101 protein-coding genes, 5 pseudogenes and 1 riboswitch (1 of these 107 running past the window's edge) are annotated in these 114245 nt (G+C 67.1%); of the genes and pseudogenes, 57 read left to right on the forward strand and 49 right to left on the reverse strand.

Annotation, left to right across the window (positions count from 1 at the left end):
* From QZM72_RS07465 to QZM72_RS07480, 4 genes are all read left to right on the forward strand, one after another.
* The coding region (locus tag QZM72_RS07465) for a type VI secretion system Vgr family protein (RefSeq protein ID WP_301737726.1) at positions 1-1812 on the forward strand (1812 nt) is incomplete at its 5' end.
* Positions 1813-1872: 60 nt separating this feature from the next.
* Positions 1873-4749 (forward strand): glycoside hydrolase family protein, encoded by a 2877-nt coding sequence (locus QZM72_RS07470; protein WP_301737727.1) that lies wholly within the window; start codon positions 1873-1875, stop codon positions 4747-4749.
* Positions 4750-4788: 39 nt separating this feature from the next.
* Positions 4789-5601: a lysozyme inhibitor LprI family protein gene (locus tag QZM72_RS07475; RefSeq protein ID WP_301737729.1), complete on the forward strand. Its 813-nt coding sequence runs from the start codon at positions 4789-4791 to the stop codon at positions 5599-5601.
* Between the two features lie 877 nt (positions 5602-6478).
* A complete protein-coding gene (locus QZM72_RS07480; RefSeq protein ID WP_089469956.1) occupies positions 6479-6730 on the forward strand; it encodes a PAAR domain-containing protein in 252 nt (83 codons plus the stop codon).
* A gap of 2 nt (positions 6731-6732) precedes the next feature.
* Here QZM72_RS07480 and tssF read toward each other — a convergent pair whose 3' ends face one another.
* Positions 6733-8529 (reverse strand): type VI secretion system baseplate subunit TssF, encoded by a 1797-nt coding sequence (gene tssF, locus QZM72_RS07485; RefSeq protein ID WP_301737730.1) that lies wholly within the window; start codon positions 8527-8529, stop codon positions 6733-6735.
* A gap of 351 nt (positions 8530-8880) precedes the next feature.
* Here tssF and QZM72_RS07490 point away from each other — a divergent pair.
* The 3 genes and pseudogenes from QZM72_RS07490 to QZM72_RS07500 form a co-directional block, all read left to right on the forward strand.
* Positions 8881-9125: pseudogene (locus tag QZM72_RS07490) on the forward strand (porin); the annotation flags it as partial.
* Positions 9126-9420: 295 nt separating this feature from the next.
* Positions 9421-9918 (forward strand): NUDIX domain-containing protein, encoded by a 498-nt coding sequence (locus QZM72_RS07495; protein WP_144030153.1) that lies wholly within the window; start codon positions 9421-9423, stop codon positions 9916-9918.
* A gap of 3 nt (positions 9919-9921) precedes the next feature.
* Complete coding sequence (locus QZM72_RS07500; protein ID WP_256979750.1) at positions 9922-10287, forward strand: AAA family ATPase; 366 nt, start codon at positions 9922-9924, stop codon at positions 10285-10287.
* Between the two features lie 183 nt (positions 10288-10470).
* Here the strand turns inward: QZM72_RS07500 and QZM72_RS07505 are convergent, their stop codons facing one another.
* The 3 genes from QZM72_RS07505 to QZM72_RS07515 all read right to left on the reverse strand — a co-directional run bounded on the left by QZM72_RS07505 (position 10471) and on the right by QZM72_RS07515 (position 13807).
* The gene (locus QZM72_RS07505; protein ID WP_089469953.1) at positions 10471-11013 is read right to left on the reverse strand and encodes a cysteine hydrolase family protein; all 543 of its coding nucleotides are present in this window, start codon (positions 11011-11013) and stop codon (positions 10471-10473) included.
* 240 nt (positions 11014-11253) lie between these two features.
* Positions 11254-12579: an MFS transporter gene (locus tag QZM72_RS07510; RefSeq protein ID WP_089469952.1), complete on the reverse strand. Its 1326-nt coding sequence runs from the start codon at positions 12577-12579 to the stop codon at positions 11254-11256.
* Positions 12580-12622: 43 nt separating this feature from the next.
* Positions 12623-13807: a M20 aminoacylase family protein gene (locus tag QZM72_RS07515; protein ID WP_301737731.1), complete on the reverse strand. Its 1185-nt coding sequence runs from the start codon at positions 13805-13807 to the stop codon at positions 12623-12625.
* Between the two features lie 181 nt (positions 13808-13988).
* On the opposite strand from QZM72_RS07515, the gene QZM72_RS07520 reads away from it, so the two are divergent.
* Complete coding sequence (locus tag QZM72_RS07520) at positions 13989-14891, forward strand: LysR substrate-binding domain-containing protein (RefSeq protein WP_089469950.1); 903 nt, start codon at positions 13989-13991, stop codon at positions 14889-14891.
* A 173-nt stretch (positions 14892-15064) separates the two neighbouring features.
* Positions 15065-15385, forward strand: coding sequence for a pyrimidine/purine nucleoside phosphorylase (locus QZM72_RS07525; RefSeq protein ID WP_006478890.1), 321 nt, complete (start codon positions 15065-15067; stop codon positions 15383-15385).
* A gap of 98 nt (positions 15386-15483) precedes the next feature.
* Here the strand turns inward: QZM72_RS07525 and QZM72_RS07530 are convergent, their stop codons facing one another.
* From QZM72_RS07530 to QZM72_RS07545, 4 genes are all read right to left on the reverse strand, one after another.
* Positions 15484-15816 (reverse strand): hypothetical protein, encoded by a 333-nt coding sequence (locus QZM72_RS07530; RefSeq protein ID WP_171984430.1) that lies wholly within the window; start codon positions 15814-15816, stop codon positions 15484-15486.
* A 436-nt stretch (positions 15817-16252) separates the two neighbouring features.
* On the reverse strand, positions 16253-18040 hold the full coding sequence (locus QZM72_RS07535) for a chloride channel protein (RefSeq protein WP_089469949.1): 1788 nt from the start codon (positions 18038-18040) through the stop codon (positions 16253-16255).
* A gap of 14 nt (positions 18041-18054) precedes the next feature.
* Positions 18055-18468: a MarR family winged helix-turn-helix transcriptional regulator gene (locus QZM72_RS07540; protein ID WP_089469948.1), complete on the reverse strand. Its 414-nt coding sequence runs from the start codon at positions 18466-18468 to the stop codon at positions 18055-18057.
* A gap of 123 nt (positions 18469-18591) precedes the next feature.
* Entirely contained in the window at positions 18592-19764 is a 1173-nt protein-coding gene (locus QZM72_RS07545; protein ID WP_089469947.1) for an HPP family protein, read from the reverse strand.
* 360 nt (positions 19765-20124) lie between these two features.
* On the opposite strand from QZM72_RS07545, the gene QZM72_RS07550 reads away from it, so the two are divergent.
* Complete coding sequence (locus QZM72_RS07550) at positions 20125-21093, forward strand: LysR family transcriptional regulator (protein ID WP_089469946.1); 969 nt, start codon at positions 20125-20127, stop codon at positions 21091-21093.
* A 27-nt stretch (positions 21094-21120) separates the two neighbouring features.
* Here QZM72_RS07550 and QZM72_RS07555 read toward each other — a convergent pair whose 3' ends face one another.
* Entirely contained in the window at positions 21121-22485 is a 1365-nt protein-coding gene (locus QZM72_RS07555; RefSeq protein WP_089469945.1) for an MFS transporter, read from the reverse strand.
* Between the two features lie 64 nt (positions 22486-22549).
* Positions 22550-23488 (reverse strand): 2-hydroxyacid dehydrogenase, encoded by a 939-nt coding sequence (locus QZM72_RS07560; protein WP_089470586.1) that lies wholly within the window; start codon positions 23486-23488, stop codon positions 22550-22552.
* Between the two features lie 113 nt (positions 23489-23601).
* On the opposite strand from QZM72_RS07560, the gene QZM72_RS07565 reads away from it, so the two are divergent.
* Positions 23602-24510 (forward strand): LysR substrate-binding domain-containing protein, encoded by a 909-nt coding sequence (locus QZM72_RS07565; RefSeq protein ID WP_089469944.1) that lies wholly within the window; start codon positions 23602-23604, stop codon positions 24508-24510.
* 228 nt (positions 24511-24738) lie between these two features.
* Positions 24739-25224 (forward strand): LysM peptidoglycan-binding domain-containing protein, encoded by a 486-nt coding sequence (locus QZM72_RS07570; protein WP_256979749.1) that lies wholly within the window; start codon positions 24739-24741, stop codon positions 25222-25224.
* A gap of 93 nt (positions 25225-25317) precedes the next feature.
* On the opposite strand, the gene QZM72_RS07575 is transcribed toward QZM72_RS07570, so the two are convergent.
* On the reverse strand, positions 25318-26406 hold the full coding sequence (locus QZM72_RS07575; protein WP_089469943.1) for a calcium:proton antiporter: 1089 nt from the start codon (positions 26404-26406) through the stop codon (positions 25318-25320).
* 540 nt (positions 26407-26946) lie between these two features.
* Here QZM72_RS07575 and QZM72_RS07580 point away from each other — a divergent pair.
* The 5 genes from QZM72_RS07580 (at position 26947) to QZM72_RS07600 (ending at position 32675) form a co-directional block, all read left to right on the forward strand.
* Positions 26947-28503, forward strand: a complete 1557-nt coding sequence (locus QZM72_RS07580; protein ID WP_089469942.1) for a 3-hydroxyacyl-CoA dehydrogenase — start codon at positions 26947-26949, stop codon at positions 28501-28503.
* A 60-nt stretch (positions 28504-28563) separates the two neighbouring features.
* Positions 28564-29886: a phenylacetate--CoA ligase PaaK gene (gene paaK / locus QZM72_RS07585; RefSeq protein WP_301737732.1), complete on the forward strand. Its 1323-nt coding sequence runs from the start codon at positions 28564-28566 to the stop codon at positions 29884-29886.
* Positions 29887-29924: 38 nt separating this feature from the next.
* Positions 29925-30725 (forward strand): enoyl-CoA hydratase-related protein, encoded by an 801-nt coding sequence (locus tag QZM72_RS07590; protein WP_301737733.1) that lies wholly within the window; start codon positions 29925-29927, stop codon positions 30723-30725.
* Between the two features lie 137 nt (positions 30726-30862).
* The gene (locus QZM72_RS07595; RefSeq protein ID WP_027780810.1) at positions 30863-31534 is read left to right on the forward strand and encodes a MarC family protein; all 672 of its coding nucleotides are present in this window, start codon (positions 30863-30865) and stop codon (positions 31532-31534) included.
* Between the two features lie 160 nt (positions 31535-31694).
* Positions 31695-32675, forward strand: a complete 981-nt coding sequence (locus QZM72_RS07600) for an aldo/keto reductase (RefSeq protein ID WP_089469939.1) — start codon at positions 31695-31697, stop codon at positions 32673-32675.
* Between the two features lie 36 nt (positions 32676-32711).
* Here QZM72_RS07600 and QZM72_RS07605 read toward each other — a convergent pair whose 3' ends face one another.
* From QZM72_RS07605 to QZM72_RS07620, 4 genes are all read right to left on the reverse strand, one after another.
* Positions 32712-33578 (reverse strand): CPBP family intramembrane glutamic endopeptidase, encoded by an 867-nt coding sequence (locus QZM72_RS07605; RefSeq protein WP_089470584.1) that lies wholly within the window; start codon positions 33576-33578, stop codon positions 32712-32714.
* An 85-nt stretch (positions 33579-33663) separates the two neighbouring features.
* Positions 33664-34320, reverse strand: coding sequence for a VC0807 family protein (locus QZM72_RS07610; protein ID WP_089470585.1), 657 nt, complete (start codon positions 34318-34320; stop codon positions 33664-33666).
* 315 nt (positions 34321-34635) lie between these two features.
* Complete coding sequence (locus QZM72_RS07615; RefSeq protein ID WP_089469938.1) at positions 34636-35700, reverse strand: 2,3-butanediol dehydrogenase; 1065 nt, start codon at positions 35698-35700, stop codon at positions 34636-34638.
* Positions 35701-36048: 348 nt separating this feature from the next.
* Positions 36049-36183 (reverse strand): hypothetical protein, encoded by a 135-nt coding sequence (locus QZM72_RS07620; RefSeq protein WP_256979748.1) that lies wholly within the window; start codon positions 36181-36183, stop codon positions 36049-36051.
* A 379-nt stretch (positions 36184-36562) separates the two neighbouring features.
* Between QZM72_RS07620 and QZM72_RS07625 the strand changes: the two genes are divergently transcribed.
* A complete protein-coding gene (locus tag QZM72_RS07625) occupies positions 36563-37057 on the forward strand; it encodes a DUF3331 domain-containing protein (protein WP_089469936.1) in 495 nt (164 codons plus the stop codon).
* Positions 37058-37081: 24 nt separating this feature from the next.
* Here the strand turns inward: QZM72_RS07625 and QZM72_RS07630 are convergent, their stop codons facing one another.
* Positions 37082-38284 (reverse strand): GNAT family N-acetyltransferase, encoded by a 1203-nt coding sequence (locus tag QZM72_RS07630; protein ID WP_089469935.1) that lies wholly within the window; start codon positions 38282-38284, stop codon positions 37082-37084.
* A 203-nt stretch (positions 38285-38487) separates the two neighbouring features.
* On the opposite strand from QZM72_RS07630, the gene QZM72_RS07635 reads away from it, so the two are divergent.
* The 4 genes from QZM72_RS07635 to QZM72_RS07650 all read left to right on the forward strand — a co-directional run bounded on the left by QZM72_RS07635 (position 38488) and on the right by QZM72_RS07650 (position 44172).
* The gene (locus QZM72_RS07635; protein WP_301737735.1) at positions 38488-39966 is read left to right on the forward strand and encodes a PLP-dependent aminotransferase family protein; all 1479 of its coding nucleotides are present in this window, start codon (positions 38488-38490) and stop codon (positions 39964-39966) included.
* Positions 39967-40482: 516 nt separating this feature from the next.
* A complete protein-coding gene (locus QZM72_RS07640; protein ID WP_179233519.1) occupies positions 40483-42066 on the forward strand; it encodes a trypsin-like peptidase domain-containing protein in 1584 nt (527 codons plus the stop codon).
* A 228-nt stretch (positions 42067-42294) separates the two neighbouring features.
* Positions 42295-43506, forward strand: coding sequence for an MFS transporter (locus QZM72_RS07645; protein WP_301737736.1), 1212 nt, complete (start codon positions 42295-42297; stop codon positions 43504-43506).
* A 126-nt stretch (positions 43507-43632) separates the two neighbouring features.
* Positions 43633-44172 (forward strand): DUF4303 domain-containing protein, encoded by a 540-nt coding sequence (locus QZM72_RS07650; protein WP_089470583.1) that lies wholly within the window; start codon positions 43633-43635, stop codon positions 44170-44172.
* A gap of 61 nt (positions 44173-44233) precedes the next feature.
* On the opposite strand, the gene QZM72_RS07655 is transcribed toward QZM72_RS07650, so the two are convergent.
* From QZM72_RS07655 to cobA, 7 genes and pseudogenes are all read right to left on the reverse strand, one after another.
* Positions 44234-44932, reverse strand: a complete 699-nt coding sequence (locus QZM72_RS07655; protein ID WP_089469931.1) for a fumarylacetoacetate hydrolase family protein — start codon at positions 44930-44932, stop codon at positions 44234-44236.
* A gap of 116 nt (positions 44933-45048) precedes the next feature.
* Positions 45049-45990, reverse strand: coding sequence for a helix-turn-helix transcriptional regulator (locus QZM72_RS07660; RefSeq protein WP_089470582.1), 942 nt, complete (start codon positions 45988-45990; stop codon positions 45049-45051).
* Positions 45991-46109: 119 nt separating this feature from the next.
* Positions 46110-46886, reverse strand: a pseudogene (locus tag QZM72_RS07665) (YkgJ family cysteine cluster protein).
* A gap of 61 nt (positions 46887-46947) precedes the next feature.
* Positions 46948-47547, reverse strand: coding sequence for a uracil-DNA glycosylase family protein (locus QZM72_RS07670; RefSeq protein ID WP_089469930.1), 600 nt, complete (start codon positions 47545-47547; stop codon positions 46948-46950).
* A 141-nt stretch (positions 47548-47688) separates the two neighbouring features.
* The gene (locus QZM72_RS07675) at positions 47689-48741 is read right to left on the reverse strand and encodes a CmpA/NrtA family ABC transporter substrate-binding protein (protein ID WP_089469929.1); all 1053 of its coding nucleotides are present in this window, start codon (positions 48739-48741) and stop codon (positions 47689-47691) included.
* A 5-nt stretch (positions 48742-48746) separates the two neighbouring features.
* Entirely contained in the window at positions 48747-49340 is a 594-nt protein-coding gene (locus QZM72_RS07680) for an ANTAR domain-containing response regulator (RefSeq protein WP_089469928.1), read from the reverse strand.
* A 120-nt stretch (positions 49341-49460) separates the two neighbouring features.
* Positions 49461-50222, reverse strand: a complete 762-nt coding sequence (gene cobA / locus QZM72_RS07685; RefSeq protein WP_089470581.1) for a uroporphyrinogen-III C-methyltransferase — start codon at positions 50220-50222, stop codon at positions 49461-49463.
* A 661-nt stretch (positions 50223-50883) separates the two neighbouring features.
* Between cobA and QZM72_RS07690 the strand changes: the two genes are divergently transcribed.
* From QZM72_RS07690 to QZM72_RS07720, 7 genes are all read left to right on the forward strand, one after another.
* Positions 50884-52209 carry an MFS transporter gene (locus QZM72_RS07690; RefSeq protein WP_301737737.1) on the forward strand — a complete coding sequence of 442 codons (1326 nt, stop codon included), beginning with the start codon at positions 50884-50886 and terminating at the stop codon, positions 52207-52209.
* A gap of 21 nt (positions 52210-52230) precedes the next feature.
* Positions 52231-54804 (forward strand): nitrite reductase large subunit NirB, encoded by a 2574-nt coding sequence (gene nirB, locus QZM72_RS07695; RefSeq protein ID WP_301737738.1) that lies wholly within the window; start codon positions 52231-52233, stop codon positions 54802-54804.
* A 37-nt stretch (positions 54805-54841) separates the two neighbouring features.
* Positions 54842-55186, forward strand: a complete 345-nt coding sequence (gene nirD, locus QZM72_RS07700) for a nitrite reductase small subunit NirD (RefSeq protein ID WP_301737739.1) — start codon at positions 54842-54844, stop codon at positions 55184-55186.
* A gap of 16 nt (positions 55187-55202) precedes the next feature.
* Positions 55203-59390, forward strand: coding sequence for a bifunctional nitrate reductase/sulfite reductase flavoprotein subunit alpha (locus QZM72_RS07705; RefSeq protein WP_301737740.1), 4188 nt, complete (start codon positions 55203-55205; stop codon positions 59388-59390).
* Positions 59391-59598: 208 nt separating this feature from the next.
* Complete coding sequence (locus tag QZM72_RS07710; protein ID WP_089469922.1) at positions 59599-60033, forward strand: hypothetical protein; 435 nt, start codon at positions 59599-59601, stop codon at positions 60031-60033.
* Positions 60034-60483: 450 nt separating this feature from the next.
* Complete coding sequence (gene mprF, locus QZM72_RS07715; protein ID WP_089469921.1) at positions 60484-63078, forward strand: bifunctional lysylphosphatidylglycerol flippase/synthetase MprF; 2595 nt, start codon at positions 60484-60486, stop codon at positions 63076-63078.
* Entirely contained in the window at positions 63075-64355 is a 1281-nt protein-coding gene (locus QZM72_RS07720) for a virulence factor family protein (RefSeq protein WP_089469920.1), read from the forward strand. Before mprF ends, QZM72_RS07720 begins: the two co-directional genes overlap by 4 nt.
* Before the next feature lie 82 nt (positions 64356-64437).
* Here the strand turns inward: QZM72_RS07720 and QZM72_RS07725 are convergent, their stop codons facing one another.
* The 5 genes and pseudogenes from QZM72_RS07725 to QZM72_RS35610 form a co-directional block, all read right to left on the reverse strand.
* The gene (locus QZM72_RS07725; RefSeq protein ID WP_089469919.1) at positions 64438-64875 is read right to left on the reverse strand and encodes a DUF934 domain-containing protein; all 438 of its coding nucleotides are present in this window, start codon (positions 64873-64875) and stop codon (positions 64438-64440) included.
* Positions 64872-66656: a nitrite/sulfite reductase gene (locus QZM72_RS07730; RefSeq protein ID WP_089470580.1), complete on the reverse strand. Its 1785-nt coding sequence runs from the start codon at positions 66654-66656 to the stop codon at positions 64872-64874. The genes QZM72_RS07725 and QZM72_RS07730 overlap by 4 nt, the downstream gene beginning before the upstream one ends.
* 195 nt (positions 66657-66851) lie before the next feature.
* Positions 66852-67241: a hypothetical protein gene (locus QZM72_RS07735; protein WP_089469918.1), complete on the reverse strand. Its 390-nt coding sequence runs from the start codon at positions 67239-67241 to the stop codon at positions 66852-66854.
* Between the two features lie 95 nt (positions 67242-67336).
* Positions 67337-68770: a PLP-dependent aminotransferase family protein gene (locus QZM72_RS07740; RefSeq protein WP_089469917.1), complete on the reverse strand. Its 1434-nt coding sequence runs from the start codon at positions 68768-68770 to the stop codon at positions 67337-67339.
* A 179-nt stretch (positions 68771-68949) separates the two neighbouring features.
* A pseudogene (locus QZM72_RS35610) lies at positions 68950-69133 on the reverse strand (MFS transporter); the annotation flags it as partial.
* Between the two features lie 148 nt (positions 69134-69281).
* Here QZM72_RS35610 and QZM72_RS07750 point away from each other — a divergent pair.
* Both QZM72_RS07750 and QZM72_RS07755 read left to right on the forward strand, forming a co-directional pair.
* Positions 69282-70412 carry a PotD/PotF family extracellular solute-binding protein gene (locus QZM72_RS07750; protein WP_089469916.1) on the forward strand — a complete coding sequence of 377 codons (1131 nt, stop codon included), beginning with the start codon at positions 69282-69284 and terminating at the stop codon, positions 70410-70412.
* A complete protein-coding gene (locus tag QZM72_RS07755; RefSeq protein ID WP_089469915.1) occupies positions 70409-72181 on the forward strand; it encodes a GGDEF domain-containing protein in 1773 nt (590 codons plus the stop codon). The genes QZM72_RS07750 and QZM72_RS07755 overlap by 4 nt, the downstream gene beginning before the upstream one ends.
* An 84-nt stretch (positions 72182-72265) precedes the next feature.
* On the opposite strand, the gene QZM72_RS07760 is transcribed toward QZM72_RS07755, so the two are convergent.
* Together QZM72_RS07760 and QZM72_RS07765 are read right to left on the reverse strand one after the other, a co-directional pair.
* The gene (locus tag QZM72_RS07760; RefSeq protein WP_089469914.1) at positions 72266-72568 is read right to left on the reverse strand and encodes a DUF4148 domain-containing protein; all 303 of its coding nucleotides are present in this window, start codon (positions 72566-72568) and stop codon (positions 72266-72268) included.
* A 292-nt stretch (positions 72569-72860) separates the two neighbouring features.
* Positions 72861-73118, reverse strand: a complete 258-nt coding sequence (locus tag QZM72_RS07765) for a hypothetical protein (RefSeq protein WP_006478949.1) — start codon at positions 73116-73118, stop codon at positions 72861-72863.
* A gap of 466 nt (positions 73119-73584) precedes the next feature.
* On the opposite strand from QZM72_RS07765, the gene QZM72_RS07770 reads away from it, so the two are divergent.
* Positions 73585-74481, forward strand: a complete 897-nt coding sequence (locus tag QZM72_RS07770; RefSeq protein WP_089469913.1) for a LysR family transcriptional regulator — start codon at positions 73585-73587, stop codon at positions 74479-74481.
* A 118-nt stretch (positions 74482-74599) separates the two neighbouring features.
* A complete protein-coding gene (locus QZM72_RS07775) occupies positions 74600-75232 on the forward strand; it encodes a LysE family translocator (protein WP_089469912.1) in 633 nt (210 codons plus the stop codon).
* 70 nt (positions 75233-75302) lie between these two features.
* On the opposite strand, the gene yddG is transcribed toward QZM72_RS07775, so the two are convergent.
* From yddG to QZM72_RS07790, 3 genes are all read right to left on the reverse strand, one after another.
* A complete protein-coding gene (yddG, locus tag QZM72_RS07780; protein WP_301737742.1) occupies positions 75303-76247 on the reverse strand; it encodes an aromatic amino acid DMT transporter YddG in 945 nt (314 codons plus the stop codon).
* A 184-nt stretch (positions 76248-76431) separates the two neighbouring features.
* Positions 76432-76713 carry a hypothetical protein gene (locus QZM72_RS07785; RefSeq protein WP_301737743.1) on the reverse strand — a complete coding sequence of 94 codons (282 nt, stop codon included), beginning with the start codon at positions 76711-76713 and terminating at the stop codon, positions 76432-76434.
* Positions 76714-76817: 104 nt separating this feature from the next.
* The gene (locus QZM72_RS07790) at positions 76818-78503 is read right to left on the reverse strand and encodes a metallophosphoesterase family protein (RefSeq protein WP_301737744.1); all 1686 of its coding nucleotides are present in this window, start codon (positions 78501-78503) and stop codon (positions 76818-76820) included.
* 320 nt (positions 78504-78823) lie between these two features.
* On the opposite strand from QZM72_RS07790, the gene QZM72_RS07795 reads away from it, so the two are divergent.
* From QZM72_RS07795 to QZM72_RS07825, 7 genes are all read left to right on the forward strand, one after another.
* The gene (locus QZM72_RS07795; protein ID WP_301737745.1) at positions 78824-79123 is read left to right on the forward strand and encodes a YXWGXW repeat-containing protein; all 300 of its coding nucleotides are present in this window, start codon (positions 78824-78826) and stop codon (positions 79121-79123) included.
* Positions 79124-79349: 226 nt separating this feature from the next.
* Positions 79350-80144: an RNA polymerase sigma factor gene (locus QZM72_RS07800; RefSeq protein ID WP_301737746.1), complete on the forward strand. Its 795-nt coding sequence runs from the start codon at positions 79350-79352 to the stop codon at positions 80142-80144.
* A complete protein-coding gene (locus tag QZM72_RS07805) occupies positions 80141-80560 on the forward strand; it encodes a hypothetical protein (protein ID WP_301737747.1) in 420 nt (139 codons plus the stop codon). Before QZM72_RS07800 ends, QZM72_RS07805 begins: the two co-directional genes overlap by 4 nt.
* Positions 80557-81060 carry a periplasmic heavy metal sensor gene (locus tag QZM72_RS07810; protein ID WP_301737748.1) on the forward strand — a complete coding sequence of 168 codons (504 nt, stop codon included), beginning with the start codon at positions 80557-80559 and terminating at the stop codon, positions 81058-81060. The genes QZM72_RS07805 and QZM72_RS07810 overlap by 4 nt, the downstream gene beginning before the upstream one ends.
* 231 nt (positions 81061-81291) lie before the next feature.
* Positions 81292-82686: a DUF1800 family protein gene (locus tag QZM72_RS07815; protein ID WP_301737749.1), complete on the forward strand. Its 1395-nt coding sequence runs from the start codon at positions 81292-81294 to the stop codon at positions 82684-82686.
* Positions 82683-83846: a DUF1501 domain-containing protein gene (locus QZM72_RS07820; RefSeq protein WP_301737750.1), complete on the forward strand. Its 1164-nt coding sequence runs from the start codon at positions 82683-82685 to the stop codon at positions 83844-83846. Before QZM72_RS07815 ends, QZM72_RS07820 begins: the two co-directional genes overlap by 4 nt.
* A 56-nt stretch (positions 83847-83902) precedes the next feature.
* Complete coding sequence (locus QZM72_RS07825) at positions 83903-84121, forward strand: YXWGXW repeat-containing protein (protein WP_089469901.1); 219 nt, start codon at positions 83903-83905, stop codon at positions 84119-84121.
* A 195-nt stretch (positions 84122-84316) separates the two neighbouring features.
* Here the strand turns inward: QZM72_RS07825 and QZM72_RS07830 are convergent, their stop codons facing one another.
* Positions 84317-85510 carry a tyrosine-type recombinase/integrase gene (locus QZM72_RS07830; protein ID WP_301737751.1) on the reverse strand — a complete coding sequence of 398 codons (1194 nt, stop codon included), beginning with the start codon at positions 85508-85510 and terminating at the stop codon, positions 84317-84319.
* A gap of 295 nt (positions 85511-85805) precedes the next feature.
* Here QZM72_RS07830 and QZM72_RS07835 point away from each other — a divergent pair, with 295 nt between their 5' ends.
* Positions 85806-86186, forward strand: coding sequence for a DUF4377 domain-containing protein (locus tag QZM72_RS07835; RefSeq protein WP_301737752.1), 381 nt, complete (start codon positions 85806-85808; stop codon positions 86184-86186).
* Between the two features lie 9 nt (positions 86187-86195).
* Here QZM72_RS07835 and QZM72_RS07840 read toward each other — a convergent pair whose 3' ends face one another.
* Positions 86196-87584: a DHA2 family efflux MFS transporter permease subunit gene (locus tag QZM72_RS07840; RefSeq protein ID WP_301737753.1), complete on the reverse strand. Its 1389-nt coding sequence runs from the start codon at positions 87582-87584 to the stop codon at positions 86196-86198.
* 91 nt (positions 87585-87675) lie between these two features.
* Positions 87676-88953, reverse strand: a complete 1278-nt coding sequence (locus QZM72_RS07845) for an acyltransferase (RefSeq protein WP_301737754.1) — start codon at positions 88951-88953, stop codon at positions 87676-87678.
* Positions 88954-89462: 509 nt separating this feature from the next.
* On the opposite strand from QZM72_RS07845, the gene QZM72_RS07850 reads away from it, so the two are divergent.
* Entirely contained in the window at positions 89463-89699 is a 237-nt protein-coding gene (locus tag QZM72_RS07850) for a DNA-binding protein (protein ID WP_069618041.1), read from the forward strand.
* Positions 89686-90102 (forward strand): type II toxin-antitoxin system VapC family toxin, encoded by a 417-nt coding sequence (locus QZM72_RS07855; RefSeq protein ID WP_179233516.1) that lies wholly within the window; start codon positions 89686-89688, stop codon positions 90100-90102. The genes QZM72_RS07850 and QZM72_RS07855 overlap by 14 nt, the downstream gene beginning before the upstream one ends.
* 286 nt (positions 90103-90388) lie before the next feature.
* Here QZM72_RS07855 and QZM72_RS07860 read toward each other — a convergent pair whose 3' ends face one another.
* A complete protein-coding gene (locus QZM72_RS07860; protein ID WP_301737755.1) occupies positions 90389-91429 on the reverse strand; it encodes an acyltransferase in 1041 nt (346 codons plus the stop codon).
* A gap of 210 nt (positions 91430-91639) precedes the next feature.
* Here QZM72_RS07860 and QZM72_RS07865 point away from each other — a divergent pair.
* The 3 genes and pseudogenes from QZM72_RS07865 to infA all read left to right on the forward strand — a co-directional run.
* A pseudogene (locus QZM72_RS07865) lies at positions 91640-91878 on the forward strand (VapC toxin family PIN domain ribonuclease); the annotation flags it as partial.
* 344 nt (positions 91879-92222) lie between these two features.
* Positions 92223-92426 (forward strand): cold-shock protein, encoded by a 204-nt coding sequence (locus QZM72_RS07870; RefSeq protein WP_006483056.1) that lies wholly within the window; start codon positions 92223-92225, stop codon positions 92424-92426.
* A gap of 465 nt (positions 92427-92891) precedes the next feature.
* Positions 92892-93155 carry a translation initiation factor IF-1 gene (gene infA, locus QZM72_RS07875; RefSeq protein WP_006483034.1) on the forward strand — a complete coding sequence of 88 codons (264 nt, stop codon included), beginning with the start codon at positions 92892-92894 and terminating at the stop codon, positions 93153-93155.
* Positions 93156-93324: 169 nt separating this feature from the next.
* Here the strand turns inward: infA and QZM72_RS07880 are convergent, their stop codons facing one another.
* A complete protein-coding gene (locus QZM72_RS07880; protein WP_301737756.1) occupies positions 93325-94131 on the reverse strand; it encodes an alpha/beta fold hydrolase in 807 nt (268 codons plus the stop codon).
* Positions 94132-94416: 285 nt separating this feature from the next.
* On the opposite strand from QZM72_RS07880, the gene QZM72_RS07885 reads away from it, so the two are divergent.
* Both QZM72_RS07885 and QZM72_RS07890 read left to right on the forward strand, forming a co-directional pair.
* On the forward strand, positions 94417-95682 hold the full coding sequence (locus QZM72_RS07885; protein ID WP_089469894.1) for an alkaline phosphatase family protein: 1266 nt from the start codon (positions 94417-94419) through the stop codon (positions 95680-95682).
* Positions 95679-95927, forward strand: coding sequence for a hypothetical protein (locus tag QZM72_RS07890; protein WP_301737757.1), 249 nt, complete (start codon positions 95679-95681; stop codon positions 95925-95927). Before QZM72_RS07885 ends, QZM72_RS07890 begins: the two co-directional genes overlap by 4 nt.
* 87 nt (positions 95928-96014) lie before the next feature.
* Here QZM72_RS07890 and QZM72_RS07895 read toward each other — a convergent pair.
* Positions 96015-96282, reverse strand: a pseudogene (locus QZM72_RS07895) (MFS transporter); the annotation flags it as partial.
* A 522-nt stretch (positions 96283-96804) separates the two neighbouring features.
* Between QZM72_RS07895 and QZM72_RS07900 the strand changes: the two are divergent.
* The 6 genes from QZM72_RS07900 to QZM72_RS07925 all read left to right on the forward strand — a co-directional run bounded on the left by QZM72_RS07900 (position 96805) and on the right by QZM72_RS07925 (position 100865).
* Positions 96805-97053: a hypothetical protein gene (locus tag QZM72_RS07900; RefSeq protein WP_301737758.1), complete on the forward strand. Its 249-nt coding sequence runs from the start codon at positions 96805-96807 to the stop codon at positions 97051-97053.
* 221 nt (positions 97054-97274) lie between these two features.
* Positions 97275-97574: a hypothetical protein gene (locus tag QZM72_RS07905; RefSeq protein ID WP_089469890.1), complete on the forward strand. Its 300-nt coding sequence runs from the start codon at positions 97275-97277 to the stop codon at positions 97572-97574.
* Positions 97575-97742: 168 nt separating this feature from the next.
* Positions 97743-98387: a DUF1326 domain-containing protein gene (locus QZM72_RS07910; protein ID WP_301737759.1), complete on the forward strand. Its 645-nt coding sequence runs from the start codon at positions 97743-97745 to the stop codon at positions 98385-98387.
* Positions 98384-99175: a DUF2182 domain-containing protein gene (locus QZM72_RS07915; protein WP_089469888.1), complete on the forward strand. Its 792-nt coding sequence runs from the start codon at positions 98384-98386 to the stop codon at positions 99173-99175. Before QZM72_RS07910 ends, QZM72_RS07915 begins: the two co-directional genes overlap by 4 nt.
* A gap of 53 nt (positions 99176-99228) precedes the next feature.
* The gene (locus QZM72_RS07920) at positions 99229-99576 is read left to right on the forward strand and encodes a copper-binding protein (RefSeq protein ID WP_089469887.1); all 348 of its coding nucleotides are present in this window, start codon (positions 99229-99231) and stop codon (positions 99574-99576) included.
* 233 nt (positions 99577-99809) lie between these two features.
* On the forward strand, positions 99810-100865 hold the full coding sequence (locus QZM72_RS07925) for a collagen-like triple helix repeat-containing protein (RefSeq protein ID WP_301737760.1): 1056 nt from the start codon (positions 99810-99812) through the stop codon (positions 100863-100865).
* 110 nt (positions 100866-100975) lie between these two features.
* Here QZM72_RS07925 and QZM72_RS07930 read toward each other — a convergent pair whose 3' ends face one another.
* Positions 100976-101437 carry an Lrp/AsnC family transcriptional regulator gene (locus QZM72_RS07930; RefSeq protein WP_089469884.1) on the reverse strand — a complete coding sequence of 154 codons (462 nt, stop codon included), beginning with the start codon at positions 101435-101437 and terminating at the stop codon, positions 100976-100978.
* Between the two features lie 116 nt (positions 101438-101553).
* On the opposite strand from QZM72_RS07930, the gene QZM72_RS07935 reads away from it, so the two are divergent.
* Positions 101554-102186: a LysE family translocator gene (locus QZM72_RS07935; protein WP_089469883.1), complete on the forward strand. Its 633-nt coding sequence runs from the start codon at positions 101554-101556 to the stop codon at positions 102184-102186.
* On the opposite strand, the gene QZM72_RS07940 is transcribed toward QZM72_RS07935, so the two are convergent.
* The 7 genes from QZM72_RS07940 to QZM72_RS07970 all read right to left on the reverse strand — a co-directional run bounded on the left by QZM72_RS07940 (position 102183) and on the right by QZM72_RS07970 (position 109066).
* Positions 102183-102602 carry a DUF6331 family protein gene (locus tag QZM72_RS07940; RefSeq protein ID WP_301737761.1) on the reverse strand — a complete coding sequence of 140 codons (420 nt, stop codon included), beginning with the start codon at positions 102600-102602 and terminating at the stop codon, positions 102183-102185. The genes QZM72_RS07935 and QZM72_RS07940 overlap by 4 nt on opposite strands.
* 7 nt (positions 102603-102609) lie before the next feature.
* A complete protein-coding gene (locus QZM72_RS07945; protein ID WP_089469881.1) occupies positions 102610-103611 on the reverse strand; it encodes an alpha/beta hydrolase in 1002 nt (333 codons plus the stop codon).
* A gap of 22 nt (positions 103612-103633) precedes the next feature.
* A complete protein-coding gene (locus tag QZM72_RS07950) occupies positions 103634-104185 on the reverse strand; it encodes a TetR/AcrR family transcriptional regulator (protein WP_256979745.1) in 552 nt (183 codons plus the stop codon).
* 127 nt (positions 104186-104312) lie between these two features.
* Positions 104313-106241: a TonB-dependent receptor gene (locus QZM72_RS07955; RefSeq protein ID WP_089469879.1), complete on the reverse strand. Its 1929-nt coding sequence runs from the start codon at positions 106239-106241 to the stop codon at positions 104313-104315.
* A gap of 216 nt (positions 106242-106457) precedes the next feature.
* Positions 106458-106651, reverse strand: a riboswitch (cobalamin riboswitch).
* Positions 106652-106882: 231 nt separating this feature from the next.
* Complete coding sequence (locus QZM72_RS07960; RefSeq protein ID WP_301737763.1) at positions 106883-107857, reverse strand: threo-3-hydroxy-L-aspartate ammonia-lyase; 975 nt, start codon at positions 107855-107857, stop codon at positions 106883-106885.
* A gap of 52 nt (positions 107858-107909) precedes the next feature.
* Complete coding sequence (locus QZM72_RS07965; protein WP_089469877.1) at positions 107910-108548, reverse strand: transcriptional regulator; 639 nt, start codon at positions 108546-108548, stop codon at positions 107910-107912.
* Positions 108545-109066 carry a YbaK/prolyl-tRNA synthetase associated domain-containing protein gene (locus QZM72_RS07970; RefSeq protein ID WP_089469876.1) on the reverse strand — a complete coding sequence of 174 codons (522 nt, stop codon included), beginning with the start codon at positions 109064-109066 and terminating at the stop codon, positions 108545-108547. Before QZM72_RS07970 ends, QZM72_RS07965 begins: the two co-directional genes overlap by 4 nt.
* 403 nt (positions 109067-109469) lie before the next feature.
* Between QZM72_RS07970 and QZM72_RS07975 the strand changes: the two genes are divergently transcribed.
* Complete coding sequence (locus QZM72_RS07975; protein ID WP_069617879.1) at positions 109470-111056, forward strand: isocitrate lyase; 1587 nt, start codon at positions 109470-109472, stop codon at positions 111054-111056.
* Here the strand turns inward: QZM72_RS07975 and QZM72_RS07980 are convergent.
* Positions 110981-111247 carry a hypothetical protein gene (locus QZM72_RS07980; RefSeq protein ID WP_144030151.1) on the reverse strand — a complete coding sequence of 89 codons (267 nt, stop codon included), beginning with the start codon at positions 111245-111247 and terminating at the stop codon, positions 110981-110983. The two genes, QZM72_RS07975 and QZM72_RS07980, sit on opposite strands and share 76 nt — an antisense overlap.
* A gap of 617 nt (positions 111248-111864) precedes the next feature.
* Between QZM72_RS07980 and QZM72_RS07985 the strand changes: the two genes are divergently transcribed.
* Positions 111865-113730 (forward strand): phosphoenolpyruvate carboxykinase (GTP), encoded by a 1866-nt coding sequence (locus tag QZM72_RS07985; protein WP_089469875.1) that lies wholly within the window; start codon positions 111865-111867, stop codon positions 113728-113730.
* 211 nt (positions 113731-113941) lie between these two features.
* On the opposite strand, the gene QZM72_RS07990 is transcribed toward QZM72_RS07985, so the two are convergent.
* On the reverse strand, positions 113942-114245 hold the end of the coding sequence (locus QZM72_RS07990; protein WP_089469874.1) for an acid phosphatase. Its footprint extends 1361 nt past the window's final position; 304 of the gene's 1665 nt are visible here — the last part of the coding sequence; its start codon lies off the right edge, out of view; it ends in the stop codon at positions 113942-113944.

Consider the following 114245-nt stretch of genomic DNA (forward strand, 5'->3'; position numbering starts at 1 on the left):
TCGCAAGAAATTCAGTCGGCCGAACTCGATACGGGCACATTCGACTACAAGCGTCCGGACCTTTCGAAGCACGTCACGATGCCCGCGTTCGATCTTGACGATGTGCCGGGGCTGGGCGAGCAGTACGAATACACGGGGTCGCATACGTGGTCGGATCGCGACATGGGCGAGGCTCAGGCAAACGTTGTCACAGAAGAATGGCGCTCACGGGCGCAACGCTTCTACGGTGTGGGCGCATTGCGTTGTGCATGGCCTGGTCGCTATGGCCTGCTGACCGGGCACCCTGTGCACGATGCACAGTCGGAACAGGATCGCGAGATGGCGATTCTTTCCGTGAACTGGCTCATCCAGAACAACGTGCCGGGTCTTGAAAACCTGATGCGGTTTCGCAAGAGCGTGCGCGCAGAGGTCGAGCAAGCGCGTGCGAACGGTGCAGGTTCGGCGGTGCGCCATGACGACGGCGGTGTCGGATTCTTCCACGTCGAAATCGAAGCGCAACGGCGTCGCGTCGCGTTTCGCAGTCCGTTCGAACACAAGAAGCCCGTCATGCAGCTTCAAACCGGCATCGTCGGCGGGCCGGAGAACGAAGAAATCTATACCGACGCGATGCTCCGGGCGAAGGTTCGGCTGACATCCGATCGACTCAATGACGGCGACCAGAACGTCTCGGCGTGGATACGCGCGGCGATGCCCGACGCGGGCCACAAGCGTGGCGGCATGTTTCCGCTGCGCAAGAACGACGAAGTTTTGATCGGCTTCATCAACGGTGATTGCGATCGGCCCGTGATCTTGTCGAGAATGCACGGCGGCGAAAGCATGCCGGAATGGCACACGCATGGGCTGACCTCCGGCTTGCTGTCGCGCGAATACGGCGGTGAAGGTTACAACCAACTGATGATGGACGACGCCAGCGGGCAGAACCGGGTGCATTTGTACTCGACGAGTTATAGCTCTCATTTGCACCTGGGCTACCTGATCCAGCATTCGGGCAACACGCGCGGCGCGTTTATCGGACAGGGCTTCGATCTCAAGTCGTTGGGTTACGGTGCGGTGCGGGCCGAACAAGGGCTCTATGTGTCGACGCAACCCGTCGCGACCCAACCGCTGAGTGTGACGGCAGCGTCCGAACAGCTTACCCGCGCCGAAGCGATGCTGGCGACGACGTCGAAGGCGAGCCAGGCGAATCGGGCGCAGAGTCAGCAAGACGGCCACGATGCACTGAAAACTTTCACGGACGCAACGCAGCATCCGGTGGCCGGCACGACCAAGGGCGGTCGCACGGCCGGCGGCGGTACGGGCAACGCGAATGGCTTCGCGAAGCCGATCATGCTGCTGTCGAGTCCCGAAGGCATTGCCGCATCGACGCAAGGGTCGGCACATATCACGGCAAACAAGCAAACCAACGTGGTTGCAGGGGAAGACATCAACCTTGCAGCCGGTCGGGCGCTGCTCGCCAGTGTGTTGGAGCAAATCAGCCTGTTTGCGGAAAAACTCGGCGTCAAGATCTATGCGGCAAGTGGCCCGATAGATCTCCAGGCTCAGAACGATTCGATGAGTTTTGCCGCCTCGCAAGATGTGAAGATTACGGCGGGCAAGAAGATGTATCTGTCGGCCGATGAAATCTGGATCGGCGCGAACGGCTCGTATATCAAGCTGACGGCGAACATGATCGAGAATGCAACGTCGGGCCAGATTGTAGAAAAGTGCGCGAATTGGGAGAAAACGGGAGCCGCAAGCGGCACGCTGAAAAACCCGCTGCATTCGTCGCCGGTATCAGCCGACGGCGGTCGTTTCACAGTGTTCTCCGGTTAAACCGCGCGGCGGCATCGTTCCAATACAAGAAATCCTGAAACCGAATCCGAGTCGGGAATCATGAGCAAGACAACGCCTAAAAAGAAGCATCATCCGCCGGCCGCTCCAAAATCGGTCCCCAGACCTGCCGAACCGGCGGATACGTCGCTGAGCTGGGCCTACCCCTTCACGCCGGTAGGCAAGGACGACGCGGCCGACCCGATGACCTATTTCACGGCGCTGGCCAAGTGCGAAAACGGCTTTTATCCACTTGGCGTCAGCGGCATGTGGCACGGTGGCGTGCATTTCGCCGACGGCAGCGCGGAAATGCTGAAGCAAGACAGCGGCGTGCGCGCGATTGCGGACGGCAAAGTCGTGGCGTACCGGCTGAACTCGAAATACGAGGAAACGACGTACCCGAACAACGTTGGTCTGGCGCACTTCTCGACGGGCTTTGTACTGGTCCGGCATGAACTGAAATTACCGCCGAAACCGGCCCCGAAAGAACCCGCGAAACCGGCTCCGGCATCGGCCCCCGCATCGGCTCCCGCGCCTGCATCGACTAACACCGCGCCCCCGACGTCTGCACCAGCCGACAATCCGTCGTCCAACAGCAAAGACAAATCCCTCGTGTTCTTCAGCCTGTACATGCACACGATGGATTGGGAAACCTATCAAAAGGGGATGGGGCAAGCGAAAACGGACCGGCATCCGGACCAGCCACTTCCGTCACCGATGTCATATTGGGAGGGCGACCGCTACTATCGGGTGGGCAGCAAGGCGAAGGACAAGCAAACCGTTCCGAAGCCGAAGGTGCCTGCGCAGCCGCCCGCGACACGGACCGATGGGGCCGACAATCTGCCTATCAACAACACGAGCCAGAACGAACCGCCGCCCGCAGATAGCGGTCAAGATGGCACTCCTCCCGCGCCGGAGACAGGCTTGCACATTCGCGAGTTGCCGAACGGAAAGAGCAAGATTATTGGCGTGTTGCCGACAGGAACCGAAATCATTGCGGGCGAAGGTGACCCTGCACACCCGGACTGGATCAAGATCAAGTCCATTAAATCGGGCACGGTTTTGTCTGCCGAAGTTGGTAAGCCGGTGTCTCCGCAAGCACAGTGGAGCTACGTGTTCAAAGGGGAGCTGGACGCTGTAGTCGATCCGAAGCCGCTTGATACGGTCGTGATTCTGAAGGAGCCGCAGCGCGTCAAGGCGGGCGAAGTCGTCGCGCATGTCGGCCAGTATCAATGGCCCAGGAAGGCGAGCCCGATACCGCCGAAGCCGAACTACCCGATGTTGCATCTCGAAGTGTTCGCGGGGCCGGACCTGAAAGACTTCATCGATCAAAGCCGTGCGCGTGCGAAAGAACTGAACGATAAAAACAAACCGCTTCTGGAAATCGAGCCGGGGGCCAAGCTGGTCAGCGAAGTGCCCGCGCCGGATCAGAAGCTGACCCAATCCGGGTTGAAGCTCGTGCCGATAGGCGATGCAAAGGGCTCGCGCTGGATCAAGGTGCAGCCGAAGAGCGTGACGACCGTGCCCGCGAAAGGCAAGCAAAAGGCTAAGCAAAGCTTCGCAGACGTTGGGAAACCGATGTGGGTTGAAAGCAGTCTTGCGAACACGATCAGCACGGCGAATGTTGCGGGATGGCAGAACTTTCCGCTGGATGTTTCCAAGGCGAGCGGGCCGGGCGCGGACTTCCGGGACGTGCTTCTCCGTACGCAGCTCGGCAAACTTGGTGCGGACAATGTCGCGATTGACGAGAACGGGCATCATTGGTGGAACATTACGATTGGTTCGAAGGATGGTTCGGCGCGACAGGGATGGGTGTGCGAGACCGGCCACCACGGCGTGCAGTTTCGTAGCCCTTGGGAATGGCCGGGTTTCGAATTGGTAGACAATGGCAGCGTGAGCCCTGCCGACATGTTCAAACGCCATATCCATACGACCGAACAATATCTGGCGGACGAGGAAGGTACCGAGTTCATGGGGACGGCAGCGAAGGTCAATGCTGGTGAACTCATCACGAAACTTGAGAAGGCGATCGACACGAACCAAGACGGGAAGGTAACGGCGCAAGAACTGAAGCACGCACTGGAAACGCGTTGGATGGCCGAAGCGGTTTCGCATCTTGTGGTGCGCAATGAAACCGAATGGGGCGGTGGTCTCGGCAAGTGGGAAGATCTCACCCCGCTTATGCAGAAGCAGACCGAGATGTGGAAGACGGAGCTTGACCGGCTCGCGAAGCTTCAATGGTGGGAGCAAATCAAGGGTGTCGATGGCTTCCCCACGGACCTTTCGCCTTGGCACCTCCATCCGATTGGGTTGATCGGGAATTTCACGGCGAAGGAGGTGAGTATCGGTCACGCGCTTTCTGACGATGGGTTATGGTTTATATTTTCACACGAGGCGCAGGCAGGCACGACCAACCGATTGCATTGGCCCGGCGGAGCGAGCGGTGTTACGTTGGGGGCTGGATATGATATGAAGGGGCGCAGCGAGGCTGGGATTATTGCAGACATGAAAGCTATTGGCTTGTCCGACGAAACCGCTGAAGGTATTGCGAAGGCCGCGGGAAAACAGGACTCTGACGCCAATGATTTCGCGAAAAATAATCGAAACGTGGTCGATCTGACACATGAACAAGAGGTCGGCTTGCTGCGTCATACCGTCAAGCCATATGAGGAAATGGTTCGACGTTCAATAAAAATCGAACTCTCGCAGAATCAATTTGATGCGCTTGTAAGCTTTGCTTACAACCCCGCCGCGCGATGGGATAGTGTGACGGATTTGATTAATACTGGAAAAGTTGATGCTGCAATGAGTAAGATTAAAGAGGGCATTAAATCAAAGGGAACGGTGCTTCCCGGTCTTGTGCACAGGCGAAATGATGAGGTGAATTTGTATCAAGAGGGGCGGTATGAGATGAATGGCGTGCCGATTAATCATGAATGATCGATTTTGTAAGTCCATGGGGGGGGTATGTCGATAAGGTTGCGAGAAAGTTTTAAACTACTGTTGGTTGGGTTATTTATTTTTCTCCAATCATTGCACGCTGCTGCTGCCGAATGGAATCCGGTCATTGAAGGTCGGTGGGAAGTAGAGTCGGTGCACTTGAATGTTGATGCGGAGTGGACTCCAAGCTACGGATGGAATGATCCAAGACTAGTAGGAAGGTTGTTCATTTTTAATAAAAATAGAATATGGACTGACGCTCCTGAAAATCGACCATGCGTCGAAATAAATAGCAAGACCTCGCAAACCAACTTGCGTGATCTAATTTCAACGAGCATGTCTGGATTTGGAAATCCCGCAACGAATGCTACCGAAAAAAATTACAAAATTGATATTCCTGGATCGACGATGGTTGATGTTGTTAGGGTCTTTTGTGGCAGTCAGCCTTGGCAAGGTAGTTTGGGGGCCTCGGATAAAGCAAGTGGTGCGTGGATGCTTTCGCCCAGTCCTGGAAAGCTTCTATTGCGCTGGTATGGAGAAACAATTCTCACTCTAAAGCGGGTTCGTGACAACGAGAAACCAAATCCATCTTTCAACTGCGCAAAGGCAAAGAGCGAAGTAGAGATGGAGATATGCAGTTCATATGAACTTTCATCATTTGATAAAAGTATTGCCACGTCTTTTTCGCAATTAATCGAGCAAAGAAAATCGGCAGGGGATGCTGTGGGTGACGTAATTCGCAAGCAAAGAGAATGGATTTCGAAACGAAATTTATGTGGCAAAGATGCTGCCTGCATTCTTGACGCTATGAAGGTACAACTTCTGCAACTTGACGGCATGAGCCGAAATTAGACAAAAAATGCATTGCTTGGGATGGAGTATATAACCAAGGGATGAGGTGTGGATTTGTATGCGAATATTTTGTTGTCTTTGTTACTGATTTTTTGCTCCGACGTTCTCGTTTGCAAAAGAGTGTTCAAATTCTGCTCCATGTGAATTTTACGTCAACGAGCAATCGGATTTAATGAATCGGTCTGACGAAAATATCAGTCAGAGTGGAAGGAGGATTAATAGTTCCTCCATGCGGGGTGTGTGGGTTATGTTGCGAGGTGGTCAATACTGCCTCGTAAAAGAAAGCGAGGCTAACGATAAATCATTCATGGTTGTCAGTATTCTAAAATCGGATGATCATCCTCGCAGAGGGGATGCAATGTTTGGTCGGGCGACGAGCTTGCGCTGAAGGCTCCGCAAGGATTGTCGAAATTCTCATGGAACTTGGCATCGCAGTGGCAGAATAATTTTGAACCGAGGGAGACGTCTTCTCGAAAGATCACAATCCAAGACGGTTTCCGATCGGTTGAATCGTCTGTCCATAATGTCAATGGTAAAATAATTGGGCGCCGCGCTTATATCTACCCTACTCAACTTGATGTAACTCCTGAGAGCCTTGTTTGCTTCGAATTTTGCCCGACGAGTCAGGCAAGTTTTCCGGTGAATCGCGCGAAGGCATTGGGGGATATCCAATTGAACCATCCATTATAGATGAAAGTTCATTGATTAACTATAAGTGCCAATCCCAAATAAAATAAATTATATTTGTCTGGTCGCTAGGGTGGGGAAGGGATTGTCATGATTGAATAGCTAGATGGTGCGCACTTGGTTATATGCAAGTAACTTGGATTGTTTAGTTGAGGGGTGATGTGGGTGGCAGCCAGTTGGAGGAATTCGAGTGATTAATTTGATTAGAATTGGTGATGCCACCGACCACGGCGGCAAAGTCGAAACGGGCTCATCGACCATGAAATTCGATGGCCGCTACGTCGCACGCAAAGGCGACCGCGTATCGTGTCCACAGCACCCCGACGTGTCGCCGAACATCATCGAGGAAGGCGACGAATCGATGAAGGACGACGGCATTCCGATAGCGCGACACGGCCATCGCGCTACATGCGGTTGTCACCTGATTTCAAGCCTGGTGTAACGCTACAACAGCGGCGCGAGGCCCGGTCGCACCGGGCAACGAACGATCACGGAGCCATCGTTCTTCGACAGCACGACAAGCTGCGTAAAGCTGTTGGCTGGTGCATACCGCGACAAGTATAGGTCCAGCTGAAGGATCAGCGCGCCCATGCTGTTTTCAATGAACGCATTCTCGTCCGCCGTCACCACAATTTCGAAGCCTCTCACGAAGACCGAATGCGGCTTGATCGCCAGTAGTCGCTCAACGACGTTTCTTTTGACGAACGAAATCGCCGCGACGTGTTCGGCGCGTCGATCGTTCGGCGCAAGCTGGCGCATGAATTCCACAAAATCCGGCCACCCCTCGCGTGTCAACTGCGTCAAGTTGGCTGTCGTCAGCGCGAGCACGCGCCACTGCGCTTTCGACTCACGGGACGCGCTATAAGTCAGCGTCGGCTGTTTCAGCAGCGCAATCGTGCAAGGCACTCGATCATTTTCGTTTTTCAGATCGCCCTTGAGAGAGCCGATCCGCATCCGCGAAGGCCAGTCGCGATTCGTGCAGGTGAGGTCGGCACTCAATTGCAGCGGTGTTTTCACCACCGCTGTCCCGTCCGCGCGGAGCAGTACGAGCGACGTTTCACGTCCGGGGTGATGGATTGCCGCGTAGGGATCGTGGCGCGTGATCCAGAACCGTTCGCCAGCCCCGACTCCCCATGCATTCAGCGGCGGAATAGTGGTCCCGTCTGACGGATCGCTAACCGCATCAACCGAATAGATGCCGCGTATGTCTGGCCGGTTCGGTTTCGGCACGAGGGGATAATCGGCGACAATTTCGCCGCGCGACGACTTGACGCCCATATGCTTGAACAGGTTCACGATTGGCGTACAGAACAATCCGATGTTGTCCGCCGATAGCGGGGTGAGCGCTTGTGCGACGCGCGAATCCACGTGCACGCCTCCAATCGCCAGGTGCAGTGTTACGCGCCGCGCGCGGTTCATTTGGACGGGTTCAAGACATCGGCGCAAATGAATGTCGACAAAATCGAACTTGTCCGGAAATCCGACGTATTCGAGCAGCGGCTGAATCAGCGGCGAGGTTTGGGGTGGTGGCAGCAGCATATCGTCAGGACCGAACCCGATCGGTGTGACCGGTATCCCCGCAATTGGCATCCACCGCCCGCTGTCGTCCGCTTCCACATATGCGCCCCGGACGCGCAGCAGGACCGTATCCAGCAGCGCGACGACTGTCTGGCGTTCCCCAGCGAAATGGACGCGCAGCGTGTCGGGCGAAACCGCGCCGAGAGGCGAGGCGGCGACCGTCGACTCAATCGTGATGGAAATGAAGCAGGTTGTGTTCGGCGGCAAGGCGACTTGTGCCGGTGCGACGGTGCTGCGCGAGAATCGAGCGTTTGCGATGTGGAGCGGCGCAAGCGTTACGTCATAAGCGGTTCGAAAGCGAACTTCCCCGCCGCGCGACGTGAGCTCCATGCCACGCGGCAAGACGACCGGCTTGCCCGGTAATTCCTTGATCGGATCGAAGCGAGCGATCGAACATGCCGGGAACGGTCGCAAGTAGTGCGGGTGCAAGACATGAAGCAGCGCTTCGGTGAACTTCGGTGCGCCGTCGTCCAGGTCGGCTCGGATTTCGGCTGCAATCAACGCGAACGCCTGCATCATCCGCTGGACGTGTGGGTCTTCCGCCTGTCCGCCTGTAAAGTTCAGGCGGGCGGCGATTCGTGGATACTCGTTGGAGAAGGTTGCGAACTGATCCTCCAGCTTCGTCAGTTCCTGTTCATAGTAGCCGCGCAGCTTGTCGTGCATATCCAACGTCGTAAGGCCTCTGCAGGTCACGACGTGCGTCGTATTGTCCAACGGTCATCGTAGTGGAATCTTCATTCTCCGCGTTCCCGCAGCCCAACAGTCCGACGCCAAAACATGAGTCTGATGCGATTACGGCAACTGCATGACGGCGGGAAAAGCCGCTCAAGTTCGCATGCAATTGATATTCAGTAACCGATATTGATGGGTTTTGGTTTCAGCCGCCGTTTCTTCAATTTCGGCGCGAATATGTTTCGCAATGTGAACTTCGAGGGGCGGCTCGTCGAGATAAAGCCGTGACGGCAGCCGCCGACGCGGGACAAGATCTCCAGGTGATGAGCGGTCAGACGGAGGTACTACGCGAAGGTGGGCGACGGTGGCGATGCGTCGTACGATCCGTCGGGGCACGCGATGATGTACGTGCTCGCACGACGTACAACCTGTCGGAGCGCACGTTTCTGTACGGGACTGTTGCGTACGTGCGCAACGGCGGCAATTCGAATTTCTCGCTGGTCGCGACGCCGCGTGGCGCGACGTGGGGTACGAGCCCGATGACGGGCGAGTCTCAGACGGGCGTGGGGATGATGCCTACGTTCTGAGTGTAGGCGCAGTGCACGCAAGGCACGGGCGAGGGCAGCCCCTGCCTTGTTGCGTTTGCGGCTTTGCCGGATCATTGTGACGTCCACATCAGCGCCGGCGCGCAGATTGAAGTGCGCCGGGCCTGCTGCAGGCCGCTATATGGCTCCCGCGCATCGCTTGTTCATCTTTTCGCCGCGAGTCTTATAGCTGGCGTTACGCGTCGTGCTACCGATAACGTGCGCTGGAGGGATTCACATTTTCTGACGTTTATGGGCTGAAAATTCTGCGACGGCTTGGCTGTCCCGGAGGATAGAAGTGGTTTTGGCTGAAAACACTATCGTGCAAATCAACAACAAGGTAATGGTCTATCTTACGTGGCGGGATAGATTGCTCACGTTTACCCAACCGAAGTTCCCGGAAGCCGGGAGGCAAGTGGTTGCCGGCACGATGAACCACGGCGAAGTGCCAACAGCCGCCGCACTACGCGAGCTTCGCGAGGAAAGTGGTATCGGCGACGCTCAAGTCGTGCGCGTTCTCGGCGGTTACTTCTATTCGATGCAGAAATTCGGAAGAAGCGAGATTCAACACCGACATGTCGTGCATGTCATGGTGAGCGACGCCATTGCAATGAAGGCGCATTGGGCGCATTTCGAGAGCGATCCAGGTTCCGGTGGTGAACCCATTGAATTCAGCTTCCAGTGGGTTCCACTTTTTGGAGCGGAATTCACGCTGATCGGTGGGCACGATTTCTTCTTGCCCATGCTGAAACACTTCATGCGCGAGCATCAACATGAGCGGTTGAACAGAGACTGAAACATGAAGGTTTGCATCGTAGGCCCGTCGGGTGCGGGGAAAACGACTATCGCCCGGCAGTTGGCTCGGAGGTTCGATACTGACGCGTATGAATTCGACAACGTCTATTGGGACAAGAGCGGTGAACAGTACGTGAAGAATTCGGATCAGGCGATGGCTGACGCTATCGCGACGATCATCGCCGAAGCCGGCTGGTTCGTCGAAGGCGCGTACGATAAGCGAATGTATCCGCTGCTTGCCGAGTGTTCACTGATCTTGAAGGTCGAAGTCCCGTTCCGTGTGCGCGTGATACGCCTGATCAAGCGCTTCATCGGGGCGATGGTGACCGGAAAGTTACCTAGGGAGACCTTCGGAACACCATCGAATTGATCAAGTTTTCGTTCCGCTTCGATAAGCGGCTCAGCGATTTTCTGTCCGCGGACGCAGTGCCTTCGATGAAGGTCGTTTCAGTCCGCGACACATCATCGAGCATTGAAGCAATACGTATGGCAGGTCTCTGCTGACGCTATTGCAGGCCTGCGCTGGTCCATCGCGATCGATCGGCGCCGTGCGTCAGAACACGAACGCCTCGGTCGTCGTCAGCACCGCAAACGGTCCGCCAAGCGTCGCATTGTGATGCGCGACGATCCGCTCGGCGGCCAGCGCGGGCGTATCCATGCAAGTATGCGCATCGGCCACGAGCACCGCGCGAAAGCCGAGATCGCCGGCCGCACGGCACGTCGTATCGACGCAGTACTGCGTCTTCATCCCCGCTATCACGATCTCGCCAATACCAGCCGCATGCAGCCACTCCGCGAGCCGCGTGCCCGCGAAGCAACTCGGGCGAGTCTTGTCGAACACGATATCGCGAGCGGCATCGATCGCAAGCGCCGGCAGCAGCGCGGCCAGCGGCGCGTCGGGCGCAATCGGCGAGCCGGCCGGACCGGTGTGACGCACGGCGAATACCGGCGCGCCGGCTTCATGCGCCCGACAAATCAGCCGGTTGATGTTGGCCAGCACGCGTTCGCCGTCATACGGGCGATCGGGGCCGTGGAACAGCCCGACCTGCATGTCGATCACGAGCAGTGCGCGTTTCGGGGAAGGGACTTCGGACATGGCGTTTCTCCTGAGTGGCCGATGCGGACGGAGAAACGAAAAGACCCCGTCCGGAAACCGGCGGGGCCTGTGGGAATCGGTGACGCTACGATCTTGCGCGCACTCGCCGCACGGGCCCGCCGAAGGCGGTCGTGCGCGTGGTGGTCGAAAGGGTGATCGTGGCGTCGTGCATTGATCAATGATGCCCGATGCGCGCGCGCGACGTCAATGGCGCTTCACGTGCCGCGCATCCTCCACCGCTCAATCCAGCGCCTTCCCGGCCTTCTCGTCCATGCAACGAATCGCGAGCAGCGTGAACACACCACATCCGATCGCATACCACGCAGGCGCATTCGGATTCCCGGTCGCCGCGATCAGCCACGTGACGAAGAACTGCGCGAAGCCGCCGAAGATCGCGACGCCGACGCTGTACACCAGCGCACCGCCCGTCGCACGCACCGCCCGCGGAAACAACTCGCCGAGCATTGCCCCCGTCGCACCGATGTTGATCGCATGCACGATCGACAGTGCGGCGATGATCGACAGCAGCGACACGGCGCCCGGCCAGCGGTTCAGCGCGATGAACGCCGGGTAGATCGAGGCCATCAACACGATGCGCGTCCACCAGACGATCCGGTTGCGCCCGTACACGTCGGACAGATGGCCGCCGATCGGCGTCACGAGCATCAGGATCGCGCCGGCGACGCAGCCGGCCGTCATCGAGAGCCACGTCGGCAGGTGCAGCACCTGCACGCCGTAGATCGCCATGTAGAACACGATGATGTAGTGGATCGACGTGCCGCCGATCGTCACGCCGAGGCCCGCGAACACGGCCTTGCCGTGATGGCGCAGCACGTCGGCGAGCGGCAGCGACGCAACCGGTTCGTCGTGCGCGGCGGCGGGCGAGGGCGCCGCCGCCGGGACTTCCTCGACGGTGCGGCGCAGCCAGTAGCCGAGCGGCACGAACAGCGTGCCGATGATGAACGGCACACGCCAGCCCCAGCTTTCGAGTTGCGCGGCGCTCAGCGTCGACGTCAGCGCGACGCCGGTGAGCGCGCCCGCGAGCGCGGCGAGCCCCTGGCTCGAGAACTGGAACGACGCATAGAAACCGCGCCGATGCTGCGGCGCCTGTTCGAGCAGCAACGTCGTCGATGCGCCGACTTCGCCGCCCGACGCAAACCCTTGCAGCAGCCGCGCGAGCACGAGCAGCAGCGGCGCGGCGATGCCGATCTGCGCGAAGGTCGGCGCGACCGCGATCGTCGCGGTGCCGAGCGCCATCAGCAGCAGCGTGAGGATCATCGCCTTCTTGCGGCCGGCGCGGTCCGCGTACATGCCGATCACGAGCCCGCCGAGCGGACGCGTGACGAAGCCGACACCGAAGCTCGCGACCGCGAGCATCAGTTGTCCGAACGACGAATGCACGGGAAAGAACAGCTTGCCGATCAGGATCGCGAAGAAGCTGTAGACCGTGAAGTCGTAGAACTCGAGCGCGTTGCCGACGGCGGCGGCCGCGATCAGCCGGCGTTTCTTCGCGGCGGCGCGGGCATCGACCGGCGTGCCGGCGAACGGAAGGGCGGACGTTTCCATGGGGTTTCCCCGGGTAAGCACGAAACTGCGTGGTGAAGGGCCGTCAGGCCGCGAGCCAGGCTTCGGCGACGCGGACCCAGTAGCTCGCGCCGATCGCGAGGATGTCGTCGTTGAAGTCGTAGCCGGGGTTGTGCACCATGCAGCCGCCCTTGCTGCCGATCCCGTTGCCGATGAACGCGTAGCAGCCGGGGCGCGCCTCGAGCATGAACGCGAAATCCTCGCTGCCCATCAGCGGCGCGGAGTCGGTTTCGACGCGTTCCGCGCCGAGCATCTGGCGCGCGATGTCGGCCGCGAACGCGGTCGGTTCCGCGTGATTGACGAGCACCGGATAGCCGTAGTCGTAATCGACCTCGGCGGTGACGCCGAAGCTCTCCGCCTGGCCCTTCGCGAGCGCTTCGATGCGGCGCGCGAGCAACGCGCGCACGTCGGCGTTCAGTGCGCGCACCGACAGTTTCATCACGACGGTTTCGGGGATGATGTTGAACGTCTCGCCGGCCTGCACGCTGCCGACGGTGATCACGGCCGCATGCTGCGCATCGACTTCGCGCGCGACGATCGTCTGCAGCGCGACCATGATGCTGCCCGCGGCCGACATCGGATCGCGCGCGAAATGCGGCATCGCGCCGTGGCCGCCGACGCCGCGCAGCGTGATCGTCACGCGGTCGGCCGACGCCATCGCGGCGCCGGTGCGGAACGCCATGTCGCCTGCCGCGCGGCCCGGCATGTTGTGGATCGCGAAGATCGCGTCGCACGGGAAACGGTCGAACAGGCCGTCGTCCATCATCGCCTTCGCGCCGCCGAAGTTTTCCTCGGCCGGCTGGAAGATCAGGTTCAGCGTGCCGGAGAACCGGCGCGTGGCCGCGAGGTGGCGCGCCGCGCACAGCAGCATCGCGGTGTGGCCGTCGTGGCCGCATGCATGCATCTTGTTCGCATGGCGGCTTGCGTACGGCAGGCCGGTGGTTTCCGCGAGCGGCAGCGCGTCCATGTCGGCGCGCAGGCCGACGGTGCGCGCGCCTTGCCCTTCGCGCAGCACGCCCACCACCCCCGTCTTGCCGATGCCACGATGCACGTCGTAGCCCCAGCCGGCCAGCAGTTCGGCGACAAGGTCGCTCGTGAGCGTCTCTTCGAATGCAAGCTCGGGGTGGGCGTGGATGCGGCGGCGCACCTCGACGAGCTCGGGGGCGATCGCGGCGATGCCGGGGATGACGGGGTTCACGGCTTGCAGCATGGTCTCTCCAGTGGGGCTGGTGGGGCGTTTGACGCGCATGTGACGACCAAGCATATAAATTTCTTTTGCGTACCAGAAGCTGCTAAATTGCTTTGGTGCACACCGTCGGTTGCCGCTCGGGAATACCCTGAACCACTGCACGGCGCGGCGCAGAGAGTTTCCACGGATCACGCATTGCCCCATGAAATACCATCAGCTGAAAGCGTTCGTCACCGCCGCGGAGGAAGGGAGCATTCGCGCGGCCGCGCGGCGCCTGAACGTATCGCCGGCCGCGCTGACGAAGGCGGTCAAGGAGCTGGAGATCGCGCTCGGCGTATCGCTCGTCGTACGCACCGCGCGCGGCGTGCAACTCACCGCGTTCGGCCAGCAACTGCAGGTGCGCGCGCGGCTGATCGTCGCCGAAATGCAGCGCGCCCGCGACGACATCGAGCAGGCGCAGGGCGCGATGACGGGCTCCGTCGCGGCGGCGATCACGCCGGCGGCGGCGGTGACGATCCTGCCCGACGCGTTTCGTGCGTTCCGGCGTCGCTTTCCGGTCGCGCGCGTCAATCTGATCGAAGGATTTCCGGGCGTCGCGCTGCCGCGCCTGCACGACGGTTCGCTCGATTTCGCGGTGGCCGTCGTCGTGCCGGAGCTGCTGGCGGCCGAGTTCGATCATGCGGAGCTTTACGCGAGCCGCTCGCTGATCGTCGCCCGCAAAGGGCATCCGCTCGCGTCGGCCACCTCGCTTGCCGATCTCGTCGAGGCCGACTGGCTGATGAATCCGTCGCCGGAAAGCTCCACGCAGGTGCTGTTCAACTCGTTCGTCGCGTATGGGCTGCCGGTGCCGGCGCGTGTCGTCGAATGCCCGAGCTTCGGTCTCGCGCACAGCCTGATGACCGGGTGCGACCTGATCGCGTCGATGCCCGAGCAACTGCTGCAAGGCGAGTGGGCGCGCGCTCAGCTCGCGGTGTTGCCGATCCGCGAGCGCTTGCCGGGCGTATCGGTGCAAGTCGTCACGCGCCGCGACAGCCCGCTGACGCCGGCCGCGGCGATGCTGCTCGATTGCCTGCGCGACTCCGCGCGACGCAAGGGATTAAGGTGAGCATGCGCCCCGCGTGGATCACGTAGTGATCCTGACGACCATGAGGCGGGCATGGGCCGGCCGCGGGCCATTCGGGCGCCCCTTGCGCGAGCCGGTATCATAGCGGCCGGCCCGCCGCTCCGGCCGGCCTCCAACCACACCGCCATCCGGCATCCAGCAATCAGAGGCATCCCATGACCAGTGCAACCCAATTCGACAACGTATCGGTCGTCAAGCGCGCGAACGTCTATTTCGACGGCAAGTGCGTGTCGCATACCGTGCTCTTCCCGGACGGCACGCGCAAGACGCTCGGCGTGATTCTGCCGTGCGCGCTCAACTTCGGCACGGATGCGCCCGAATTGATGGAAGTGCAGGCCGGCAAGTGCCGCGTGAAGCTCGACGGCAGCAGCGAATGGCAGACCTACGGCGCCGGCGAATCGTTCTCGGTGCCGGGCAAGAGCCGCTTCGACATCGAAGTGCTCGAGACGCTCGATTACGTCTGCAGCTACCTGTAACGCGCTTCCCGCGCGGCAAAGAAAAAGCCCCGCCGAAGCGGGGCTGGTCGCAAGCGGACGGCGCAAGGCCATCCGAAGCGCCTGTTCTCGTTACATCGTTACAGGCAGGCGTTGATGTCGCCGGCGGACGCTGCATCGCCGCGCACGCCGACCCACGTTTTCGCACCCGGCTTCCACGAAGGGCGAACCATCGCGGCGGCGCCGTTCGGCGGCTGCTGGCCCGGTGCGTACACGTCGGTCGCGAGGCCGTTGGCCAGCACGTTCTGCGAGATCACCTGTTGTTGCGACTTGTCGGCCCAGGTCTTGGCGATGCACGCGGAGACTTCCGGGGCGTCTTTCTGGCTTTGTCCCACGTTCTGCACGGCCGGTTCGGCGGCATGAGCAGAAATTGCCACGGTCAATGCGATGAGCGGTAAGTATTTCACGTTCACGTTATCTCCCTCGAGTCGTGATTGATTGAGTGGGATGCGCAGCAATGCTGCGTGCAAGTGAGATTCCATCCTGCAAGCACGGTTCCGACCATTCCGAAACAAGTTGTTAACGCGCTTGCCAAATGGCGGCTCGGATGCTGCGCCCGTTGCTGCGGCGCGGCATGCGTCGTGTACGGCTCGACGTCATGCATGGCCGGGTCCCGCGCGCTGCCCGATCGTGGTGTGGTGAAGTGACGGCCGCGGCATGCGGGATGTCGATGCATCCCGCGCCGCGACTCTTTATCTGATGACGAAGTGGAATGGCTGATGGATGGCCCCGTCGCATGAGCACGATGATGACAAACTTTCGTCTGCCGCATTGTTAACCAACTTCAAACGGCGGAAGACGACGGGGACACGATGCGCGGCCGGGCGAACGCCGCGCATGCGGGCCGTATCAGCCGGCCTTGCGCGAGCCGACGTCGCGCAGGTTGACCGGGACGACCGGACGGAAACGCTCGCGCTTCTGTTCGTCGTCGAAGTGCTGGAGCGCCGGCTTGATCAGGTCGCTGCGAGACACGATGCCCGTGATGCGCAGCGATTGCTCGTCGGCAACCACCGGCAGGCGTTCAAGGCCGAGCATCGCGAGGCGCGACGCGACGACGCGGCACGTTTCGTGCACCAGCGCGATGGTCGGTGCGCGGTTGGCGAACGCGTCCGAGATCGGCGTATCGGCGCCGGCCTGCGCGCGCTGCGCATCGAGCGTCGCGCGATCGACGAGGCCGAGCAGGCGGCCGTGCTGCACGACCGGATATGCGCGGTGCGTTTGCTTCGCGCCGAAGTATTGCGCTTCGACGGTATCGAGCGTCGCTGCGCCGTCGATCGTGACGAGCTGATCGGCCGACGTCATCACTTCGCCGATGTCATGCCGTTCGAGCGGATCGACGCCGTATTCGCGATAGATGTGATAGCCGCGACGTGCGATTTTTTCCGTCATGATCGAGCGTTTCATCACGATGGTCGCGAAGCCGTGCGCGACGAGCGTCGCCGCGAGCAGCGGCAGCAGCGCGTTGGCGTCGTGCGTGAGGCCGAACGCGAACACGATCGCGGTGAGCGGGGCGCCGAGCGTCGCACCGAGCGTCGCGGCCATGCATACGAGCGGCCACAGCGCCGGGTCGCCGCCCGGCAACACCGGCGACAGCACGGTGCCGAGGCCGGCGCCGAGCATCAGCAGCGGGGCGAGTACACCGCCCGAGGTGCCCGAGCCGAGCGCGATCACCCACATCACGGCCTTCACGATCAGCAGCGCGAGCGCGATCTTCAGCGCGATGTGCTGGTGCAGCAGGTCGCCGATCACGTCGTAGCCGACGCCGAGTGCGCGCGGCTCGAGCCAGCCGCCGACGCCGATCACGATCGCGCCGAGCGCCGGCCACCACATCCAGTGCACGGGCAGCTTCGCGAACGCGTCCTCGACGCGGTAGAGCGCCGCCGACAGGCCGCACGCGAGCATGCCCGACAGCAGGCCCGCGACGAGGCACGACAGCAGTGCGACGGACGTCGGCGCGGCCGTGGTCAGCGGAAACAGCGGACCGACGCCGAAGAACACCGCGCGTGCGAAGCCCGCCACCGCGCACGCGAGCGCGACCGGCAGGAAACTGCGCGGACGCCATTCGAACAGCAGCAGTTCGACCGCGAGCAGCACGGCGGCCACCGGCGTGCCGAACACGGCCGTCATGCCGGCGGCCGCACCGGCGACGAGCAGCGTCTTGCGCTCGGCGGCGGTCACGTGCACGCATTGCGCGATCAGCGAGCCGAGCGCGCCGCCCGTCATGATGATCGGGCCTTCGGCGCCGAACGGGCCGCCGCTGCCGATCACGACGCCGGACGACAGCGGCTTGAGGATCGCGACCTTCGGCGACATGCGGCTCTTGCCGAACAGGATCGCCTCGATCGCCTCGGGAATGCCGTGGCCGCGGATCTTCTCCGAACCGAAACGCGCCATCAGGCCCACGATCAGCCCGCCGATCACCGGGACCGCGATCACCCAGGCGCCGAGCGTGTTGTTCGCGGGCGAATGGTCGGCGAACGACAGTTGCTGGAAGAAGAACAGGTTCGTGAACAGGCGGATCAGGCTCAACAGCACGAACGCGGCGAGCGTGCTGAGCAGGCCGATCCCGGCGGCAAGCAACGCGATCCTGGGCAGGCGTTCGTTGGTCGAGAAATCGCGTTTGTGGGGTGCGTTCATCGGCGAGGCAAGGGTCAATAATCGATCTGGGGAACCAGGAACGTGCCCTTGAGCGACTTCAGCTCGGCACGATGCATGGCTGCGAGACGGGCAAGCAGCGTTTCGCCGGCCGGCTCGAGGTGGACTTCGACCTGGCGGCGGTCGGCTTCGCTCGGCTTGCGCTTCACGAGTCCGAGCGTTTCGCAGCGCGTCACCAGCGCCACGACGCCGTGGTGCTGCGCCTGCAGGCGTTCCGCGAGCTCGCCGATGGTCGCCCATTCGCGATGCGGATAACCCTTGATGTGCAGCAGCAGCAGGTATTGCAGCGGCGTCACGCCTTCGCTTTGCGCGGCGCGTTCGGAGAAGCGCTCGAAGCGGCGCATCTGGTAGCGGAACTCGGACAGTTGCTGGAAATCGCTTTTCGTCAGGGCGCGTCGGGTATCGGTCATCGAGGTCGTTCGGGCAGTCGGTTACGGTGCGTATAAATATATCATTATGTGATATAAATGTCCGAAATATGGCTAAAATGTTGTATTTCTCGTTCAGAAGGTGGCTACATGGCGTGATGCGCGCTACGCGGCTTCCAGCATTTTGGTCTGCTGATAAAGGCCGGTGACGAGATCCGTCTGCGTGATGATGCCGACGAGCCGGCGCGATGCATCGACCACGGGAATATGGTGGTGGCCCGAATGCGTGAACAGCGGCACGAGCGCCGTGATCGGCATCGTTTCCGGCACCGACGCGACGTCGCGCGTCATCACGGACGCGACGCTCGCAGGCTGGCCGCCGAACGCTTGCGGCAGCCGCGCGGACAGGCGCTGCCACAGCGGGATTGGACGGCGCAACTGTCGCGTGAGGTCGGCGCGCGTGACGATGCCGGTCAGGCGGCCTTCGCCGTCCACCACGGGCAGCGCCTTCACGCGATGGCGGTCGAGCAGCGTGAGCGCGGCCGTGACCGACGTCGATGGCGCGACTTCGATCGCATGCTTCGTCATCAGGTCCGCGCACTTCAACTGGCCGAACGTGCGCGTATAAGCCTGCATTTCGGTTTCGCGCAGCAGCGTTTCGAGATCGTCTGGATCGACGTCGAGCCATTCGCCGCGGCGCTTCAGCACCGCGTCGAGGTCGCCGCGCGTGAAGCCGCCGCGCGCGGGTGCGGCGCCGGCTTGCGGTTTCGTTTCGGGGCGCATGCCGCCGTGCGGGTAGCGGTGCCCGGTCAGCGCGTGATAGACGAGCGCGGCCGACAGCAGGATCGCCGATTGAAGCGCGATCGGCTGCAGCACGAAGCCGAAGCCGAGCGCATGGATCGCCGGGCCGCCGACCACGGCCGTGAGCGCGACGGCCCCCGACGGCGGGTGCACGCAGCGCAGCGCGAACATGCCGCCGATCGCGCAGGCGATCGCGACCGCGGCGGCCGTGATCGGATCGGCGATCCATTGCGCGCACGCGACGCCGACGGTCGCCGCGACGAGATTGCCGCCGACGATCGACCAGGGCTGCGCGAGCGGGCTCGCCGGCACCGCGAACAGCAGCACGGCCGACGCACCCATCGGCGCGACGAGCAGCGGCACGAGGCCCGGCACGCCGGGCAGCAGCCGCATCGTGACGCCGACCGTCGCAATGCCCACGAGCGCGCCGGTGCACGCGCGCAGGCGCTCGCGCCAGCCGAGGGTCATCGGATGCGGAATGAAGCTGTGCAGCCATTGCCGCAACGTGCGGCGCGACGGGGAGGAGCCTGACGACATGGAGGATAAGCGGTAAAAGGACGGTGCCGCGGCGCGGTGACAAGCGCGGAATTATATCGTGTTGTGATACAAATTGCCGCGCCACGTCATGGCGTTGCGCGCGCGCGACGCGCGAGTCTTGCAAAATCCTTTCATCCGACGGGAGCTTGGGCACGCATGAGCGCGCAAATTTGTCTGCAGCGGCGTACAATTCGGCGCAGTCAATTCCCCCGTCATGCCAGAACCCCGTCCTCGATGCCCGCTCTCCCGCCTTCTCCCCGGCACGGTGATCGATTCGACGCGGTTCGCGGCCGCGTTCCGTTGCCCCTCTGACGCGAGCGCCGCCGACGCCTCCCCACCGACTCTCCCCAAGCCAATTCAATGGACATGCTCGAAAACATGCGCCTGTTCGTGCGCGTCGTCGAAGCCGGCAGTTTTACTGCGGTCGCGAAGGAAATCGACGCGACCACCGCGCAGGTGTCGCGCGCCGTCTCGAACCTCGAAGCCCACGTACAGACGCGTCTGCTGCATCGCACGACCCGCCACCTCGGCCTGACCGAAAGCGGCGAACGCTATTTCGAGCGCGCGAAATCGATCCTCGCGGAACTCGACTACGCGAACGCGGAGGCGCGCAATGCGCTGCTGCGGCCGAGCGGCAAGATGCGTATCCATGCGATGACGGGGCTCGGGCAGAGTCACGTCGTGTCGTCGATCGTGCGCTACCAGGAGGACAATCCCGACGTGTCGGTCGAGCTGACGCTCGCGCAGCGGATGCCGAATCTGGTCGAGGAGGGCTATGACGTGTCGATCGTCACAGCATCGCAATTGCCCGACTCCGGCTATGTCGCGCAGACCTGCGGTACGAGCTGCAGCGTGCTCGTTGCATCGCGCGAATACCTGGCGCGGCACGGCACGCCGCAGACGCCCGACGAGCTGCCGAACCACGTGTGCCTGCGCCTCGACACGCCCGCGTCGCCGGCCGGCGAATGGCGGCTCGAACGCAGCGACGGCGAGGAAGCCGTCTACGCGCTGCAGCCGGCGCCGTTCCAGGTCAACGTGCCGGATGCGCTGTGCGTCGCGGTGCGTGCCGGACGCGGGATCGCGTGCGTGGCGCTGTATACGGTGCTCGACGATCTCCGCGAAGGGCGCTTGATCCGCGTGCTGCCCGACTACCGGCTGCAGACGGTGAGCGTCTATGCGGTCTACGCGACGCGCCGTTATCTCGATGCGAAGATCCGCACGTTCCTCGATCACCTGCGCACGACGCTCACGCCGGCGCTGGAGAACGATCTGCGCGAACTCGACCGGCTGACGACCGAGCACGCGCCGGCAGGCCGCCAGCGCGCATAACGGTGCGCCGGCGCGTGGCCGCGGCGTTCATGCGGCCGGCGCGATGCGGATCCGCTCGAAGCGGCCCGCGAGCCACGTGTACGCGACAATGCCGATCAGCCCGTGCGCGGCGACGAACCACAGCGCGCCGGCGAACGAACCCGTGCTGGCGACGAAGTAGCCGATCACGAGCGGCGTGACGATCCCGGCGATGTTGCCGAGACCGTTGAAGACGCCGCCGCTCAGCCCGACCATGCCTTCCGGCGCCGTGTCGGCGAGCACGGCCCAGCCGACCGCCGCGAGCCCCTTGCCGAAGAACGCGATCGTCATCAGCGCGATCACGACCGTGTTCGACGTTGCGCCGTTCGCGAGCACGAGCAGCGTCGCCATCGCCATCCCCGCGACGAACGGCGTCTTGCGCGCCCGCGACGGATGCATGCCGCGCCGGATCAGCCAGTCCGACAGCAGGCCGCCGAGCACGCCGCCCGTGAACCCGCAGATGGCCGGGAGCGCGGCGACCCAGCCGGCTTCCATGATCGTCATCCCGCGCCCCTTGATCAGGTAGATCGGAAACCACGTGATGAAGAAGTAGGTGAGCGCCGTGATGCAGTACTGGCCGACGTAGATCGCCCACAGGTTCCGGTGGCGGAACAGTTGCGACACGTCGCGCCACGACGCGCGCGGCCGTTCGCGCACGCGGTTCGCCTCGAGATCGACGAGCGCGCCGTGGGCGCGCAGGTAGTCGCGCTCCGCGTCGGTCATGCGCGGGTGGCCGTGCGGTTCGCGATACCACGCGAACCACAGCGCGGCGAGCGCGATGCCGAGCAGCCCCATCCACAGGAATACGTGCTCCCAGCCGAGCGCATGCGTGAGCCACGCCATCGCCGGCGTGAACAGCACGACGGCCATGTATTGCGCGGAATTGAACAGCGCGGATGCGGTGCCGCGTTCGGCCGTCGGGAACCAGCAGGCGACGATCCGCGAATTGGCCGGGAACGCAGGCGATTCGACGAGGCCGAGCATGAAGCGCATCACGAACAGCGCGAGCGTCGCGGCCGCGCCCTGCACGGCGAACGTGCCGACTGTGCCCTGCAACATCGTGAATATCGACCACAGCAACAGGCTCAGCCCGTACACGCGCCGCGCGCCGAAGCGATCGAGCAGCCAGCCGCCCGGAATCTGGCCGATTGCATAGGCCCACGCGAACGCCGAAAAGACGATCCCCAATTGCACGGGCGTGAGCCCCAGGTCGTGCGCGACGCCGGTGCCCGCGATCGACATCGTCGCGCGGTCCGCATAATTGATGACGGTGACCGCGAAAATCAGCGCGAGAACCGCATAACGGACGCGGCCGATCGTGCGAGACGCGGCGGGCGATGCGGCGAGCGCAGCGCCGCTGGATCGATTGGACATGCATGTCTCCTGGCCTCCGTCGTGCGAAGGCATCGGGTGTCGTAACGGAAGGCCGGCGCCACGCTCAGCGCGTGACACTGGTCGGCGGGCGCTGGCCCGCGAAGCACGCGGCGAGGTTCGCGAGCACGATGCGGCCCATTTGCTCGCGCGTCTCGTGCGTGGCGCTCGCGCGGTGCGGCTGCACGACCACGCGATCGAGTTCGAGCAGCGCGGCCGGCACGTGCGGTTCGTTCGCGAACACGTCGAGCCCGGCGCCGGCGATCGTGCCGTCGGCCAGCGCGCGCACGAGCGCGGCTTCGTCGACCAGCTTGCCGCGTGCGACATTGATCAGGAATCCTGTTGGACCGAGCGCGGCGAGCACGTCCGCCGTCACCAGCACGCTGCCGTGATCGGCCGACGCCGCGATCACGAGCACGTCGCTGTCGCGTGCGAGCGCAGCAAGGTCGGGCACGAAGCGATAGCCGCTGTCGCGATGCTCGCGCGGGCCGAAGTAACTGACGGGCATCCGGAACGCTTGCGCACGCTGCGCGATCGCGCGCCCGACGCGGCCGAGCCCGACGATACCGAGCCGCTTGCCCGTGACCTGCGTCGCGAGCGGCTGGGCCGTCTTGCCCCAGCGGCCGGCGCGCACGATCCGCTCGCCGGCCCCGAGGTCGCGCAGCGTCATCAGGATCAGCCCGAGCGCCATGTCGGCGACGTCGTCGGTCAGCACGTCGGGCGTCGTCGTCACGTGGATGCCGCGCGCCCGCGCGCGCTCGAGATCGACCGCGTCGGTGCCGATGCCGCTGATCGCGATGATCTCGAGCGCGGCGAGCCGGTCCATCAGCGCGGCGGACAGGCCGTTCGCGCCGCCGGTCACGACGCCGCGAATGCGCGGCGCCACGCGATCGAGCAGCGCGTCCGGTTGCTCGGCCGCATACAGTCGATGCACGGTGTAACGGGCGGACAGTTCGGCGTCGATGGTGTCGGGGAGCGGCTGCGTCAGCAGGATGTCGATGGTCATGAAGGTCTCGGTCGTCGTGCGCGGCGCGGGCCGCGCATCAGGTGGAACCGAGTATAGAAATCGCATCGATATCGGTCTAACATCAAAAGACTATCGATTGATTCAACATTTGAATGATTGAACTGCACCAGCTTCGCTGCTTCGTCGCGGTGGCCGAAGAGCTGCATTTCGGCCGTGCGGCCAAGCGGCTGTTCATGACCCAGCCGCCGCTCAGCCGGCAAATCCAGTTGCTCGAGCACGCGCTCGGCATCGCACTGCTCGAGCGCAGCAGCCGGCAGGTCAGCCTCACCGCGGCCGGCGAACGCTTCCTGCGCGACGCGCGGCACATCCTCGAATTCTCCGCGCGGGCCGAGCAGGCCGCGCAGCGCGTCGCGCACGGCGGGGCCGGGCGCATCACGCTCGGGTTCACGGCCGTCAGTGCGTACCGGATGATTCCGGTGCTGCTCGCGCATGCCGCGCATGCATTGCCGGACGTCGACGTCGAATTGCGCGAGATGGTGTCGACCGTGCAGATCGACGCGCTCGCGTCGCGGATGCTCGACGCCGGTTTCGTGCGCCAGCGCGCCGCGCGCCAGCCGCTCGAATACCGGCTCGTGCAGCGCGAACCGATGCTCGTCGCGGTCGCGCAGGGCGCGCCGCTCGCCGCCTATGAGCAGATCGGCCCCGACGAACTCGACCGGCAGCCGTTCATCGCGTATTCGCCGAACGAGGGCAAGTATTTCCACGACATGATTTCGGGGATGTTCGCGAGCGCCGGGCGGCTGCCGAACTACCTGCACTACGTCGGCCAGACGCATACGATCCTCGGCCTCGTGCGCGCGGGGCTCGGCGCGGCGCTGGTGCCGGCGTCGGCGCGCGAGCTACACGTGGACGGTGTGGTGTTCCGGCCGCTGGCGGGCGTCAACGTGGCGGCCGAGTTGTATCTCGCATGGCGCGCGGACAACGACAATCCCGCGCTGCCGGTGTTCAACGCGATGGTCGAGCGGTTTCTTGCGCAGGAGCAGGGCGGCGCGTCGGCGTAGCGGCATGACAAGGGCGCGCGACGTCACAAGCTTTCGATCGGGCGGCGTGCGCTGCCGCGATGGCAAGCGATCCCGAGCGAGCATCGAAGGCAGGAATCCTTTCAATTCGAAAAGCTGACCTCGTGCAAGGCGCTGTCGGATGGAGCGGCGACAGCGGCGTCGCCAGCCCGACGAAGGGTTCCACGTGGACTGCTTGGCGCTGAATGCCGCTCGGCGCAGGATACGTCCGTGCATTTGGAGCGGGACGCGCCGGCCGCGCGGTTCCTGCACCCGCGACACGCAAAAGAACAACGATGGGCCTTTACGACTTCGTACCGGGAAACCGGCCGTGCGTTCGCGGTCAGCTCGATCAAGGGCACGGATCTGAAGTTCGCGGTGACCAAGCTCGACGGCTCGAACATCGCGTACAAGATCGACGTGCGCGCCGACGACCAGGACCTGCTGATCTACCTGAACGCCGCGATCGCGAAGCTCAGGCAGTCGCCGCGGTATCTCGACCTGCTGCGCAAGTACTTCGTCGGCGACCAGACGATGACGACCTCGGCCGCATCCGGCGAGCATACGTACGTGGTGAAGGCGGGCGATACGCTGACCCTGATCGCGGCGAGCAAGCTGGGCAGCGGCCAGCGCTATCGCGAGATCCAGCGCCGCAACAACCTCGCGAACCCGAACCTGATCCCGGCCGGCCAGCATCTGGTGATTCCGGTTCGCTAGCCGCGGCGTGAGGCGGGAGAGGTGAAGCGAGGAAAGTGAAGCGATACGCGGGGCCTGACGGAGAATACCCGCCGGGCCCCGCGCCGTTTCGCATCAGTGCGTGAACGACAGGAACAGGTACGCGGCGAACAGCGCGACGTGCACGACGCCGTGCAGCACCGTCGTGCGCCCTTGGCTCAGCGTGAGCGTGCTGACCAGCAGCGTGAGCGCCAGCAGCACCGTTTCCATCGCGCCGATCCCGAGCGTGAGCGGCTGGCCGACCCAGATGAACACGGCGGCGACGGTCGGGATCGTGAGCCCGATGCTCGCAAGCGCCGAACCGAGCGCGAGGTTCATGCTGGTCTGCAGCCGGTTCGCACGCGCGGCGGTGACGGCCGCGAGCCCTTCCGGCAGCAGCACGAGCGCGGCGATCACGATACCGACCGCGGCTTCGGGGGCGCCGAGCTTCAGCACCGCGTGCTCGACGGCCGGCGACAGCAGCTTCGCGAGCAGCACGACCGCGACGAGGCTTGCGAACAGCAGCACCATGCTGATGACGGCGGTGCGGTTGCCCGGTGCGGCCGCGTGCACCGCTTCGTTCGCGCTGTCGTGCTCGGCGAGGAAGTAGTCGCGGTGGCGCACGGTCTGCACGAACACGAACGCGCCGTACAGCACGAGCGACGCCACGCCGGCGAACGCGAGCTGCGATTTCGAGAAGAACGGGCCCGGCGCGGCGCTCAGGTAGTTCGGCATCACGAGCGACAGCACCGACAGCGACGCGAGCACCGCGAGCGCCTTGCTCGCGCCGCGCCCCTGGAAGTCCTGTTCACCGTGCTTCCATGCGCCGACCAGCAGGCAGATGCCGACGATGCCGTTGCAGATGATCATCACGGCGGCGTACACGGTGTCGCGGGCGAGGCCCGATTTTTCGGGGCCCGCGCCCAGCATCACCGAGACGATCAGCGCGACTTCGATGACGGTCACGGCGACCGCGAGCACCAGGGTGCCGAACGGTTCGCCGACCCGGTGCGCGACGACTTCCGCGTGATGGACGGCGGCGAACACGGCGCCGGCGAGCGCGGCGGCGAACACCGCGATGGCGAGGCCTTCGGCCGGCACCACGCGCGACAGCGCGAGTACCAGCCACGCGGCAAGCGGGGCCCAGAGGGTCCAGCGCGGGAGCTGGTTGGACGAGAGCGGCATGAGGGTTTCCTTATGCGAGTGGCGGCGCGCGACGCGCCGTCACGGGTTGACGAAGCCCGGCCGTACTATCCGCCGAACGAGGACGATGAAACCGATGGGTGGCGGCACGCAGCGGTGCTGCCCTGGGTTCGCTGCCGCGAGGCGGCGAAGGCGCGGGCGGGCCGAAGCCCGTCGCGGGATGAAACGATTCGATGCGGTTGCCCGCAGACGGCGAGACAAGGTCACGTGGCGACGTGCGGCCGGAAGCTTGATTCGCCCCCGGAGAGGAGCGATGGACGGCGGTGACGGCGCGACACGCGTTTCCCCTGGAATCCGGCAATTTGTCGAATTTTATCAGGCGTTGGGGGATCACTATCTCATATTCGAACCCTTACGTTGACCTTTCGGTTTATAAAAAGTGCCCCGAACTTTCGACTTTTTCGCCATTGCAGCTTTCGTAACGGTGTCTTGCACGACACATTCGGGCGCGCCCTGACATAAATCTACCGACCGGTCGGTTTATAATCGCTCGCACCTCCACTTCATGACGGATCGCAAGCGATGGCTGTTTCCTCTGCACATTCGGTGAACTCCAGCGCGCTGGCGCAGTCGGCCGTCGTCGGCGTGATCGGCGCCGGCGCGATGGGCGCGGGCATTGCGCAGGTCGCGGCGGCGGCCGGCCATCCGGTGCGGCTGTACGACCTGAACGAAGCGGCCTGCGACAAGGCGCTGGCCGGCATCCGCGCGCAGTTCGCGCGGCTCGCCGAGAAGGGCCGGCTCGAACCGGCGCAGGCCGACGCGGCCGGCAACCGGATTCGCGCGGTGCGCGCGTTGGCGGATTTCGCGGACGTCGCGCTGATCGTCGAGGCGGCGGCCGAACGGCTCGACGTGAAGCGCGAGATCTTCGCGACGCTCGAACGTCATGTCGACGACGCATGCGTGCTGGCGACCAACACGTCGTCGATCTCGATCACGTCGATCGCGGCCGGGCTGCGCGTGCCGCAGCGCGTCGCCGGCCTGCATTTCTTCAACCCGGCGCCGCTGATGGCGCTCGTCGAGGTGGTCAGCGGGCTCGCGACTGCCCCCGAGGTCGCCCGGATGCTGCATGCGACAGCCGCCGCGTGGGGCAAGCAACCGGTGATGGCGAAATCGACGCCGGGCTTCATCGTGAATCGCGTCGCGCGGCCGTATTACGCGGAGGCGCTGCGCGTGCTGAACGAGCAGGGCGGCGCGCCCGCCACGATCGACGCGGTGATGCGCGAAGCCGGCGGCTTCCGGATGGGGCCGTTCGAGCTGATGGACCTGATCGGCCACGACGTGAACTTCGCGGTGACCGAATCGGTGTTTCGCGCGTACTTCAACGACCCGCGCTACACCCCGTCGCTGATCCAGCAGGAACTCGTGAACGCGGGCTTCCTCGGGCGCAAGTCCGGGCGCGGTTTCTATCCGTATGCGGATGGTGCGACGCCGCCTGCTCCCGATCTCGAACCGCCGCGCGACGCGCCGGCCAACGTCGTGCTGTTCGCGCAGGACGGCCCGGCCGCCGCGCTGCATGTGCGCTTCGCCGAACGTATCGCTGGCGCGCGGCGCAACGACGCGCATCCGGACGAATGGCTCGCCGTGGCCGGCCGCGCGTCGATCGCGCTGACCGACGGCCGCACCGCGACCGCGCGCGCCGCCCAGACGGGCGTGGCGGATCTCGTGCTCGTCGACCTGGCGCGCGATTACGCGCAGGCCGGGCTGGTCGCGCTGACGCGCGCGCTCCAGTGCAGCGATGCCGCGTATGCGGACGCGGTCGGCCTGTTCCAGCAGGCGGGCTTTCGCGTCGTCGGCGTCGCGGACGTGCCGGGGATGGTCGCGATGCGTACCGTCGCGATGCTCGCGAACGAAGCGGCCGACACGGTGAACCAGGGCGTGTGCTCGCCGGCCGATCTCGATCTCGCGATGGAGAAGGGCGTGAACTACCCGTGCGGCCCGCTCGCGTGGGCCGATGCGATCGGCATCGGCCGCGTGCATCGCGTGCTGTCGAACCTGGCGGCGAGCTACGGCGAGGACCGTTATCGCGTGTCGCCGCGCCTTGCCGCGCTGCACGCGGCCGGCCGCACGTTCCGGTCGTAGCCCGGGCGCCTCGTCACCTCGAACACGACAACGACATCACTCCATTGGAGGAGCACCCCGATGACTCACCCGACGCATCCCGCCGCCGCCCTCGAGCCGATCGAGACCGCCAGCCGCGACGAACTGCAGGCGCTGCAGCTCGACCGCCTCAAGTGGTCGCTGCGCCACGCGTACGACAACGTCCCGCACTATCGGCGCACGTTCGATGCGGCGGGCGTGCACCCGGACGACCTGAAGTCGCTCGCCGATCTCGCGAAATTCCCGTTCTCGACCAAGAGCGATCTGCGCGACAACTATCCGTTCGGCCTCTTCGCGGTGCCGCGCGAGCAGGTCGTGCGTGTGCACGCATCGAGCGGCACGACCGGCAAGCCGACCGTGGTCGGCTACACGGCGCGCGACATCGACACGTGGGCGAACGTGACCGCGCGCTCGATCCGCGCGGCCGGCGGCCGCCCGGGCGACACGCTGCACAACGCGTTCGGCTACGGCCTCTTCACCGGCGGCCTCGGAATTCACTACGGTGCGGAGCGGCTCGGCTGCATGGTCGTGCCGATGTCGGGCGGCCAGACCGAGAAGCAGGTGCAGCTGATTCGCGATTTCGAGCCGAAGATCATTCTCGTCACGCCGTCGTACATGCTGAACCTGATCGACGAGATGGTGCGGCAGGGGATGGACCCGGCCGAATCGTCGCTGAAGATCGGCATCTTCGGCGCGGAGCCGTGGACGCAGGCGCTGCGCAATGAAGTGGAGACGCGCGTGGGTATCGACGCGCTCGATATCTACGGGCTGTCGGAAGTGATGGGGCCCGGCGTCGCGTGCGAATGCGTCGAGACGAAGGACGGCCCGGTGATCTGGGAAGACCATTTCTACCCGGAGATCATCGATCCCGTCACCGGCGAAGTGCTGCCCGACGGCAGCCAGGGCGAGCTCGTGTTCACGTCGCTGACGAAGGAGGCGATGCCGGTGATCCGCTACCGCACGCGCGACCTCACCGCGCTGCTGCCGCCGACCGCGCGCGCGATGCGCCGGCTCGCGAAGATCACGGGCCGCTCCGACGACATGCTGATCGTGCGCGGCGTGAACGTGTTCCCGAGCCAGATCGAGGAAATCGTCGTCGCGCTGCCGCAGTTGTCGGGCCAGTTCCAGATCACGCTGTCGCGCGACGGTCACATGGACCGGCTCGACCTCGCGGTCGAGCTGCGCTCCGAGGCGGCATCGTCGGTCACCGACGGCGATCGCGCGGCACTCGCGCGCGAGCTGCAGCACCGGATCAAGACGATGGTCGGCGTGTCGTCCGGCGTGACGGTGCTGACGGCCGGCGGTATCCCCGCGACCGCGACCGGCAAGGCGCGCCGCGTGATCGATCGCCGCCAGGCCGCGTGATGTCGATGTGTGCCGTTCTACCCGAGGAAACCTGTTCGATGGATGAATTGAAGACCCTGGCCGTCACGGTCGATGCGCGCGGCATCGCGACCGTCGCGCTGCAGCGCGGCGACGTGCTGAACGCGTTCGACGAGACGATGATCGCGGAATTGACCGACGCATTCACCCCGCTCGGCCGGCGCGACGACGTGCGCGCGATCGTGTTGCGCTCGGACGGCCGCGCGTTCTGCGCGGGCGCCGACCTGCAGTGGATGCAGCGCGCGAGCGCGAACGATGCGGCAGCGAACCTGCGTGACGCCGAGCAGTTCGCCGCGATGATGCGCGCGATCCGGCAATGTCCGAAACCGACGGTCGCACGCGTGCAGGGCCACGCGTTCGGCGGCGGCGTGGGCCTGTGCGCCGCGTGCGACATCGCGATTGCGAGCGACCACGCGCGCTTCTCGGTGAGCGAGGCGCGCTTCGGGATCCTGCCGGCCGTGATCGGCCCGTATCTGGTCGAGGCGGTCGGCCAGCGCCAGGCGCGCCGGCTCGCGCTGACCGCGACGCAGCTCGCGGCCGCCGAGGCCGTCGCGATCGGCCTGATCCATCAGGCCGTGCCGCTCGATGCGCTCGACGACGCGCTCGAGCGGACGCTCGCCGAACTGGGCCGCAACGGCCCGCACGCGCTGATGGAGATCAAGCGCTTCTTCGATGCGATCGGCGAGTACCCGCCGTCGGACGAACGCGCGGCGTTCACCGCGCAGACGATCTCCCGTGTGCGGGCGACGCCGGAAGCGAAGGAAGGCTTCGCGGCCTTCTTCGCGAAGCGGCCGCCGGCGTGGGAGACGGGCGCCGAATAAGGCCGCGCGACGAGCGTCCGCGACGATCGGCGGCGCAACCGGGCCCGCCGCATTTTGCGTCTCGGGCCGGGGCGCTTGCACTACAATGCGTGACCTCCGGCGCGCTGCCGGCCCCGTCCCGACCGATGCTTCGCACGATGATCGTCAATCGCCTTGTCTCCGAGATCCTGTTCGGCTTTACCGGCCTGATCGGCATCATCAATCCGATCGGTATCGCGTTCCTGTTTCTCGAACGAACCGAGGCGCTCACCGCGCACGAACGGGATCTGCTCGCGCGGAAGGTCGCGTTCAATGCATTCGTCGTGCTGATGGTCGCGTTCTTCGCCGGCACGCCGGTGCTGCATTTCTTCGGGATCTCGATGGAAGCGCTGCGGATCGGCGGCGGCTTCGCGGTTGCCGTGGCCGGCTGGCAGATGCTGAACGAACCGGACGGGCCGGGCGGCGGCGACACGCCCGTCAAGCCGATCGACGCGAACGCGATCATGACGCGCGCGTTCTTCCCGTTGACGGTGCCGCTGACGGTCGGCCCCGGCTCCATCGCGACCGCGATCGCGCTGAACGCGAACCGCACGCACAAGCTGTCGGAATTCATGCTGTCGAGCATCGTGTCGATCGCCGTGTCCGTGCTCGTCGCGCTCGTGATCTGGCAGGTCTACAGCCGCTCCGCGCTGCTCGCGCGCTACCTCGGCAGCGAAGGAACCAAGGTCGCGAAGCGCGTGTCGGCGTTCCTGCTGCTGTGTATCGGCGTGCAGATCATGCTGACCGGCTTCTCCGCGTTCCTGCAGCCGATCGCCGACCAGGCCAAGTAACCGGAGCGTTCCGGTTCGCCCTTCGAGGTTCAACCTTTCACGCAGCCTGCACGCGGCGCGCGGTCATACGCGTTCGCGGCATGCGGGATACCATGCGACGTCTGGCGGATGCGCGGCGCGCATCCGGCCGCAATCCCCAACTTGAGTGGCGAGGCGCGCAATGGAATACGTGAAATTCGGGTCGACCGGGCTGGACGTGTCGAAGCTGGTATTGGGCTGCATGACGTTCGGCGAGCCGTCGCGCGGCACGCACCCGTGGACGCTGCCGGAAGCGGAAAGCCGCCCGATCATCCAGCGGGCAGTCGAGGCCGGCATCAACTTCTTCGACACCGCGAACATGTATTCGGACGGCACGTCGGAGGAGATCGTCGGCCGCGCGCTGCGCGATTTCGCGAAGCGCGACGACGTCGTGATCGCGACGAAGGTGTTCTACCGGATGCGGCCGGGACCGAACGGCGCCGGCCTGTCGCGCAAGGCGATCATGACCGACATCGACCAGAGCCTGAAGCGGCTCGGTACCGACTACGTCGATCTCTACCAGATTCACCGCTGGGATTACGGCACGCCGATCGAGGAGACCCTCGAGGCGCTGCACGACGTCGTCAAGGCCGGCAAGGCGCGCTATATCGGCGCGTCGTCGATGTTCGCGTGGCAGTTCGCGAAGGCGCTGCACACGTCGAAGCAGAACGGCTGGACCCGCTTCGTCAGCATGCAGAACCACCTGAACCTGCTGTATCGCGAAGAGGAGCGCGAAATGCTGCCGCTGTGCGAGGACGAACGCATCGCGGTGATCCCGTGGAGCCCGCTCGCACGTGGGCGCCTGACGCGCAACTGGGACGAATCGTCGGAACGGCAGCAGAAGGACGACGTCGGCCAGCGGCTGTACGACGCGACGGCCGACGCCGACAAGGCGGTCGTCGACGCCGTCGCGGCGATCGCCGCCGCGCGCAACGTGCCGCGCGCGCAGGTCGCGCTGGCGTGGGTCGCGCAAAAGCGCGGCGTGACCGCGCCGATCGTCGGCATTTCGAAGCCGCGGCAACTGGACGATGTGCTCGGCGCGCTCGCGCTGAAGCTGACCGACGACGAGATCGCCACGCTCGAACGCCCGTACGTGCCGCACGCGGTGGCCGGGTTCAACTGAGCGGCAGCGCGGGCGGCGCCGGTGCCGGCGTCGCGATCAGCGCGCGGTGGCGAGCATCGGGTAAGTGAACAGGCCGAAGTGGACGACGTTCAGCCCCGCATGCGCGAGCGCGGCGGCGAGCAGGCCGCCGCGTCGCCACGCGAGCCCGTAGCCGATGCCGGCCACCGTGCCGAGCACGATCCACGGCCAGCCGCCGGCCGCGTGCGCGGCGCCGAACAGCACCGCGCCGGCCGCGAGCGCGACCCACGGGCCGCATGACCACGCGCGGAGCACGCGGGTCAGCCCGCCTTGCACGTAGCTGCGGAACAGCGCTTCCTCGGCGAGCGTCACCAGCAACACGTTATTCGCGAGCCACAGCCAGCCGGACGGCGGCCATTTGGGCGCCCAGCCGACCATCCCGAACGCGAGCGCGCCGGCCAGGCACGCGGCCGCCGTCGCGACGGCCGCCACCACGCCGGTGCGCAGCGCGCGCGACAGCGCGACGTCCGGCGCGACCCACGGCAGCACCCACAGCAGCCACAGGCCGACGAGCGGCTTGTCGAAATTCAGGTACATCGTGAACGGCACGGCGTCCGGCGTGAAGCGGATCGGCCCGATCACGCGCGGATTGTGGAAGCCGGGAATCAGGTGCAGGCTCAGCGCGATCGCGAGCGCGGCAAAGACGAGGTGCGCGGCGATGCGTACCGCGAGCGGGCGCGCGGGCAGCACGCCCCAGCCGGCCGCGATCAGCAGCGCGATCGGCGCGAGCGCGATCGGCGCAAGCTGGCCGAACGCCAGCGCGCCCGCATAGCCGAGCGCGGCGAGGCCGATGCTCAGGCCGTGCAGCGGGCGATGCCACGCGAATGCGGCGGCCGCGAACAGGGCGACCCAGATCGTGGCGCACGGAAGGAGCGTAAGGGACATGACGGGAAACGGATCGGCGGACGAGACGCCGCGCATCATACAGCAGGCGCCGTGACACGCCGCCGGGCAGCGGGCCAGCCGCGCGTCAGCGGCCGGCGGTCTCGGTCACGCCGCTGCGGCCCGGGATGTCGACGCTGTTGCGCGCGCGCATCCGCCGCCGATACCAGAACGTCCACAGCAGCAGGCAGCTGAACACCGTGTAGCCCATCACCGGCGACACGACCAGCACGCGCTCGACCGGCCAGTTGGCGACCATCCACCAGCGCAGCAGCATTTCGATCGTCATGATGGCGCCCCACACGAACGTCATCCGCCGCAGCATCTGCCGCAGGCCCGGCTGCGCGTCCCAGACGGCTTCGAAGTGCGCGGCGCCGCCGTCCATCTCGCGGGCCACGGTGGCGCGGGCCAGATAGTAGATCAGCGGGCGTTCGCGGAACAGCGACAGCAGGAACACGATGCCGATCGTGCCCGACCCGATCGATTCGCGCATCAGCAGCGTGCGCGGGCTGCCGCCGAACGCCATCCCGACGATCGACAGCGTGATGCCGAGCAGCACGATGGCCGCCACCGCGTCGATGCGGCGCGAGCGGATGAATTCGACGATCGACCAGACGATCGGCGGAACCGCCGATGCGTACAGCGCGCCGGTTTCGCCGAAATGCGGATGCGCGACCCGATAGGCCACCCAAGGCAGCACGAGGTTGACGAAGAGTTCGAGAATCAGTCCGGCTCGCGGTTTCACGGTGCGCCATTCCACGCAGGTTGGGGCGGACGCGCGAAAGGCGTGGTTGCCCCCGGTTGCCCCGAAAAGGGTTCGGTCCAGTATATCGAAGAATCGGGCGGGGTTGCGGTGTCGCTTGCCGGCACGGCGAGCCGCCGTACTCGCGTGCAGCGGCCGGCGGATCGATCGGCGCACGCGGCGGCGGGGCGGGGACGTCCTGCACGATCGCGCCGTCGCGTGGCGTCGTGTCGCGGCCCGTCGTCGATCGGGATGCGTTGGCCGTGCGCGAGCCGGCGCGGCGCGGCATGAATCGATGCCGCGGCCGCGCGCGGGCGGTCAGGCGAGGGCCGGCTGGACGATGATCTTCACGTTGCGGTCCTTGTGATTGACCAGTTCCTCGAAGCCGTGCGCGACGATGTCGCCGAGCGCGATGCGCCCGGTGATGAGCGGCTGCACGTCGATGCGGCCATCCGCGATGAAGCGGATCACGTCCGCGAATTCGCCGTTGTACGCGAGCGAACCGATCACTTCCTTCTCGGTCGACACGATGTCGAAGAAGTTGAACGGCGTCGGCTCCTCGAAGATGCCGACCATCACCGACTTGCCGGCCTTGCGGATCACGTCGATCGCGAGCTTCGCGGTGGCCGTGTGGCCGATGCACTCGAACGACACGTCGGCGCCGTAGCCGCCCGTCAGTGCCTTGACTTCCGCGATCGCATCAGAGGCCTTCGGATCGATCACGACGCTCGCGCCGACCTCCAGCGCCTTCTGCTTGCGCGCGGCCGACATCTCCAGCGCGATCACGCGTCCGGCGCCCGCGGCCTTCGCGCACATGATCGTGCACAGGCCGATGGTGCCCGCGCCGACCACGACGACGGTCTGCCCGACGATGTTGCCGGCCTTCTTCACCGCATGCAGCCCGACCGCGAGCGGTTCGATCAGCGCGCCGGCCTCGGTCGGGAAATCGTCGGGCAGCTTGTACAGCAGTTCGGCCGGCACGTTCACGTATTCGGCGAACGCACCGTTGTTCATCAGCCCGGTGAACGCGAGGTTCTCGCAGATGTTGTACAGCCCGTGCCGGCAGTACCAGCAGGTGCCGCAATGCTGGCATGCGTCGGCCGTCACGCGGTCGCCGACCGCGAAGCCCGACACGCCCGCGCCGAGTTCGGCGATCTCGCCGCTGAACTCGTGGCCGAGGATGCACTGGCCTTTCAGGCCGGTGAGCGGATGCGGTGCGTCGACCGGGATGAACACCGGCCCGGCGACGTATTCGTGCAGGTCGGAGCCGCAGATGCCGCACCAGTGCACGCGGATCGTGACCCACCCGGCGGGCGGGCGCTCCGGAACGGGAACCTGTTCGACGCGGATGTCGTGGCGGCCATGCCAGACGGCGGCTTTCATGCTGGGCGGGGCGGTCGATACCGGTGTGCTCACGTTGCTGTCTCCATCAGGTTGTCGTCGGGCGTGCGGCGACGCCGCCGGTGCGCCCGTCGCGCGATTGCGCGATCGACCGGTATGCAGGAACGGGGCCAGCGCGAATCGGGGCGGTGCGGGGCGGTCGGAAGGGGGGGCGCGGGCGCGCTGCATCATGGCGGATTGCGCCGTCCGGTAAAGGCTCGGAAGAAATGGCGTGTCGGATTTGCTGCGATAGCGAAACGGCGAGTCGAATGAGACGCCGGGACGTTCGTCTCAGCGCAATGAGACGAATCGCGAGACGAACGGTGACGGGAACCGCGGTTCGACCCGCGTTCAGGCGAGCACTTCGTCCACGGCAGCCGTAGCGAGCGGCGTGAATCCGGCGGCACGGTACAGCGGCCGGCCGGCTTCGGACCCGGCCTCGTCGAGCGGGAACAGCGTGGCCGGTGCGAGGGAGGCGGTCGGCATGCGTAGATGTTCAGCGTTGTCGGAGCGAAGCCAACGGCTTAGACCAGGACGCCTCCGTCGCGCGTCGCGCCGGCCATTGCCGTCATCGCCGAAACGGATCGTTGCGCACGCTACCCCTTTACTTGAAGTTAACTTCAATTTGTATCATGTGCGCCAGTCCGATTGCGCTCGCGTGCGACATCCCGTTGCACGCTGCCGCTTCGATGGCGGTGAAGACGACCGAAGCGCCTGTCGCGGCCGGTGCCGCCATGCTGCCGTCGCATGGCCACCGGTGCGCCGTCGCTAGCGCGGCGATCGGTCTGTTCTTGCTGCGCGAACCGATGGGCCGGCGCCGAGTGGAGTGTCTGCGTCGGTCAACCTGCACGGAAATCCGTCAAGCATGCTCGACACCATGGAAAGCCTGATCTGCGAAGAAGACCGGTCGTGCGACGTGTCCGCGTCCCCGTCCGCGCTCGACGAAGACGGTGCGCTGCCGTCGCGCGACGGCGTGGTCGCGCATCCGCTCGCGCCGATCGGCCGTGCGCCGGTTCCGGCGCACGCGACGGCCGCGGTGTCGCCGTTGCGCCCGCAACTGTTCGTCACGGTGCTGGAGGCTGGCGACGACGCACTGCTGGTGCGATGGGTCGAGAGCGGCCGCTGTCATTACGGCGAGCAACGCTGGCGCCTGCGCGTCGCGCTGCAGCCCGGTCGCTGCGCGCTCTCGGGGCAGACGATCGAGCCGGGCGAGCCGGTGTTCCGGCCGGTGCGGCGGCCCGTGCCGGCCAATGGCGACGAGATGATCCACCCGGCATCGGTGCCGGGTAGGGACGGTGCGGCGTGCGACGGGACGCCGGAGGACGGCGACGCACGCCATCCGGCCGATGTTCACGACTGAACCTCGGCCGTCCGGAGGACGACGTTATTTCTTCAGGTCGTGCCGGTACTGGATGAACCCGGCGTTGTTCGCGAGCTTGTCGTACAGCGCGCGTGCGGTCGTGTTGGTCTCGTGCGTGAGCCAGTACACACGGCTCGCGCCGGCTTCGCGGGCCCGTTCGTACACGGCCTCGATCAGCGCGCCGCCCGCGCCTTGCCCGCGGGCGTCGGGCGCCGTGTACAGGTCCTGCAGGTAGCAGTACGGCCCTTCGGTCCAGCACGAGCGATGGTAGATCGCATGCACGATCCCGACCATCGCACCCGACGCGTCGAACGCGCCGAGCACGAACATCGGCTCGGCCGGGTCCATCAGGCGCGCCCAGGTCGTCGCGAACACCGCGTCGCTCAGCGCGGTGTCGTAGAACGTCTGGTAACCCTGCCACAGCGGGCGCCACGCGGCTTCGTCGGCGGCGACGAGCGGGCGCACCGTCACGCGCGTCGCGTCGTTCGCGCGGCTGGCGGCGTCGCGCGCGGCGGCCTGCGCGTGGCGGATCGCGGTGAGCGACTGGCGCTGGTTGCCTTCGGCGTCGAAGTTCTCCGGTGCGAGCCACGCGTCGAACGCGGCGCGAACGTCCGGCCATTCGCCGTCGATGATCGAGAACCACGCGGTGTCGCGATTGCGGGCGCGGTAGACGATCGCCTGCCGGAACGTGCCTTCGTAGCGGAAGCCGAGGCGCGCCGCCGCCTTGCGCGACGGCGCGTTCAGGTCGTCGCACTTCCATTCGTAGCGCCGGTAGCCGAGCGTGTCGAACGCATACTTCATCAGCAGGAACTGCGCTTCCGTCGACACCGGCGTGCGCTTGAGCAGCGGCGAGAACGTGACGGAGCCGACCTCGATCACGCCGTTGGCCGGATCGATGCGCATCAGCGCGAGCGTGCCGACCGCGCGGCCGGTGGCCCGGTCGATCACCGTGTAGTGGAGCGGATCGGTGCTCGCCTGTGCGCCGCGCGCGTAGTCGCGGTAGCTGGACGCGTCGGTGTACGGGCCGTGCGCGAGATAGGTCCAGTCGCTGCCGTCGGGCGCTTGCGCGTAGGCGGCGTACAGATCGGCCGCGTGGCGCTCGGCGTCGAGCGGTTCGAGCCGGCAGTAACGGCCTTCGAGCGCGATGCGCTCCGGGCGCGGACGCGCGGACCAGTCGGGAACGGGGTGGCCGATGGGCTGCTGGAAAGCGTTGGTGAGCGTGGGCAAGGTCGATCTCGCTTCGGTTGGCGGCCGGCGACATGCCGGCATGCAGACGATCGTAGTCGCGGCGAGGTACCATGAGAAGCGCCAGAGAATGGCAAATTTATGGTGCCACGAGCGATGACCGTCAGCCGTGTGCACGCTTGCCGCGCTTACCGTGCGCCGCTGGCCGTACGTCCCGTTCCCGTCTTTCACGCTGCGATGTTCCGATGACGATTGCCTTTCCTTCCGGCGACGCGCCGTCGTTGCCGCTCGATGCGCCGCTGGCGCGCACGCCCGGCGCGCCTTCGCTGCAGCGCCAGTTGTTGCGCCGCGTGCGCGACGCGATTCTCGGCGGCGCGATGCCGGCCGGCACGCGGCTGCCCGGCACGCGCGCGCTGGCCGAAACGCTCGGCGTGTCGCGCAATACGACGGCCGCCGTGTACGAGCAGCTCGTCGCCGAAGGCTTCCTGCAGTCGGATCGTCGCGGCACGCGGGTCGTCGGGCTGTCGCGACCGGCGCCGCCCCGCCGGCGTACCGCGCCGCCGGCCGTCGCGCAGCGGCTCGAGCGGATTCGCCCGAGCCTCGTCGGCACCGGCGAATCGGAGGGCTTCCGGCCGGGCGTGCCGGCGCTGTCGCATTTCCCGGTGGATGCGTGGCGGCATGCGATCGACCGCGCGTTGCGCCGCGCGGGCCGCGACCTGCTGGCGTACGGCGATCCGCTCGGCGAACCCGCGTTGCGCGAATCGATCGCGCGCCACCTGGCCGTCACGCGCGGCGTGCGCTGCGACCCGGAGCAGATCGTGATCACCGAAGGCGCACAGGGTGCGATCGCGCTGTGCGCCCAGTTGCTGACGAATCCGGGCGATACGGTGTGGGTCGAGGAGCCCGGCTATCGCGGCGCGCGCACCGCGATGCAGGCGGCCGACCTCGACGTCGTGCCGATGCCGGTCGACGCGGAAGGGCTGCGCGTGGAACCGGACGACTGGCGCGAGCGACCGCCGCGCCTCGTCTACACGACGCCGTCGAACCAGTTCCCGACCGGCGCCGTGCTGTCGATCTCGCGCCGGCTCGCGCTGATCGATGCGGCGCGCCGCCATCGCGCGTGGATCATCGAGGACGACTACGACAGCGAATTCCGTCACACCGGCGAGCCGATCGGCGCGATGCAGGGGCTCGCGCCCGATTCGCCGGTCGTCTATCTCGGCTCGTTCAGCAAGACGATGTTTCCGGCGCTGCGGATCGGCTTTCTCGTGTTGCCCGACGCGTTGCTGGCCGCCGTGCGGCCGGCGCTGCCGGAGATGCTGCGCGGCGGGACGCGCCACGTGCAGCTCGCGCTGGCCGATTTCATCGAGACGGGCGAGTACGGCCGGCATCTCGGACGGATGCGCCGGCTGTATCGCGACCGGCGGCGTTTGCTGCTCGCCGCGCTCGATAGCAGCCTGAGCGTGCCGCACCAGGTCGAGGGTGGCCCGTGCGGGTTGCATCTCGCGTTGCGGCTGCCGGCGCGTTATCGCGATCGCGCGATCGTCGAAGCGGCGCGCGCGCATGGCATCGGGCCGTTTCCGCTGTCGGGTTTCGCGATCGATGCGGCGCGGGCCGGCAACGGGCTCGTGCTCGGTTTCGGCAATACGTCGGCCGACGCGTTCGAGCCGATGTTGCGGATGGTGTCGACGATCGCGGAGCGGGTCGGCGCGGGTGGCGCGTGATGGTGGGGTGTCGCGATTTCAACGTCCCGCTGCCCGATCGTGATGATGCTGCGCCCGTCGTTCCGGTTCGTTGTCGTTGCATGCATGTCGCGGGTGGCCGTCGGTTACACGGCTGCGTTGCCGAATACCCAAGGAGTGGGCGGGGTCGCGGTGTTGTCGTGCCACTGAACGGAGCGGGTGCCGGCTCGTCGGCGGATGCGGGCCGATGACGGACCATCCGCGGTTCGCGCGCCGTCTGTCGGTGACGTGCGACAGCCTGACGATCGACCGCGGACCGCCACGATGACGCCGGCACGCGCACCGATGCGTGGTGGATATTCGGATTGACGAACCGCGCGCTTTGTTCGAAACGAATGCCGTCGCGGCTTCGCCGCCACGGCGCCTCCCGGCATACGGGTTTCGATTCGTGTGTTCCAACCGGCGCGTGAGCTATAAATGGTTGGGTGTACCGGTGCTTGTCGGGCGCCTGCGCGTCTCGCGCAGGGTGGCGTCGCGGCTGCCGGGGGAGGTGGCACCGTGGTTTGCCAGACGCTTGCTCGCGCCGTGCTTCGCACCGCGTTGATCGGGGGCGTGTTTGCCGGATGTTTGCCGCCGCCCGCCGCCGTCGCCGGCACCCTCGCGCCGCACGCCGCACCGCCGGCGATGAAGGCGCGGATTCCCGCCGCGTCTTACGCGATGCCGGTCGACTTTCCCGCGATCGTCGAGCGCTACGGCCCGGCGGTCGTGACCATCCTGGCCGCCACACCCGATCCGCAAACCGGCGGGCCGGCCTTTGCAGCCCTCGATCCCGACGATCCGCTCGCCGCGTTCTTCCGGCACGGCGCGGCGCCGCCCGCGCAGGGGGCGCAGGCGCCCGATACGCCGCCGCGTGCGGTGTCCGGCAGCGGCTCGGGCTTCATCGTCAGCGCCGACGGCCTGATCGTCACGTCCGCCCATGTGGTCGACGAGGCGACCGACGTGACCGTGCGGCTCATCGACCGCCGCGAATTCAAGGGGACGGTGCTGGCCGTCGATCCGCAAAGCGACGTTGCCGTGCTGCGCGTCGACGCGACGAAGCTGCCGTTCGTGCGCGTCGGCGATTCGTCGAAGGTTCGCGCGGGCGAACCGGTGATGACGATCGGCGCGCCGGACGGGTCGGGCAACACGGTCACGGCCGGCATCGTCAGCGCGACGTCGCGCCGCTTGCCGGACGGCAGCGCATTTCCGTTCTTCGAGACCGACATCGCGCCGAACCCGGACAACTCGGGCGGCCCCGTGTTCAATCGCGCGGGTGACGTGGTCGGCATCGCGGTGCAGGTCTATACGGGCACGGATCGCTACGCCAGCACGACGTTCGCCATCCCGATCGCGTTCGCGTCAAGGATGCGCGCCCAGTTGCGCGCGCAACAGCAGGCGCAGATGCAGACGCAACAGCAGGCTCAGGCGCCCGCGCCGGGTGCGCCGTCGGGCAATGCGTTCGGCGCGGACGTGCAGGACGTCGGCGTCGGTCTGGCCGCGGCGTTCGGGCTGCCGCGTCCGGCAGGCGCGCTCGTCAACGGCGTCGCGCCCGGCTCGCCGGCCGCCGCGGCCGGCCTGAAGCCGGGCGACGTGATCGTGAAGATGGGCGACAAGGCCATTGGTCGCTCGGCCGAACTGGACGACCTGGCCGCCGCGCTGCCGCCCGGCGCGAAGGCGCCGCTGCGCGTGATCCGCAACCGTGCGCCGGTGAAGCTGACGATCGTCGGCGCCGACGACGCGGGCGGGAGCGCGGCCGCCACGGTCGGCATGGCCGCGCCGAAGGCCGCCGCGCGGCCGGGGCCGGCAGCCGGCGACGCAAGCGGCAGCGGCGACCACGGCGACCGCCTCGGGCTGACGATGCACGCACTGAGCGACGACGAGCGTCGTTCGACGGGGCTCGCGGTCGGAATGATGGTGGACGCGGTGCACGGCCCGGCCGCGCGCGCGGGCATCCAGCCGGGCGACGTCGTGCTGTCGCTCAACGACACGCTGCTCGAGACGCCGGACGACGTGCCGTCGCTCGAAGCGAACGGCGGCAGCGTGATCGCCGTGCTGATCCAGCGCAACAACGCGCGGAAGTTCGTCTCGGTGCGCGTGCGTTAGGGCGTTGACGCGGCTGGCGTCGTCCGCCTAACATCGTCCGCTATCGCTGACGGTTCGCCATCCATTCAGGAGCCATTCGGCATGAAAACGGCTTGCTTCATCGTAGTAGCCCACAGGCGCAGGGTCCGGTAGCAGGATCGCGCCGGCACCCATGCGCCCCCGACTCGTTCGGGGGCTTTTTTTTGTGTTGCGCACGGCCGTGCGGCCGGTGCGCGGGAGGGCGTCCGCTTGCCATCGAACCCGTCGACCGTTTCCGACCCGGCGTCGCCGCGATACGCCACGCTGATCCTGCTGTGCGCGTTGTCGGTGCTGCCGCTGAGCCTGTTCCTGCCGTCGCTGCCGGCAATCGTGCGCGACCTGCACACCGACTATGCGCTCGTCGCGCTGTCGCTCGGCGGGTATGCGGCGGTGGCCGCGTCGCTCGAATGCGTGACGGGACCGCTGTCCGACCGCTTTGGGCGGCGGCCTATCGTGCTGACGAGCGTCGCGATATTCGCGCTCGGTTCGCTGGGTTGCGCGATGGCGACCGATATCCGCGTGTTTCGCGGCTGCCGGCTGATGCAGGCGGCGATCACGTCGGTGTATCCGGTGTCGATGGCGGCGATCCGCGACACCGGCGGCGGCGCGCGTGCGGCAAGCCGGATCGGCTATGCGGCGATGGCCGCCGCGTTCGCGCCGATGCTCGGCCCGACGCTCGGCGGCGTGCTCGACCAGACGGCCGGCTGGCGCGCGAGCTTCTGGTTGCTGGGCGCGGTCGGCATCGCGCTGTTCGCGTGGTGCGCGCTCGATCTCGTCGAAACCCATACGCGCCGGCCGTCGAGCTTCGCGCAGCAGCTTCGTGCGTATCCGGCGTTGCTGCGTGCGCGCCGTTTCTGGGCCTATGCGCTGTGCATGGCATTTTCGACGGGCGCGTTCTATGCGTTCCTGGCCGGCGCACCGCTCGCCGCGAAGACGCGGTTCGGCATCGCGCCGGCCGAGATCGGCTTCTATATGGGGACGATCACGGCCGGTTTCGTGGGCGGCAGCTTTCTGGCCGCGCGGGTCGCACGCCGCCATGCGCCGGCCACGACGATCCTGGGCGGGCGAGTCGTGGCGTGTGCGGGCCCGCTGATCGGGCTTGCGCTGATGTTCGGCGGCGCGACGCACGCGCTTGCGTGGTTCGGGCCGTGCGTGCTGGTCGGCATCGGCAACGGACTGAGCAATCCCGGCGCCCATGCGGGCGCGGTGTCGGTGCGCCCGGAGCTGGCGGGCAGCGCGTCGGGGCTGGCCGGCGCGATGACGATCGGCGGCGGCGCCGCGCTATCGTCGTTGACGGGCGCGCTGCTGACCCCGCGCAACGCAGGCTACCTGCCGCTCGCGATGATGCTGCTGTCGGCGGCGATCGCGCTGGCGGCCGCCGTGTGTGTGCGGGCGTTCGACGGGCAGGACGCCGGGCGGTGAGCGCGGGTGCGCCCCGGTACCGGCGCGCGGCCGAATGACGGACAATCCGCCGCATGCCGGGAGACGACGCACGATCCGCGCGCCGCGCGTCCCGACGAGCGCGAAGGGCGACTGGACGAGGATGCGATGAGCGACTTTTCTGATTTCCAGCGGGACATTGCCGATGCCGCGAAGGCGACCTTCAGGGCGTTGCGGGCGTTGCACCCGGACGAGCATTTCTACGCGTTTGCGTTGTACACCGACAGCGGCGCGATGACGGTGGTGCCGGCCGCCAATTCGGTCGAAGGGCTGGGCCGGATCCGCGCGCAACAGGCGGTTGCGGACGACGATCCGTGGTTCGTGTGGGGCGTGTCCGAATGGGCCTACGAGGCGGCCGAGGCGTCCCCGTTCAACGCGATCTGCGGCAGGCTGGCCGACGAAGTGCTGAGCCCGCAGTTCGTCCGGTCGCGATTCGCGGAATTTTCCCGGCAACTGCACACCGACATGATCGAGGCATTGCGGCTGCTCGATCGCGACGGCGTGTTCGGTACGGGCGACGACCGGGCGGCCATCACGCTGTTCGTGTCGATCAGCGACGACGATGCGGCCGAGGCGCTGGAAAACGCGTCGGCGAAAGCGCTGAATCCGCCGGCCGTCGCCGACGCGTTCCTGCGCCGCTACGACTGACCGTCATCGGGATCCCATCCCGCGCGGCGGCCCCTGGCAGGCGGCCGCCCCACATGCCGCGTTACGGCTTCGCGCCGACCACGAATTCGAACGTCGCGACGCCGTCGACGCCCCCCGTCACGCGATCGCCCGGCTGCAGCGCGCCGACGCCGGCCGGCGTGCCGGTGAAGATCAGGTCGCCGGCCTTCAGCTCGACCGACCGCGACACGTACGCGATGACGTCGGGCACGGGCCAGATCATGTCGGCGAGGTCGCCTTGCTGGCGCGTGTCGCCGTTGACCGCGAGCCAGATGCCGCCGGTCGCCGGGTGGCCGGTGGCCGTCACGGGGCGCAGCGCGGTCACGGGGCCCGACGCGTCGAAGCCCTTCGCCCAGTCCCACGGCCGGCTCAGCTTCTTCGCTTCGGCCTGCAGGTCGCGGCGCGTGAGGTCGACGCCGACGCCGTAGCCCCACACGTGCGACAGCGCGTCGGCCGGGTCGATCGACCGGCCGTCCTTGCCGATCGCGACGACCAGCTCGATTTCATGATGGAGATCGTTCGTCAGCGGCGGATAGGCGACCGTGCCGCTGGCCGGAACGATCGCGTCGGCCGGCTTCGCGAAGAAGAACGGCGGTTCGCGGTCGGGGTCGGCGCCCATTTCGCGGGCATGGTCGGCGTAGTTGCGGCCGACGCAGAAGACGCGGCGCACCGGAAAGCGCGCGGACGACTGTTCGACTTCGACGGAGGGACGCTCGGCGGCGTCGATGACATAGGCGGACATCGGAGGGCCTCGTTCGGTAGGAAGACGGATGGCCGGCGCAGCGGCCGGCATGCGTGCAACGATACCCGACGCGCGTGCGCGCGGATGCGACGCAACTGCGCTTTACCGGGACAAAACTACGCGTCGGCGGCCGGCTGCGCGTCGTCGGCGGCGGGCAGCGCGGCGTTGGCGTCGCGGTACGCCTTCGGCGACACGCCGACCCGCGCACGGAAGCGCCGTGCGAAATAGCCTTCGTCGCGGAAGCCGACCGAGCGGGCGATGTCCGCGATGCGCCGGCTGGTATGGGCCAGCAGCGACTGCGCGAGCGCGATCCGGCGCTCGGTCACGAGATCGGTGAAGGTGCTGCCGGTTTCCTTGCGCACCAGGTGCGCGAGGTAGTTCGGCGACAGAAACGCGGCTTCGGCGGTGGCGGCGAGCGTCAGGTCCTCGCGGGTCAGGTTCGCGCGCACGTGGCGCAGCACGCGGGCCAGCGCGTCGCGCCGGCCGGCGCGCTGGGCGCCGCGCTGCGCGAGCTTGTCGAGCGCGCCCGCGTACTGCGTGCAGACGAGCCCGATCAGTTGCAGCAGGTAGCCGCGCAGCAGCGTGGTCGAGCCGAACGTGCGCACGCGATCGGCGTCGAGCATGCACAGCGCGAGGCGGCGCGCTTCGTCGTACGTATCGCCGGTCAGGATGAAATCGAGATGCTCCTGGAAGCGGAACGGCGTGAGTTCGGGGAAGCGGTGCGCGGGCACGTCCTCGAGATCGAGCGGATCGACGTCGAGATCGGCGCGCAGGAACGCCTGGCTGAAGTTGATCACGATGAAATGCGCGCCTTCCGGGTGCGGAATCAGGTGCTCGCGGTGCGGCAGCACGAACGCGAGCGCGCCGCGCGGAAACGGCCGCGTGACGCCGCCGATGCGCTGCTCGGTGTCGCCGCCGAGGTTGAACTGGATCTGGAAATACGCGTGCCGGTGCGGCTCGGTGATCGCCTGGCGCGACGCCTGGTCGCGGATGTAGAAGTCGAGCCGGTCGCTGCGTTCGGGCATCCCGTACAGGCGCGGCGGGGCGGTGGAGGGCATGAAGGATTGTGCTGTTCGTGACGCGGTTGAGCCGCGATGGTACAGCGAACCGGGCGCGACGGCGATCCGTGCGGCCGCGCGGCTTCGCCCGCTGCCGCCCGCGGCGCGGCGCGCGGCGATCATTCGTCCGGGTGGAAGCCGAGATAACGGGCGTGCGGGCTGCGGCTACCTGCACGCTGACTGGTCGCGCCGACCGACACGAGCGCATCCACCGTCGACGTACGGTTCGACACCAGCGTCCACGCGATGGCGTCGTCGGCGCCGGACGGTGCCGGCTCCGCCGCGCGCAGCGCCGTCAGCGCCGCGAGCAGCGTGGCGGCCGGCGGCGCATGGATCGCGAACCCTTCGTTGGCAACTGCCGCCGTATCGATCCCCAAGGCCGCGCAAAGCCGTGCCCGCAGCGGCGTCTCGGCTTCGCTCGCTGCACGCGAGCGCGCGATGTTCTCGCGGGTATTCGCGTCGACGATCGTGCCGCCGCGGACGAACGGTGTCTGCTGCCACGCGTCGGGCGTGCATTGCTTGCCGCCCGGCACCAGCGGCACGAACGGATTGACTTCGGCCGGATAGATCCGGCACACGAGCGGGCGCTCGTCGTAGATCGCGCAACGCAGGTCGTCGAGCAGGTTAGGGCACGGTCCGGCATGGGTCGCGGTGAGCATGATCGTGATGCGGACGGGCAGCGAGCCGCTCGCCGCGGCGGTCGAGCGCACGCGCGGCGAACGCGTTGTCGGGTTCGGGCTCGACGAGCCACGGCATCGCGTCGCACAGCAGCTCCACGTGGCCGCCGCGCTGCAGCCACGCAATGGCTTCGTCGATCGTCAGCGGAATGCGCAGTCGCGGCAGCATCCGCCGCAGCCGTTGCAGGCAAAGTCGATATCGGTTGGGGTGTCGTTCATGCTCGATTCGATACCGATAACAGGGATGTTGCGAAGCGTCGCGGCATGGCCGTGGTGGCGTTTACCGGGCGACCAGCGGCGCGATCCGGCGCCGCAGCTCGGGCACGACGTCGGCGTCGAACCACGGATGGTGCTTGAACCATGCCTGGTTGCGCGGCGACGGATGCGGCAGCGGCAGGATCGCCGGGCCGTAGTCGCGCCAGGCCTGCACGGTGTCGGTCAGCGTCGCCTTGCGCGTGTCGCGCAGGAAATGCCGCTGCGCGTACTGGCCGATCAGCAGCGTGAGCCGGATCGACGGCAGTTCGGCCAGCAGCCGGTCGAGCCACAGCGGCGCGCATTCGGGGCGCGGCGGGTTGTCGCCGCTCGCGCCGCGGCCCGGGTAGCAGAAGCCCATCGGCACGATCGCGAAGCGCGTCTCGTCGTAGAAGCTTTCGGCGTCGACGCCGAGCCAGTCGCGCAGCCGCTTGCCGCTCGCGTCGTCCCACGGGATGCCGCTCGCGTGGACGCGCGCGCCCGGCGCCTGGCCGACGATCAGGATGCGTGCGGCGCGATGCGCACGCACGACCGGGCGCGGGCCGAGCGGCAGGTCGGCTTCGCAAGCACGGCACGCGCGGATTTCGGTGAGCAGCACGTCGAGCGGCGCGCGCGTTCGTTTCGGCATCGATTCGGAGCGGGGATGGAGTGGCAAGGTGCTGTCGCACGAGCGGCACGAGCGGCAAGCGCGGGCAGCGGAAGGGCCGCCGGCTCGGCGTGGCGCCGGCGCGCACCGGCTGCACTGCGCGGCGCGCCCTACGCCTGCGCGCTACGCCAGCGACAGACCCGCCGCGCCGCCTTCGGCGACCGCAGCATCATACAACGCGGTCTGCGCGATCGCCGCGGCGATGCCTGCGTCGTCGTGCGAGCCGCCGAGCATGCCCCAGCGCCGGTATTGCGACAGGAACCACTGGCCCTCGCGCGGGTCGGGCCGGTTCACCGCGCCGCCGTCGTGAAAGCGGATCGGCAGCGGCGGCGTCGCGAACGGACCCGCGCCGTAGTCGCCGAGCAGGCGCGGTGCGATCAACCGGGCCGGCACGCCGAGCGCGTCGGGCGACGCGAGCCAGTCGGCCGCCTCGCGGCGGTGCGCGGCGCTGTCGAGCCACGCGCATGCGTCGACGAGCGTGCGGATCAGCGCGCGGGCGGTGGCCGGATACAGCGCGACGAAATCGCGCCGGGTCGCGAGCACCTTCTCCGGATGATCGGGCCAGACCTCGCTCGTGACCGCCACGGTGCGGCCCGCGCCGCACGCTTCGGCCACCGCGTGCCACGGCTCGCCCGCGCAGAAGCCGTCGAGCTCGCCGCCCGCGAGCGCCGCGACCATCTCGGGCGGCGGAATCACGACGCTGCGCACGTCGCGCAGCGGATCGACGCCGTGCGACGCGAGCCACGCGTTCAGCCACATCGCATGCGTGCCGGTCGGAAAGGTCTGCGCGAGCAGCGGCTTGCGGCCGAGCGTCGCGAACGCGGTGCGCACGCTGCCGGTTTCGCGGTAAGCGTCGGCGAGGCCGCGCGACAACGTGATCGCCTGGCCGTTGCGGTTCAGCACCATCAGCGCGGCCATGTCGGCCTGCGGGCCGCCGATGCCGAGCTGCAGCCCGCAGACGAGCCCGTACAGCGCGTGCGCGGCGTCGAGTTCGCCGGTCAGCAGCTTGTCGCGCACGGCCGCCCACGACGGCTGGCGGCTCAATTCGAGCGTGAGGCCATGACGCGCGCCGAGGTTCAGGCGCTGCGCGACGATCAGCGGGGCCGCGTCGCTGAGCGCGACGAACCCGAGGCGAAGATGCGCGCGTTCCGGCGCGGCGGGGAGAGAGGTATGCATGGCACTCATGACTGGGGTGGCGCGTCGAGCAATTGTCGCGCGACGTCGACGATGCGCAGGCCGTGATCCATCGCACGCTTGCGCAGCGCCGCATAGGCGTCGTGTTCGGACAGCTTGCGCTGGTCCATCAGCACGCGTTTCGCGCGGTCGATCAGCTTGCGTTCCTCGAGTTCGCGCTCGACGTCGGCCAGCCGGCGGCGCAGCGCATCGTCGTGCGAGAAGCGCGCGAGCGCGACTTCGAGAATCGGCGCGAGGCGCTCGGCCGACAACCCTTCGACGAGATACGCGCTGACGCCCGCGCCGACCGCCGCGCGGATCAGTTCCTGATCGGCGTCGTGGCTGAACATCAGCACGGGGCGCGGCGCGGTCGCATGCATGACCGCGAGCTGCTCGAGCGTGTCGCGCGACGGCGAATCGGTGTCGATGATCACGACGTCCGGGCGTTGCTCCTCGACGGCCGCCGGCAGCCGCGCGGGCGTCGCGACGTCGTTCAGCATCTCGTAGCCGAGGCGCGCGAGCGCGTCGCCGAGCTCGCCGATCGGCTTGTCGGTATCGGTGACGAGCAGCACGCGCAGGCGGGTGGGGGCGGACGCACTCATGAGGCGGGCAACAGGGGCGGTGACGCGTCGGTACAACCGGCGAACGACGCATGCGGGCCGCATGCACGGCCGGGGCGGAAGGAAATGGGGAGCGGCTGACGCCGCACGATGCCGCGCATGTCAGGCGGCCCGCGCGAGTGTCGCATCGGTTGCCGCGTCCGCGTCCTGCGCGGCCGCTTCGCCGATCGCGCCGCCGACGAGGATCACGGCCGGGCTGCCGAGCCGCGCGGCGTCGATGCCGCGCGCGAGCGTGCCCAGCGTGCCGGTCCAGCGGCGCTCGTCGGGCGTGCCGGCCCATTGCACGGCTGCTGCCGGCGTCGAAGCGGGAAGCGCGGCGAGCAGGCCCGCCGCGATGCGGTCGACGCGGCTCATCCCCATGTAGATCGCGAGCGTGGTGCCGGTCGCCGCGAGCCGTGCCCAGTCGGGTTCGCCATGGTCCTGGCGGTGCGCGGTGACGAACGTGACGCCCTGGCAGTGCTCGCGGTGCGTGAGCGAGATGCCGAGGCTCGCGGCGGCGGCGAATCCCGACGAGATGCCGTTGACGATCTCGACCGGAATCGCGGCCGCGCGCAGCGTCGCGAGTTCTTCGCCGGCGCGCCCGAACAGCAGCGCGTCGCCGCCTTTCACGCGCACCACGTGTGCGCCGCGCAGCGCGTAGCGGCGCATCAGCTTCTCGATGAACGCCTGCGGCGTGGAGCGGCAGCCGCCGCGCTTGCCGACGCGGATCACGCGCGCCTGCGGCGCGAGTTCGACGATGCCGGGCGCGACGAGATCGTCGAGCAGCAGCACGTCGGCGGCGGCCAGCGCCTTCACCGCCTTCAGCGTGAGGAGATCGGGGTCGCCGGGGCCGGCGCCCAGCAGCGTGACTTTGCCTGTCGTCATTGTCGTAATCCTGTGCCGCATCGCATCGCTGCGGCGGTCTGATGTCGCGTTGTTGCTCGGCGGCGGCGGGCGGTCGAAACGCACCGGCATCCGGCCGTGCCGTGCACGGGGGGGACGCCGTTGTCCTGTCGGGCCCGCCTTGAAGGGCGGGCAGGGTTTTGCGGGGACTGCCCACCGGCGCCGTTGCCGGTGATGCATGCCGTTCAGCAATATCCGGGCCAACCGGCGCGACGCGCGGCCCGTCGTGTGCCGCGACGCACCGCGCGATGGCCGCGAGCGTGCCTGTGCTCGCCATGCGCGAGCAGTCGCGATGCCGCATCGGCGTGCATCGTGCGCCGCCCGCGCGCACCGCGATGTCGCACGGCGACAGTGCTGCAGCGCACCACATCTGTGCCTCGATGCATCGCGACGGAGAGCGCACCGCGCACCGCGGCGACGTGCCCGATGCCCGGCGCGCCTTGTACGGTGGGGCTCGCGGCGCGATTGACGCCCACATGGCACGTCGCTTGCGTTAGCTCGTTCGGGCGGATCAATGGCGATCCGTCCGCAGTACCGAATACCGAAGCGCCCGGCAACGGGCTTCATGGGCAACGGCGTCCTACGCATCGGGTCTCGACGAGACCGGGTGCGCAGGACGCCGTTTTTCGTTTGGGCGGACGACATGACCGACAAAGCTACCCGTATCGATCTCTTCAGCCTCCGCACCGCGCCGATGCGCGCGTTCCATCTGACGTGGATGGCGTTCTTCGTATGCTTCTTCGCGTGGTTCGCGTGCGCGCCGCTGATGCCGCTGATCGCGCGCGAATTCCATCTGACGGCGGCGCAAGTCGCGAACATCAACATCGCCGCGGTGGCCGCGACGATCGCCGTGCGGCTGCTGGTCGGTCCGCTGTGCGACCGCTTCGGCCCGCGCCGCGTGTATGCCGGGCTGCTGCTGCTCGGCGCGATCCCCGTATTCGCGGTGTCGTTTACGCACGACTACCTGTGGTTCCTGATCTGCCGCCTCGGCATCGGCGCGATCGGCGCGGGCTTCGTGATCACGCAGTACCACACGTCGGTGATGTTCGCGCCGAACGTGGTCGGCACCGCGAATGCGACGACGGCCGGCTGGGGCAATGCCGGCGCGGGCGCGACGCAGGCGCTGATGCCGCTGCTCGTCGCCGCCGGCCTGATGCTCGGCTTCGGCGAGGATTCCTCGTGGCGCATCGCGCTGGTCGTGCCGGGCGTGGCGATGCTCGTGATGGCGTGGGCGTACTGGCGCTTCACGCAGGACTGCCCGCAAGGCGATTTCGTCGCGCTGCGCCAGCAGGGCGTGACGGTCGACAGCGGCAAGAAGGGCGGCTGGGCGAGCTTCTTCGCGGCCTGCGGCAACTACCGCGTGTGGATGCTGTTCGTCACGTACGGCGCATGCTTCGGCGTCGAGGTGTTCATCCACAACATCGCCGCGCTGTACTACGTCGATCACTTCAAGCTGTCGCTGAAGGACGCCGGCTTCGCGGTCGGGATGTTCGGGCTGCTCGCGCTGTTCGCCCGCGCGCTCGGCGGCTGGCTGTCCGACAAGATCGCCGCGCGGCGCAGCCTCGACGTGCGCGCGGCGCTGCTGTGCGCGCTGATCATCGGCGAAGGGCTCGGGCTGATCTGGTTCTCGCATGCGCAAGGCATCGGCGTCGCGCTCGTCGCGATGCTGACCTTCGGCCTCTTCACGCACATGGCGTGCGGCGCGACGTATGCGCTCGTGCCGTTCATCGACCGCAAGGCGCTCGGCGGCGTCGCGGGGATCGTCGGCGCGGGCGGCAACGTCGGCGCGGTCGCCGCGGCTTTCCTGCTGAAGGGTGTCGGCGACGTGCAGCACACGCTGAGCGTGCTCGGCCTTGTCGTGACCGCAACCGCGTTGTGCGCGATGGCCGTGCGCTTCAGCGAAGAACACAAGGCGCGCGAAGCGGAACTGCGCGATCGCGCACTGGCCGCCGCCGGCGCCGCGAACTGATCGACCGAAGGAACCGTCACCATGAAACTCATCGTCATCGGCCACGGCATGGTCGGCCACAAGCTCCTCGAATGCGTCGCGGCGCAAGCCGGCGCGGCCGGCGCGCCGCAGATCACGGTGCTCGGCGAGGAGCCGCGCCCGGCCTACGATCGCGTGCATCTGTCGGAATTCTTCGCGGGCAAGTCGGCGGACGACCTGTCGCTCGTCGAACCCGGCTTCTTCGAGCGTCATCCGCAATTCGACCTGCGGCTGAACGCGCCGGTCGCATCGATCGACCGCGCCGCGCACACGGTCACGCTCGCGTCGGGCGAAACGCTCGCCTACGACAAGCTGGTGCTCGCCACCGGCTCGCGTCCGTTCGTGCCGCCGGTGCCGGGCCGCGATCGCGCGGGCTGCTTCGTGTACCGGACGATCGAGGATCTCGAAGCGATGCAGGCGTGCGGCGCGCACGCGAAGCGCGGCGTCGTGATCGGCGGCGGGCTGCTCGGCCTCGAATGCGCGAAGGCGTTGCGCGACATGGGGCTCGACACGCACGTGGTCGAATTCGCGCCGCGCCTGATGGCCGTGCAGGTCGACGATGGCGGCGGCCGGATGCTGCGCGCGAAGATCGAGGCGCTCGGCGTGACCGTGCATACCGGCAAGAACACGCTCGAGATCGTCGACGGCGACGAAGGCGCGCACCGGATGGCATTCGCCGACGGCTCGCATCTCGACACCGACATGATCGTGTTCTCGGCCGGCATCCGGCCGCGGGACGAACTGGCCCGCGCGTGCGGGCTCGAGATCGGCCCGCGCGGCGGCGTCGCGATCGACGACGCGTGCCGCACGAGCGACGCCGACATCTACGCGATCGGCGAATGCGCGGCCTGGAACGGCATGGTGTACGGCCTCGTCGCGCCCGGCTACGACATGGCGCGCGTGGTCGCGAAACAACTCGCGGGCGACGCCGACGAAGCGGCGGACGCCGCGTTCGCCGGCGCCGACATGAGCACCAAGCTGAAGCTGATGGGCGTCGACGTCGCGAGCATCGGCGACGCGCACGGCACGACGGCCGGCAGCCGCACCTACCAGTACGCGGACGAGCGCCGCCAGGTCTACAAAAAGCTCGTGGTGTCCGACTGCGGCAAGTTCCTGCACGGCGCGGTGATGGTCGGCGATGCGGCCGAATACGGCACGCTGCTGCAGATGATGCTGAACCGGATCGAGCTGCCCGAGTCGCCGGAATTCCTGATCCTGCCGTCGTCGGACGGCGCGGCGAAACCGGCGATCGGCGTCGATGCGCTGCCGGAAGGCGCGCAGATCTGCTCGTGCAACAACGTGTCGAAGTCGCAGATCTGCGCGGCGGTGGCCGACGGCGCGACGAGCCTCGGCGCACTGAAGACCTGCACGGGCGCCGGCACGTCGTGCGGCGGCTGCGTGCCGCTTGTCACGCAGATCATGAAGGCCGAGATGAAGAAGCAGGGCCTCGCGGTCAACAATCATCTGTGCGAGCACTTCCCGTATTCGCGCCAGGAGCTGTTCCACCTGATCCGCGTCGAGCGCATCACGACGTTCGACGCACTGCTGCACAAGCACGGCCGCGGGCTCGGGTGCGACGTGTGCAAGCCGGCCGTCGCGGGCATCCTCGCGTCGTGCTTCAACGAGTTCGTGCTGAAGAAGGAGCACGCGGGCCTGCAGGATTCGAACGACTACTACCTCGCGAACATCCAGCGCGACGGCACGTATTCGGTGGTGCCGCGCATGCCGGGCGGCGAAGTCACGCCGGAAGGGCTGATCGCGGTCGGCCAGGTCGCGAAGAAATACGGCCTGTATACGAAGATCACCGGCGGCCAGCGTGTCGACCTGTTCGGCGCGCGCGTCGAGCAGCTGCCGTCGATTTGGGAGGAGCTGATCGCCGCCGGCTTCGAATCGGGGCACGCGTACGGCAAGGCGCTGCGCACCGTGAAGTCGTGCGTCGGCTCGACGTGGTGCCGCTATGGCGTCGACGATTCGGTCGGCCTTGCGATCGACCTGGAGAATCGCTACAAGGGGCTGCGCGCGCCGCACAAGATCAAGTTCGGCGTGTCCGGCTGCACACGCGAGTGCGCGGAAGCGCAGGGCAAGGACGTCGGCATCATCGCGACCGAGAAGGGCTGGAACCTGTACGTGTGCGGCAACGGCGGGATGAAGCCGCGCCACGCGGAACTGCTCGCGTCCGATCTCGATCGCGACACGCTGATCCGCTATATCGACCGCTTCCTGATGTTCTATGTGCGCACGGCCGATCGGCTGCAGCGCACCAGCGTGTGGCGCGACAACCTCGAAGGCGGCCTCGACTACCTGGTCGACGTCGTCGTGCACGACAAGCTCGCGATCGCGGCCGAGCTCGAGGCCGACATGCAGCACGTGGTCGACACCTACGAGTGCGAATGGAAGCGCGCCGTCACCGATCCCGACACGCGCAAGCGCTTCCGCCACTTCGTGAACAGCGACGCGCCGGACACGACCATCGAATTCGTCGAGACGCGCGGCCAGATCCGGCCCGCGACGCCCGGCGAGCGCACGGGCGGCAAGCCCGTGGCGATTCCGGTCGTCGCCGAACCCGCGACCGTTTGACCCCGACCGACACCCGCATCTTATAAAGGAGCCCATCATGAACGATCGTCTTCCGCTGTGCTGGACCCGCGTGTGCCCGCTCGACGACATCGTGCCGAACACCGGCGTGTGTGCGCTCGTCAACGGCGAGCAGGTCGCGGTGTTTCACGTCGCGCACGCCGACGGCGGCGTGTTCGCGATCGACAACGTCGATCCCGTGTCGCAGGCCGCCGTGATGTCGCGCGGGCTGATCGGCAGCCTCGGCGAGCGCGTCGTCGTTGCATCGCCGTTGTACAAGCAGCACTTCGACCTGCGCACCGGCGAATGCCTGGAAGCGCCCGAGCAGTCGGTGAGCGCGTATCCGTCGCGGGTCGAGGACGGCTTCGTATGGATCGCAGCCTGAACGTCCCGGAGCACGCATGACCGCCACCCCCGTCAAGAGCGTGTGCCCGTACTGCGGCGTCGGCTGCGGGATGGTGTTGCACGTCGAGGACGGCGAAGTCGTCAAGGTGTCCGGCGACGCCGACCATCCGACCAACTTCGGGCGGCTGTGCACGAAGGGTTCGTCCGCGCACGTCGCGCTGCGCCGCTCGGGGCGGCTCGACCGTGCGTTCGTGCGGCGCGCCCGCGAGGACGACCTCGTGCCGCTGCCGGCGCGCGACGCGATCGCCGAGACCGCGCGGCGGCTGCGCGCGGTGCTCGATACGCACGGGCCCGATGCGCTGTCGTTCTACGTGTCGGGGCAGATGTCGATCGAGGCGCAATACCTCGTCAACAAGCTCGCGAAGGGCTTCGTCGGCACCAACAACATCGAGTCGAACTCGCGCCTGTGCATGGCGAGCGCGAGCACCGGCTACAAGCAGTCGCTCGGCGCGGACGGGCCGCCCGGGTCGTACCAGGATTTCGATCGCGCGAACCTGTTCTTCGTGATCGGCGCGAACATGGCCGACTGTCATCCGATCCTGTTCCTGCGGATGATGGATCGCGTGAAGGCCGGCGCGAAGCTGATCGTCGTCGATCCGCGCCGCACCGGCACCGCCGACAAGGCCGACCTGTTCCTGCAGATTCGGCCGGGCACCGATCTCGCGCTGACCAACGGGCTGCTGCACCTGCTGCACGCGAACGGGCGCACCGATGCCGCGTTCATCGATACGTACACCGAAGGCTGGGACGCGATGCCCGCGTTCCTTGCCGACTACACGCCCGAGCGCGTCGCGGAGATCACGGGGCTGGCCGAAGCCGACCTCCGCACGGCCGCGCAATGGATCGGCGACGCACAGGAATGGATGAGCTGCTGGACGATGGGGCTCAACCAGAGCACGCACGGCGTGTGGAACACCAACGCGATCTGCAACCTGCATCTCGCGACCGGCGCGATCTGCCGCCCGGGCAGCGGGCCGTTCTCGCTGACCGGCCAGCCGAACGCGATGGGCGGACGCGAGATGGGCTACATGGGGCCGGGGTTGCCGGGCCAGCGCTCGGTGGCATCCGACGACGATCGCCGCTTCGTCGAGAACCTGTGGCGCGTGCCGGCCGGCACGCTGCGCAAGGACACCGGCAACGGCACGGTCGACCTGTTCGAGCGGATGGCGGCCGGGGACATCAAGGCGTGCTGGATCGTCTGCACGAACCCGGTCGCGACCGTGCCGAACCGGCGCAACGTGATCGCCGGGCTGCAAGCCGCGGAACTCGTGATCGCGCAGGACGCGTTCCTCGACACCGAGACCAACCGCTACGCGGACATCCTGCTGCCCGGCGCGCTGTGGGCCGAGGGCGACGGCGTGATGATCAATTCCGAGCGCAACATGACGCTGATGCGCGCGGCGGTCGCGCCGCCCGGCGATGCGCTGCCCGACTGGCGCATCATCGCGGAAGTCGCACGCGCGATGGGTTTCGGCGATGCGTTCGACTATGCGTCGGCGGCCGACGTGTTCGACGAGATCGTGCGCTTCTCGAATCCGGCGACCGGCTACGATCTGCGCGGCGCGAGCCACGCGGCGCTGCGCGACGGGCCCGTGCAATGGCCGGTCGCGCCGGGCGCCGCGCGCGAGCGGCACCCGATCCGCTACCTGAACGACGGCGTGAGCCAGCCGCCGCGCACGGCAGCCGACGGCGGCGACGCGCCGCGCATCGCGTTCCCGACGCCGTCGGGCAAGGCGCGCTTTTTCGCGCGGCCGCACGTCGATCCGGCCGAGCTGCCCGACGACACGTTCCCGATCGTGCTGAACACCGGGCGGTTGCAGCATCAGTGGCACACGATGACGAAGACGGGCAAGGTCGCGATGCTGAACAAGCTCAACCCGCGCCCGTTCGTCGAGCTGCACCCGGACGATGCGAGCGCGCTCGGCATCGCCGCGAAGGACAGCGTCGAGATCCGTTCGGCGCGCGGCCGCGCGGTGTTGCCGGCCGTCGTGACGGACCGCGTGCGGCGCGGCAACTGCTTCGCGCCGATGCACTGGAACGACGTGTACGGCGAGGACCTGTGCATCAACGCGGTGACGAACGACGCGATCGACGCGGAATCGCAGCAACCCGAACTGAAATACTGCGCGGTCGCGCTCACGCGCGTCGAAGCCGATGCATTCGCGCACGCCGACGACGACACCGCGCAACCCGATGCAGGCGCCGGCGACGCGCGGCCCGCGCCGGCGACGGTGCAGGCCACAGCTTCACAGGAACCCGACATGGCAGACATCGACACTTTCGCGGCCGCGCTGGGCGTCGCCGATTTCGCGCCGCCGCCGCTGACCGACACCGAGCGGCTGTACGTGGCCGGCCTCGTCAGCGGGCTGAAGGCGAGCGCCGGCCGTCGCGACGGCGGCGTGCCCGTGCTGCCGGCCGGCGCGCCGTTGACGCTGCCCGTGCGATTCTGGCTCGACGGCATGCTCGCGGGGCTGTTCAGCCGCTCGCCGCCCGCGCACGCCGACGAGCGTGCCGCGCCGGCGCTGCCGGCCGACGCCGCCGCGGCCGGCGGCGTGCGCATCGTGCGCCCGCGCCCGAAGGTCACGTTGTTGTGGGCGTCGCAGACCGGCAACATCGAATCGTTGACCGAGGATTACGCGACGAAGCTGATGAACGCGGGCTTCGAGATCCGCACCGCGTGCATGTCCGACTATCCGGTTGCATCGCTGGCCGGTGCGCAATACGTGCTGCTGATGACGAGCACGTTCGGCGACGGCGATGCACCCGACAACGGCAGCGAGTTCTGGGACGCGTTGCAGGCCGGCAGCGCCGCGCGCCTCGACGGCGTGCATTTCGCGGTGCTCGCGTTCGGCGACCGCAACTACGACCAGTTCTGCGGCCACGGCCGCCGGCTCGACGCGCGGCTTGCGGAACTCGGCGCGGCGCGCCTCTGTGCGCGCGTCGATTGCGACGTCGAATTCCAGCACGATGCCGATCAGTGGCTCGAGCGCGTCGTCGCGCGGATCAAGGAGGCCGATGCCGCGCTGCACGCGGTGCCGTCCGGCGGGATGAGCCCGTCGGGGCTGCTGCCGACGAAAGCGCATCCGGCGCCGTCGAAGCTCGTCGCGAACCTGCGGCTGAACCGGCCGGGCGCCGCGAAGGACACGCGCTACGTGTCGCTGTCGACCCAGGGCGCGAACCTCGAATACGAAACCGGCGACGCGCTCGGCGTGTGGCCGACCAACTGTCCGGAGCTGGTCGACGAGCTGCTGTCCGTCACCGCGCTGAAGGCCGATGCGCCCGTGTCGGTGCCGGGCGTCGGCGATATCCGGCTCGGCGACGCGCTCGCGCGCCACTTCGACATCACGCGCCCGCATCCGGACACGCTGGCCTTCATCGCGTCGCGCAGCGCCAATGGCGCGCTGAAGTCGCTGCTCGGCGACGATCGCAAGGCCGACCTCAAGCAATGGTTGTGGGGGCAACAACTGGCGGACGTGCTGCACGAATACCCGGTCGAGCTGTCGGGCGCGGAGCTGGTCGGCATGCTCAAGCGCCTGCAGCCGCGCCTCTATTCGATCGCGTCGAGCCCGAGCGCGCACGCGGGCGAGATTCACCTGACCGTGTCGGCCGTGCGTTATCACAACGGGCGGCGCGCGCGCAAAGGCGTCGCGTCGACGTTCCTCGCCGATCGCGCGGACGACGGCCGCGTGCCCGTGTTCGTGCAGAAGTCCGCGCATTTCCGGCCGCCGGTGAACGGCGACGTGCCGATCGTGATGGTCGGCCCGGGCACCGGCGTCGCGCCGTTCCGCGGCTTCCTGCACGAGCGGCAGGCGCGCGGCGCGCGCGGGCGCAACTGGCTGTTCTTCGGCGAGCAGCACGCGCAGACCGACTTCTACTACGGCGACGAACTGAGCGCGATGCGCGACAGCGGGTTCCTCACGCGGCTCGATCTCGCGTTCTCGCGCGATCAGGCCGACAAGGTCTACGTGCAGGACCGGATGCGCGAGCAGGGCGCCGAGCTGTTCGCATGGCTGGAGGAAGGCGCGCACTTCTACGTGTGCGGCGACGCCGCGCGCATGGCGAAGGACGTCGATACGGCGCTGAAGGCGGTCGTCGCCGAGCACGGCGGCATGTCGGACGAAGCCGCGAACGACTACGTCGCGCGGCTTTCGAAGGCGCGGCGGTACATGCGCGACGTGTATTGAGCGTGCGAGCGGCGGGCGGTTGTCCGCCAGTTTCGCTGGCAGGTCGACTGCAGGCGCTCCCGTGCGTGCGCCTGCTGGGCGCGCATGAACGCTTCGAGCGGAAACGCCAGCCGCTCGGGCGCGTCGGAATCGCATCGGCCGCTCGCTGCAGCAATGGGTCCGGCGGCGCATGATGTCGGCTCCCCCAACGAAGCCATGGAGTCGCGTGATGACCGTCTTCCCGCATTTTCCGATTCGAACGTTCGCGATTGCCGCCGCGTTGGCGGTCGCCGCGGTTTCCAGCGCACCGGCGATCGGCCAGACGTCGACGGCGCCGGCAGGTTCGGCCGCTGCGACGCCCGACAACGCGGTGCTGCTGACCGTATTCCTGAAGCACGACCAGTCGCGCCCGCTTGCCGAGCTGAATGCGCAACTCGCGAAGCAGGGGTTCTACAAGGCGTTTCCGCCGCCGGGCGTCGAGGTGGTGAGCTGGACGGTGACGATGGGAATCGGGCAGATCGTCGTGCTGCGGCTGCCGGCGTCGCGGTTGCGCGAGGTCAACCGCGTGCTCGAGGATACGGCCTGGGGCGCGTACCGGACGGAGTTCTACCCGACCTATGACTACAAGGCGATCGGATTGGGGGAGCATGAGCGCGCGAAGTGACGCGCGGCAGCGAATTTCCATACGCGTGGTGCGCCGGGACGGGCGCACCGAATCGACCCGCCGCCATTCCGGAACGTGCCGGGCCGTCGCGTTTCCGTCCTCGCCGGCCGGGCTCGGCGCGGCAGATTCCTCCGAAATGCATCGCAAGTCATTCATCTGATGAAAAAACCACCGCGGTTCCCGGTATGATGCGCACCTTGCGCGTGTCCGCCGCACGCATTTTGATGCGAGGTGGGCACGCGACCGGCCACGGACGCGCGGCAAACGTGCCACAAAACCGCACAATGCCCGTGTGAAAGATTTTGTAATATAAGTTCCTTATACTCGTAAGTTCTGATCCCGGCGCCCCAGCCTTCCCGATGGCCGGCCGCCCGAGGAGAACAACGAGATTTTTGTCGCCGCCCGGCCAATCCGCGCCGCGACACGCTATGCACCACCACTGAACACGTTATGTCTTCCCGCCACCCTGGTTCGCCCGGCCGTGCCGAGGCGGTGATCGCCCGTGCCCGGGCGCTGATCCGCCATGAGCGCGTGCTGTCGCCGCTGCTCGCGCTCGGCATCGGCCTGCTGCTGATCGTGGTTTTCCAGCATCTGTCGGAATCCGTCGACTACCGGTCGGTGATCCGCCAATTGCGTTACATGTCCGCCGGCGAATGGGGCGCGTCGCTGGCCGCGACGGCCCTCAGCTATCTCGCGCTCGTCGCCCGCGATGCGGTCGGCCTGCGCTATGTCGCGGCCAAGGTGCCGCGCGTCGCGCTGTGGATCGGCGCGATTGCCGGTTCCGCGCTCGGCAACGCGACCGGCTTCGGCGCGTTGACGGGCGGGGCGGTGCGCGCTCGCGTGTACGGCGTGTCGGGCGTCACGCCCGCCCAGATCGGCCGGATGACGGTGTTCACGAGCGGCACGCTGGCGCTCGCGATGGTGTTGATGACCGCGGTCGGCATGGTCTGCGTGCCGGAGGCGCTCGCCGCGATGTTGCACGTCGCGCCCGGCGTGCTCACGTGGACGGGCGCGGCACTGCTCGTCGCGCTCGCGGCGCTGGTCGTGCTGTGCGGCAATACCGCGCGCCCGGTCGTCACGCGTTTCAAATGGCTGTCGTTCGACGTGCCGGCGCGGCGCGATCTCGTCGCGCAGGTCTTCTATGCGGTGCTCGACGTCGTCGCCGCGGGCCTGACGCTGTGGGTATTGCTGCCGGCGGCGCCGGTCGGCTTCCCGACCTTCATCACCGTCTACGCGGCCGCCTTGCTGCTCGGGATGATCGGCCATACGCCGGGCGGGATCGGCGTGTTCGAAGCGGCGATGGTTTTCACGCTCGGTCGCGAAGTGCCCGCGCACGCGATGGTCGCCGCGCTGATCGCGTATCGCGCGATCTACTTCGGCGTGCCGCTCGTGCTGTCGGCCGGCCTGCTGGCCGGCTTCGAGGGCCGCGCGCTGCGGCGCCGGCTCGTGACGCGGCAGGCCGTGCGCGTGTCGCAACTGGCGCCGGTGTTCCTGAGCCTCGTGACGTTCGCGGTCGGCGGGATGCTGGTGATCTCGAGCGCGACGCCCGCGTTCTGGCATCGCATCGCGATCCTGCGCCACATCGTGCCGCTGTGGGTGCTCGAAGGTTCGCAGGTGATCTGCAGCGTGCTCGGCGTCGCGCTGCTGTTCGTCGCGCGCGGGCTGCTGCGCCGGCTCGACGGCGCGTGGTGGATGACGTTCGCCTTGACGCTCGCGAGCCTCGCGCTGTCGCTGGCCAAGGGCCTCGCGTTCGTCGAGGCAGGCGTGCTCGGCACGCTGCTCGTGCTGCTGCTCGTCAGCCGCCGCCGGTTCAACCGTCATTCGTCGCTGCTCGCCGAGCGCTTCACCGTCAGCTGGTTCGTGTCGGTGGCGATGGTGCTGATGCTGGCCGTGTGGGTGCTGTTCTTCGCGTTCCGCGACGTGCCTTATACGCGCGATCTGTGGTCGCATTTCTCGTTCGATGCGCGCGCGCCGCGTGCGCTGCGCGCGACGCTCGCCGCCGGCGTGTTCGTCGCGCTGTTCGCGCTGTGGCAATTGCTGCGCCCGGCGCCCGGGCGTTTCGTGAAGCCCGCCGAGCAGGACCTGATCGACGCGGAGCAGATCATCCGCGCGCAGGAATGCAGCGACGCGGGCCTCGCGCTGATGGGCGACAAGTCGTTCCTGTTTTCCGAATCGCGCCGCGCGTTCCTGATGTACGCGAAGAACGGCCGCACGTGGGCCGCGCTGCACGACCCGGTCGGCCCGCGTGAAGAGTGGCCGGCGCTGATCAGCAAGTTCATCGCGCTCGCGCACGCGCACAGCGGCCGCGCCGCGTTCTACCAGGTGCGCGCGAATGCGTTGCCGCTGTATCTCGACGCGGGGCTCACGCTGATGAAGCTGGGCGAGGAAGCGCACATCGCGCTCGACCAGTTCGACCTGAAGGGATCGAACCGTTCGCACCTGCGCTACGCGCTGCGCCGCGGCGACAAGGATGCGTTGACGGTCGAGGTCATCGCGCCGGGCGACGTGCAGGCCGCGCTGCCGGCGTTGCGCGACATCTCCGACGGCTGGCTCGACAGCCGCGATGCGCGCGAGAAGAGTTTCTCGGTGGCTGCGTTCCACGACGGCTATCTGTCGACGCAGTCGGTGATGCTGGTGCGGCAGGCCGACAAGCCGATCGCGTTCGTCACGTTCATGACGACCGACCTCAACACCGAGGCGACGGTCGGCGTGATGCGCCATCTGCCGGACGCGTCGCCGTACGCGATGGAGTATCTGTTTACGCAGCTCGCGCTGCATCTGAAGAAAGCGGGGTTCCGCAAGCTGAGCCTGGGCATCGCGCCGTTCTCGGGGATGGGCGCGGCGAAGATGCCGTCGCCGTTCCACCGGCTCGGCCTGATGGTCTGGCGCTTCGGCGGCCGCTTCTACAACTTCCGCGGCTTGCGCGCTTTCAAGAGCAAGTTCGAACCGCACTGGGAGCCGCGTTATCTCGCGGCCTCGGGCTCGGTCGGCGTGTTCGTCACGCTCGCGGATCTGTCATTGCTGGCTGGAGGTCGGCGTTCATGATGTCGAAGAAGGGAATCGCGCGGGCGGTAGCCGCCTGCGCGGGAATGATGCTGGCCGGCGCCGCGTGCGCCGCGCAGCCGGCCACGGTGAAAGCCGAAACCGTATCGGGCGGCCGCTATGGGCCCGTGACCGTGACCAAGCCGAGCGGGCCGCTGCGCGGTTTCGTCGTGCTGTTCTCGCGCGAGGCCGGCTGGCATGCCGCCGATCAGCAGGCGGCCGACGCGCTCGCGAAAGCCGGTGCGATGACGGTCGGCGTCGATTCCGGGCGTTACGCGGCGAATCTCGCCGCGAAGCAGGAGGCCTGCCACCACCTCGACGGCGACGCCGAGGCGGTCAGCCATCAGCTCGAACGTCTTGCGCAGTCGTCGCGCTATTTCACGCCGATCGTCGCGGGTGTGGGCCAGGGCGGCGCGATCGCGAAGCAGATCCTGTCGATGGCGCCGGAGAACACGATCGCCGGCGTCGTCGCGGTCGGCCCGGCCACGAAGCTCGATCCGCGCTTCAAGCCGTGCCCGCCCGACCCGACGATCGTGCGCCGCGCGATGCCGGGTTTCGTCGAAACGGCTGCCGCGGGCGACACCGAGAAGCTCGTCTCGCTCGTCACGTCGCACTTGCGCGACACCAGCAGCAGCGACGAGCTCGACGTGTCGGACCTGCCGCTCGTCGAGCTGCCGGCCAAGGGCGGCAGCGACCGGCTCGCGATCGTGATCTCGGGCGACGGCGGCTGGCGCGATCTCGACAAGACGATCGCCGAAGCGCTGCAGCGCGACGGCGTATCGGTGGTCGGCATCGACGCGCTGCGTTACTTCTGGAGCGAGAAGCCGCCCGCGCAGGTGAGCCGCGATCTGGCCCGCGTGATGCGCACCTACATGGCGCGCTGGCATGCGAGCCGCGTGGCGCTGGTCGGCTACTCGTTCGGCGCCGACGTGATGCCGTTCGCGTACAACCGGCTGCCGGCCGACCTGCGCGACAAGGTCGCGGTGATGTCGCTGCTCGGCTTCGCGCCGTCGGCCGATTTCCAGATCCGCGTGACGGGCTGGCTCGGCATGCCCGCGAGCGACAGTGCGCTGAAGGTCGCGCCGGAAATCGCGAAGGTGCCGCCGTCGCTCGTGCAGTGCTTCTATGGCGCGGAAGAGAAGGAAACGATGTGCCCGGCGCTCGCGAACACGGGCGCCGACGTGATCAGGACGCAGGGAGATCACCACTTCGGCCGCGATTACATCGCGTTGGAGAAGAAGATCCTCGGCGGGTTCGGCAAGCCGGCGGCGGCGCGCTGAACGCCGGTGGCGCCCGCGTGACGGCGGGCGCCGGCCGGTTTGCTTCCGGTTCATCGTACGGGCGGCCAGCGAGCCGCCCGTTTCATTTTCCGGGCTGCGCTGCCGCGTCCTGCGGCGGCATGGTCGTTCTCGCATCGCGCTGATAGAAGCCCGGAAACCGGTCGAGCTGCCGCCGTGCGGCCGCGAGATCGGTGTCGTCGCCGAGCACCGCGCTCGAAAATCCCGTGCGTTCCATCAACAGCAACTGGTCGACCAGGACGTCGCCGGTCGCGCGCAAGTCGCCGGCGAAGCCGTAGCGCTTGCGCAGCAGGTAGGCCTGGCTGTAGGCGCGGCCGTCGGTGAACGACGGAAACTGCAGGTCGATGCGCTCGGCCTGCGCGATGCGCGCGGCGAGCGGCGGCAGTTCCTCGTCGTTGCCGATCGTCAGCGTCGTCGTGCCGTGCCGCTCGGTGTCGTCGGCATGTTCGGCCGGCGTCAGCAGCCGGATGCGTTCGTTTGCGTTCGCGGTCTCGTGGTTCATGCGGGTTCTTCCTGATGACGCGCGGCGTTCGCGGCGGCCTTGAACGGCTCCGCGCCGACGCGGCGCACCGTGTCGATGAATCGTTCGCAGCGGCCGTTCGCGTCGATGCGCACGTCGAGATACGCATGGACGAGCGCGTCGACGACATCGACGATTTCGTCCGCCGAAAACGACGGGCCGATCACCTTGCCCGGCCGCGCGGGGCCGCTCGCGATCGAGCCGTCCGACCCGCCGAGCGTGACCTGGTACCACTCCGCGCCGTCCTTGTCGACGCCGAGGATGCCGAGGTGGCCGCTGTGATGATGGCCGCACGAGTTGATGCAGCCGCTGATGTGCAGGTCGATGTCGCCGATGTCGTGCAGCAGGTCGAGATCGTCGAAGCGCTCGGCGATCGCGTCGGCGACCGGAATCGAGCGGGCGTTCGCGAGCGCGCAGAAATCGCCGCCCGGGCACGCGATCATGTCGGTCAGCAGCCCGACGTTCGCGCTCGCGAGGCCGATCGCGCGCGCGTTTTCCCACAGCAGGAACAGGTCGTCGACGTGTACCCACGGCAGCACGACGTTCTGCGTGTGCGTGACGCGCGCCTCGCCGGCCGAGAAGCGGTCGGCGAGATCGGCGAGCGCATCGAGCTGGTCCGGCGATGCGTCGCCGGGCGCCTGCAGGCGGCGCTTGAACGACAGCGTGACGATGCGCAGCGCCGGGTCGCGATGATCGGCGACATTGCGGGCGAGCCAGCGGGCGAACGCCGGATGACGGCTCGCCTGCGCGGACAAGCGTGCGTTCGCGTCCGCGAGGTCGAGCGTGCGCGGTTTCAACCGCGGCGGGACGAACGACGCGGCGACGCGATCGAATTCGGCCTGCGGGATCGTGTGCGGGCCGCCGTCGTGGACGACGATCTGGCGGAACTCCTCCTCGACGTCGTCGATGTAGCGCTGCCCTTCGGTCTTCACGAGGATCTTGATCCGCGCCTTGTACTTGTTGTCGCGCCGCCCGTAGCGGTTGTACACGCGGACGATCGCCTCGATGTAGTTCATCACGTGCTGCCACGGCAGGAATGCGCGCAGCAGCGTCGCGATCGTCGGCGTGCGGCCCATCCCGCCGCCCACGCTCACGCGAAAGCCGAGTGCGCCAGCTTCGTCGCGCACGAGCTTCAGCCCGACGTCGTGCCAGTCGGTCGCCGCGCGGTCTGCGGTCGCGCCCGTGAGCGCGATCTTGAACTTGCGCGGCAGGAACGCGAATTCGGGGTGCAGCGTCGTCCACTGGCGCATCACTTCGGCGAACGGGCGCGGATCGGCGATCTCGTCCGGCGCGACGCCCGCGCGTTCGTCGCACGAAATGTTGCGGATGCAGTTGCCGCTCGTCTGGATGCCGTGCATGTCCACGGTCGCGAGCAGGTCCATCACGTCGGCGGCCTTCGCAAGCGGAATCCAGTTGAATTGGACATTGGTGCGCGTCGTGAAGTGCGCGGTGCGGGTCGGCAGGCGCAACGTGCCGAGCAACGCCTGCGCGTCGCACGCGGCGCGATAGGTGGGGTCGTCGGGGACGTCGTAGTCGCGCGCGATCCGCGCGAGCATGCGAAGCTGCGCGCTCGACAGCTCGCCGTACGGCACCGCGACGCGCAGCATCGGCGCGTGGCGCTGCACGTACCAGCCGTTCTGCAGGCGCAGCGGCCGGAACGCGTCCTCGCCGAGGGTGCCTTGCTGCCAGCGTTCCAGCTGGTCGCGGAACTGGGCGGCGCGGCTGTGCACGAGCGCCCGGTCGAAATCGGTATATCGATACATGACGTGATACGCGAGAGGCGCCACGGCGAACGGCGCGCGGCGCGGAAGGACGTTGCGACGGATGTCAGGCAACGGGAGACAGCGTAGGGAACGCGATGCGGCGGGACAAGCAGCAGATCGGAACGAAAAAGGCGTAGCAGATGACCGGCGGGGTGCCGGTGCGGGCCGGGCATGCGCGCATGCCCGTGCGCGCGGTCACGCGTCGACGACGAGCGTCGGATCGAGCGCGCGGATGCGCTGGTCGATGAAGTAGCCGCCGCCTTCCTGGTAGCGCAGGAACAGGCGGCCGCACGCGCGACAGCGGCTGACGGTGCAGCGGTTGTACGGGAAATGGCGCGGCGCGATCGGCGCGTCGTCCGACGCGTAGCGCGTGCCGGCCGGATGATATTCCGAGTAGGTCGGCTCGGGTTCGCCCGGCGGGATGAGCGTGGCCACTTCGATCAGTTGGGTGTCCGGCAGCGACAGCGGCAGGGTCGTCCAGCCGGCGAGCGAGGTCTTCGTGCACGTGCACGACTGCGGGATGTGTGCCGCTTCGGCCGTCAGTTTCAGCAGCGCGTCGTGATCGAGGTAAGGCAATTGGCTCATGGGCAATCGGGAAAGGGCGGCGGGACCTGCAATGTAACCCGCGTACGGATCGGCTGCATGGCCGTGACGCGGCCGGCGCAGCGCGCCTTGCGCGATCAGCCTGCCTTGCGGACCGCCGGCTGCGCGATCAGTTCGCCGAGCACGCGGATCGCGCGCTCGATGTCGCGGCTCCACGGATGGCCGAAGTTCACGCGCACGCAGCGCTCGAAGCCGTGCGCGGCCGAAAACAGCGGGCCCGGCGCGAAGCTGATGCCGCGTGCGATCGCCTCGCGATGCAGCGCCATCGCGTCGATCGCATCGGGAAACGCGAGCCACAGGAAATAGCCGCCGTCGGGCCGCACCCATTCGACGCCGGCCGGCAGCCAGCGCCGCAGCGCGTCGTCCATTCGGTCGAGCTGCGTGTGCAGCGCGCCGCGCAGCTTGCGCAGGTGCCGGTCGTAGCCGCCGTGTTCGAGATAGTTCGCGATGCCGGCCTGCGCGGGAATGCTGGCCGACAGCGTCGTCATCAGCTTGAGCCGCTGCACCTTCTCCGCGAACCGGCCCGCGGCGGCCCAGCCGATCCGGTAGCCGGGCGCGAGCGTTTTCGAGAACGAACTGCAGTGCATCACGAGGCCGTGGCGGTCGAACGCGCGCGCGGGCAGCGGATAGTCGGGGCCGAAATGCAGTTCGCCGTACACGTCGTCCTCGATCAGCGGCACGTTGCGCGCCGCGAGCAATTCGACGAGCGCGCGCTTTTTTTCGGCGGTCAGCGTCACGCCGGTCGGATTCTGGAAATTGGTCATGAACCAGCACGCGCGAATGTCGTGCCGGTCGAGCGCATTCGCGAGCGCATCGAGATCGAGGCCCGTGCGCGGATCGACGGGAATCTCGACCGCGCGCAAATCGAGCCGCTCGATTGCCTGCAGCGCGGCATAGAAGCCCGGTGCTTCGACGGCGACGACGTCGCCGGGCCGCGTCACCGCCATCAGGCACAGGTTCAGTGCCTCGAGTGCGCCGTTCGTGACGACGATTTCGTCGATCGGCTGCGAGATGCCGGTCGCGAGATAGCGCCGCGCGATCTGCTGGCGCAGCGCCTCGTTGCCGGGCGGCAGGTCGACGACCGTGCTCCACGGGCTCACGAGCCGCGTGGCCTGCGCGAGCGACTTCGCCAGGCGCGGCAGCGGAAACAGCTGCGGCGCCGGGAACGCGGAGCCGAGCGGCACGATGCCGGGTTGCGTGGCCGCATCGAGCACGGAGAACACGAGGCTGCTGATGTCGACCTTGCGCGTGGCGCCGGCGCGGCTCGCGCGGCGTTGCGTCGCCGGGCTCGCGGCCGGCTGGGCGCCCGGTGCGACGTAGTAGCCCGAGCGTTCGCGCGCACGGATCAGCCCCCACTGTTCGAGCAGGTAGTACGCGCGAAACACCGTCGACTGGCTCACGCCATGTTGCGCGATGATCTGCCGCAGCGACGGCAGGCGCGTGCCGACGGCAAGGTTGCCGTTGCGGATGTCGTCGGCGATCGTATGGGCGAGGGTTTCGTAGCGTTTCATCGGCGTGGGCGGAGCGCGTCGTCGCCGGCGCGGGCGAAGCGGCGCCGCGCCGGCGGGCGGCGCTCATTGTCCGATGCGCGGCCCGAAAAGGAAAGGCGCGGGTGTTGCGGCCGCGCCGTCCCGCTGCGTCAGGCCGCGTTCGGCTCGACGATCGGCCCGCTGCCGCCGTGCGGCGACGGCTACGGCACGGCGCACCTTGCCGACCACGCGCACGCACGGCACGCCGCCCGCGGCGAACGGCGCCACGAACGAGCCTGTCGTGATCGACGGCATCACGCCGGTGAAGGTCGTGAAGAAGATGTCCGCGAGATGGCCCGCGAAGTTCTGGATCCCGCCGCGCGATGCGACGTGCGCGTGCGTCGGCGTGCCCCCGACGCGGGCCCGGTAATTGGGGTGCGTTCGGCCGCGAGGCCCGCGAATATGCGCGATGTGCGGCTTGTTCCGATTGCGTGCCCCTGCGTTTTATGGTCTCGTTGCGGGATATCGCATCGACTCAAAAAAGGACAGTCGGATGCAGGCGGGCGAGTCACGCGGGGTCCGGTTGATCAGGGGAATCGGCGCAAGTGCGCGCGCCCGCGGCGCCGTGCGCATGCTGCTCGTCATATCGATGCTGGGCGGGCTCGCCTCCGTTTTGCCGGCCTTCGCCGCCTCTCCCGAAACCGTCAACGACAACGTGCTGCGCGTGCTGGCCTGGCCCGGCTACGCGGATAGCGACATCGTCAGCGCATTCGAGACGCAGTTTCATGTGCGCGTCGAAGTGACGCTGGTCGATTCCGACGAAGCGCTGTGGACGCGGATGCACAGCGCGTCGCCGCCGCCGTACGACGTGCTGGCCGCGAACACGGCCGAGATCCAGCGCTATGCGCATGAACGCCTGCTCGCCCCGATCGACCTGTCGCGCATCCCGAACCGGCGGCGGCAATTGCCGAATTTCCAGCAACTCGCGACGATCGGCGGCCTCGTGCAGGACGGCGCGTTCTATGCGATTCCGTTCACGTATTCGTCGATGGGGCTGATCTACGACCGCAAGCAGGTGCCGGCCGCGCCGCGCTCGATGCGCGAATTGTGGAATCCGCGCTATCGCGGCAAGGTGCTCGACTTCAACAGCGCGCAGCACAATTTCTCGTTCACGGCGCTGGCGCTCGGCTATCCCGATCCGTTCCGCCTGTCGCCCGCGCAAACGCTTGCCGTGGCCCGCAAGCTGATCGACCTGCGCCGCAACCTGCTGACGTACTACACGCTGCCCGAGGAAGCGACCGCGCTGTTCGTCCAGCATCGGGCGGCGCTGATGTTCGGCAACTACGGCACGCAGCAGGTCGAGCAATTGCGTCGCGCCGGCGCCGACGTCGGCTACGTGATCCCGGACGAAGGCGCGCTCGCCTGGCTCGATTGCTGGGCCGTCACGCGCGGCGCGCGACGGCCCGAGCTTGCATTCGCGTGGATCAACTACATGCTCGAACCGGCGATCGGCACGCTGCTGACCGAGCGTCAGGGGCTGGCGAACACCCTTGAGCCGTCGCGCGGCCTGGATACCGGGCGCCGGCATCTCGTGTGGCTTCAGCCGGTGGAGGACATCGCGCGCCGCGAGTCGCTGTGGAGCCGCATCGTGTCGGGCGATCGGCCGGAGCGGTTCGCCAAATGATCCGGCTCGGGCTCACGTCGAAGCTGTCGGTGCTGTTCGCGTGCATCGGCGTGATCGCGTCCGGCACGACCGGCTACTACGCGTATCGGGCCAACCGCGCGATGCTGGCGCAGGAGGCGCAGCACAGTCTGCTGATGTCGACGCAACTGCTCGGGCAGCGCTTCACCAACGCGCTCGCCGACGTTGCCGACGACGCGCTCGTGCTCGCGCAGTTGCCGTCGTCCGCGGCCGTCGCGGGCGGCGACAATCCGGACAACACGCGACGCATGCGGCTCGAGCAGGTGTATTACAGCTTCATGAGAAATCATGCGGAATACTTGCAGATCCGCCTGATCGCGAGCGGGCACTTCGGGATCGAACGCATTCGCGTCGATCGCGATGCGCGCGGCATCGTCGTGCTGCCCGAAAGCGCGTTTCAGGAGAAAGGGCAGTTTTCCTACGTATTCGACACGCTCGCGACGGCGCCCGGTCATATCTACCTGTCACCGATCGTGATCAATCACGAGACGGGATCGCATGCGGCGGAAGGGCTGCCGATCCTGCGCGTCGGGACGCCGGTGGTCGACGCGTCGGGCCAGACGGTTGGCGCGCTCGTCGTCGACGTCGAACTCTCTCGGGTGTTCGCCCGGATCGAGCGCGATCTGCCGGACGACTATGCGGTCTATCTCGCGAACCAGTGGGGCGATTTTCTCGTCCATCCCGATCCGGAACAGACATTCGGTTTCGATCGCGGCCGGCGCGTGCTGATGCAGGACCGTTTTGCCGTCACGCGCGCGCTGTTCGACAGCAGGCGTACGAACGTGACGTTCAACGGGCTCGCGCAGCCCGATCAGGCGCCGGGCCAGATGTTCGCGTTCGTGCGTACGCCGTTCGGGCACGACGAGGGCAGCCGCTTCGTCGTGCTCGGGATGGCCCGCCCGCTGGCCGACGTACTCGCGCCGGACGGCATGCTGGGAGAACGGATCGTCAGGATGGTGCTCGTGTCGAGCGTGCTGGCGGTGATTCTCGCGATCCTGTTCGCGCGTGCGATCACGCGGCCGTTGCAGGCGCTCGCGCGCGCGGCGACGCACGTGTTCGACGATTCGGCCACCGAACGGCTGCCGGTCGCGCGGGCCGACGAGATCGGCGTGCTCGCGCGTTGTTTCGACAGCATGCGCGTCGAGATCCGCTCGCAGATGGCGATGCTGCGCGCGAAGCAGCAGGAGCTCACGCATCTCGCCGGTCATGACCCGCTGACCGGCCTGCCGAACCGCCTGCTGTTCATGGAGCATCTCGATGCGGCGATCCGCCATGCGGCCGCGGTGCGCGAGGGGCTGGCGGTGATGTTCGTCGATCTCGACCGCTTCAAGCAGATCAACGACCAGCACGGGCACTCGGCCGGCGACCGCACGCTCGTCGCGGTCGCGAAGCGGCTGAGCCAGGTGCTGCGCGGCGACGACATGGCTGCACGGCTCGGCGGCGACGAATTCGTCGTGCTGATTTCCGACGTGGGTTCGCCGGCCGTGATCGGCGATGTCGCGACGCGCATCCAGATCGTGATGGCCGAGGAGCTGGAGTTCGACGAAGGGCGCATGGCTGTCGGCGCGAGCATCGGCGTCAGCGAATTTCCCGCGGATGGCGCATCGGCCGAGGAGCTGCTCGTCAAGGCCGACGCGGCGATGTACGCGGCGAAGGCATCCGCGCAGTACGTGTGCGTACGCTATCAGGACCTGGTCCGCGGCGGCGCGCCGGACGAGACCGGCCGCCCCGCGTCTGGCGGCAACCGCTGACGGCGCGGCGAAACGCGACGAGCCCGTCGCGGGACGGGCTCGTCTTGCATGCGGGCTGCACGCGCGAGGCGCGCAGCGGCACGCTTAGTGGCCGAAGTAGACCGAGTCGCGCGGGCTGTGTGCTGCCCGGCCGACCGGTGCGCCGCCCTCGACGGTCGCGGCCGGTTGCGCACCGAAGCCGCTGTTGTCGATGCCGTGCACGCGGGCTTGCGCGGCCTCGATGTCGGCCGGGTAGTGCGGGCTCGCCTGGCTGGGCTTGTAGCCGGCCTGTTCGAGCTGGACCAGTTCGTTGCGCACTTGGGCGCGGGTCACGGTGCTTTGCGCGAATGCGCCGAACGACGCGGACAGGGCAACGGCTGCAACGACTGCGGAAACGAGCGATTTCATGATGACCTCCGATGTTTATTGGCTTTCCGCGTTCGACACCATGTCGTCAGCGGTTGAATACATCGTAGGCGTCGGCTCACCTAGGGTAAACGTGAGTTTGAGCGAAAGATCGTTGCGTTACGGGTAATAATGCGGAGGCAAATACGATCCGTCCCCATGCTGTATTGCCGGGATGGCGGGCAATGGCGGAAGAGTATGGGAGCATCGCGCGCGGGCGGCGGCAAGCCCCGCCGGCGAACGACGACGGGGCGAATACCCCGCGCAGGGATTACAGGGCTACAACGCTGGCGAATCAAACCCCGTCGTCGTCGATTTCCTTGCGCTCGCGGCGTTCCTCGTTGCCACGCCGCGCGCGCAGGCGCTGGCGCGACAGGACGGCGATCACCTGCTGGGTCGGCGCGCCGGACGGCAGTTCGTTGCGGATGCGGTCGGGCACCATCGGCAGGCCCGCGCGCTGCCGGCGCAGCGCCTTCGCGATTGCGCGGCGGCATTCGTCGCCGTGGCAATCCCATTCATCGCGGATTCTCTGACAGTAACGGCATTGTTCCATCCGAATAGTCTAACGCGTCTTCTGGAATGGAGCAGGGCATGGCGCCGGACGGGCGACGCGCCGGCCGACGGCGCCAGGTATGGGCGATGGCGGACTGAATCGGACTGCGAATCGAGCGAAGCGGAACCGTTCTCCGACACCACGGTTTCCCGTCCTTGTCCATACGGATTCCGTGCACGCGGACGGGGCCGCCGCGCGTCATCGGAGCGACCAGATACCCCAGATCGCGATCAACAGGCCGAGGCCCAATCCACAGCCCAGCAACACATAGGTTTCCATTTCGAGCCTCTAAAGACATTGTCCGCCGTAGCGCTACGCCGGTCTGCGAATACTACGCGTCGCAGCTTTCAGAACCCATGCGCAATCCCGCTCGCGCCCGATGCATGACCGCCGAACCGGTTCAATATAATTCAAGGGAATTGACCGCCTCATGCGCGGCGTACATATCCCCGAACGAGGAAATCCGATGACGCTTGCCCAGTTGCAGGCCCTGGCCGCCGTGGTCGAACTCGGCTCGCTGACCGCCGCGGCAGACCGGCTCAGCCGCAGCCAATCCGCGATCAGTCACGCGCTGACGGAGCTGGAGGACATCACGCAGGTCAAGCTGCTCTGGCGCGACCGGCAGCCGGTCGTCCTGACGGCGGCCGGCGAACGCCTGTGGCCGTATGTCCAGAGCGTGGTGCGCGAAGCGCAACTGCTGCGCCAGCAGTTCAGCCTGTCGCGCGGCAAGCTCGAGGGGAGGCTGGTGGTCGCATCGCTGCCGAGCGTGTCCCTGGCGTTCGTCGTTCCCGCGCTCGAGGCGTTGAAGGAGATGCACCCGGGCGTCTCGGCGGTGCTGCTCGAAGGCACGGACGGTGAAGTCGAAGCGTGGATCGACGACGGGACGGCCGACGTCGGCGTGGTGGCCGGCACCAAGACATTCGCGCACAACCTGCCGCTGCTCGACGAGGATTTCGTCGCGGTCGTGGCGGACGACCTGTTCGCGGGCCGCAAGAGCGTGTCGGCCAGGCAACTGGCCGCGGCGCCGTTCATTTTCTCGAAGGCGGGGTGCGGGCCCGTGATCGCGGATTACTTCGCACGCGGCGGCGTGCCGCTTCGCGCCGCGTTCAACGTCGTCGAGATGCGCACGATCCTGTCGATGGCGGAGGCCGGCATGGGCGTGTCGATCGTGCCGCGCATCACGCTGACGTACACGCCGTTCGGCGGGCGCGTGCTGGCGCTGTCGCCACGGCTGCATCGCTCCGTGCGATTGGCGTGGAATACCGCCGGCAATGCGGTTGCCGATGAGTTCGTGCGGCTCGTCGACGCGCGACGCGCGAAGGCGGAAAAGACGGCCCGGACGCGCGCGAAAAAGGGCAAATAGCGACCGGCAGACACGATGCACCGCGCTCATTAACCACTTGCAACTTATTCATGCCGACGATGGCCGAGATGCAATACATTGTTCGGACCTCGTTGTCATTGCCCTGAAGGAGCGTGCCATGCCGGCCTTGGCTACCCTGTTTGCGTTCGGACTCGTGTCGCTCGGCATGGCGCTGACGCCCGGACCGAACATGATCTATCTGGTTTCGCGCTCGATCTGCCAGGGCCGCCGCGCGGGCCTTGTGTCGCTCGGCGGTGTCGCGCTGGGATTCGTGTTCTACATGGTGTGCGCGGCAGTGGGCATCACCGCGCTGCTGCTGACCGTGCCGTATGCGTACGATGCGCTGCGCGTGGCCGGCGCGGTGTATCTGGCGTACCTCGCGTGGCAGGCGCTGAAGCCGGGCGGGCGCTCCGCGTTCCAGGTCCGGCAGTTGCCGCACGACAGCCGCGTCAGATTGTTCGCGATGGGCTTCGTCACGAATCTCGCGAACCCGAAGATCGCGGTGATGTATCTGTCGTTGCTGCCGCAGTTCATCGAGCCGGGGCACGGCAGCGTGCTCGTGCAATCGCTGGCGCTCGGCTGCGTGCAGATCGCGGTGAGCGTCGGCGTCAACGCGCTGATCGCATGCGCGGCCGGTTCGATCGCGGGTTTTCTCGCGGGGCGGCCGCTCTGGGCCGCGGTTCAGCGCGGGTTGATGGGGACGGTGCTGGCCGGGCTGGCCGTGCGGATCGCGCTGGAATCGCGCAGCTAGCGCGCGTCGGTCGGCGGTTCCGAGAAGCGTCGGCAGCGATCCGGCCTTGCGCCGACGGCATCTGGCATCGTCATCCGTGGCAATTGCCCTTCGCTTCCTTGACGATCGGCACGGGCTCGGTCTTGTCACGATGCCGTCCGCGCGTCGCGAGCCAGCACAGGATCGAGCCGCCGCACACCATCGACACGCCTTGCCAGAATGCCGCCGACAGCGGCGCGCGCAGCAGCGTGGCGGCGAGTGCGGCGGCGAGCACCGGCGTGAAGTACGATGCGCCGACGATGACCGTCACGTTGCCGTGCATGATGCCGGTGTTCCAGGCCGCATAGCCGAAGCCGAGTGCCGACGCCGCCAGCACGAGATACGCGAGCGCGCGCCAACTGAACGTCATGCCGCCGCCGCCTTCGATCGCGAACTTGATCCAGAGCACCACGGCAACCAGCATGAAGAACGGCGTCACGCCATTCTTGCCGTCGGCGATGCGCGCGGTCACCGTGCAGTAGCCGGCCCAGATCAGCGCGCCGAAGAACGCTAGGCCGTAGCTCAGCGGATTGTCCGCGACGTTGCGCAGCATGCCGGCCGGGTCGAGCCCCCGGTCGCCGCCGAGCACTCGCCAGATGCCGAGCATCGACAGCAGCACGCCGGGTACGACCAGCCGGTTCGCGCGCTGCTTGTTGAACACGATGGCCGCGACGAGCGTCAGGCTCGGCCACAGATAGTTGACCATCGCGACTTCGATCGCTTGTCGAGCGTCGCTCGCATAGCCGATCGACAACGCCAGGCACAGCTCGTACGACACGAACAGCAGCCCGCCCCACAGCAGGTAGTTTTTCGGGAATCGGCTCAGGTCGGGGAAGCCGATCGAAAACAGCAGAAGCACGGACGCCACCGTATAGATCAGCGCCGCGCCGCCGGTCGCGCCGAGGCTTTCGCTGACTCCGCGCACGAGCGCGACCACCGACGCCCACAACAGCACCGCGCAGAGTCCGACGAGCGTTGCGTTGTGCTTGCGTTTCATGCTTGCTGCCTGTTTCAACATGCTGATTCGATTCCGAATGATTCGGAGCGGCTCGCGCGGGCCGTCATCGCGAGCGGCGATACAAGGCGGAGATTTCGCCGGAAGCGCGCATTTTACGGGGGCGCAGCCGTCGCGGAGATTCAGCCGGACCGGCGTGTCCGATCGATTCGGTCGCGCGAGCCGATCACGCGCCGTCGATACGCCACGGTGCGCGGATTTCCGACAACCTGCGTCCGATCGCGTCGAGCCTCGCGTTTCGGGTCGGGCCCAGCGTCGTGACAAGGAGAAAACCGGCTGCCTCGATCGACAGATCGATCAGCGGCCAGCCGCCGGTTGCATCGCGAATTTCAAGTCGTCGTTCGCGTGGATCGACGTCGATGTCGCCATGCGCTTGCCGCAGCATATTCGCGATGGCGTCGAATGCGTCGGCCGTGGGGGGCGTGTGAATGCGGTATTCGAAACTCATCTGCATGGGCCGGCGTGCGACGCGGGCAGTCCAACCCGCGCCGCCCCTTCCGTCCGTCGACGGCCGCGCATCGGACGCCCCGCAGCGGGCGCCCGATGCGTCGATCACCGCTCGCGCCGCTTCTTGCTGAGCTCGATCGTCTCGAACAGCTCGTATTGCGCGGTCGGGTGCTGGTCGGCGCCCGGCGCGTGGTAGTAGCGCATCGTGATCGTCGTATGACCGCCCGGCTTGCCCGGATCGTGATCGAACACCGCGATCCCGTAGCCGGTGCCCGTATCGCGGCGCGCGGACCAGATCGCATCCTCGAGCGCATCGGCCGGCTGGCGCACGAACGTGTTCGGCGCTGTGCCCGGCACCGGCCGGTTCGGCTTCGTGAACACCTTCGCCTGCGCAAAGCCGGTCGACGGGTTTTCGCCGTACACGTCGAGCGGCGCGCTGGTGCCGCCGCCGCCGAGGATCAGGTGGATCGTGCCGTGGCTCGTGTCGAACGTCGTGCGGTCCGGGTCGTTCGAGCCGACCGGGCGCGGCTGCAGCGTTTCGACCACCTCGCCGGTTTTCGCATCGACGCCCGCGCGGTGATTGCAACCGCGCACCGGGTAGCTGCGCTCGTAGTCGTGATCGTGGCCGCACAGCACGAGGTCGACGCCGTAACGGTCGAACAGCGGCAGCCACGCTTCGCGAATGCCCTTGTCCGACCCATTGCCCGTCTTCGACGAACTGAGCGCGTCCTGGTGCATCTGCACGACGATCCAGTCGATGTCGTCGTCATGCGCGGCATGACGCAGCGTGCGTTCGAGCCAGCGCGTCTGCTCGCCGTTGCTGTAGCCGCGCACATAGAACGACGTGCCGGGCTCGATCGGCGGGCGGCCGGTGCTCGCGGCCGGCACGAGCGGCGCCGGGCCGCCGACGAACGCGGCGGCATCCTGGTAGACGACGTCGTCGGCGTCGAGCGACACGAACAGCACGGAGCTCACGCGGAAGCTGTACCAGCGGCCCGGGAAGCGCGTGCCGTTTTCCGGCAGCGTATAGCGTGCGAGGTACGAGTCGAGCCCTTGCGGGCCGTTGTTGAATTCGATCTCGTGATTGCCGGGGCAGGGCATCCACGGACGATTCGCGGCCGACGTCTGGTTGTTGTTGCCGAAATCGCGCCACACCTCGGGCTGGTGCGGGGGGTTCAGGTTCGCGTAGCAGAGGTCGCCGTTCAGCAGGTGAAACAGCGGCTGGAACTGCTCGACGGCCTGCACCGCGAAGCGGCTCTGCGGCGACGACAGCACCCACGCGCCGTTCGGCGTCGCGAGATCGCCGTAGCTCGTGAAACGGAACGGCGCCCGGCCGCGCGGCGCGGTCGAAAAATTCGCCGAGAACGGCTGTGCGGCGTTGCTGTCGTTGTCGGCCGTGATCTCGTAGCGGTAGCGCGTATCGGGCTTCAGCCCGTGCACGCGGGCGTGATACGCGAACACGGTCTCGCCGTTCAGGCCGTCGGTGTACAGGCGCTGGACGCCGTGCACGGTGCGCGCGGGCTCGCCGTCGGCGACGATGCGCGCGCGCGGATTGACGGCCGGGGCGAGCGACGCCCACGAGATCACGACTTCGGACGTCGGGTCGTTGCCCCACGTCAGGTGAACTTGTTCGGGCGTGCCGTCCGCATTCGACGCGGCGGCGCGGGCGGCCGCGAGCCCGCCGGCGGCGGTCGCGAGGCCGGAGACGCCCGCGAGTTTCAGGAAGCCGCGACGCGACACGGAGGCGGCCGGCTCGTTCGGCTGATCGGGGGAAGTGTCCTGGTTCGACATGGTCGGTGTGTTCGTTGATGGGGCGCGAGAGGGGAACCGCGCGGCCATGCGCGGGCACGGCCGGGGCGTGGGCCGGAAACGAGCGGGATCCCGGTCGCATGCATTGTCGAAGGGCAGTTTTGCCGCGTTGTGACAGTTCCGCAACCGTGCGCGCGCGGCGGCCGATACGTACGATCGCGCGTCACGCACCTTCGGTCGGCATCGGCGCCGGGCGGCCTCCCGAAAAATTATTCGCCGATGTCGCGACGGATTTCTCCGGCCCGCGCCGTTTAACGCATGAACGATCGCTTCCGGTCGATGCCGTTATTTCGGAGTCTTTCATGAAACTTTCTATTCCATTGCGATGGGCTGCCGGTTGCCTGGCGGCGCTCGCGACCTCCGCCGTATTCGCGCAGGCCGTCATCGTGGCCCCTTACGCGCCGCCGCCGCCGCGCGTCGAAGTGATGCCGGCGCCCCGTGCGGGTTACGTATGGGATCAAGGTCACTGGCACTGGCGGCAGGGCCGTTACGTATGGATTCCGGGCCACTGGCGGATCGTGCGGGCCGGTTACCACTGGGTGCCCGGACACTGGTCCGCGCGCGGGCCTGCCTGGCGCTGGGTGCCGGGCCACTGGGCGTGACGTGCACGCCGCCGCGCGTCGAAGCGATGCCGCGCAGCGGATTCTTCATGCAACATCATGAGCCGAAGCGATGCCCGTTCGAACCATCGTGATACTGGCGGCCGCAGCCATCGTGCTGGCCGGCTGCGTCGTGGTGCCGGCCCGTCCGGTGTATTACCGGCCCGCGCCGGTCGTCGTATATTGAGCGCGCCGGCCGACGGCCGCGCGGCCGGCAGACAGGATCGACATGCGGCGCGAACCGGATATCGATGAAACCGGCACGGCCGATACCGTGTGCGACGCCGGGCGTGACGCGCGCGGCGATGCCGGACCATCGGAACCGTCGGCATGGCGCCGTCCGGCGACGGCCCGACGCATGCAAGGAGAGCACGACGATGAGCTTCAGCCGGGCGGCGGGTCCCTCTGCCGCGACAGGGCGGCGCCCGCGCGCCGTGCGACGGAGCAGGCGGCGTTGAACGATCGCGGCGACCGCGATCCGGACGCGGAACTCGTCGCGCGCGTCGGCGCGCGCGATGCATCGGCGGTACGCGTGCTCGTCGCGCGCAAGCTGCCGCGGCTGCTCGCATTGGCGACGCGCATGCTCGGCGACCGGAACGAAGCCGAGGACGTCGCGCAGGAGACGTTCTTGCGAATCTGGAACCAGGCGCCGCGCTGGCGCGAAGGCGAGGCCCGCTTCGACACGTGGCTGCATCGCGTCGTGCTGAACCTGTGCTACGACCGGTTGCGCGGCCGCCGCGAGGAGCCCGTCGATACGCTGCCCGACGCGCCCGACACGCAGCCGGAGCCGGCCATGCATGCGGAACTGCGTTCGCGCGACGCGCGCGTGCGGCAGGCGCTGGCCGCGTTGCCGCCGAGGCAGCGGGAAGCGCTGGTGCTCCAGTACTATCAGGAAATGTCGAACGTGGAAGCGGCCAACCTGATGGGCATTACCGTCGATGCGCTGGAAAGCCTGCTCGCCCGTGCGCGGCGCAACCTGCGCGCGCAACTGGCCGGCGACCCACCTAGCGAGGACAAGCGATGACACCCGAACGATTTCGTACCATCGTCGCCGCGTACGGCTCGGATGCGCGGCGCTGGCCGCAAGCCGAACGCGCGGCGGCCGAAGCGTGGGCGCACGCGCATCCGCGCGACGCGCTGGAAGCGCTCGACGAGGCCGCCGAGCTCGATGCATGGCTGATGCAGGACACGGTCGCGCCGCCCGCGCCGGCGCTGGTCGAACGTATCGTCGCGACGGCGCCGCCGCCGCAACGCGCGCGCCGCCGCGGCCGCGTGTGGTGGTCGGGCGCCGCGTTCGCCGGCGTCGGGCTGGCCGGCGCGCTCGCCGGTGCGGTGGTCGTGTCGATGCTGATGCTCGGCAGCGCGCCGATCGCGCAACACGAACCGGGCTACCTGACGACCACGTTCGGCGGCCCGAGCATCGACGGAGCCGACGAATGACCGAACGCGGCTGGAAATTCACCCTCGTCGGCTCGTTCGTGCTGAACGTGTTCATGCTCGGCGCGATCGGCGGCGGCGCGTATCAATGGTTCTCGACCCATCGCGACCTGCATGCGGCCGGCGCGCCCGCATCGCGCACCGCGCTGCGTTTCGCCGCGGACGAATTGCCCGATGCGCGGCAGCGCGAGTTCGCCGCCGCGTTGAAGGCGGCGCGCAAGAGCGGCCGCGATTTCGCGCGGGAAGGGCGCGACGGCCGGATTACCGTGCTCGATCTGCTCGCCGCGCCGCAACTCGATCGCGCGGCGATCGATGCGGCGCTCGACCGCACGCGCGCGGCCGACACCGCGATGCGGGCGCAGGTCGAGCGCAGCGTTGTCGATTTCGCGGCGACGCTGACGCCCGACGAGCGCATGAAGTTCGTCGACGGGTTGCAGCACAGCGGGAACTGGCGTTTGCCGCCGAGGCTGCAGAAGAAGTCGGACGCATCGGCGAGCCAGTAAATCGAGTAAACCGCGCGAGCGGCGCGCGATCCGCGTGTTGCTCGCGCGTCATGCGTGCACCGGTTCCGATGAATCGCGCGGTCGTTATCCATTGACGATGCACGCCGCCGCGCTGCGAGACTTTCGCCCGGCGTTTCCCCGATCACAAACACAAAAAATATTTCCCTGCCTGCGACGGATTTCCCGGTGTGCTTGCGTTGAACGTGGGTACGCACCGCAAGAGAGCCCGTCATGGACCACCCGAACGACGCCACGCCGGCCGCGATCGCGCTGAACCGCTTCGGTCTCGGCGCGCGGGCCGACGAAGCACCCGAAGCCGACCCGAAGGCCGGCTTGCTCGCCCAGTTCGAACGCTACGACGCGCGGCCCGCGGCCTGGGCCAGCGAGCCGGACGCGATCACGCTCGCCACGCGCTTCGCGAGCACCCGCAACGCGATGACGAGCGACGACCCGGCCGCGAAGCGCGCGACCGAGCAGTCGATTCGCCGCGACGGCTACGACGCGTATCGCAGTGCCGTCGCCGCACGCATGAACAGCGCGCTGAACACGCCCGCGCCGTTCGTCGAGCGTCTCGTGCATTTCTGGGCAAACCATTTCGCGGTGTCGGTCGACAAGGGGCAGGTGGCCGCGTATGCGGGCGCGTTCGAGCGCGATGCGATCCGCCCGCACGTCCTCGGCCGTTTCGAGGACATGCTCGTCGCCGTCGAGCAGCATCCCGCGATGCAGCTGTTTCTCGATCAGGCGCGCTCGGTCGGCCCCGACAGTCCGGCCGCGCTGCGCGCGCAGGCACGCAATCCGTCGGCAAGGCGCGGCCTCAACGAGAATCTCGCCCGCGAAATCATGGAACTGCATACGCTCGGCGTGCGCACCGGTTACACGCAAGCCGACGTGACGGAATTCGCGCGTGCGCTGACCGGCTGGAGCATCGCCGGCGGCCGCGGGCCGCAACCGGGCGATGCGGCGCCCGGCGCATTCGTGTTTCGCCCGAATCTGCACGAACCGGGCGTGCGTACGGTGATCGGCCGCACCTACGATCAACCGGGCGAAGCGCAGGCGCGCGCGGTCCTGCACGACCTCGCGCGGTCGGAGGCGACGGGCCGACACATCGCGTTCCAGCTCGCTCGTCATTTCGTCGCCGATACGCCGCCGCCCGCGCTGACCGACCGGCTCGCCCGCGCATTCGATGCGAGCGGCGGCGACCTGCCGACCGTCTATCGTGCGCTGGTCGACGCGCCCGACGCGTGGTCGCCGGTCAACCGCAAGTTCAAAACACCGTGGGAGTGGGCCGTATCGTCGCTGCGCGGGCTCGGCTGGCGCGACACCGGTGATCTCAAGGCCGCGCCGCTGCTCGCGCAGCTCGGCCAGCCGGTGTGGCGGCCGGGCTCGCCGGCCGGCTACGACGACGTCGCCGCGAGCTGGACGGCGCCCGACGCGCTCGTGCGCCGCGTCGAGATCGCGCAGCGCCTCGCCGCGCGGACGGGCGACCGGCTCGACCCGCGCACGCTCGGCAACACGCTGCTCGCCGGTTCGATGAGCGCGCCGACCGCGACCGCGCTCGCGCGCGCCGAAAGCGCGACGACGTCGCTCGCGCTGCTGCTCGTGTCGCCCGATTTCCAACGGAGATGACCATGGCACTGTCCCGCCGACAATTCCTCAGCGTGGCCGCCGCCGGCGCGGGCGCGATCCTCGTCGCGCCGCGGATCGTATTCGCGAACGTCGAGACCGACCGGCGCTTCGTGTTCGTGATCCAGCGCGGCGCGGCCGATGGCCTGAACATCGTCGTTCCGTATGCGGAGCCCGCGTATGCGTCGCTGCGCGGCCCGCTCGCGATCGACACGGCGGCCACGACGCGACTCGACGGCACGTTCGCGCTGCATCCATCGCTTGCGCGTACCGCGCAGTTGTACCGCGACGGTCAGGCGCTGTTCGTCCATGCGATTGCGTCGCCGTATCGCGACCGCTCGCATTTCGACGGCCAGAACGTGCTCGAAACGGGCGGCCGCGCGCCGTACCAGGTGAAGGACGGCTGGCTGAACCGGCTGGCCGCGCTGCTGCCGGCGACGCGCGACAACGCGATCGCATTCGCGCCGACCGTGCCGCTCGCGTTGCGCGGCACGGTGCAGGCCGCGTCGTATGCGCCGTCCGGCTTGCCGGCCGCGCCGGACGATCTGCTCACGCGCGTGTCGTCGCTCTACGAAGCCGACGCGCAACTCGGCCCGTTATGGCGATCCGCGATGGAAGCGCGCGGCCTCGCCGGCGACGCGCATGCACGGCAGGACCCGGCGGGCGTCGGCAAGCTCGCCGCGACGTTTCTCGCGCGCGACGACGGCCCGCGGATCGCGATGATCGAGACGGGCGGCTGGGACACCCATAGCGCGCAGAACGCGCGGCTCGCGAATCAGTTGAAGGCGCTCGACACGATGCTCGCCGCGCTGCGCGACGGCCTTGGATCTGCGTGGCAGCAGACCACGGTGCTGGTCGCGACCGAGTTCGGCCGCACGGCCGCGGTGAACGGCACGGGCGGCACCGATCACGGGCAGGCGTCGGTCGCGATGCTGGCGGGCGGCGCGGTTGCCGGCGGGCGCGTGATCGCCGACTGGCCGGGGCTGCGACCGGGCGACCTGTACGAAGGGCGCGACCTGAAGCCGACCGCGTCGCTCGACGCGCTGATCGCGGGCGCGGCCGCCGACAGTCTGCGGCTCGATCCGCGCCGTACCGCGTCCGCGTTGTTTGCGGAAAGCGGCGTGACACGGCCGATGAACGGCCTGATTCGCGGAGTCGCGTGACGCGGCGCATGCCGCGCTCGGCCCGATCGACCCATGACACAACAGGGAGAATCACAATGAAGATCCAATCCGTTTCGCTGGCCGTGCTGGTGAGTGCGAGTGCCGTGCTGATGTCCGCTTGCGTGGTCGAGCCCGTGCGGCCGCCGCAGCCCGCGCCCGTCGTCGAGGTGGCGCCGCCGCCGCCCGCGCCCGGCTATCGCTGGGCGAAGGGGCATTACCGGTGGGCCGGCAATCACTGGGCGTGGGTGCCGGGGCATTGGGTGGCGGTGTACTGATCGTGCGCGACGTGCCGCGCGGTGCGGATGCCGGGAAGCGTATTGAACGGCGACGCGCGTTGGCCTAAGCTTGCGGATCCCGGCGACGGGCATCCGGCGACGGGCATCCGGCGACAAGCGATCGTGCGAAGTGCCGCGGCAACGGCGGCCTCGGCGGGCTCGATCTCGTTCGGTGAGCGCCGCCGCGAGGCGCACCTACCATCCGATCCGGTGCTTCTCTTCCGTCTCGCGATGGCGCCAGTCGTCGTCCGCGTGAAGATACTGGCTCGTCGTCGTGAGCGACACATGACCGAGGTTGTCGCGCACGAGCCGCAGGTCGACGCGGCCGTCGGCCATGTGCGAGCCCGCGCTGTGACGCAGCCAGTGCGCGGACGCCTGTTCGAGCACGCGCGCCGCCTGCTCGCCGGCCTCGCCGTTCGCGCGCAGCCGGTCGGCCGCGCGCCGGAACACCTGCTTCACGATCCGGTGCAGCGCCGTGCGCGTGAGCGGCTTGCGTGCCTGGCCGACCGGCAGCACGAGCGGCGTGGTTTCGCCGTCGCGCGGTAGCGCGGGCAGGCCGTGCGCACGCCGGTAGCGCGACAGCTCGGCCATCATTTCGTCGGTGGCCGGCACGAGCCGCTGCCGGCCGCCTTTGCCCGTCACGTCGAGCCACCAGCGCTCGCGCCCGGTCGCGTCGCGCCGGCAGAAGAATTGCCCCATCGTCGTATCGGCCGCTTCGGTGATGCGCAGCCCGCCGAGATACAGCAGCGTGAAGAGCCACCGCGCGCGATCCGCATGGAAGCATGCGCGGGCATCGTCGCGCGGCATCGCGGCGATCGCATCCTTCACCGATTGCCACAGCGGCTGCCCGAGATGGCGCGTGACGCGCGGCGCGGGCCGGCGTTGCCGCTGTCGCGACAACGCGAGCGGGTTGCCGGCCAGATAGCCGGCCTGCACGAGCCACGAGAACATCACGTTCAGGATCACCAGCGCCTGCCGCTGGCTGGCTGCCGACAGCGGCCCGTAGAACGGCCGCCAGCGCGGATCGTCGCGCGGATGCTTGCGGCCGCCGTTCGCGCACCATAGCTCGGCCGGCGCGGGGGCGAGCAGGAATTGCCGGTAGACGGCGAGATCCTCGTGCGTGAGCGACGACAGCGGCTTGCCGCACGCGATCACCGCCCACAGCAGCAGGCGCTCGGCTTCCTTGCGGTAGTTCTGGAACGTGGTCGGCGTATCGACGAAGCGCGCGAGCCACGCGCGCACGGCGTCGAGATCGTTGGTCGCGGCGATCTGCGGATGCGCGCTGCCCGAGCGATTGGTGCCTGTGCGTCCGTCGAGCGCGGCCGGCACGGTCAGCGTATCGATCGGCAGCGGCCGGAGTGCCGTGTCGGGCGAAGCGGATGAGGTCATGCGAAGGAAACGCGCTGCGCGCATCGCGCGGGCGTGGCCGGGCGGACGAACGCAGCACGCGAAGGCGTATCGGAAGCGCCGATGGTACACGATCGCCATACGATGAAGCCGTCGTCGACGGCGATCGCCTGGCCGGTGACGAAGCGCGCGGCGGAACCGGAACACGGTGACGTATCGGCTTGCACGCGACATCCGATCAACGCCGGTCGTCGAGCGCGGTCGGTAAGGTGTTTGTGAACCTTCTCGCCGGGCGGTTCGTCTAATTGGCCCTTCCACGCTCGCAGACGCATACCCGATGATTCACACGATCCGAACGCGGCTCGGCGCGGCCGTCATTGCCGGCAGCACGCTCGTCGCCGGATGCCGGACCGACGCCGCGGCACCCGCGCCGAGTGCCGCGCGCCCGGCCGACGGGAGGCTCGTGACGAAGACCGTCTATGTCGCGCCGCGGTCCGCGCGCTGCACGGGCGTCGCGCCGATGGAGTGCCTGCAGGTTCGTGGCAGCGCGGGCGAGCCGTGGAGCCTGTGGTACGCGGGAATCGAAGGGTTCGCCTACCAGCCCGGCTACCTGTACACGCTCGAAGTCGACGAATACCGCGCCGCGCGGCCGCCGGCCGACGGTTCGTCGATCCGCTGGGTGCTCAAGCGCGTCGTCGAGCGCCGCCAGGTGAACTGACGGGCACGATCACGTGGACGGGCGCGCCGCCGCACCGGCCGACGGCGCGGCCGTATCGATCCGCCGGAACACGACCGACGACAGCAGCGTCACCGCGCCCATGCACGCGAACGACAGCATGAACCCGTGCGCCATCGAGCCGCGATAGGCGGCGAACAGGTTGACGAGCCCGCCGCCGATCGACACGCCCAGCCCCATCGCCAGCATCTGCATCATCGTGAACAGGCTGTTGCCGCTGCCGGCATCGGCGTGCGACAGCCCCTTGAGCGTCACGCCGTTCATCGCGGCGAACTGCATCGAATTCGCCGTGCCGAACACGATCAGCAGCACACCTTCCAGCACCGGCGCGGGCCGCGCCGACACCAGCGCGAACCCCGCGATCGCGCAGCCGACGATCCCCGTATTCACGACCAGAAACGTCGCATAGCCGAAGCGCTTCACGAGCGGCGCGATCCAGCGTTTCGCGACGACGCCCGCGATCGCGGCCGGCAGCATCATCAGCCCCGATTGCAGCGGCGTATAGCCGAGCTGCACCTGCATCAGCAGCGGCAGCAGGAACGGCACCGAACTCGTGCCGATCCGGCACAGCAGGTTGCCGAGCAGCCCCGAGCCGAAGTTCGGCTCGCGAAACAGTCCGAGCCGGAACAGTGGCTGCGTGCGGCGCCGCGCATGGGGCAGGTACGCGAGCGCGCTCGCCAGCCCGAGCCCCGCGAGCCCCGCCGCCCACGCGGCGCGGTGCGCGGACATCGGCGGATCGATCGCGAGCGACAGCGCGATCATCGCGGCCGACAGCAGCGCACACCCGACGAAGTCGAACGGCGGCGGCTGCGTCGCCTGGTCGTGCGGCAGGTAGCGTTGTACCGCGATGAAACCGATCACGCCGACCGGCACGTTGACGATGAACACCCAGTGCCACGAAATCGCCTGCGTGAGCCAGCCGCCGAGCGTCGGCCCGACGATCGGGCCGAGCTGGCCGGCGATCGACACGAACGCGATCGCCGCGACGTACTGCTCGCCCGGCACGCGGCGCAGCACGGCGAGCCGCCCGATCGGCAGCAGCATCGAGCCGCCGATGCCCTGCACGGCGCGCGCGACGACGAGCTGGCCGAGCGTGTGCGACGCCGCGCAGCCGATCGACGCGAGCACGAACACGAGGATCGCGACCGAGAATACGCGGCGCGTGCCGAACCGGTCGGCGAGCCAGCCGGAGGCTGGCGTGAGCATCGCCATCGTCACCGTGTAGACGACCACGACGGGCTGCATCGCGAGCGGCGACGCATGCAGGCTTTGTGCGATGGACGGCAGCGCGGTGTTGACGATCGTCGTATCGAGCGACTGCATGAAGAACGCAGCGGCGACGATCCAGAGCAGCGCGGAATGTGTGGGTTCCCGGGACATGGCGAAATCGATGGTACGAGAGACGGGCGCCGGTGCACGGTCGCGCGGCGCCTGCCGGACTTCAAGCGCTCGATGGTACCGATTCCGCCGGTCATCGGGAAGCGGTATCGCCGACCGCATCGAGGGCATGTTCGTCGCCGGGGGGACGCTGCTCGACGCGGCACGCGCGCGTTCGCCCGTCCGAGCCGCGTGCCGGGCGCGCATCGTGGCGCTTGGCGATGAACGGATGCTCGACGTAGCGGTAAGTCAGCAGCGAACACAAGACGGCAACCAGCGCGCATGCGAGCGCGAGCGCCCAGATGCCGGAATCGCCGGCCGAATCGATCGGGAAAACGAACTTGTTGAACGCATGAACGATCATGTACACGATCACCATGTGGATCATGTAGATGCTGAAACTGGCGGTGCCGAGCAGCGCGAGCGGCCGGGTTTCGAGCAGCCCGTAGAACGTGTTTCCGCTGGCGATGCAGAGAAACACCGGAAGCAGCGGCAGCGCGCCTTCGATCGAATAGCGTTCGGTGGGGGACGGCGACATCGCGAGGATCAGCAGCGCGACGGTCGCCGCCTGTTTCGTGGCGAGCCGCGCGCGGATCGCGGGGTGGCGCGACATCTCGTGGGCCACCGCGCCAAGCGCGAACAGCAGCGCCATGCCGCCGGGCGGCCCGAACAACGCCGCGCAGGCCGTGACGATCGCGAGCGCGAGCAGCTTGCGCCACGCACGTGTGGCGACGAACCATGCGAGAAACGGGACGGCGACGTAGAACCGCCATTCGTAGGCGAGGGTCCACCAGACGCCGCTCAGATACGGCGTCCGCTCCGCTCCGTTGATCGGGAACGCGCCGAACCAGCCGAGCGAAACGGTCTTGAGCAGGTCGGCCAGCAACTGCGCCGGTGCGCCGACGGCGTTGCGCGGAAACCAGTAAAGCGTGCAGATGACGATGACGGCCGCGTAAAACAGATAGAGCGGCGCGAGGCGTCGCACGCGTCCGACGAAGAAGGTCCGCACGTCGAGCGCGCCTCGGCACGCGCGTTCCCAGAACAGCAGGCCGGTGACCATGAAGAACATCGCGACGGGAATCGTCCCGAGATTGCGCAGGAAATCGGTGCCGGCGCCCCAGACACCGGTCGACAGCAACGCCTGATTGCACGCGAAGTGATGGAAGACCACGGAGACGGCCAGCAGGCCGCGGAAACCGTCGAGATTGCGATAGCGCATCGACAGCGACTTGTCGACGGCCGACCGGTAGAACGGTACGTGCCGCGCGACGAGCCACGCGATGATCGCCACGGCCGCAACGCATGCCGGGAAGTAGAGTTGGTCGGGTGTCGGGGAGAACAGGGTTTTCAGAGAGGGCGTAACAAAGTCCACTGAAGAGCGTCTCGTGTCTTGGATCGGGATGTCAGGCACGGATGGTCGGATGGTCCGCGTCGATGCAAGGTCTTCTGCGCGCTTCGCACGGCTTTCGATCGCCGGTCTTGTGATCCGATGGTATCAAACGATCACGTGCGGCGCGGGCGATGTGGCGGCCCGTTGTGCAACACGATGTTTCAGGGCGAATCGAGGCGGCGCCCGTATTCGTGGTGCTTGTCACCCGCTGGGCTCGCCCCGCAAATTTCGTTCCTCGTGGGCCGGACCTTCGCCGTCGTCATTGGCGCTCGATTGGCCATTCGGCCGGCTTCCCCATCGGGCCGCTCCGGCTTACCTTGGGCGACAGCAGTTCGACGCGTCGGGCCAGCGGTGGAAGAGGGCGGATTCGTGCCGTCCGCTGTTGCTGGTGCACGCCGACCCGAGGTCCGTCCGGTCATGAAAGTGATAGCAATGCTTGCAATTTACCTTCATGTCGCTATCATTGATAGCAAATCTGGATGGAGGTACTCATGGCAAATCTTCTGGTGCGTAACGTGGATGACACTATCGTTCAAAGCCTGCGCGAGCAGGCGGCGGCCAATGGCAGGAGCGCCGAGGCCGAACATCGAGCCATTCTGGCCGAAGCGCTCGGCCGGCCGAAGCGGCGGACGTTTGCGCAAGTGCTGATGAGCATGCCCGAGGTGGGCGAAGACGCGGATTTCCAACGTGTTCAGGATTCAGGCGAGGTCAGGCGTGTTTTTGATTGATACGAACGTCATCAGCGAAATCAGGAAGGGCAAGCGAACCAACCGCGGCGTGCGGGCGTTCTTCCGGCAGGCCGAAGCCGAAGCGAGCCCGCTTTATCTGTCCGTCGTGACGGTGGCCGAGTTGCGGCGCGGTGTCGACCTGATCCGCCATCGCGGCGATCACAGCCAGGCGTCGGCGCTCGAGGCCTGGATGGCGATGATCCTGTCCGGCTATGCGTCGAACATCCTGCCGGTCGATATCGAGACCAGCCAGATGTGGGGGCATTTGCGCGTGCCCGATCCGACGCACGAACTCGACAAGCTGATCGCGGCCACTGCGCTGATCAACGATCTGACGGTCGTCACGCGCAACGTCGACGATTTCGCTCGCACCGGCGTGCGGTTACTGAATCCGTTCGATTAGCGTCGTGGTGGCAGTCGTCGTGCGAAGCCAGGGCGGGCGGAGGTCGGCACGCAGGCCAGCGCCTCGACGCTGGTTCCCGCGACCGGCCTAACCCGGCGGCGACATTTCACACTCAGAGCCTTTCAGAGCTCGTCTTCTCGTCCCGACGGACGATGTAAGGCCATCACCCCGGCCTGGCCAGAATCCTGCACGAACAGCGGATACTGAATCAGGAGCACGCCGGCATGATTGATGTCCGTGCGTGGGGTTATGTCGTCGTCGGCGCGACGCGCGTCGATGCGTGGCGCTATGCGGAAGACGTTTGCACACCTTTTCTCCGAAAGCCGGCGAATCCGCTTTTCAGAGCGAGTGCCGGCTTTTCTACGAGGAACCATGAAGCTGCGGCAAGTGGGGTTACGATGGCGGCGGTGAAAAGAGATAGCTTGGTCGGGCCGATGCCGATTCCGAAGTGCCACACCAGAATCTGCTGCACTAGGAACGCGTAGATATAAACGCCGTACGAAATGTCGAAGCGGTTCAGGAAGGCTAGCCTAGGCAGGCGTTCCACCGCGAAAATAACAACGAACGGCAGCAGCAGATTGAAGGCATACGCCCTGATCTTCCAGTTTGGACTGGCCGCGAACAGATAGAAGGGTAGCAGGACCAGCAAGACCGAAGCCGCCCATAGGATCCAGCTACGCGGCAAAGTTACAGTCGCGAGAAACGCTCCTCCCCAGAAAAACACGCCAAGGCGAGAAAGCTGGAAGGTGTTCATGCCGATCAGGTAGTTCCCTTGCCAGAGCAAATCACCCATCAGCGCCACGTAACAGCCGATCAGCATCAACAATAGCCCCTTCCAATTCAACGCCCCCGCCCACGATATGCCAAGTAGCATCAGATAACACGTTACCTCGAGCGATAACGTCCAGAGAGATCCATTGATGACAGCAACCGGATTCGTCACGAAGAATTGATGAAGCGTCGGGACGAGTCGATATAGAGAAAGGTTCGTCAGGTATTTTAGCCAGCCGGCAGACCACCCATGCGTCATGATCGGGCCGACGACGAAGATCGTAAGCAGTACGAGCACAAACAACCCTGGGAATATTCGCAGAGCTCGGTTGCGCAAGTAGACGAACGGGTTCGAATTGCGCTGCAACGATTTGCAGACGAGGTACCCGCTGACCGCGAAGAACGAGCTTACTCCGAACTCGCTGAACTGCGGGAAGCCGTGGGCTTCAAGCCAGTCATGGGGGAGGCCAAGCACGACGTAGCTGTGAGTGATGATGACCGCGTAGGCTGAGAGCAAGCGCAGAGCGGTGAATGCGTTCTGGTTATTGGGTGCCATGTAAGACTCCTATTTCTCCGGCGCAGTGTTGGCAGAAGTACGGGACATCTCTCGTCAGCGCCATATGGCAGGCGCTTGATTTACCGGCATGTAGCTACGCAGTTTGCAAGGGTATTCTTCTACAAAAAAACCGCATCTAACCAATTGAAATAAAAGAAAGTAGGGGCGGGTCATCCCGCCTATCCGATAGATACGCGCGTCATCAGCGAAATCAGGAAGGGCAAGCGAACCAACCTCGGCGTGCGGAGGACATTCTTCAGGCCGAAGCCGAAGCGAGCCCGCTTTATCCGTCCGTGGTCGCGGTGGCCGAGCTGCGGCGCGGTGTCGATCTGATTCGTCATCGCGACGATCACGGCCAGGCATCGGCATTCGAGGCCTGGATGGCGATGATCCTGTCCGGCTATGCGGAGAACATCCTGCCGGTCGATATCGGGCCCAGCCAGATGTTTGAGCGTGCCCGATCCGACGCACGAACTCACAAGCTGATCGCGGCCACCCCCGATCAACGATCAGCCCCCTATTTCCACCGCTCATCTTCTCGTCCCGACAGGCGATGTAGCCCCATGATCGGCCGGCATCCTGGCCAGCGCCCGACGGCCCGCGCTTGTGCGTCGCATCAAAATAACTTGACGAAACGGTCACTACCGCGTAGTGTCCGAGACCGAAGTCATCAAGAAGTCCGATTGCTCATCATTGGCCGTACACCGTGCGGCAGTCGTTGGTCTCTCCCTCTTTGATTCTTTCTGTGCCCGTCGCGGGCGCATGTTCAATTATTTGTATTAAGGAAGTATTTGTGGATACCGGTACCGTCAAGTGGTTCAACGAAACCAAGGGCTTTGGTTTCATTTCCCCGGACAACGGCGGCGACGATCTGTTCGCCCATTTCTCGGAAATTCGCGGCACGGGCTTCAAGACCCTGGCCGAAGGCCAGAAGGTCAGCTTCGAAGTGAAGCGCGGCCCGAAGGGTCTGCAAGCGTCGAACATCACGCCGCAGTAAGTCGCATCGGCATCGGGCGCCAAGCGGCGGCCGATGCCGGATGGAGTATCGCGCGGGGCGCCGCATGGCAGCGGCCCGCGCGTTCCGATGCGCACGACCGATGCATCGCGACATTCACGATGCATCGGTCGTGACGCCTCCCTCATCGCATGCGTGAACCGCATGCGACGCAACGCCCTCGCGAAGCGCACGTCGTTTCGCGAGCGCATCACCGCTTCAACGCATCAACCCGAGCAGACCGCCGCCATGCCGTAGCTGGCGCGGTCCCGACTTGCGCGGCGCTGCTGGCGCCGCAGCCACCGACCGCCCGAACGTCGCAACGCGCCGGGCTCCGATCGCAAGACAGGCCCGAGGCCCGTCTGAACGAACCGATCCCGGCCGCCTGCCGGCCGCCGTCCCGTTTGCGGGCGCGGCGCCGGGCAGTTGCCGCGGCCGCGGTCAATCACCTTGTCTGGAGGAATTGGTTTGGCAAAAGAAGAACTGCTGGAACTGGACGGAATCGTCGACGAAGTGCTGCCGGACAGCAAATACCGTGTCACGCTGGAAAACGGCGTCGTGGTCGGCGCATACGCGTCGGGCCGCATGCGCAAGAACCACATCCGCATTCTCGCGGGCGATCGCGTGACGCTGGAACTGTCGGTGTACGACCTTACCAAGGGCCGCATCAACTTCCGGCACAAGGACGCGAACTCGCCGCGTCCGCCGCGTAGCGGGCAACCGCGCCGCTAAGCAGTAACGATCGGGCGCGCAACACGGCTCCGATCGTCATCCGTCCGGCCCCGTCATGCGGCCGGACACACTGGATGGAGAGCGCGATTCGCGCCGCTCGTCGGCCGCCGTCGGCGTCATTACGCCGCGGCGGCCGAGGTCATCTCCGGCCGCTGTGCGTGTGCAACGCTCAAGTGGCCGCGTCTCGCAGGAAATCTTCTACGATCGTCGCGAAATACGGCGGACATTCCTGCATCGGGTAGTGCCCGCAATTCGGAATTTTTAGCAGCCGTGCGTTCGGGTGCCATGCGAGAAACGTTGCGTGCATCGCCGCTTCGTCGAGCCCTGGGTCCTTGTCGCCGACGATGACCAGATAGCGCGTGTCGAGGCTGCGGATGTCGTCGACGAAATCCGCCCCGATCAGCATGTCGAGATACGAAAGCCGGCATGCGGGCGCTACGCGTTCGCGATTCTGCCGCAGCTTCACTTCGGCCCAGCGCGCCGACAATCCACCCGTCACGAACCGTACGAGCCGGCGCAATGCATCGTCGTCGACGGTCGTGCTCGCGAAGAATGCACGGGCGTCGCCGCTCAGGCGATTGCCGGCCGCCGACACCGGGCATACGGCGATCGCGCTCTTGATGCGTGAGGGAGCATCGGCGGCGATGCGTTGCGTCGCCATGCCCGTCATCGAATGGCCGATGATGTGAAAACGTTGCCAGCCGAGCCGATCGGCGAGCGCGAGGCAGTCGACCGCGATCTCGCCGACGGTGTACGTGCCGCTCATATGGATCGATCGTCCGTAGCCGCGAAGGTCGACGAATACGTACGTGAAGGCCGTTTCGTCCAGATACGGCAGCAGCGCCGTGTAGTTCGTATGGTCGCCAAGCCAGTCGTGCAGGACCATCACGCATTCGGGGCCCGTGCCGTATTGAAGGTAGCCCAGGCCGCCGGGCACGCTGGCCGGGCGGGAGGCGAGGGTGTCGATAAGGTTCATTTCAAGTCGTTTCCTTTTGGTCCGGGAACCAAAACGAAACGCCCTCCCGGCGGACCGGGAGGGCGTCTTGAAAGTGGATCGATCGTATCGGGCCGTCCGGCGGAAGTCAACGGCTGGCGCGATGCGTTCGTGATGCGCGGCATGTTTCTTTACGCCCGGCCGGCGCAGCCGTACACTCGTCGGCGATTCGCGGCCCGTGTACGTGGCTTTCGAGCCGTGCAGCTGCTTTCAACGGGCCGACGATCGTACTCGCATGACATTCGTCGCGCGACGCCAGGAGGCGCCATGAGTGCAGACGCAGCCCCCGCATCTTCTTCCGCTCCCGCCGCACCCGCGGCTCAGGATCGCATCCGGCACGTGTTCGTGCTGATGCTCGAGAACCGTTCCTTCGATCACCTGTTCGCGCTGTCGGGCATCGCCGACATCGTCGCCGCGTCGCCGGGCGACAGCAACGCGTACGGCGGTGCGGTCTATCCGTTCGGCGGCGGCGCGCCGGACCAGATGCCGACCGATCCGTGCCATGAATTCACCGACGTGCTCGAACAGCTTTGCGGCGCCGGCGTGCCGTTCGTGAAAGGGCAGCCGTATCCGGGCATCGACAATTCCGGCTTTGTGTCGAACTACGCGACGTCGCATTCCGAGGGCTCGCCGCCGCAAGCCGACAATGCGGGCACGATCATGCAGGGCGCCGATATCCGCACGCAGGCGCCGTCGTTGTATGCACTCGCGAATGCGTTCGTGCTGTGCGACGCGTGGCACGCGTCGATGCCGGGGCCGACCTGGCCGAATCGCTTCTTCCTGCATGGCGCCTCGTCGGCCGGCCTCGACCATTCGCCGACCCGGGAGGAGATGGCCGGATGGGATACGCTCGACGGTTTTCGCTATCCGAAGGGTTCGATTTTCGATGCACTTGGCGGCGACCACTGGCGCATCTACCAGGACCAGTCGGGCGACCCGCTCGGCCACGTGCCGCAGGTCGCATCGCTGAAGGGCATCAGCTTCTTCGACGTCGACGATCTCGCGCATTTCGAAGCCGATCTCGCGGCCGGCTACACCGCGCGCTACACGTTCATCGAGCCCGGCTATGGCGACATCGTGCACGGCACCTACCGGAACGGCAGCTCGCAGCACCCGATGGACGGGCTGGCCGGCGGCGACCGGCTCGCCGCGCGCGTGTACAACGCGATCCGCAATTCGCCGGTGTGGAACAGCAGCCTGTTCGTGATCGTCTACGACGAGCATGGCGGCTTCTACGATTCGGTCAGGCCAGGCGCTGCGCCGCCGCCTAACGATGGCGCGCCGGCCACGTTGAATGCGAGCGGCTTCGGCTTCGACGTGTATGGCGTGCGCGTGCCGGCGATCGTGATTTCACCGTGGGTCGCGGCCGGGCACGTCGATCACACACCGTATGACCACGCGTCGATAGGCGCGACGCTCGAGCGGCTGTTCGGCCTCGCGCCGCTGACCGACCGCGATCGTCTCGCCAACGACCTGCTCGGGCTCGTCACGACGACGTGCCGGACGGATTGTCCACAAAGGATCGGAACATGAGTCCCACCCCGACCCCGGACGCACGCGATGCGCTGCCCGTGCGCGACGGCACGAGCCTGATCGCCTATCTGCATGTCCTGAGGAAAGCCCATGCGGCCCTGGTCGGCCAGGAACAGGCTCACCAGCGCTTCAGCGAGATCGTCACGCGCGGGCAGGCACGGCAGTACATCGAGGAACTGATGCCGGTGCTGTTGAATAAGCGCACCGAGCATCGGGCGCGTAAGCATGGCGGGAAGCATCGTTGAGCGAAGGGCGAGCACGCAGGTGGCGCGTCATGCCGCCCGCTGCACGCTGACGGCCGACACCGCCGCGCCTGTCAGTTGAACGACCGTGCCGACGCCGGCCAGCGCGCGTGCGGCGATCAGCACCGACACCGACGGCGCGAGTGCGCACAGCAGCGACGCGATGGTGAAGACGTCCGTGCCGGCCAAGAAGACGCGGCGGCGGCCGTACAGGTCGGCGGGCAGCCCGCCGGTCAGCAGCACCGCGTACGTGAGGTTGTAGCTGTCGACGACCCATTGCAATGCGCCGACACCGGCATGGAAATAGGCGCAGATCGCGCGTGGCGAGATTGACGACGGCCGTGTCGACTTGGGCCATGAGTACGGCGACGCACAGCGTGAGCAGGGTCGCGCCGCGGCGTTTGACGGTTCGCCCGGCCAGGGGCGGCCTGTCCTTCGGTATGGGCCACGGGCGGGGCGCCTCGGGTGCCGGTCGATCGAGCCCGGACGTTGCCTGCCGACAGCGTGGTGTCAGCAGCCCGGAAACCTCTGGCACGCAAGCGGCATGCCCGCGCGCCGCATGACGTCACGCCGCCTTCGCGGCTCGATTCGGTTCCGCTCGACGCGTATTCCGGATCTGCCTGATCGCAGGATCGTTCGTGTCGCTCGTCACGACTCACGTATGCCGTGCGTGCGCGGCGATGTCGTGAATTCGCCCACCTCCGTCGGGATCGACGATCAGTGCAATCGTGTTCTGTGTCGTCATGGTGGCCCACGTTGTTGTTGCGAGATCGATGGGCTTTTACACGTGCGGGTCAATCGGGTCGATACCGGGTCGATTGCGTGGTACGTCGCCATTGGCTTAAGATCGGCGGGAGACCATCCCATGCCTTCAGCGTCAATGAAAACGAGCATAAGCCTGCGGGTCGCCGTCATCGCGTCGGCCGTTGCCGTGTACAGCATCTACATGCATATCCAGCAGTTGATCAGCGGCTGCATGTGGGTCAGGGGCCATCGGCGCTGCAGTTTCGAAAACAGTACGAATTTCCAGGGCCTGATGGATCTGGACCTGATGATCACCTGTTGCTGGGTCGCCGCGGCGGTGGTCGGGTGGATTTCCGTTGCGCAGCGCACGAAGAAACCGGGTTAGCCACGTAATGGTCGTGCTGCCCGGGTGAACAGGCACGAAATACCGCTCGACCGGATCGAATCCCGTCAATCCGTGACAACGCGCATTCTCTGACGAGGCGCGGCGGTGCGCTCGATGCATGCGAGTCCGAAACGAACGCCTGATTCCGCTGCCGGCGGACGAGATCATGCCGATCGCCGGAGACACGCGTTGCATCGCGCGCGGCGCGAGGGGAGGTTCCCGTGCAATTTCCAACAGGATCGGTGGTCGCGCTCAGCTCGGCGGCAGCCACGATGTTCTCGATCGGCATGCTGTTTCTCGGCTACTGGGGATTGCACGAAGCATTGCCCTGGCGGTTCGGCGACTACGTCGTGATCGTTCCCGCGCTGGCCGGTTTCGCGTGCCTCGCCAGCGTGCCGTTTCTCGCGACGTCTCCGATGAAAACGCCCGACGACGAGTCGAGAATGTTCGTCGCGCGACGCGTGTTTCTGTGCGGCGCGGGCGCGGTGTGGTGTGCGATCGTCGTGTCGCTGATCGTGTGAGAACAGCGTGACGGGACGGTTTTCGGAACAACCCGGCGAACCGGTCCCGAAACGTCTGACGTGAGGCCGGAGCCGACGGTTTTCACGCTGTCGTTACCGCTTTGCTTTCCCCGATCGCGTGCACTAGATTCGAAGCGTTGGTCTTCTTTCAGCGCGCGAGGTGGAGCCATGACGCCGTGGGAAATTCAGGGAACCGAAATGCTCAGCTGCAATTGCTCATACGGTTGCCCTTGTCAGTTCAATGCGCTGCCGACCAACGGTAACTGCGAGGCGATGGGGGCGATTTCGATCGACCGCGGCCACTACGGCGACGTGGTGCTCGATGGCGTCAGGATCGCGGTGGTGTTTCAGTGGCCGGGCGCGGTTCACGAAGGCAAGGGCAAGTGCCAGCCGATCGTCGACGAGCGCGCGAGTCCGGCGCAGCGCGAGGCCGTGCTGAAGATCATGACCGGTCAGGATACCGATCCATTTGCGACGATGTTCTCGGTGTATGCGTCGACGCTTGAACACGCGTTCGATCCGATCTTCACGGCGATCGATTTCGACGTCGATGTCGACGCCCGGCGCGGCCGGATTCAAGTGGACGGTGTGTTCGATGCCACCGGCGAACCGATCCGCAATCCGGTGACGGGCGACGAGCACCGTGTGCGGATCGACCTGCCGCACGGTTTCGAATACGAGCTGGCCGAGATCGGCTCGGGAACGGGGCGCTCGCAGGGCAACATCACGCTGAATCTCGACGGAACCTATGCGCAATTCGCGCGGCTGCATCTGAACAACCACGGGCTGATCCGGCATCGCGCCGCGGCATGACTCCGTTCGACGTCTGGCTCGCGCGCGAGCGTGCCGTCACGCTGCTCGGCATGGCCGCGCTCGTCGGCCTGTGCTGGTTCTACCTGTGGACGGGCGCGGGAACCGGCATGTCGGCGCTGGAGATGACGACCGTCGCGCTGTTTCCGCATCGGCTGGCGGACGGCATGGGCAGCATGGATCCGTCTCTGCCGACCGTGATCGCGATGTGGTGGGTGATGATGATCGCGATGATGACGCCCGGCGCCGCGCCGCTCGTGATGCTGTACCGGCGCGTGCTGCGGCAGCACGGCAACGGGGCGGCCGGATCGGCGCTGACGTCGGTGGCCCTGCTGGCCGGCTATTTGACGGCATGGCTCGCGTTCTCGATCGGCGCGGCGTTGCTTCAGGCGCTGCTGCAGCCGGCCGGGCTGATCTCCGCGATGATGCTGTGGTCGAAGAGCGCGCTTCTTTCCGCCATCGTGCTGGCGTTGGCCGGGCTTTATCAATTTTCGCCGCTGAAACGCGCGTGTCTGCGGCAATGCCGCGCGCCGGCGGCGTTCCTGGTCGCGCACTGGCGTCCGGGCGTTGCGGGCAGCTTCCTGCTGGGCGCGCGGCACGGCGTGGTTTGCGTGGGCTGCTGCTGGTTGCTGATGGCGCTGCTGTTCGTCGGCGGCGTGATGAATGTCGTGTGGATCGTCGCGTTGTCGCTGTTCGTGTTCGTGGAAAAGGTTCTGCCCGGCGGCGATCGTATCGGCCGCGTGCTCGGCGTCGTGCTGATTGCCTGGGCCGGTGTGACGTTGATCGTGTGAGGCGCGGCACCGGCTGGCTACAGGAACAGGCCGGACACGAAGGGAGGCGCCCGATGAAGATCCGCTTTCGTGCCGTCGCCACGTCGTGCGCGATGGCGGTCGTTGCACTGCCGGCGCTGGCGGGCGGCGACATGTCGGGCATGCATTCAAGCGATGCGGGCACGTCGGCGCAGGATGCGAAACTGACCGATGCCGAAGTCAAGGAAATCGACGCCGGGCGCGGGCGCGTGACACTGAAGCACGGCGCACTCGACAACATCGGGATGCCGCCGATGACGATGGCATTCAAGGCCGGCGACGCGGCGATGATTCCGTCGCTGCATGTGGGCGACAAGGTCCGGGTGCGGGTGGAAAACGTCAACGGCACACCGACGATCGTGAAGCTGGTGAAGCGGCCGTGACGACGATGCGGCGCGTGTACGGGGCGTCGTCGGTTTTTTATCGTGCTACGTAACGCAGGTATCGAAATGCCTGCACGGGCCGGGCGGTACGATCCGCATTCGATGCGCGCTGCCCCGCGGCGCGGGCTGGACGGCCATCGCAAGGCGCTTGTGAAACTGTGAAGGAGGCCGATGGAAATGGCACGGTAGATGCTTGTTGGAGTGATCGCGAGGAATAGCGAACGGGGGCTTGCATGCAAGATCACTTCATCAAGGCGAACGTTGCGCTCGTCGCCATTGCCGCTGCGTGTGCGCTCGCGGCGTGCGGCGGCGGGGACGTTACGGCGCCGATGCCGGCGGGTAACACGATCGGGACGAGTACGAGCGGCGCAAGCGGAACCAGCGGCACAAGCGGAACCAGCGGAACCAGCGGAACCAGCGGCACACCCGGCACGAACGGCATCATCAGTTCCGCCGGCGCCGTCGTGCTGGCCGCGGGTTCGACGCTCGGCGACGTGACGTTGCCCGGCGTCGGCAAGGCCGCGACGGCCGGGCCGGCCGACACGGTCACCGGCGTCGGCACGCTCATCCGCGATACGACGAACGCGGTGAGCAACGGTATCGGCCAGATCGGCTTCACGCCGGACCCCGTTGGCAGGACGGTCACGGGCCTCGGCACCGTCGTCGGCTCGATCGGCAACCCGGTCAACGGCCTCGGCGAAACGGTGAAGGCGCTCGGCTCCGGCCCGCTGTCGCCCCTCGCGCCGATCACGACGCCCGTCGGAGGCCTGCTCGACACGGCGGCCGGGGGCTTGCAGTCAGGCGGCGCCATGCTCGGCTCGACGCTGTCGTCGGGTCCGGTCCAGCAGGCGACGCAAGCGCTCGGCACCGCGATCACGCCGGTCGTGACGACGGCGGGTCAACTCACGCAGCAGGCCGGCACCGCAACCGGGCTCGGACAGCCGGTCGCGGGCCTGCTCGGACAGCTCGGGGCGGCGATCACGTCGGCCGGATGGCAGGTGACGGCCACGTCGCCGCAGCCGATCGTCGGCGCTGCCGGCAGTCTCGTTCGGGCGGCGGGCAACACGGTGACCAATGCGGGCGGCCTCGTGAACCCGAGCGGCGCGAACGGCGCGGTGCCGGTCGCCGGTCTGGTGACGAGCGTGGTCGGCGGCATTCCGGCGACCGTGCACGACGGCTCCGTGGCCGTTACGAGCGGCGCCGGCTCGCCGCTGGGCGGTCTTTCCAATCCGCTCGCGCCGGTGACGTCGCTGGCGGGTGGCCTGCTCGGCGGCGCGGTCGGCAAATAGCCGGCCCGCGTTGATCGTCATGCGGGAACCTGACTGCATGACCGGGGCGGCCGCCCTCGGTCGTCCCGTTCCCGGCAGGAATCGGCGATGAATCCTGAAACCTCGGCCCGCTACCTGCGCGTGTCGCCCGGCTTCGACGGCGGCCGCGCGAGCCCGCGCGCCGGCAGCGGCGTCGACATCACGATCGACGTGCGCGTTTCGCCGTACAGGTTGACGCGTTCGATCAGCTGTTCGAGATGGGTCATGCTGACGGCGACGAACCGCATCACATACGAATCCGCGCCCGTCACATGATGGCATTCGACGACTTCGGGAATCGTCTCCAGCAGCTTGAGGAACTTCGCCTTCGCCGGTTGCTGCACCGTGATGCCGATCAGCGCGCTCACCGGGTAGCCGGCCGCGGACGGATTGATCCGCGCGGTGTAGCCTTCGACCACGCCGGCTGCTTCAAGGCGCTTCACGCGCTCCGTCACCGCCGGCACCGACAGGTGAACCTGGCGCGCGAGCTCCGTATAGCTGAGGCGTCCGTTGTCCTGCAACAGCGCGAGTATCTTCCAGTCCAGATCGTCCATCGAGGCGGGCGTTTTTAAGGTAGAGCCGCCATTTTTCCTTAAAAACCGCATTCAGCGGGAAGCGGACTTTCCCTACCATGCCTGTTCGAGCCATGGGATGTGGAAAGGAGCAGGCGATGTTGTTCATCAAATCCGTCGTGATGGGGCTGTCGATCGCGGTGCCGGTCGGCCCGATCGGCATGCTGTGCATCCAGCGCAGCCTGAGCCGCGGTTTCCAGGCGGGATTCGCGACGGGCATCGGCGCCGCGTGCGCCGATGCGATTTACGGCCTGCTCGGCGCGCTGGGCGTCGCGGGCATCGTCACCGCGTTCCCGATGCTGACGGTCGGCCTGAAGATCGGCGGCGGCGCGTTTCTCGTGTGGCTCGCGTGGACCATCGCGCGCCAGGCGCCGGCCGCGCCGGCCGGGCAGCGCGAGTTGCTGCGTACGCCCGTCCTGCGCGATTTCCTGACGACGTTCGGCCTCACGCTGTCGAACCCGATGACGATCGTGTCGTTCGTCGGGATCTTCGCGGCGCTCGGCCCGCTGCCGGGCGCGCGGGAAGGCCCGATGTGGGCGACCGTCGCGTGGATGGTGGCCGGCGTGTTCGTCGGCTCGGCCACGTGGTGGCTGTGCCTGAGCAGCGCAACCGCCGCACTGCGCGCAAGGCTGTCGTTCACGTTCATGCACGCGCTGTCGCGCGTGTCGGCGGCCGTCGTCGCGGTATTCGGCGCGATCCAGCTCGTCGCCGGCGTACGTGGCTTGATCTAGGCGCGCGGGGCAGCGCGGGTCGAGCGGATCGCGTCGACCGTCGTCCGGATATGGGCGAGCAACTCGAGCATCACCGTTTTCCGGAGGTACTGGTTGATTCGCATGCTGACGACGATATCGGACGGCAGTGCTTCGATCGCAAGCTGAACCGACCGCAGATCGTCGACGAGCCGTGTCAGCGCATCGGGGGCCCACGCGTGCAGTGCAACAGCGATTTCCTCAGGCCAGAGACCGAACGCGTCGATGCCGCAGCATCCTGCGACGCAGTCGGTTTCCAGCGCGTCGATCAACGGCATGACGGCCGCCAGATGCGGATCGACGTCGATCGCATGCGCGTGGCCGCCGGCCAGATCGCCGCATGCGATCCAGCGATCCGGGCCGATGCCGATGTCGTTCTTGTGTGCTTTTCCGTTCATCGCCGGCTCAGTTCGATACGTGAAAACGCAGGTGCGCGTGCACGAAGCGCGCGATTTCGTGGCTCAGCTCGATATCCTCCGGCGCGCCCATGAACCCGCCATGCGGCATCCCTTCGAATACGTGCAGCTCGGTCGGCACCTGCGCGCGCCGCAACGCGCGATGCAGGCGCACGGCGTTCGACAGGAACAGGTCGCGCGTGCCGCTCTGGATGAAGGTCGGCGGGAAGCCGGCGGCGAAATCGCCGAACAGCGGCGACAGGTACGGATGCGCGAGATCGGCGCCGTTCGCGTAGAGCAGATTGTTGGCCATCAGCGGCGCCGGCAACACAACATCGACAAGGCGGTTGGTCTCGAAGCTGTCGCCGGATTCGGTCAAGTCGGCTTCCGGCGACAGCAGCACGAGCGCGGCCGGCAACGGCAGGCCCTCGTCGCGGGCGCGCAGCACCATCGCCGCGGCGAGATTGCCGCCGGCCGAACGGCCGCCGATGACGACGTTTTCCGGTGCGTGATGTGCCAGCACGTAGGCATAGGCCGCGATGCAGTCGTCGAGCGCGGCCGGGTACGGATGTTCGGGCGGCATCCGGTAGTCGACGCCGTAGCAGCGGATGCCGAGCCGGTCGGCCTGTATTTGCGTGCCGGTACGGCACGCGGCGCCGCCGCCCACGATCAGCCCGCCGCCGTGCAGGTCGATGATTGCGCATGCGCCGGAAGCCGCGGCTTCCGGCGTCGCGACATGCACGTTGGCAGCGCCGACGCGGATCGTCTCGACGCGCGAACGCAAGGCGACGGCAAGCTGCGCGACCGCGGCCGCGTAATGCGCGTCGGCGCCGGCTTTCACGCGCATCCACGCGTCGATGTCGTCCGGGGCCGGCATCACGTGCAACGCGTTCAGCGGCACGCCGTCGTCGCCGGTCAGGCGTTGCAGCGCAGCGCGCGCTTCGTCGCTGATCGAGGTCGGGAAGGGCACGACACGGCTCGGCAGCACGACGCCGTCGGGTTTGTCTTTCATCGCTTGGGCTCCGTTCGGGGCGTCATGCGGGCGAAGGCCAGTGGCGCAGCATCGCGTCGAGCGCATCGAGGCTGCGCGACCACGACGCATCGGCATCCGGCGCGCTGTGCGAGAAGCCGCCGGCGCTTTCGAGCGTCACGTAGCCCATGAAGAAGCCGCCGAGCAGGCGGATCGCATGCGCGTGCTCGGCATCCGGCAGCGCGTAGCCGCGCAGTACCGCCGACGTCATCCTGACGAGCTGCCCGCCCACGCTCGCGGCGGCGCGCTCGGCGCTCACCGGATGACGGGCGGCGGCGAAGCGGCCCGGATGCGCCCGTGCGTAGTCGCGATAGACGTTCGCGAGCGCCGCCAGCGCGTCCTTGCCGGTGCGGCCGGCCAGCGCGTCGGTGGCGCGCTCGGCCAGCTCCTGCAGCGCGAACAGCGCGATGCGGCTCTTGAGATCGTCGAAGCTCGGGATATGGGAATACAGGCTCGCCAGCTTCACGTCGAAATGCCGCGCGAGCGCGGCACCGGTGAGTTGCTCGAAGCCGGTTTCATCGGCGAGCTGCGCGCCGGCTTCGACGAGTTTGTCCACGGTAATGCCGGCACGCGCCATGACGAATGCTATGAAGATTAGTTAAAAACCTAATTCTATTAGCTTTCATCGAGATGTCAATTTCGCGCGCGTGCCGGGTGGTGCGTTGCGCCGATGCGTGGCGCCGTCAGAACGTATAACTGACCTTGCCGAACGCGGTGCGCCCGAGCGTGTTGTAGCCGTACGCGGTCATGTACTGGCGATCGAACAGGTTCGACAGCGACGCCGACACCGTCAGGTGCGAATTGATCCGGTACGACGCGCGCAGGCTCACCGTCAGGTACGACGCCAGATACTGCCGGTTGGCCGGATCGTCGAACGTCGAGCCGCCGTACAGCAGCGACGCGCCCGTGCTCAGCGCATGCAGCTTCAGTTCGTCCCACGTGTGATCGACGTTCAGGCTGACCGTCTGGCGCGGCCGGCGGCTGAGCCACGTCTGGTTCGTTTCGTCCTGCGGATTCAGGATGCCGACCGCGACGCTGACCGGCGTCGAGCGGCCGATCGTTCCCTTGTACGACAGGTCGATGCCGCGAATGTGCGAACGGCCGATGTTCATCGGCGAGAACGTCGCCGGGTTGTACGCGATCAGGTTGTTGACGCGCGTGTCGTAGATCGCCGCGGTGAACGTGCCGTACGCCGTGTTCGCATCGAGCGCGGCCTCGACCGACGTGCTGCGTTCCGGGCTGAGGTTCGGATTGCCGTAGCCCGGGTAGTACAGGTCGTTGAAGGTCGGCAGGCGGAACGCATTGCCGTACGACATGCGCGCCGTATAGACCGGCGTGATCGCCCACGACAGCGCGGCATTGCCGGTGTTCACCGCTTGCCCGGCGATGATCTCGTGTCGGCCGGCGACGAACATCGTCACGCGGTCGAGCGTCGCCGACTGATGCAGCGAGAACGCGGAATCGTTGCGCGTCGGCACGCCGCCGGGAATGTCGACCGGCAGGAATGCCTGCTCGCGCGTGAAGTCGTACGCGAGCTTCGATTCGCCCGACAGCGGCAGGCCGAACAGGTGAAACCCGTGCTCCCGATGGGTCAGCGATGTCGACGTGCTGATCCGCTGCGAATTGATCTGGTCGGTCGCGAGGGCGGGGTTGTCGGCGTAGATGAACTGGCGGTCGTTCGCATAGCCGAACGACTGGTCGAACTGCGTATCGGGCGTGATGTCGAGATGGAACGCGACGCCGGTCGTCAGCTGGTGATCGAGTTCGCGATTGGCGTAGCCGCTGTTGTCGTAGGACAGATCGGAGCGGTGGTACAGCGCGAACGTCGAGATCGACCAGTTGTCGCGCGCGTAGCCGAGCCGCGCGTCGAGATCCTGCGCGTGATACGGATTGCGGCCGTCTTCGTGGCCGTAGAAGAACGGCCGCGTCGCATCGATGCCGGCCGTGTTGTAGTCGTGCAGCCCAAGCGAATAGGTGAGCCCGCCGAGCGCGGCCAGCGGCCCGGTCGACGGCACCGTGCCCGACGTGCGGAACTGCGTGTCGAACGTCTTGTTCGAGCCGCCGCCGAACGACACGGTGGTCCGGTTCGGCTGGTTGGCGGCGCGGCGCGTGAAGAGTTGCACGACGCCGCCCATCGCGTTGTTGCCGAATGACGCGGCGGCCGGGCCGGAGATCACCTCGACGCGCTCGAACGCTTCGGTCGGCAGGTCCGCCCACGGCGCGATGCCGGTGGTCGGCGAGCCGATCCGGATGCCGTCGATGAACACGGCGACCTGGCTCGCCGACGAACCGCGGATGCTGACCGACGCGGACGAGCCCGGCCCGCCGTTCTGCGTGACGGTCACGCCCGGCAGCGTCGCGAGCGCCTGCGTGATGCTCGGGTCGGCGGGTGACAGCCGGTCGAGATCCTCGCGCGTGAGCACCTGCGTCGACGCGTAACGGCGGTCGAACGATTCGGGCAGGTGCCGCGTGTCGGTCACGCTGATCGTCGGCAGGTCGGCGCCTTCCGCAGGCCCGGCGGGCTGCGCGAGCGTCGTGTCGCCGGCGGCATGGGCGAGCGGGGAAAGCAGCGCGGTGGCGGCGGACGTGGCGAGCAGGTGACGAACGTTCATGAGGCGGCGGAACAAAGTGTGTGACGTGTACGGCGATCGCGGGCGGAGAGCGGGCAGGTTGGGGGTGCCGACGGCGCGTCGGTGCGACGCTTCCGGTGGGGAAGCGGATTCGGGAACGATGGACATCTGACGGATCCTGAGGTCGGGTCGTCCATGCAACGGGCGACCGCCGGGGGCGGTGCCAGGCGCATCGGGACACCCCGCCCGGTGCGGCTGCGTGGACCTCGGGTCGATGGCAGGTCTCCTGGCTCGCGGGTCGTCATCCGTGCAGGCCTTCCCGGTTTCCCAGTGGCATGCGGTGGCACGGATTCGCCGCTCACAGTTGCGGGGGCAGCCGCAGATTCGGGGCGTTGCCCCTGCTGCGTTCCCTTTTGATCCCGTCTCCGGGAACCATCAGCGCGCAAGGGTAATGGCGTGCGCTCGGGCACGTCAATCGTCCGGCCGCGCGCGGATGCGAAAAAACGTCATTGCCCGGCGGCGGCTTTCCAAATCCTTTCGTTCGAGGTGGGCGGGCAGCGTTTCATATCTGAGGAAACGGCCGGATTCACACGCATGCCGCCGCGCCGGAACTAGCCGCCGTCGTTTCGTCGCTCTGAGGGCCAGCGGCGGGCGCGTGCCGTTATCGATGCGCGCCGCGCCGCTCAGGCCGGCGCCGACACCAGCGCGCAGAAGTTCTCGAGATCGACGTTGCCGCCGCTGATCACCACGCCAACGCGCTTGCCCTGCAGCGCATCCTTCATCCGGCGCACGGCGGCGAACGACAGGCAGCCGGTCGGCTCGACGACGATTTTCATGCGCGTGGCGAAGAAGCGCATGCAGTCGACGAGTTCCGCGTCCGTCGCGGTGAGGATGTCGTCGACGTCGCGGCGCAGGATCGGGAACGTCAGGTTGCCGAGGTGCTGCGTCTGCGCGCCGTCGGCGATCGTGCGCGGCGTGTCGATATGTACGATCGTGCCGGACCGGAACGATTGCTGCGCATCGTTGCCGGCTTCGGGCTCGACGCCGTACAGCTTCGCATGCGGCGACAGCGCACGCGTGGCGAGCGCGGTGCCCGACAGCAGCCCGCCGCCGCCGAGCGGCGTGAACACCGCGTCGAGCGGGCCGACTTCGTCGAACAGTTCCTTGGCCGCGGTGCCCTGGCCGGCGATCACGTCCGGGTGGTCGTAGGGCGGCACCAGCGTGAGTCCGTGCTTCTCCGCGAGATCGTGCCCGATCTGCTCGCGATCCTCGGTGTAGCGGTCGTAGGTCACGACGTTGCCGCCGTAGCCGCGCGTCGCGGCCATCTTCGCGGCCGGCGCGTCCTGCGGCATCACGATCGTCGCGGGAATGCCGAGGATGCGTGCCGACAGCGCGATTGCCTGCGCATGGTTGCCCGACGAGAACGCGACGACGCCGTGGCGTCGCTGTTGCGCGTTGAAGCGCGACAGCGCGTTGAACGCGCCGCGGAACTTGAAGGCGCCCATGCGCTGCAGGTTCTCGCACTTGAAGAACACCTGCGCGCCGAGCGCGTCGTCGATCGTCCGCGACGTCATCACCGGCGTGCGGTGCGCGTGGCCTTCGAGCCGGGCCGCGGCGGCGGCGACGTCGTCGTACGTGGGGAGAGCGGAAGCGTTCATGGTTGCTCGAGGATGGAAAAAGTCGGTCGACGGGAATGCGGGGCGCGCCGCGTCACTTCGCGTCGTTGTAGACGGTGGCGCGCGACACGCCGAGATGCTGCGACACGATCTCCATCGCGCGGCGCACCTCGAGGAAGCCGTCGGCCTTCAGCGTCTGCATCAGCTCGCGGCGCTGGTCGGTCTTCAGCTCGCGCGGCGTCGTCGCGAGGCGCGTCGCGAAGGTGTCGATGCGTTGCCGGATCGCATCCGCGCCGGCCGGGTCGAGCGTTTCGACGACGGCTTCGCCGTCCGTGCGGCAGAACTGGTTCAGCATGCCCTGGAAGCCGCGGAACAGCGTGACGTCGGCATTCATGCACAGCGCGGCCACATAGCGCCCGGTCGAATCCTTGATGCCGATCGACGTGCTTTTCGCGGTGCGGCCGTCGGCGAAGCGGTTCGGGTAGTTCGCGAGCACCTGCGGGAAATCGTCGTCGGCGATGCGGGCGAGGCCGAGCTCGGTCGCGGGATCGCCCACCGCGCGCCCCGACAGGTTGTTGTGGATTGCGAGGATCGCGTGCTCCGGCGTGCGCAGGTCGTGCACGACGACCTCGGTGAACGGCGCGAACATCTCGCCGAGCCCTTCGGCGATGCGCTGCACCTGTTCGATCAGCGATGCCTGCTCCGACAGCAGCGGTTTGCGGTTTGTACTCATGCGGGGTCCTGGGGGGCTTGTGGGTCCGTCGTTTCCGGCCGCGTGATGTCGGCCAGCAGCGGGCGTGCGATCCGGACGTAGTCGGCCGCGTCGAGCACGACCGAGCGATCGAGGCGGCCCGCGTTGAACGCGATTTCGGCGTTGCGCTCGACCAGCGCGGGATCGACGACGAGCGTCACGTTCGTATCGAACACGAACGGCGGCACCGCGCCCATCACGCAGCGCGTGACGGCGGCCGCGACGTCGGGCGACGCGAGCGTCGCCTTGCGCCGGCCGACCGCATCGGCGACCTTGCGGAAGTCGATTTTCAGATGGCCGGGGATCACCGCGAGCGCGGCGGGGTCGCCGCCACCCTTGAACGTGCAGAGCATCGCCTTCGCGCCCTGTTCGGGGCGGGTGCCGCGCAGCGCGGCGATCGCGTCGGATTTGCCTTCCGCCGGATGCTCGAGCACGCGAAAACGCGCGCCGGACGTCGTCAGCAGTTCGCACAGCGTGTCGAAAACGGGAGAGTCGTTCATGTCGCTCCGGGCAGGCGGGCCGATGCGTCGAGGCGTCGGGTCAAAGAATCGTCCAAGTATAGACGTTTTGTCATTGGTATGACAAAGAGCGCCGGACGTCGTGGCGTCAGTGTGCTCGAATCGCGCCGATTCTTCAGCAGCCGAAAGGCCGTTTCATATGGCGGGATTCAGGCCGGATTCCCGCCGCCGCGTTTTACCGCCGCTTGAAACCGTGTTTTGCATCGCAAAAACGACCAGCTATCTCATTGAAAAATAACGGAAATTTATATCTTATGTCTTATATAAGACTTGGCCGAAAGCGCGCCGGACAGGATTACTATTGAGTCCATGCAGTTCGCTTCGTCACACGCGGCGGGCACGCTGAACCCTTTACTCAAATGCGCTTCGTTCCCAGGAGATAGACATGTCCCAATATCAAGACGACATCAAGGCAGTGGCTGGCTTGAAGGAAAACCACGGCAGCGCGTGGAATGCCATCAGCCCCGAGTATGCGGCCCGCATGCGTGCCCAGAACAAGTTCAAGACCGGCCTGGACATCGCGAAGTACACCGCGAAGATCATGCGCGCCGACATGGCCGCGTACGATGCCGATCCGTCCAAGTACACGCAGTCGCTGGGTTGCTGGCACGGCTTCATCGGCCAGCAGAAGATGATCTCCATCAAGAAGCACTTCAACAGCACCGAACGCCGCTACCTGTACCTGTCCGGCTGGATGGTCGCCGCGCTGCGCTCGGAATTCGGCCCGCTGCCGGACCAGTCGATGCACGAGAAGACCTCGGTCAGCGCGCTGATCCGCGAGCTGTACACGTTCCTGCGCCAGGCCGACGCCCGTGAGCTGGGCGGCCTGTTCCGCGAGCTCGATGCCGCGAAGGACCCGGCCGCGAAGGCCGCGATCCAGCAAAAGATCGACAACCACGTCACGCACGTCGTGCCGATCATCGCGGACATCGATGCCGGCTTCGGCAACGCGGAAGCAACCTACCTGCTGGCCAAGCAGTTCATCGAAGCGGGCGCGTGCTGCATCCAGATCGAAAACCAGGTGTCGGACGAGAAGCAGTGCGGCCACCAGGACGGCAAGGTCACGGTGCCGCACGAGGATTTCCTCGCGAAGATCCGTGCGATCCGCTACGCGTTCCTGGAGCTGGGCGTGGACGACGGCATCATCGTCGCGCGTACCGATTCGCTGGGCGCGGGCCTGACCAAGCAGATCGCCGTGACCAACACGCCGGGCGACCTGGGCGATCAATACAACGCGTTCCTCGATTGCGAAGAACTGTCGGCCGACCAGTTGGGCAACGGTGACGTCGTCATCAAGCGCGACGGCAAGCTGCTGCGTCCGAAGCGCCTGCCGAGCAACCTGTTCCAGTTCCGCGCCGGCACGGGCGAGGCGCGTTGCGTGCTCGACTGCATCACGTCGCTGCAAAACGGCGCCGACCTGCTGTGGATCGAAACCGAAAAACCGCATATCGCGCAGATCGGCGGCATGGTCAGCGAGATCCGCAAGGTGATCCCGAACGCGAAGCTGGTGTACAACAACAGCCCGTCGTTCAACTGGACGCTGAACTTCCGCCAGCAGGCCTACGATGCGATGAAAGCCGAAGGCAAGGACGTGTCGGCTTACGACCGTGCGCAGTTGATGAGCGTCGAATACGACGAAACCGAACTGGCCAAGCTCGCCGACGAGAAGATCCGCACGTTCCAGGCAGATGCATCGCGTGAAGCAGGCATCTTCCACCACCTGATCACGCTGCCGACGTACCACACGGCTGCGCTGTCGACCGACAACCTGGCGAAGGAATACTTCGGCGACCAAGGCATGCTCGGTTACGTGGCCGGCGTGCAGCGCAAGGAAATCCGTCAGGGCATCGCGTGCGTGAAGCACCAGAACATGTCGGGTTCGGACATCGGCGACGATCACAAGGAATACTTCAGCGGCGAAGCGGCGCTGAAGGCGGCGGGCAAGGACAACACGATGAACCAGTTCTCGTAACCCGTCATTCCGCGGTAGAAAGCCAACTCGTCACGGGTTGGCTTTTTTCGTTCGACGCGCGAAGCGTGTGATCCGCGCGCGGCTGTTGCGACAAACTGGCTCGTCGGCAGCACGTCGATCGTGTCGAATCGATGCGGCGCGCGCAGCGGGTCCGACATCTCGGCCGCGTTGCGCGGGAATTTTTCGCTCACCGCAACCGTATCGACGTGCGCGCACGGACCGCTCACCGCCGGCGCGATGGCAGCGTGCGCGTATTACCCCGGATTGCCGCGCGCACCGTTTTGAGCAGCGACGTGAAGCGGGTATTCGAACAGGATGTTTGTGTACGCAACCTAATTCAGGGTTTGCCTGAGTAGCGAAAACGCCAATTCGCACGACGTGGGTTCGCGTTGTTCGTACGCACGAGCGGCAGTTGAAATTGCCGTTCGTGCGAAACCCTTGCGGGGCGGTCGTCACGCTTGTTTCGTCCCCAAAGCGGGCGTGCCGCGGCCGTAAAAAGCACCTGCCTGCAACACGCATGCCGGCACGCCGTCACAGTTGTTTCTTGTTGCAACGCAACGCCCCGTCAATAACGGCGATGGTATGCTGGCCGGCATGGAGTTGTATGGCAGGTTGCTTGCATGGCGAAACTCGTGTTCGCACTTTCTGACGAGACTTCATCTTCTCTCGCCCGCATCGCGGCATCGACGCGCGCGCCGCTCGCGCGTCCCGTCCTGCGCGCCGCATCTTCCTGCGCTCCGCACGCATTCCCCATCTCGCGGGCTCGCCCCGCATCCCCATCCCCGCCCAATAATCTGGAGACGTCCCCATGTTGCAGAACACTTTGGCCGAAGCGACACATGGCCCGCTGATCGCTCCGCCGGCCTTCGTCAAACATCGCAAGCTGATCGACTGGGTATCGCGCATCGCGGCGCTCACGGAGCCCGAGCGCATCGTGTGGTGTGACGGGTCGCAGGAGGAATACGACGCGCTGTGCCAGGCGATGGTCGACCAGGGCACGCTCACGCGCCTGAACCCGGCGAAGCGCCCGAACTCGTATCTCGCGCAATCCGATCCGTCGGACGTCGCGCGCGTCGAGGATCGCACGTTCATCTGCGCGGCGTCGCGCGACGACGTCGGCCCGACCAACAACTGGATCGAGCCCGCGGAAATGCGCGAGACGCTCAACGGGCTGTTCCGCGGCTCGATGCGCGGTCGCACGCTGTACGTCGTGCCGTTCTCGATGGGCCCGCTCGGCTCGCCGATCGCGCACGTCGGCGTCGAGTTGTCCGACAGCCCATACGTCGCGGTGAACATGCGGATCATGACGCGCATGGGGCGCGACGTGTACGACGTGCTCGGCGAGGACGGCGATTTCGTGCCGTGCGTGCACAGCGTCGGCCATCCGCTCGAAGCCGGCCAGCAGGACGTGCCGTGGCCGTGCAACCCGGTCAAGTACATCGTGCATTTTCCGGAAACGCGCGAGATCTGGAGCTTCGGCTCGGGCTACGGCGGCAACGCGCTGCTCGGCAAGAAGTGCTTCGCACTGCGCATTGCATCGACGATGGGGCGCGATCAGGGCTGGCTCGCGGAACACATGCTGATCCTCGGCGTGACGTCGCCGGCCGGCAAGAAGTATCACGTCGCGGCCGCATTCCCGTCCGCGTGCGGCAAGACCAACTTCGCGATGCTGATCCCGCCGCAGGGCTTCGACGGCTGGAAGGTCACGACGATCGGCGACGACATCGCGTGGCTGAAGCCCGGCCGCGACGGCCGCCTCTATGCGATCAATCCGGAGGCCGGGTTCTTCGGCGTGGCGCCGGGCACGGGCGTGAAGACCAACCCGAACGCGATCGCCACGCTGAAGGAAAACGTGATCTTCACGAACGTCGCGCTGACGGAAGACGGCGACGTGTGGTGGGAAGGGCTGACCGACACGCCGCCTGCGAAGCTGACGGACTGGCAGGGCAATCCGTGGACGCCCGAGATTGGCAAGGAGACCGGCCGCAAGGCCGCGCATCCGAATTCGCGCTTCACCGCGCCGGCCGCGCAGTGCCCGTCGATCGACGACGACTGGGAAAACCCGGCCGGCGTGCCGATCGACGCGTTCATCTTCGGTGGCCGCCGCTCGACCACGGTGCCGCTCGTGACCGAAGCGCGCGACTGGGTCGAAGGCGTGTACATGGCCGCGACGATGGGCTCCGAGACGACCGCGGCCGCCGTCGGCCAGCAGGGCGTCGTGCGCCGCGATCCGTTCGCGATGCTGCCGTTCTGCGGCTACAACGTCAGCGATTATTTCGCGCACTGGCTCAAAATCGGCGAGCAACTCGAAGCCGCCGGCGCGACGCTGCCGAAGATCTATTGCGTGAACTGGTTCCGCAAGGATGCGAACGGCAAATTCGTGTGGCCGGGCTTCGGCGAGAACATGCGCGTGCTGAAGTGGATGCTCGATCGTCTCGAAGGCACGGGCGGTGGCGGCGAGCATGCGTTCGGCGTGTCGCCTGCGTATGAGGACCTGCACTGGGACGGCCTCGATTTCACGCGCGATCAGTTCGATGCGGTGACGTCGATGAACGCCGGCGAATGGCGCGAGGAGCTGAAGCTGCATGCGGCGCTGTTCGATACGTTGAAGCTGCGCTTGCCCGCCGAAATGACCGACACGATGAAGAAGATCGAGCAGCGTCTCGGCGGCTGACGGTACGCCGCGTCATCGTCCGTGATGTCCCGCCGCCGGCATGTCTTGCTGGCGGCGGGATGTGTCGTTTGGACGCCGCGCGTGCCCGCTATGGGCGCAGCGGGTGCTGCAATGCGTCGCGCCGCGTAGCCTCGCCGGCCTGAAACGAACGACGCCCCGGGCCATTCATCGCATGGCCCGGGGCGTTGTCCTTTTCCGCGATCGGCGGATGTCAGCCGAGATCGAGCGCGTTCGTCAAATCGCCCGGCGGCGTCGCGCCGCGCGCGGCGAACGCGTTGTTGCGCAGCACCACACCGTCCAGCGGCGCGAGCCCGTGCACGCGACTGATGAAGCGCAGGATCGAGTTCGTGTCGTACAGCGTGTGATCGACGAAGCCCTTTTTCGCGAACGGCGAGATCACGAGCGCCGGGATCCGCGAGCCGGGGCCCCAGCGATCGCCGACCGGCGGCGCGACGTGATCCCACCAGCCGCCGTTCTCGTCGTGCGTCATCACGATCACGGTGTTTTCCCATTGC

Origin of the sequence: Burkholderia sp. AU45388, assembly GCF_030481585.1 — a bacterium.
Lineage (GTDB): Bacteria > Pseudomonadota > Gammaproteobacteria > Burkholderiales > Burkholderiaceae > Burkholderia > Burkholderia sola.

What these genes read in the sequence shown, in the direction of transcription:
- QZM72_RS07550 (WP_089469946.1), top strand. Translation starts at nt 20,125, where the DNA reads ATGGACATGCTCGAAAACATGCGCCTGTTCGTGCGCGTCGTCGAAGCC.
- QZM72_RS07755 (WP_089469915.1), top strand. Translation starts at nt 70,409, where the DNA reads ATGATCCGGCTCGGGCTCACGTCGAAGCTGTCGGTGCTGTTCGCGTGC.
- QZM72_RS07705 (WP_301737740.1), top strand. Translation starts at nt 55,203, where the DNA reads ATGACCGCCACCCCCGTCAAGAGCGTGTGCCCGTACTGCGGCGTCGGC.
- QZM72_RS07840 (WP_301737753.1), bottom strand. Translation starts at nt 87,584, where the DNA reads ATGTCCCGGGAACCCACACATTCCGCGCTGCTCTGGATCGTCGCCGCT.
- QZM72_RS07650 (WP_089470583.1), top strand. Translation starts at nt 43,633, where the DNA reads ATGAGCGACTTTTCTGATTTCCAGCGGGACATTGCCGATGCCGCGAAG.
- QZM72_RS07625 (WP_089469936.1), top strand. Translation starts at nt 36,563, where the DNA reads ATGCTCGACACCATGGAAAGCCTGATCTGCGAAGAAGACCGGTCGTGC.
- QZM72_RS07760 (WP_089469914.1), bottom strand. Translation starts at nt 72,568, where the DNA reads ATGAAATCGCTCGTTTCCGCAGTCGTTGCAGCCGTTGCCCTGTCCGCG.
- QZM72_RS07960 (WP_301737763.1), bottom strand. Translation starts at nt 107,857, where the DNA reads ATGAACGCTTCCGCTCTCCCCACGTACGACGACGTCGCCGCCGCCGCG.
- QZM72_RS07535 (WP_089469949.1), bottom strand. Translation starts at nt 18,040, where the DNA reads ATGAACGCACCCCACAAACGCGATTTCTCGACCAACGAACGCCTGCCC.
- QZM72_RS07800 (WP_301737746.1), top strand. Translation starts at nt 79,350, where the DNA reads ATGCGGCGCGAACCGGATATCGATGAAACCGGCACGGCCGATACCGTG.
- QZM72_RS07820 (WP_301737750.1), top strand. Translation starts at nt 82,683, where the DNA reads ATGACCATGGCACTGTCCCGCCGACAATTCCTCAGCGTGGCCGCCGCC.
- QZM72_RS07795 (WP_301737745.1), top strand. Translation starts at nt 78,824, where the DNA reads ATGAAACTTTCTATTCCATTGCGATGGGCTGCCGGTTGCCTGGCGGCG.
- QZM72_RS07805 (WP_301737747.1), top strand. Translation starts at nt 80,141, where the DNA reads ATGACACCCGAACGATTTCGTACCATCGTCGCCGCGTACGGCTCGGAT.
- QZM72_RS07545 (WP_089469947.1), bottom strand. Translation starts at nt 19,764, where the DNA reads ATGTCGTCAGGCTCCTCCCCGTCGCGCCGCACGTTGCGGCAATGGCTG.
- QZM72_RS07930 (WP_089469884.1), bottom strand. Translation starts at nt 101,437, where the DNA reads ATGGACGATCTGGACTGGAAGATACTCGCGCTGTTGCAGGACAACGGA.
- nirD (WP_301737739.1), top strand. Translation starts at nt 54,842, where the DNA reads ATGAACGATCGTCTTCCGCTGTGCTGGACCCGCGTGTGCCCGCTCGAC.
- QZM72_RS07720 (WP_089469920.1), top strand. Translation starts at nt 63,075, where the DNA reads ATGATGTCGAAGAAGGGAATCGCGCGGGCGGTAGCCGCCTGCGCGGGA.
- QZM72_RS07925 (WP_301737760.1), top strand. Translation starts at nt 99,810, where the DNA reads ATGCAAGATCACTTCATCAAGGCGAACGTTGCGCTCGTCGCCATTGCC.
- QZM72_RS07675 (WP_089469929.1), bottom strand. Translation starts at nt 48,741, where the DNA reads ATGCATACCTCTCTCCCCGCCGCGCCGGAACGCGCGCATCTTCGCCTC.
- QZM72_RS07830 (WP_301737751.1), bottom strand. Translation starts at nt 85,510, where the DNA reads ATGACCTCATCCGCTTCGCCCGACACGGCACTCCGGCCGCTGCCGATC.
- yddG (WP_301737742.1), bottom strand. Translation starts at nt 76,247, where the DNA reads ATGAAACGCAAGCACAACGCAACGCTCGTCGGACTCTGCGCGGTGCTG.
- QZM72_RS07880 (WP_301737756.1), bottom strand. Translation starts at nt 94,131, where the DNA reads ATGAACCTTATCGACACCCTCGCCTCCCGCCCGGCCAGCGTGCCCGGC.
- QZM72_RS07935 (WP_089469883.1), top strand. Translation starts at nt 101,554, where the DNA reads ATGTTGTTCATCAAATCCGTCGTGATGGGGCTGTCGATCGCGGTGCCG.
- nirB (WP_301737738.1), top strand. Translation starts at nt 52,231, where the DNA reads ATGAAACTCATCGTCATCGGCCACGGCATGGTCGGCCACAAGCTCCTC.
- QZM72_RS07890 (WP_301737757.1), top strand. Translation starts at nt 95,679, where the DNA reads ATGAGTCCCACCCCGACCCCGGACGCACGCGATGCGCTGCCCGTGCGC.
- QZM72_RS07560 (WP_089470586.1), bottom strand. Translation starts at nt 23,488, where the DNA reads ATGACCATCGACATCCTGCTGACGCAGCCGCTCCCCGACACCATCGAC.
- cobA (WP_089470581.1), bottom strand. Translation starts at nt 50,222, where the DNA reads ATGACGACAGGCAAAGTCACGCTGCTGGGCGCCGGCCCCGGCGACCCC.
- QZM72_RS07940 (WP_301737761.1), bottom strand. Translation starts at nt 102,602, where the DNA reads ATGAACGGAAAAGCACACAAGAACGACATCGGCATCGGCCCGGATCGC.
- QZM72_RS07900 (WP_301737758.1), top strand. Translation starts at nt 96,805, where the DNA reads ATGAAAACGAGCATAAGCCTGCGGGTCGCCGTCATCGCGTCGGCCGTT.
- QZM72_RS07735 (WP_089469918.1), bottom strand. Translation starts at nt 67,241, where the DNA reads ATGAGCCAATTGCCTTACCTCGATCACGACGCGCTGCTGAAACTGACG.
- QZM72_RS07770 (WP_089469913.1), top strand. Translation starts at nt 73,585, where the DNA reads ATGACGCTTGCCCAGTTGCAGGCCCTGGCCGCCGTGGTCGAACTCGGC.
- QZM72_RS07595 (WP_027780810.1), top strand. Translation starts at nt 30,863, where the DNA reads ATGATCGTCAATCGCCTTGTCTCCGAGATCCTGTTCGGCTTTACCGGC.
- QZM72_RS07655 (WP_089469931.1), bottom strand. Translation starts at nt 44,932, where the DNA reads ATGTCCGCCTATGTCATCGACGCCGCCGAGCGTCCCTCCGTCGAAGTC.
- QZM72_RS07565 (WP_089469944.1), top strand. Translation starts at nt 23,602, where the DNA reads ATGATTGAACTGCACCAGCTTCGCTGCTTCGTCGCGGTGGCCGAAGAG.
- QZM72_RS07605 (WP_089470584.1), bottom strand. Translation starts at nt 33,578, where the DNA reads ATGTCCCTTACGCTCCTTCCGTGCGCCACGATCTGGGTCGCCCTGTTC.
- QZM72_RS07615 (WP_089469938.1), bottom strand. Translation starts at nt 35,700, where the DNA reads ATGAAAGCCGCCGTCTGGCATGGCCGCCACGACATCCGCGTCGAACAG.
- QZM72_RS07580 (WP_089469942.1), top strand. Translation starts at nt 26,947, where the DNA reads ATGGCTGTTTCCTCTGCACATTCGGTGAACTCCAGCGCGCTGGCGCAG.
- QZM72_RS07680 (WP_089469928.1), bottom strand. Translation starts at nt 49,340, where the DNA reads ATGAGTGCGTCCGCCCCCACCCGCCTGCGCGTGCTGCTCGTCACCGAT.
- QZM72_RS07730 (WP_089470580.1), bottom strand. Translation starts at nt 66,656, where the DNA reads ATGTATCGATATACCGATTTCGACCGGGCGCTCGTGCACAGCCGCGCC.
- QZM72_RS07670 (WP_089469930.1), bottom strand. Translation starts at nt 47,547, where the DNA reads ATGCCGAAACGAACGCGCGCGCCGCTCGACGTGCTGCTCACCGAAATC.
- QZM72_RS07765 (WP_006478949.1), bottom strand. Translation starts at nt 73,118, where the DNA reads ATGGAACAATGCCGTTACTGTCAGAGAATCCGCGATGAATGGGATTGC.
- QZM72_RS07815 (WP_301737749.1), top strand. Translation starts at nt 81,292, where the DNA reads ATGGACCACCCGAACGACGCCACGCCGGCCGCGATCGCGCTGAACCGC.
- tssF (WP_301737730.1), bottom strand. Translation starts at nt 8,529, where the DNA reads ATGCACGACAAGCTGCGCGGCTACTATGAACAGGAACTGACGAAGCTG.
- QZM72_RS07690 (WP_301737737.1), top strand. Translation starts at nt 50,884, where the DNA reads ATGACCGACAAAGCTACCCGTATCGATCTCTTCAGCCTCCGCACCGCG.
- QZM72_RS07620 (WP_256979748.1), bottom strand. Translation starts at nt 36,183, where the DNA reads ATGCCGACCGCCTCCCTCGCACCGGCCACGCTGTTCCCGCTCGACGAG.
- QZM72_RS07540 (WP_089469948.1), bottom strand. Translation starts at nt 18,468, where the DNA reads ATGACCGATACCCGACGCGCCCTGACGAAAAGCGATTTCCAGCAACTG.
- QZM72_RS07850 (WP_069618041.1), top strand. Translation starts at nt 89,463, where the DNA reads ATGGCAAATCTTCTGGTGCGTAACGTGGATGACACTATCGTTCAAAGC.
- QZM72_RS07515 (WP_301737731.1), bottom strand. Translation starts at nt 13,807, where the DNA reads ATGCTGCAAGCCGTGAACCCCGTCATCCCCGGCATCGCCGCGATCGCC.
- QZM72_RS07635 (WP_301737735.1), top strand. Translation starts at nt 38,488, where the DNA reads ATGACGATTGCCTTTCCTTCCGGCGACGCGCCGTCGTTGCCGCTCGAT.
- QZM72_RS07590 (WP_301737733.1), top strand. Translation starts at nt 29,925, where the DNA reads ATGGATGAATTGAAGACCCTGGCCGTCACGGTCGATGCGCGCGGCATC.
- paaK (WP_301737732.1), top strand. Translation starts at nt 28,564, where the DNA reads ATGACTCACCCGACGCATCCCGCCGCCGCCCTCGAGCCGATCGAGACC.
- QZM72_RS07985 (WP_089469875.1), top strand. Translation starts at nt 111,865, where the DNA reads ATGTTGCAGAACACTTTGGCCGAAGCGACACATGGCCCGCTGATCGCT.
- QZM72_RS07915 (WP_089469888.1), top strand. Translation starts at nt 98,384, where the DNA reads ATGACTCCGTTCGACGTCTGGCTCGCGCGCGAGCGTGCCGTCACGCTG.
- QZM72_RS07525 (WP_006478890.1), top strand. Translation starts at nt 15,065, where the DNA reads ATGACCAGTGCAACCCAATTCGACAACGTATCGGTCGTCAAGCGCGCG.
- QZM72_RS07775 (WP_089469912.1), top strand. Translation starts at nt 74,600, where the DNA reads ATGCCGGCCTTGGCTACCCTGTTTGCGTTCGGACTCGTGTCGCTCGGC.
- QZM72_RS07505 (WP_089469953.1), bottom strand. Translation starts at nt 11,013, where the DNA reads ATGTCCGAAGTCCCTTCCCCGAAACGCGCACTGCTCGTGATCGACATG.
- QZM72_RS07575 (WP_089469943.1), bottom strand. Translation starts at nt 26,406, where the DNA reads ATGCCGCTCTCGTCCAACCAGCTCCCGCGCTGGACCCTCTGGGCCCCG.
- QZM72_RS07885 (WP_089469894.1), top strand. Translation starts at nt 94,417, where the DNA reads ATGAGTGCAGACGCAGCCCCCGCATCTTCTTCCGCTCCCGCCGCACCC.
- QZM72_RS07710 (WP_089469922.1), top strand. Translation starts at nt 59,599, where the DNA reads ATGACCGTCTTCCCGCATTTTCCGATTCGAACGTTCGCGATTGCCGCC.
- QZM72_RS07750 (WP_089469916.1), top strand. Translation starts at nt 69,282, where the DNA reads ATGCAGGCGGGCGAGTCACGCGGGGTCCGGTTGATCAGGGGAATCGGC.
- QZM72_RS07520 (WP_089469950.1), top strand. Translation starts at nt 13,989, where the DNA reads ATGAAATACCATCAGCTGAAAGCGTTCGTCACCGCCGCGGAGGAAGGG.
- QZM72_RS07810 (WP_301737748.1), top strand. Translation starts at nt 80,557, where the DNA reads ATGACCGAACGCGGCTGGAAATTCACCCTCGTCGGCTCGTTCGTGCTG.
- QZM72_RS07835 (WP_301737752.1), top strand. Translation starts at nt 85,806, where the DNA reads ATGATTCACACGATCCGAACGCGGCTCGGCGCGGCCGTCATTGCCGGC.
- QZM72_RS07945 (WP_089469881.1), bottom strand. Translation starts at nt 103,611, where the DNA reads ATGAAAGACAAACCCGACGGCGTCGTGCTGCCGAGCCGTGTCGTGCCC.
- QZM72_RS07785 (WP_301737743.1), bottom strand. Translation starts at nt 76,713, where the DNA reads ATGAGTTTCGAATACCGCATTCACACGCCCCCCACGGCCGACGCATTC.
- QZM72_RS07725 (WP_089469919.1), bottom strand. Translation starts at nt 64,875, where the DNA reads ATGAACCACGAGACCGCGAACGCAAACGAACGCATCCGGCTGCTGACG.
- QZM72_RS07860 (WP_301737755.1), bottom strand. Translation starts at nt 91,429, where the DNA reads ATGGCACCCAATAACCAGAACGCATTCACCGCTCTGCGCTTGCTCTCA.
- QZM72_RS07790 (WP_301737744.1), bottom strand. Translation starts at nt 78,503, where the DNA reads ATGTCGAACCAGGACACTTCCCCCGATCAGCCGAACGAGCCGGCCGCC.
- QZM72_RS07920 (WP_089469887.1), top strand. Translation starts at nt 99,229, where the DNA reads ATGAAGATCCGCTTTCGTGCCGTCGCCACGTCGTGCGCGATGGCGGTC.
- QZM72_RS07555 (WP_089469945.1), bottom strand. Translation starts at nt 22,485, where the DNA reads ATGTCCAATCGATCCAGCGGCGCTGCGCTCGCCGCATCGCCCGCCGCG.
- QZM72_RS07600 (WP_089469939.1), top strand. Translation starts at nt 31,695, where the DNA reads ATGGAATACGTGAAATTCGGGTCGACCGGGCTGGACGTGTCGAAGCTG.
- QZM72_RS07975 (WP_069617879.1), top strand. Translation starts at nt 109,470, where the DNA reads ATGTCCCAATATCAAGACGACATCAAGGCAGTGGCTGGCTTGAAGGAA.
- QZM72_RS07660 (WP_089470582.1), bottom strand. Translation starts at nt 45,990, where the DNA reads ATGCCCTCCACCGCCCCGCCGCGCCTGTACGGGATGCCCGAACGCAGC.
- QZM72_RS07500 (WP_256979750.1), top strand. Translation starts at nt 9,922, where the DNA reads ATGAAGGTTTGCATCGTAGGCCCGTCGGGTGCGGGGAAAACGACTATC.
- QZM72_RS07470 (WP_301737727.1), top strand. Translation starts at nt 1,873, where the DNA reads ATGAGCAAGACAACGCCTAAAAAGAAGCATCATCCGCCGGCCGCTCCA.
- QZM72_RS07825 (WP_089469901.1), top strand. Translation starts at nt 83,903, where the DNA reads ATGAAGATCCAATCCGTTTCGCTGGCCGTGCTGGTGAGTGCGAGTGCC.
- QZM72_RS07955 (WP_089469879.1), bottom strand. Translation starts at nt 106,241, where the DNA reads ATGAACGTTCGTCACCTGCTCGCCACGTCCGCCGCCACCGCGCTGCTT.
- QZM72_RS07740 (WP_089469917.1), bottom strand. Translation starts at nt 68,770, where the DNA reads ATGAAACGCTACGAAACCCTCGCCCATACGATCGCCGACGACATCCGC.
- QZM72_RS07510 (WP_089469952.1), bottom strand. Translation starts at nt 12,579, where the DNA reads ATGGAAACGTCCGCCCTTCCGTTCGCCGGCACGCCGGTCGATGCCCGC.
- QZM72_RS07970 (WP_089469876.1), bottom strand. Translation starts at nt 109,066, where the DNA reads ATGAACGACTCTCCCGTTTTCGACACGCTGTGCGAACTGCTGACGACG.
- QZM72_RS07910 (WP_301737759.1), top strand. Translation starts at nt 97,743, where the DNA reads ATGACGCCGTGGGAAATTCAGGGAACCGAAATGCTCAGCTGCAATTGC.
- mprF (WP_089469921.1), top strand. Translation starts at nt 60,484, where the DNA reads ATGTCTTCCCGCCACCCTGGTTCGCCCGGCCGTGCCGAGGCGGTGATC.
- QZM72_RS07965 (WP_089469877.1), bottom strand. Translation starts at nt 108,548, where the DNA reads ATGAGTACAAACCGCAAACCGCTGCTGTCGGAGCAGGCATCGCTGATC.